General features: G+C 65.8%; 100 protein-coding genes, 2 tRNA genes and 1 pseudogene (1 of these 103 only partly in view). 55 read left to right on the top strand and 48 right to left on the bottom strand.

All coding sequences use genetic code 11. The features are described from left to right. The 5 genes from QW861_RS24690 to QW861_RS24670 form a co-directional block, all read right to left on the bottom strand. A protein-coding gene (locus QW861_RS24690) for a heavy metal translocating P-type ATPase (protein WP_315753705.1) crosses the window boundary here: on the bottom strand, positions 1–185 show its 5' portion. The gene continues 2110 nt to the left of window position 1, outside the view; the window shows 185 of its 2295 coding nt (coding positions 1–185); it begins with the start codon at positions 183–185; its stop codon lies off the left edge, out of view. Between the two features lie 99 nt (positions 186–284). Further along, complete coding sequence (locus QW861_RS24685) at positions 285–1016, bottom strand: SDR family NAD(P)-dependent oxidoreductase (protein ID WP_315753707.1); 732 nt, start codon at positions 1014–1016, stop codon at positions 285–287. Then, complete coding sequence (locus QW861_RS24680) at positions 1009–2397, bottom strand: AMP-binding protein (protein WP_315753709.1); 1389 nt, start codon at positions 2395–2397, stop codon at positions 1009–1011. Before QW861_RS24680 ends, QW861_RS24685 begins: the two co-directional genes overlap by 8 nt. After that, on the bottom strand, positions 2384–2629 hold the full coding sequence (locus tag QW861_RS24675) for an acyl carrier protein (protein WP_315716519.1): 246 nt from the start codon (positions 2627–2629) through the stop codon (positions 2384–2386). The genes QW861_RS24680 and QW861_RS24675 overlap by 14 nt, the downstream gene beginning before the upstream one ends. 127 nt (positions 2630–2756) lie before the next feature. Then, positions 2757–4562 carry a long-chain-acyl-CoA synthetase gene (locus QW861_RS24670; RefSeq protein WP_315753711.1) on the bottom strand — a complete coding sequence of 602 codons (1806 nt, stop codon included), beginning with the start codon at positions 4560–4562 and terminating at the stop codon, positions 2757–2759. A 176-nt stretch (positions 4563–4738) separates the two neighbouring features. On the opposite strand from QW861_RS24670, the gene QW861_RS24665 reads away from it, so the two are divergent. Then, positions 4739–5725, top strand: a complete 987-nt coding sequence (locus QW861_RS24665) for a tripartite tricarboxylate transporter substrate binding protein (RefSeq protein ID WP_315753713.1) — start codon at positions 4739–4741, stop codon at positions 5723–5725. Positions 5726–5751: 26 nt separating this feature from the next. Here the strand turns inward: QW861_RS24665 and htpG are convergent, their stop codons facing one another. Next, positions 5752–7623 carry a molecular chaperone HtpG gene (gene htpG, locus QW861_RS24660; protein ID WP_315753715.1) on the bottom strand — a complete coding sequence of 624 codons (1872 nt, stop codon included), beginning with the start codon at positions 7621–7623 and terminating at the stop codon, positions 5752–5754. A 68-nt stretch (positions 7624–7691) separates the two neighbouring features. After that, positions 7692–8210 carry a MarR family transcriptional regulator gene (locus tag QW861_RS24655; RefSeq protein ID WP_315753717.1) on the bottom strand — a complete coding sequence of 173 codons (519 nt, stop codon included), beginning with the start codon at positions 8208–8210 and terminating at the stop codon, positions 7692–7694. A 124-nt stretch (positions 8211–8334) separates the two neighbouring features. Here QW861_RS24655 and QW861_RS24650 point away from each other — a divergent pair, with 124 nt between their 5' ends. From QW861_RS24650 to QW861_RS24620, 7 genes are all read left to right on the top strand, one after another. Further along, positions 8335–8877 carry a VOC family protein gene (locus QW861_RS24650; RefSeq protein ID WP_315716514.1) on the top strand — a complete coding sequence of 181 codons (543 nt, stop codon included), beginning with the start codon at positions 8335–8337 and terminating at the stop codon, positions 8875–8877. A 51-nt stretch (positions 8878–8928) separates the two neighbouring features. After that, positions 8929–10566, top strand: coding sequence for an FAD-dependent oxidoreductase (locus tag QW861_RS24645; RefSeq protein WP_315753719.1), 1638 nt, complete (start codon positions 8929–8931; stop codon positions 10564–10566). Continuing rightward, positions 10563–10757: a DUF2783 domain-containing protein gene (locus QW861_RS24640; RefSeq protein WP_315716512.1), complete on the top strand. Its 195-nt coding sequence runs from the start codon at positions 10563–10565 to the stop codon at positions 10755–10757. Before QW861_RS24645 ends, QW861_RS24640 begins: the two co-directional genes overlap by 4 nt. A 247-nt stretch (positions 10758–11004) precedes the next feature. Next, a complete protein-coding gene (locus tag QW861_RS24635) occupies positions 11005–11655 on the top strand; it encodes an Mpo1-like protein (protein WP_315753721.1) in 651 nt (216 codons plus the stop codon). Between the two features lie 126 nt (positions 11656–11781). Continuing rightward, complete coding sequence (locus QW861_RS24630) at positions 11782–12192, top strand: hypothetical protein (RefSeq protein ID WP_315753724.1); 411 nt, start codon at positions 11782–11784, stop codon at positions 12190–12192. Positions 12193–12942: 750 nt separating this feature from the next. Beyond that, positions 12943–13377 (top strand): VOC family protein, encoded by a 435-nt coding sequence (locus tag QW861_RS24625; protein ID WP_315753726.1) that lies wholly within the window; start codon positions 12943–12945, stop codon positions 13375–13377. 56 nt (positions 13378–13433) lie between these two features. Next, positions 13434–14087: an HAD-IA family hydrolase gene (locus QW861_RS24620; RefSeq protein ID WP_315753728.1), complete on the top strand. Its 654-nt coding sequence runs from the start codon at positions 13434–13436 to the stop codon at positions 14085–14087. Between the two features lie 25 nt (positions 14088–14112). On the opposite strand, the gene QW861_RS24615 is transcribed toward QW861_RS24620, so the two are convergent. From QW861_RS24615 to QW861_RS24600, 4 genes are all read right to left on the bottom strand, one after another. Continuing rightward, positions 14113–14595 (bottom strand): hypothetical protein, encoded by a 483-nt coding sequence (locus QW861_RS24615; protein WP_315753730.1) that lies wholly within the window; start codon positions 14593–14595, stop codon positions 14113–14115. 152 nt (positions 14596–14747) lie between these two features. Next, positions 14748–15236, bottom strand: coding sequence for a DUF427 domain-containing protein (locus QW861_RS24610; RefSeq protein WP_315753732.1), 489 nt, complete (start codon positions 15234–15236; stop codon positions 14748–14750). A gap of 120 nt (positions 15237–15356) precedes the next feature. Beyond that, positions 15357–17057: a hypothetical protein gene (locus tag QW861_RS24605; RefSeq protein ID WP_315753734.1), complete on the bottom strand. Its 1701-nt coding sequence runs from the start codon at positions 17055–17057 to the stop codon at positions 15357–15359. Between the two features lie 127 nt (positions 17058–17184). After that, the gene (locus QW861_RS24600) at positions 17185–17988 is read right to left on the bottom strand and encodes an MBL fold metallo-hydrolase (RefSeq protein ID WP_316171295.1); all 804 of its coding nucleotides are present in this window, start codon (positions 17986–17988) and stop codon (positions 17185–17187) included. Between the two features lie 118 nt (positions 17989–18106). Between QW861_RS24600 and QW861_RS24595 the strand changes: the two genes are divergently transcribed. The 6 genes from QW861_RS24595 (at position 18107) to QW861_RS24570 (ending at position 26564) form a co-directional block, all read left to right on the top strand. Beyond that, positions 18107–19225, top strand: a complete 1119-nt coding sequence (locus QW861_RS24595; RefSeq protein WP_316193585.1) for a ring-opening amidohydrolase — start codon at positions 18107–18109, stop codon at positions 19223–19225. Between the two features lie 565 nt (positions 19226–19790). Beyond that, on the top strand, positions 19791–22322 hold the full coding sequence (locus QW861_RS24590) for a TonB-dependent receptor (RefSeq protein WP_316175011.1): 2532 nt from the start codon (positions 19791–19793) through the stop codon (positions 22320–22322). A gap of 40 nt (positions 22323–22362) precedes the next feature. After that, positions 22363–23052, top strand: coding sequence for a Fe2+-dependent dioxygenase (locus tag QW861_RS24585; RefSeq protein WP_316193584.1), 690 nt, complete (start codon positions 22363–22365; stop codon positions 23050–23052). Between the two features lie 953 nt (positions 23053–24005). Further along, positions 24006–25295: a tonB-system energizer ExbB gene (gene exbB, locus QW861_RS24580; RefSeq protein WP_316193583.1), complete on the top strand. Its 1290-nt coding sequence runs from the start codon at positions 24006–24008 to the stop codon at positions 25293–25295. A gap of 4 nt (positions 25296–25299) precedes the next feature. Further along, complete coding sequence (gene exbD, locus QW861_RS24575; protein WP_315716497.1) at positions 25300–25749, top strand: TonB system transport protein ExbD; 450 nt, start codon at positions 25300–25302, stop codon at positions 25747–25749. Between the two features lie 26 nt (positions 25750–25775). Continuing rightward, positions 25776–26564: a TonB family protein gene (locus QW861_RS24570; protein WP_315753745.1), complete on the top strand. Its 789-nt coding sequence runs from the start codon at positions 25776–25778 to the stop codon at positions 26562–26564. A 352-nt stretch (positions 26565–26916) separates the two neighbouring features. Here the strand turns inward: QW861_RS24570 and QW861_RS24565 are convergent, their stop codons facing one another. From QW861_RS24565 to QW861_RS24535, 7 genes are all read right to left on the bottom strand, one after another. Then, entirely contained in the window at positions 26917–28773 is a 1857-nt protein-coding gene (locus QW861_RS24565) for an outer membrane beta-barrel protein (protein WP_315810621.1), read from the bottom strand. 88 nt (positions 28774–28861) lie between these two features. Beyond that, entirely contained in the window at positions 28862–29203 is a 342-nt protein-coding gene (locus QW861_RS24560; RefSeq protein WP_315716494.1) for a cupredoxin domain-containing protein, read from the bottom strand. Positions 29204–29818: 615 nt separating this feature from the next. After that, complete coding sequence (locus QW861_RS24555; RefSeq protein ID WP_316186068.1) at positions 29819–30598, bottom strand: cytochrome b/b6 domain-containing protein; 780 nt, start codon at positions 30596–30598, stop codon at positions 29819–29821. A 10-nt stretch (positions 30599–30608) separates the two neighbouring features. Further along, positions 30609–30887, bottom strand: a complete 279-nt coding sequence (locus tag QW861_RS24550; protein ID WP_315716492.1) for a PepSY domain-containing protein — start codon at positions 30885–30887, stop codon at positions 30609–30611. Between the two features lie 974 nt (positions 30888–31861). Continuing rightward, the gene (locus QW861_RS24545) at positions 31862–32470 is read right to left on the bottom strand and encodes a DUF4399 domain-containing protein (RefSeq protein ID WP_316167914.1); all 609 of its coding nucleotides are present in this window, start codon (positions 32468–32470) and stop codon (positions 31862–31864) included. 9 nt (positions 32471–32479) lie between these two features. Further along, entirely contained in the window at positions 32480–33949 is a 1470-nt protein-coding gene (locus QW861_RS24540) for a formylglycine-generating enzyme family protein (RefSeq protein WP_316193582.1), read from the bottom strand. Positions 33950–33981: 32 nt separating this feature from the next. Next, positions 33982–39282, bottom strand: coding sequence for an AAA family ATPase (locus QW861_RS24535; RefSeq protein ID WP_316193581.1), 5301 nt, complete (start codon positions 39280–39282; stop codon positions 33982–33984). A gap of 755 nt (positions 39283–40037) precedes the next feature. On the opposite strand from QW861_RS24535, the gene QW861_RS24530 reads away from it, so the two are divergent. Together QW861_RS24530 and QW861_RS24525 are read left to right on the top strand one after the other, a co-directional pair. Then, on the top strand, positions 40038–41045 hold the full coding sequence (locus QW861_RS24530) for an efflux RND transporter periplasmic adaptor subunit (RefSeq protein WP_316193580.1): 1008 nt from the start codon (positions 40038–40040) through the stop codon (positions 41043–41045). Beyond that, entirely contained in the window at positions 41038–44190 is a 3153-nt protein-coding gene (locus QW861_RS24525) for an efflux RND transporter permease subunit (RefSeq protein WP_316193661.1), read from the top strand. Before QW861_RS24530 ends, QW861_RS24525 begins: the two co-directional genes overlap by 8 nt. Before the next feature lie 176 nt (positions 44191–44366). On the opposite strand, the gene QW861_RS24520 is transcribed toward QW861_RS24525, so the two are convergent. Both QW861_RS24520 and QW861_RS24515 read right to left on the bottom strand, forming a co-directional pair. Continuing rightward, positions 44367–44894, bottom strand: coding sequence for an MltR family transcriptional regulator (locus QW861_RS24520; protein WP_316193579.1), 528 nt, complete (start codon positions 44892–44894; stop codon positions 44367–44369). A gap of 7 nt (positions 44895–44901) precedes the next feature. Beyond that, complete coding sequence (locus QW861_RS24515; RefSeq protein WP_316193578.1) at positions 44902–45489, bottom strand: hypothetical protein; 588 nt, start codon at positions 45487–45489, stop codon at positions 44902–44904. A 115-nt stretch (positions 45490–45604) separates the two neighbouring features. Between QW861_RS24515 and QW861_RS24510 the strand changes: the two genes are divergently transcribed. Then, positions 45605–46801, top strand: coding sequence for a hypothetical protein (locus QW861_RS24510; RefSeq protein WP_316193577.1), 1197 nt, complete (start codon positions 45605–45607; stop codon positions 46799–46801). A 1030-nt stretch (positions 46802–47831) separates the two neighbouring features. Here QW861_RS24510 and QW861_RS24505 read toward each other — a convergent pair. From QW861_RS24505 to QW861_RS24495, 3 genes are all read right to left on the bottom strand, one after another. Next, complete coding sequence (locus tag QW861_RS24505; RefSeq protein WP_316193576.1) at positions 47832–49079, bottom strand: amidohydrolase family protein; 1248 nt, start codon at positions 49077–49079, stop codon at positions 47832–47834. Between the two features lie 120 nt (positions 49080–49199). Further along, complete coding sequence (putA, locus tag QW861_RS24500) at positions 49200–52853, bottom strand: trifunctional transcriptional regulator/proline dehydrogenase/L-glutamate gamma-semialdehyde dehydrogenase (RefSeq protein ID WP_316193575.1); 3654 nt, start codon at positions 52851–52853, stop codon at positions 49200–49202. An 81-nt stretch (positions 52854–52934) separates the two neighbouring features. Continuing rightward, entirely contained in the window at positions 52935–53741 is an 807-nt protein-coding gene (locus tag QW861_RS24495; RefSeq protein ID WP_316193574.1) for a lytic murein transglycosylase, read from the bottom strand. Positions 53742–54013: 272 nt separating this feature from the next. Between QW861_RS24495 and QW861_RS24490 the strand changes: the two genes are divergently transcribed. The 3 genes from QW861_RS24490 (at position 54014) to QW861_RS24480 (ending at position 56140) form a co-directional block, all read left to right on the top strand. After that, positions 54014–54958 carry an OmpA family protein gene (locus tag QW861_RS24490; RefSeq protein ID WP_316193660.1) on the top strand — a complete coding sequence of 315 codons (945 nt, stop codon included), beginning with the start codon at positions 54014–54016 and terminating at the stop codon, positions 54956–54958. Between the two features lie 90 nt (positions 54959–55048). Beyond that, positions 55049–55561 (top strand): hypothetical protein, encoded by a 513-nt coding sequence (locus QW861_RS24485; protein WP_315810609.1) that lies wholly within the window; start codon positions 55049–55051, stop codon positions 55559–55561. Positions 55562–55819: 258 nt separating this feature from the next. Further along, a complete protein-coding gene (locus QW861_RS24480) occupies positions 55820–56140 on the top strand; it encodes a hypothetical protein (protein ID WP_316193573.1) in 321 nt (106 codons plus the stop codon). Between the two features lie 103 nt (positions 56141–56243). Here the strand turns inward: QW861_RS24480 and QW861_RS24475 are convergent, their stop codons facing one another. Further along, positions 56244–56618 carry a thiol-disulfide oxidoreductase DCC family protein gene (locus tag QW861_RS24475; protein WP_315826752.1) on the bottom strand — a complete coding sequence of 125 codons (375 nt, stop codon included), beginning with the start codon at positions 56616–56618 and terminating at the stop codon, positions 56244–56246. Positions 56619–56837: 219 nt separating this feature from the next. On the opposite strand from QW861_RS24475, the gene QW861_RS24470 reads away from it, so the two are divergent. Continuing rightward, a complete protein-coding gene (locus QW861_RS24470; RefSeq protein WP_315716474.1) occupies positions 56838–57074 on the top strand; it encodes a hypothetical protein in 237 nt (78 codons plus the stop codon). A gap of 248 nt (positions 57075–57322) precedes the next feature. Here QW861_RS24470 and QW861_RS24465 read toward each other — a convergent pair whose 3' ends face one another. Continuing rightward, positions 57323–58270, bottom strand: a complete 948-nt coding sequence (locus QW861_RS24465) for a DUF817 domain-containing protein (protein ID WP_316193572.1) — start codon at positions 58268–58270, stop codon at positions 57323–57325. A gap of 369 nt (positions 58271–58639) precedes the next feature. Here QW861_RS24465 and QW861_RS24460 point away from each other — a divergent pair, with 369 nt between their 5' ends. Beyond that, entirely contained in the window at positions 58640–58930 is a 291-nt protein-coding gene (locus tag QW861_RS24460; RefSeq protein ID WP_316175027.1) for a DUF6881 domain-containing protein, read from the top strand. A gap of 146 nt (positions 58931–59076) precedes the next feature. Here the strand turns inward: QW861_RS24460 and rpoD are convergent, their stop codons facing one another. The 4 genes from rpoD to QW861_RS24440 all read right to left on the bottom strand — a co-directional run bounded on the left by rpoD (position 59077) and on the right by QW861_RS24440 (position 65160). Beyond that, the gene (gene rpoD, locus QW861_RS24455; RefSeq protein ID WP_315717492.1) at positions 59077–61185 is read right to left on the bottom strand and encodes an RNA polymerase sigma factor RpoD; all 2109 of its coding nucleotides are present in this window, start codon (positions 61183–61185) and stop codon (positions 59077–59079) included. A 428-nt stretch (positions 61186–61613) separates the two neighbouring features. Further along, positions 61614–63620: a DNA primase gene (gene dnaG / locus QW861_RS24450; RefSeq protein WP_316193571.1), complete on the bottom strand. Its 2007-nt coding sequence runs from the start codon at positions 63618–63620 to the stop codon at positions 61614–61616. A gap of 266 nt (positions 63621–63886) precedes the next feature. After that, entirely contained in the window at positions 63887–64285 is a 399-nt protein-coding gene (locus tag QW861_RS24445) for a gamma-glutamylcyclotransferase family protein (protein ID WP_315717494.1), read from the bottom strand. Positions 64286–64347: 62 nt separating this feature from the next. Beyond that, positions 64348–65160, bottom strand: a complete 813-nt coding sequence (locus QW861_RS24440) for a transglutaminase family protein (protein ID WP_316193570.1) — start codon at positions 65158–65160, stop codon at positions 64348–64350. Positions 65161–65364: 204 nt separating this feature from the next. Between QW861_RS24440 and QW861_RS24435 the strand changes: the two genes are divergently transcribed. Continuing rightward, entirely contained in the window at positions 65365–66168 is an 804-nt protein-coding gene (locus tag QW861_RS24435) for an N-formylglutamate amidohydrolase (protein ID WP_315717496.1), read from the top strand. A gap of 4 nt (positions 66169–66172) precedes the next feature. Here the strand turns inward: QW861_RS24435 and QW861_RS24430 are convergent, their stop codons facing one another. After that, the gene (locus QW861_RS24430) at positions 66173–67582 is read right to left on the bottom strand and encodes a PLP-dependent aminotransferase family protein (RefSeq protein WP_315826728.1); all 1410 of its coding nucleotides are present in this window, start codon (positions 67580–67582) and stop codon (positions 66173–66175) included. Between the two features lie 86 nt (positions 67583–67668). Here QW861_RS24430 and QW861_RS24425 point away from each other — a divergent pair, with 86 nt between their 5' ends. Together QW861_RS24425 and QW861_RS24420 are read left to right on the top strand one after the other, a co-directional pair. Further along, positions 67669–67812, top strand: a complete 144-nt coding sequence (locus QW861_RS24425) for a hypothetical protein (RefSeq protein WP_315810601.1) — start codon at positions 67669–67671, stop codon at positions 67810–67812. A gap of 25 nt (positions 67813–67837) precedes the next feature. Further along, positions 67838–68674, top strand: a complete 837-nt coding sequence (locus QW861_RS24420) for a PhzF family phenazine biosynthesis protein (protein ID WP_315717500.1) — start codon at positions 67838–67840, stop codon at positions 68672–68674. A 45-nt stretch (positions 68675–68719) separates the two neighbouring features. Here the strand turns inward: QW861_RS24420 and QW861_RS24415 are convergent, their stop codons facing one another. Next, positions 68720–69340, bottom strand: coding sequence for a LysE family translocator (locus QW861_RS24415; protein WP_315754596.1), 621 nt, complete (start codon positions 69338–69340; stop codon positions 68720–68722). Between the two features lie 131 nt (positions 69341–69471). On the opposite strand from QW861_RS24415, the gene QW861_RS24410 reads away from it, so the two are divergent. Genes QW861_RS24410 through QW861_RS24400 form a run of 3 tightly spaced genes read left to right on the top strand, consistent with a single transcriptional unit; the run spans position 69472 to position 70756 of the window. Next, positions 69472–69786: a helix-turn-helix domain-containing protein gene (locus tag QW861_RS24410; protein ID WP_315717502.1), complete on the top strand. Its 315-nt coding sequence runs from the start codon at positions 69472–69474 to the stop codon at positions 69784–69786. Further along, positions 69779–70240, top strand: a complete 462-nt coding sequence (locus tag QW861_RS24405; RefSeq protein ID WP_316193568.1) for an SRPBCC family protein — start codon at positions 69779–69781, stop codon at positions 70238–70240. The genes QW861_RS24410 and QW861_RS24405 overlap by 8 nt, the downstream gene beginning before the upstream one ends. 3 nt (positions 70241–70243) lie before the next feature. Next, entirely contained in the window at positions 70244–70756 is a 513-nt protein-coding gene (locus tag QW861_RS24400; RefSeq protein WP_315717504.1) for an SRPBCC family protein, read from the top strand. Between the two features lie 13 nt (positions 70757–70769). Here QW861_RS24400 and QW861_RS24395 read toward each other — a convergent pair whose 3' ends face one another. The 4 genes from QW861_RS24395 to QW861_RS24380 all read right to left on the bottom strand — a co-directional run bounded on the left by QW861_RS24395 (position 70770) and on the right by QW861_RS24380 (position 74539). Next, positions 70770–71192 carry a hypothetical protein gene (locus tag QW861_RS24395; RefSeq protein WP_315826724.1) on the bottom strand — a complete coding sequence of 141 codons (423 nt, stop codon included), beginning with the start codon at positions 71190–71192 and terminating at the stop codon, positions 70770–70772. Positions 71193–71304: 112 nt separating this feature from the next. After that, entirely contained in the window at positions 71305–72081 is a 777-nt protein-coding gene (locus tag QW861_RS24390) for a DUF2189 domain-containing protein (RefSeq protein WP_315717506.1), read from the bottom strand. Between the two features lie 218 nt (positions 72082–72299). After that, positions 72300–73907, bottom strand: a complete 1608-nt coding sequence (locus tag QW861_RS24385; protein WP_316175032.1) for an acyl-CoA synthetase — start codon at positions 73905–73907, stop codon at positions 72300–72302. Between the two features lie 176 nt (positions 73908–74083). Next, the gene (locus QW861_RS24380; RefSeq protein ID WP_315754610.1) at positions 74084–74539 is read right to left on the bottom strand and encodes a GatB/YqeY domain-containing protein; all 456 of its coding nucleotides are present in this window, start codon (positions 74537–74539) and stop codon (positions 74084–74086) included. Positions 74540–74720: 181 nt separating this feature from the next. Between QW861_RS24380 and carA the strand changes: the two genes are divergently transcribed. The 3 genes and pseudogenes from carA (at position 74721) to QW861_RS24365 (ending at position 77164) form a co-directional block, all read left to right on the top strand. Next, complete coding sequence (carA, locus tag QW861_RS24375; RefSeq protein WP_315810595.1) at positions 74721–75917, top strand: glutamine-hydrolyzing carbamoyl-phosphate synthase small subunit; 1197 nt, start codon at positions 74721–74723, stop codon at positions 75915–75917. Between the two features lie 148 nt (positions 75918–76065). Further along, a pseudogene (locus QW861_RS24370) lies at positions 76066–76586 on the top strand (PaaI family thioesterase). A gap of 35 nt (positions 76587–76621) precedes the next feature. Continuing rightward, the gene (locus tag QW861_RS24365) at positions 76622–77164 is read left to right on the top strand and encodes a cupin domain-containing protein (RefSeq protein WP_315754615.1); all 543 of its coding nucleotides are present in this window, start codon (positions 76622–76624) and stop codon (positions 77162–77164) included. Here QW861_RS24365 and QW861_RS24360 read toward each other — a convergent pair whose 3' ends face one another. Beyond that, positions 77165–77491: a metalloregulator ArsR/SmtB family transcription factor gene (locus tag QW861_RS24360; protein ID WP_315717511.1), complete on the bottom strand. Its 327-nt coding sequence runs from the start codon at positions 77489–77491 to the stop codon at positions 77165–77167. On the opposite strand from QW861_RS24360, the gene QW861_RS24355 reads away from it, so the two are divergent. The 4 genes from QW861_RS24355 to QW861_RS24340 all read left to right on the top strand — a co-directional run bounded on the left by QW861_RS24355 (position 77379) and on the right by QW861_RS24340 (position 80265). After that, a complete protein-coding gene (locus QW861_RS24355; RefSeq protein WP_315810594.1) occupies positions 77379–78002 on the top strand; it encodes a YeeE/YedE family protein in 624 nt (207 codons plus the stop codon). The genes QW861_RS24360 and QW861_RS24355 overlap by 113 nt on opposite strands. A 6-nt stretch (positions 78003–78008) precedes the next feature. After that, on the top strand, positions 78009–78461 hold the full coding sequence (locus QW861_RS24350) for a DUF6691 family protein (RefSeq protein ID WP_315754617.1): 453 nt from the start codon (positions 78009–78011) through the stop codon (positions 78459–78461). An 11-nt stretch (positions 78462–78472) separates the two neighbouring features. Next, complete coding sequence (locus QW861_RS24345) at positions 78473–79366, top strand: MBL fold metallo-hydrolase (protein ID WP_315754619.1); 894 nt, start codon at positions 78473–78475, stop codon at positions 79364–79366. 104 nt (positions 79367–79470) lie between these two features. After that, a complete protein-coding gene (locus tag QW861_RS24340; RefSeq protein WP_315754621.1) occupies positions 79471–80265 on the top strand; it encodes a sulfite exporter TauE/SafE family protein in 795 nt (264 codons plus the stop codon). 95 nt (positions 80266–80360) lie between these two features. Here the strand turns inward: QW861_RS24340 and QW861_RS24335 are convergent, their stop codons facing one another. Next, complete coding sequence (locus tag QW861_RS24335; protein ID WP_315717516.1) at positions 80361–80888, bottom strand: DNA starvation/stationary phase protection protein; 528 nt, start codon at positions 80886–80888, stop codon at positions 80361–80363. Between the two features lie 108 nt (positions 80889–80996). Here QW861_RS24335 and QW861_RS24330 point away from each other — a divergent pair, with 108 nt between their 5' ends. From QW861_RS24330 to QW861_RS24310, 5 genes are all read left to right on the top strand, one after another. Next, positions 80997–81701: a class I SAM-dependent methyltransferase gene (locus QW861_RS24330; protein ID WP_315754623.1), complete on the top strand. Its 705-nt coding sequence runs from the start codon at positions 80997–80999 to the stop codon at positions 81699–81701. 107 nt (positions 81702–81808) lie between these two features. Continuing rightward, positions 81809–81885, top strand: a tRNA-OTHER gene (locus QW861_RS24325). Positions 81886–82120: 235 nt separating this feature from the next. After that, positions 82121–85585 (top strand): carbamoyl-phosphate synthase large subunit, encoded by a 3465-nt coding sequence (gene carB / locus QW861_RS24320; protein WP_315717518.1) that lies wholly within the window; start codon positions 82121–82123, stop codon positions 85583–85585. A gap of 207 nt (positions 85586–85792) precedes the next feature. Continuing rightward, positions 85793–86269: a transcription elongation factor GreA gene (greA, locus tag QW861_RS24315; RefSeq protein WP_315717519.1), complete on the top strand. Its 477-nt coding sequence runs from the start codon at positions 85793–85795 to the stop codon at positions 86267–86269. 255 nt (positions 86270–86524) lie between these two features. Further along, complete coding sequence (locus QW861_RS24310; protein ID WP_315717520.1) at positions 86525–86929, top strand: DoxX family protein; 405 nt, start codon at positions 86525–86527, stop codon at positions 86927–86929. 61 nt (positions 86930–86990) lie between these two features. Here QW861_RS24310 and QW861_RS24305 read toward each other — a convergent pair whose 3' ends face one another. Continuing rightward, a complete protein-coding gene (locus tag QW861_RS24305) occupies positions 86991–87470 on the bottom strand; it encodes an Lrp/AsnC family transcriptional regulator (protein ID WP_015664493.1) in 480 nt (159 codons plus the stop codon). A 289-nt stretch (positions 87471–87759) separates the two neighbouring features. On the opposite strand from QW861_RS24305, the gene trxB reads away from it, so the two are divergent. The 4 genes from trxB to QW861_RS24285 all read left to right on the top strand — a co-directional run bounded on the left by trxB (position 87760) and on the right by QW861_RS24285 (position 91368). Next, positions 87760–88725 carry a thioredoxin-disulfide reductase gene (gene trxB, locus QW861_RS24300; RefSeq protein ID WP_315717521.1) on the top strand — a complete coding sequence of 322 codons (966 nt, stop codon included), beginning with the start codon at positions 87760–87762 and terminating at the stop codon, positions 88723–88725. A gap of 7 nt (positions 88726–88732) precedes the next feature. Then, positions 88733–89656, top strand: coding sequence for a LysR family transcriptional regulator (locus tag QW861_RS24295; protein ID WP_315717522.1), 924 nt, complete (start codon positions 88733–88735; stop codon positions 89654–89656). A gap of 448 nt (positions 89657–90104) precedes the next feature. Then, positions 90105–91028, top strand: a complete 924-nt coding sequence (gene dapA / locus QW861_RS24290) for a 4-hydroxy-tetrahydrodipicolinate synthase (RefSeq protein ID WP_315754628.1) — start codon at positions 90105–90107, stop codon at positions 91026–91028. Between the two features lie 169 nt (positions 91029–91197). Further along, positions 91198–91368, top strand: coding sequence for a hypothetical protein (locus tag QW861_RS24285; protein ID WP_315717524.1), 171 nt, complete (start codon positions 91198–91200; stop codon positions 91366–91368). Positions 91369–91479: 111 nt separating this feature from the next. Here the strand turns inward: QW861_RS24285 and QW861_RS24280 are convergent, their stop codons facing one another. The 5 genes from QW861_RS24280 to QW861_RS24260 all read right to left on the bottom strand — a co-directional run bounded on the left by QW861_RS24280 (position 91480) and on the right by QW861_RS24260 (position 94427). Then, positions 91480–92157 (bottom strand): ParA family protein, encoded by a 678-nt coding sequence (locus tag QW861_RS24280; protein WP_231327589.1) that lies wholly within the window; start codon positions 92155–92157, stop codon positions 91480–91482. A gap of 261 nt (positions 92158–92418) precedes the next feature. Next, positions 92419–92772, bottom strand: a complete 354-nt coding sequence (locus QW861_RS24275; RefSeq protein ID WP_316186056.1) for a hypothetical protein — start codon at positions 92770–92772, stop codon at positions 92419–92421. A gap of 296 nt (positions 92773–93068) precedes the next feature. Further along, positions 93069–93145: transfer RNA gene (locus QW861_RS24270), tRNA-His, on the bottom strand. 261 nt (positions 93146–93406) lie between these two features. After that, the gene (locus QW861_RS24265) at positions 93407–93841 is read right to left on the bottom strand and encodes a phasin (protein ID WP_315755004.1); all 435 of its coding nucleotides are present in this window, start codon (positions 93839–93841) and stop codon (positions 93407–93409) included. 205 nt (positions 93842–94046) lie between these two features. Beyond that, on the bottom strand, positions 94047–94427 hold the full coding sequence (locus QW861_RS24260) for a phasin family protein (RefSeq protein ID WP_315755002.1): 381 nt from the start codon (positions 94425–94427) through the stop codon (positions 94047–94049). Positions 94428–94746: 319 nt separating this feature from the next. Between QW861_RS24260 and QW861_RS24255 the strand changes: the two genes are divergently transcribed. Continuing rightward, positions 94747–98088, top strand: a complete 3342-nt coding sequence (locus tag QW861_RS24255; RefSeq protein ID WP_316193567.1) for a PAS domain S-box protein — start codon at positions 94747–94749, stop codon at positions 98086–98088. Here QW861_RS24255 and QW861_RS24250 read toward each other — a convergent pair. Then, complete coding sequence (locus QW861_RS24250; RefSeq protein WP_315754998.1) at positions 98073–99284, bottom strand: NnrS family protein; 1212 nt, start codon at positions 99282–99284, stop codon at positions 98073–98075. The two genes, QW861_RS24255 and QW861_RS24250, sit on opposite strands and share 16 nt — an antisense overlap. Before the next feature lie 170 nt (positions 99285–99454). On the opposite strand from QW861_RS24250, the gene QW861_RS24245 reads away from it, so the two are divergent. Further along, positions 99455–100174, top strand: a complete 720-nt coding sequence (locus QW861_RS24245; RefSeq protein WP_315754997.1) for a Crp/Fnr family transcriptional regulator — start codon at positions 99455–99457, stop codon at positions 100172–100174. Here QW861_RS24245 and QW861_RS24240 read toward each other — a convergent pair whose 3' ends face one another. Both QW861_RS24240 and hemN read right to left on the bottom strand, forming a co-directional pair. Continuing rightward, complete coding sequence (locus tag QW861_RS24240) at positions 100175–100366, bottom strand: DUF1858 domain-containing protein (RefSeq protein WP_315717532.1); 192 nt, start codon at positions 100364–100366, stop codon at positions 100175–100177. An 84-nt stretch (positions 100367–100450) separates the two neighbouring features. Further along, positions 100451–101803 carry an oxygen-independent coproporphyrinogen III oxidase gene (hemN, locus tag QW861_RS24235; protein ID WP_316193566.1) on the bottom strand — a complete coding sequence of 451 codons (1353 nt, stop codon included), beginning with the start codon at positions 101801–101803 and terminating at the stop codon, positions 100451–100453. A 220-nt stretch (positions 101804–102023) separates the two neighbouring features. Here hemN and QW861_RS24230 point away from each other — a divergent pair, with 220 nt between their 5' ends. From QW861_RS24230 to QW861_RS24215, 4 genes are all read left to right on the top strand, one after another. Continuing rightward, positions 102024–102224, top strand: coding sequence for a hypothetical protein (locus tag QW861_RS24230; protein ID WP_316193565.1), 201 nt, complete (start codon positions 102024–102026; stop codon positions 102222–102224). A 347-nt stretch (positions 102225–102571) separates the two neighbouring features. After that, on the top strand, positions 102572–103666 hold the full coding sequence (gene nirK, locus QW861_RS24225; RefSeq protein WP_315754991.1) for a copper-containing nitrite reductase: 1095 nt from the start codon (positions 102572–102574) through the stop codon (positions 103664–103666). A gap of 51 nt (positions 103667–103717) precedes the next feature. Beyond that, a complete protein-coding gene (locus QW861_RS24220; protein WP_315754989.1) occupies positions 103718–104599 on the top strand; it encodes a formylglycine-generating enzyme family protein in 882 nt (293 codons plus the stop codon). A gap of 178 nt (positions 104600–104777) precedes the next feature. Beyond that, complete coding sequence (locus QW861_RS24215; RefSeq protein ID WP_315754985.1) at positions 104778–106499, top strand: hypothetical protein; 1722 nt, start codon at positions 104778–104780, stop codon at positions 106497–106499. Positions 106500–106507: 8 nt separating this feature from the next. Here the strand turns inward: QW861_RS24215 and QW861_RS24210 are convergent, their stop codons facing one another. Together QW861_RS24210 and QW861_RS24205 are read right to left on the bottom strand one after the other, a co-directional pair. Then, complete coding sequence (locus QW861_RS24210) at positions 106508–107158, bottom strand: 3-oxoacid CoA-transferase subunit B (protein ID WP_315717539.1); 651 nt, start codon at positions 107156–107158, stop codon at positions 106508–106510. Further along, positions 107158–107886 carry a CoA transferase subunit A gene (locus QW861_RS24205; RefSeq protein WP_315717540.1) on the bottom strand — a complete coding sequence of 243 codons (729 nt, stop codon included), beginning with the start codon at positions 107884–107886 and terminating at the stop codon, positions 107158–107160. Before QW861_RS24205 ends, QW861_RS24210 begins: the two co-directional genes overlap by 1 nt. A gap of 310 nt (positions 107887–108196) precedes the next feature. Between QW861_RS24205 and QW861_RS24200 the strand changes: the two genes are divergently transcribed. The 5 genes from QW861_RS24200 to QW861_RS24180 all read left to right on the top strand — a co-directional run bounded on the left by QW861_RS24200 (position 108197) and on the right by QW861_RS24180 (position 114505). Then, positions 108197–110146, top strand: a complete 1950-nt coding sequence (locus tag QW861_RS24200) for an AsmA family protein (protein WP_315755006.1) — start codon at positions 108197–108199, stop codon at positions 110144–110146. Between the two features lie 142 nt (positions 110147–110288). Next, positions 110289–111671 carry an ABC transporter substrate-binding protein gene (locus tag QW861_RS24195; protein WP_315717541.1) on the top strand — a complete coding sequence of 461 codons (1383 nt, stop codon included), beginning with the start codon at positions 110289–110291 and terminating at the stop codon, positions 111669–111671. A 116-nt stretch (positions 111672–111787) separates the two neighbouring features. Further along, positions 111788–112663, top strand: coding sequence for a sugar ABC transporter permease (locus QW861_RS24190; RefSeq protein WP_315754983.1), 876 nt, complete (start codon positions 111788–111790; stop codon positions 112661–112663). Next, a complete protein-coding gene (locus tag QW861_RS24185; protein WP_315717543.1) occupies positions 112660–113511 on the top strand; it encodes a carbohydrate ABC transporter permease in 852 nt (283 codons plus the stop codon). Before QW861_RS24190 ends, QW861_RS24185 begins: the two co-directional genes overlap by 4 nt. A gap of 7 nt (positions 113512–113518) precedes the next feature. Further along, positions 113519–114505: an alpha/beta fold hydrolase gene (locus QW861_RS24180; RefSeq protein WP_315754981.1), complete on the top strand. Its 987-nt coding sequence runs from the start codon at positions 113519–113521 to the stop codon at positions 114503–114505. Positions 114506–114666: the final 161 nt, after the last annotated feature.

Here is a 114666-nt window from a genome sequence, read left to right as displayed (position 1 = left end):
CCGATGCGGCCGGCCAGGAAATCGCGGACGATCGAGACGATCAGCCCCAGGATGACAGGAACGGTCGAGGCCGTGAACGCGATCCCGGCAAGATCGGGGCGACCGAGCACATGCGCGAGGCCGCCCGCGGCGAGGCCCGCGATTGCGATCACGACGAGGGTCCACCGCAGAATGCGCTCGAACATGGATACCGGTTCCGGATTGCGCCGGCACTATCGCTGCTGCCGCGCGTCGGACGCTTGAGCGAAATCAACGGCGAGAGCGACCGATCGCCGCAAATGGCCTCAGGCGGTATTGCCTGCGTCGACCGTCAGCACGGTACCGGTGACATTGCGCCCGCCGTCGCTGAGCAGGAATTCAACCATCGCGGCCACGTCATCCGTTTCCGGCAGCCGCCGCAACGCGCTGCGGCCGGCGATGCGTCGCTGCTGCTCCTCGTCCATGCTCTGCGTCAGCTCGGTGGCGATGAAGCCCGGCGCGATCGCGTTCACGGTGATGCCGACCTTGCCGACCTCGCGCGCCAGCGAGCGCGTGAAGCCGTTGGCGGCCGCCTTGGTCGCTCCGTAGACGGACAGGCCCTTGTAGCCGGTAGAGGCGATGATCGAGGAGATGTTGATCACCCGGCCTTCGCCCGCGGCCATCATGTGACGAACGACGTATTTCGTCAGGATCATCGGCGCCAGCACGTTCAGCCGCACCAGTGCCTCGATCTCCGAATTATGCATGGTCGCGAGCAGGCCCTCGGTGCCGAGACCGGCATTGTTGACGAGACCATAGAGCGGACCGAACTCGTCGCGCACCGACTTCACGAAGGCCGGTAGTTCATCAACGATGCTGAGGTCGCAGGCGCGGAAATGAATGCCGGCGCTGCTGGCGCTGAACTCGGCCATCGCGGCGCGCAGCTCGTCGCTCTCCCGGCGGGCCACCGCGATGACGTCATAGCCCGCTCCCGCGAGCCTGCGCGCGATGGCGAGCCCGATGCCACGGCTGCCGCCGGTGACGAGAACATTATGCATCGGCGCGCGCCAGCTTGCCGGCCGGAGTGACGTCGAGCGCTGGCACGACGCGGATCATCGCCGGCACCTTGTGGGCCGCGAGACGCGCGCGACACGCGGCCAGGATCTCATTGCGGACCGTCTCACTCCGTACCGGATCGGCATCCGCCGTCAGCACGACCTCGGCGACGACGATGCCCCCGGTGATCGGGCTGCGCCGCGACTTGGCGCGCGACATCCGCACCTCGGGATGGCCATTGATCACGGCTTCGATCTCTTCGGGATGGACCTTGAGCCCGCCGACATTGATGATGCCGTTGCGGCGTCCGACGAAGTAGTAGCGATCGCCGCGCAGCTCGACCATGTCACCGGTGTCGACATAGCCATCCGTGTCGGTCAGGGCGGCGGCAGAGCGTCCGACATAGGCGTGCGCGGCACGCTTGGAGCGGATGCGCAGCGAGCCGTCGACGACCTTCATGTCGACGGCCCCGCGGCCCTCGCCGAGCAGCGTCGCAGGAAAACCCTCCAGCCCATCATTGACCGCGAAGCCGACGCCGGCCTCCGTCGAGGCGTAGGCATGACCGATCGAAGCGTCGGGAAATGCCTGCTTCAATCCGTCGAGCACGGCCTGGTCGGCGATCTCGCCGGAGAGACGCACATAGCGCGGCGCAAAGCCTTCGACCGATCCGCTCATCAGCAGCTTGCGCCAATGCGACGGCGTTCCGGACATGTGAGTGACGCCGCGCGCGTTGAGACGCGCGATCTGGTCCGCGAGCCCCTCGCCGGGATCCGACAGCACCATCGAGCCGCCGCCGACGATGGCGCGCAGGAAGATCTGCAGGCCGCCATAGCGGCGGATGTCGTAGAAGGTCGCCCACACCGGCATGGCTTCGCCAGGACCCGGACGGTCGCCGATGATCGCGCCGCACAGGCCATCCAGAGTATGCCCGACAATCTTCGGCACGCCCGACGTGCCTGATGTCAGCATCAGCCATTCGGTGGCGCACACCGTCTGCACGACCACGGCAGAAGGCCGCGGCAGGGCGACCTCGATCACGAGATCGACGCCGCAAGCGCCGAAACGCTGGACCTCATCGGTCACGATGACGTCGATTTCAGCATCGGCGATGATGCTGGCGAGATGCTCGCCCTTGAGATCCGGCGGACACAACAGGATGCGTCGTGCGACGCCGTCGATCTCGATCAGCGCGAGGCCGGCGAGGAGCTGGCCGGAGGTCGCCAGCAGCACCGAACGTCCGTTGAGCTCTGCGGCGCGGCCGCCGAGGCAGCTTCCGCGCGACAGCTCGGCGAGCGATATGACGTGACGCGGATCGGAGATCGTCCGTTCGGTCAGCGCCGCCCCGAGATGGTCGCGAAGGGCGAAGATCTCACGCGGGGACATTCTCATAGGCCCCGATGAAGTCGCCTATCGTGTTGGGGAACGTCACATCCTCGGACAGGGTGAACGGATCGACGCCGAGATCGTCCTCGAGACGGGCGACCAGGATGGCGAAAGCGAGCGAGTCGAAGCCGGTCTCGTGCAACGTCAGCTCGTCGGTCAGCGGCGGCAGCTTGACCTTCTGCTCGTCCGCAATCTGCTTGATCGCTGCAATGATTCTTAACCGTACCGACATGGGCCAATCCGCTCACTGTTCAAACGATGAAACCGACCATAGGACGAGAAGGTGAAGGAAGCCGGACTTGCCAGCCATCTTTCGGGACCGTTGGTAAATACCCATCATGGCCTATGATTAAAATCATCTACAAACGAACCTCGCCGGCGAGGATCCGCGCATGGAGATCCCGATCGAGCAGGCAATAGGCACCCGTCCCGGCGTCGCGCACGTAGAGCGGCTCATGCACGATCGACGGATCGAAGCCGTCGCGCATCAGCGCCTGCTTCTTCTGCTTGAATGTTTCGGTCGACTGCAGCGACGACGTGATGCGGAGCGCCACCGGCCGAGCATAGGGCGGCAATCGGCGGGCAAGTTCTAGAGAGAGGCGATCGAGATCGAAGCTGTCGCCGACGACGAGCGCAGCCATGCCGGCGCGTCCGTCCCTGCCGGGCACGACGACACCATAGGTCGATGCTTCCAACACGCCGGGACATTGCAGGATCGCCTCGTTCACCTCGCTGGTCGCGACGTTCTCGCCCTTCCAGCGGAAGGTGTCGCCGAGACGATCGACGAAATAGAAGAAGCCCTGGTCGTCCTGGCGCATCAGGTCACCGGTGCGGAACCAGGCATCGCCCTTGGCGAAGACGTCGCGCAGGATCTTCTTCTCGGTCTCGCCCGTATCGGTATAGCCTTCGAAGCGGCCGCCTCCCTGGTCCGCCGTACCGATGCGGCCAATGGCCTCGCCGATCTCGCCGCGCGCGCAGACCAGGCACCGCCCGTCGGGTCCGCGCAAGGGTGCGCGCTGGTCGGCATCCAGCTTGATGATTTCGGCGGGAAAGCGATGCGCAAGCAGCGACGGCACGCGCCCGATCGATCCCACCCTGCCCTCGACATTGTAGAGTGAGAAGTTGCCTTCGGTCGCGGCATAGAATTCCAGCACCTGGGGGATGGCGAAGCGCGCCTGGAACGCCTCCCAGACGTCGCCGCGCATTCCGTTGCCGCAGGCGAGCCGCAGCCGATGGGCGCGGTCGAAATCGGATGGCGCGGCGGCCAGCAGATAGCGGCAGAGCTCGCCGATATATTGCACCAGCGTGCAATCGTGACGGACGATGTCGCGCCAGAAATTGCTCGCCGAGAATTTCTCCGCGAGCACCGCCGCACCGCCGGCGCGCAGCATGCTACAGGGCGCGACGATGCCGCCGACGGAATGATAGACCGGCAGACAGTCATAGAGGCGATCGTCGGGACCTGCGCCGGTGAGGCCGGCAAACCAGCCGCCCCAGTTCATGATGCGGCGATGGCTGATACTGGCGGCCTTGGGCAGGCCCGTCGTGCCGGAGGTGTAGATCAGCAGCGCGCGGTCGTTAATCGTCACGGCGCGGCGCTCAGTCGCGTCGAGCGCGTGCGTATCCATCGCGGCGATCGCGACGTCGAGATCGCCGCCGCCGGCAATCCAGACACGCGGCCCGCCCGCGATCAACGGCGCAACCTCCGTATAGGCTTCATGGAAGTCCTTGGAGACGATCACATGGACTGGCCGAGCCACATTGATGCAATGCGCAAGCGACGGGCCGATGAGATTGGCATTGATGAGCGCAACCACACCGCCGACGCGACTGATCCCGAGCCAGGCGGCCAGGTAGTCGGGCCGGCTCGGCATCATCAAAGCGATCGTGTGGCCAGGCCCGATGCCATTGGCCAGCGCCCAGCGGGCGTATCGGTTGATGCGCCCAGACAGGGCGGAATAGCTCAGCGTCTCGCGATCGGAGATCAGCGCCGGCCGTTCGGGCTGCTTCGCGGCCCAGTCGTCCACCACGTCGGCGAACAGCCGCGCCGGCTCTGCCTCGATGCGCGAGGTCAGCTCGATCGCCTTCAGCCAGATTTTCGCCGCCGACGGCTTCCGAGGGGCCGTGCTGAGTTCCACAGATCGATCCGACTGCCCGGAGTTCATGAACGCCCTCACCCCAATTCGGCGTGCTTATAGGCCGGGTGGCCTGACCGGCCGTTAAGCGGGAGGGTTAACCGGCCGAGAGTGCGTCGCTGTTGATGCGAATGCGATCCTTTACGAAGTTCTCGGAAATGCCGGTTATCCTACCGCTCCCAGAACATGCCAACGCGAAGGCCGGCATGCCCAAGGACACGATGACACGACGCGCATTGCTGCGCTGCGCCGCCTGGAGCAGCGTTGCAGCCGTGACCTCGACCACGGCGTTCGCCGGAGTTGATGCGCCCTATCCGGCTCAGCCCGTCACCTGGGTCATTCCGTTTGCCCCGGGCGGAGCCACCGGCCGGCTGTCGCTCCTGATCTGCGATCGGCTGACCCGCCGACTGGGCCAGCCCTTCGTGCTCGATCACCGGCCGGGTGCGGGCGGCGCGACCGCCACCAAGAGCGTCGCGAGCGCCGCGCCGGACGGCTACACGATCCTTGCGACCTCGACCGCCAACGTCATTACGGCCTCGACCGACCGCTCGCCCGGCGCCGAGGGCGATCTCATCCCCGTCGCCGGCATGGCGCGCATGCCGCTGCTGCTGCTGGTCAGCCGGCAGCTGCCGGTCGAGACGCTGCCCGAATTCCTGGCCTATGCCAAGGCCAACCCGGGCAAGCTCAGCGTCGGCTCCGCCGGTCCTGGCACCGTCCAGCTGCTGTCGGCCGAGCTGTTCCGGACGCTCGGCGGCATCACCTGGTCCGTCGTGCATTATCGTGGCTCGGGGCCGGCCCTGACCGACCTCGCCTCCGGCCATATCCACGCGATGTTCGACAACGCCGCTTCCGCCGCCGACCTCCTGCGCACCGGCAAGGTCCGGGCGCTGGCCGTCACGACGCGCGAGCATGCCGCCGCCTTCCCCGATCTGCCGCCGGTCGCCGACGTGCTGCCGGCGTTCGAAACCTCCGGCTTCTATGGCGTCGCGGTGCCGCACGGCACGCCGAAAGCCATCGTCGAGCTGCTCAACCGCGAGATCAACGCCGCGCTGGCCGATCCCGACATCAGCAGGCAGTTCGCCGAGGTCGGCGCCACGCCGCTCACCGGCGACGTCGGCGTCTATGCCGCGACCTACCGCGCCGAGATCATGCACTGGCGCAAGCTGGTCCCGCAGGTGAGCGCGAAGAACTGACCTCCGCGCCCGGCGACCCGCCTGCCTCAGGCCCCCGCGACGCCCTGCAGCACCAGCCGGTTGAGACGGGCCGCGAAGGCGGCCGGATCCTCCGGCAGTTCGCCGTCGAGGATCTGCGCCTGCTCGAGCAGCAGGAACGACAGATCGTCGACCTTGGCCTTGTCGGCGGCGGCCTTGGCGACGGCGACGACCAGCGGATGGCGCAGATTGATCTCGAGGATCGGCTTGGTGCGCGCCCCGCGCGCCTGCTGCGACAGGATGCGCTCCAACTCGCGATCCGGACCATGGCTGCCGGCCACCAGGCACGACGCGCTGGTGGTAAGCCGGGTCGAGACCTTCACGTCGGTGACGTGGTCGCCGAGACTTGCCTTGATCAGCGCGATCGTATTGGCCTCGTCGGCCGCCGGCTGTGCCTCGTCCTCGGGCTTCGGCTCGGTCACCGGGATCGGATCGAAGTTGATGTCGCCCTGGCTCAGCGACTTCAGCGGCTTGCCGTCGAACTCCAGCCGTGCCGAGGTCCAAAACGCATCGACCGGATCGGTGAGCAGCAGCACCTCGACGCCGCGCGCCTTGGCGGCTTCGAGCCGCGGATTGGACTTCAGCCGCTCGATGCTGTCACCAACCAGGAAATAGATCTCGGTCTGGTTCTCCTTGAGACCTTCGACATATTGCTTCAGCGAGCGCCGCTCGCCCGATGTCGTGGTGAAGCGCGACAGCGCCAGCAGCTTGTCGCGGCGCTCGAAATCCTCGTACAGGCCTTCCTTGATCACGGCGCCGAACGAATCCCAGATCTTGTCGAAGTTTTCGGCATCCTTGTCGGCGAGCTGCTCCAGCTCGCCGATCACGCGCGTGGTCACGGCCTTGCGGATCTGCGCCAGCTGCGGATTGTTCTGCAGCATCTCGCGCGACAAATTGAGCGGCAGGTCCTCGCTGTCGATCACGCCGCGGATGAAGCGCAGATAGGCCGGCATCAGGTCGGCGTCATCGGTGATGAAGACGCGGCGGACATAGAGCTTGACCTTGCCCTTGCGCGCCGGCTCGAACAGGTCGAACGGCTTGGTCGACGGCGCGAACAGCAGCACCGCGTAGGAATAGCGGCCCTCGGCCCGGTAGTGCAGCGTCATCGCCGGCTCGTCGAACGCGTGCGCAATCGACTTGTAGGCCTTGCTGTAGTCGTCGGACGTCAGCTCGGACTTCGAGCGCTGCCACAGCGCGCTGGCGGAGTTGATCTGGCGCGGCTCGCCCTCCTCCGGCACCAGCATGATCGGAAACTGGATGTTGTCGGAATAGGCGGTGACAATGCGCTCGATCTCATAGGTTTCGAGATATTTCTTGGCGTCGTCCTTGAGGTGCAGCACGATCTCGGTGCCGCGCGTCACCCGCTTGGCATCCTCCTCGGACGCGGGCGCCACCTCGAAGCCCGCGCCGCCCGACGAGGTCCAGGTCCAGACCTCGCTGCCGCCGGCGCGCCGGCTGATCACGACGATGCGGTCGGCGACCATGAAGGCCGAGTAGAAGCCGACGCCGAACTGGCCGATCAGGCCGGTGCCGTCCTTGGCCTCGGCCAGCTTCTGCACGAACGCCTTGGTGCCGGAGCGGGCGATGGTGCCGAGATGGTCGATCAGTTCCTGGCGCTCCATGCCGATGCCGCTGTCGGCGATGGTCAGCGTATCAGCGGCCTTGTTCGGGATGATGCGGATCTGCGGCGCCTCGCCGTCGCCGATCAGATCGGGTCTGGCGATCGCCTCGTAACGCAGCTTGTCACAGGCGTCCGAGGCGTTCGAAATCAGCTCGCGCAGGAAAATGTCGGTCTCGGAGTAGACCGAATGCACCATCAGATGGAGCAGCTCGGAGACTTCGGCCTGGAAGGAATGGCTAACGGTGGCGGTGTCGGTCATCGTCGTACGTTGGCCCATGCTATCAGGGGTGGAGAGAGACCGTCGATATAGCGCGGCGGCGGCACCGATCAAGCCTTTCGGCCGGGAGGATCATCGAGCGATCGTTCGGCGGCCGCGAGCAGCTTGTCGATGACCGTGTCGAGGGTCGCGATCTCGGCGGCCGAAAGCACGCTCAGCAGCTCGGCCTCGCGCGCCAGCGCATGGGGCACGATCCTGCGGTACAGCGCCCGCCCGGCGGCCGTCAGCGCCACGATCCGCTCGCGGCCGTCCTCGGGATCGCGGCTGCGGCTGACGATCCCGCGTGCCTCCAGGCTCTGCATGGCGCGGCTGACGTTCATCTTGTCGAGCGTCGTCAGCCGGCCGATCTGCTTGGTCGGCAGCCGCGGCTGCTCGCCGAGCGCCGCGAGGATCCGCCATTCCTGGCGCGACAGCGCGAAGCGGTCGGCATAGACCTCCGCCACCGCCAGCGACACCTGTTCGGCGAGCCGGGCCAGCCGGTAGGGAAAATAGCGCTGCAATCGGAGCTCGCGCTCCGTGGCCGCTTCGCCCTGCTCGCGGTCGCGCATGTCGGTGGCCGGCTTCGTCATTGCGTCTCTGTCCTCGTCCTTCCAGCCCCTCGCGGCCTCGATCCGATCCCGGTCGGGTTGATCTGGATCAATGCCGCGCAATCGTATCATTCGTTACTATCCTGGCAACAACGGGAGGACAATCATGCAGATCGAGAAGATCCATCACGTCGCCTATCGCTGCGTCGACGCCAAGGCCACGGTCGAGTTCTACAAGAAGGTCCTCAACATGGACCTGCTCGGCGCCATCGCCGAGGACAAGGTCCCCTCGACCAAGGCGCCCGATCCGTACATGCACATCTTCCTGGATGCGGGAAACGGCAACATCCTCGCCTTCTTCGAGCTGCCGAACTCGCCGCCGATGGGGCGCGATCCGAACACCCCGGAATGGACCCAGCACATCGCCTTCCAGGTCAAGGACATGGAGGAGCTGGAAGAAGCCAAGGCGCGCGCCGAGGCCGCCGGCCTCGACGTCGTCGGGATCACCGACCACACCATCTTCAAGTCGATCTATTTCCATGATCCGAGCGGCCATCGGCTGGAGATCGCGGCCTGGACTGCAACGCCCGAGCAGATCGCGCGGATGAAGTCGGTCGCCCACGCCATGGTCGACGAATGGGCGACCACCAAGAAGCCGCCGCGGCACACCGCCTGGATGCACGAGAAGGAATTCGCAGGCAGCGACTGAGCGATTGCTCGTCCCGACAGTCCCGACCGCAACGCGCCAGGCGAGGCAGCCATGAGCAACTATGTCTATCCGCGATTTCCCTATGTCTGCTCGGCGGAGCAGCGCAGCGGCGAGACCCGCCGCCATCCGATCGTCGTGATCGGCGCCGGGCCGATCGGCCTGACAGCGGCGCTCGATCTCGCCGCCCGCGGCCAGCCCGTGGTCGTGCTCGACGACAACGATACCGTCAGCATCGGCTCCCGCGCCGTGTGCTACGCCAAGCGCCCGCTCGAGATCTGGGATCGGCTCGGCTGCGCCGCGCCGATGGTGGAAAAGGGCGTGAGCTGGAACATCGGCAAGGTGTTCTTCCGCGACCAGCTCTCTTATCAATTCGATTTGCTGCCCGAGCCCGACCATCGCTGGCCGGCAATGATCAACCTGCAACAATACTATCTCGAGGAGATTCTGGTCGATGCCTGCAACAGGACTCCGCTGATCGATCTGCGCTGGAAGCATCGGCTCGTCAGCCTCAAGCAGACCGACGACTTCGCGCAGCTCGCGGTGGAGACGCCGGACGGCATCTTCACCATGGAGGCGCAGTGGGTGATCGCCTGCGACGGCGCCAATTCCGATACGCGGCGCATGGTCGGCGCCGAGTTCACGGGTCAGTTCTTTCAGGACCGCTTCCTGATCGCCGACGTCAGGATGAAGGCGGAGTATCCGACCGAGCGCTGGTTCTGGTTCGATCCGCCGTTTCATCCGGGACAGTCGGTGCTGCTGCATCGCCAGTCCGACAACATCTGGCGCATCGACTTCCAGCTCGGCTGGGACGCCAATCCGGACGAGGAGAAGAAGCCCGAGCGCGTGATCCCACGCATCCGGGCCATGCTCGGCGAGAGCACCGAATTTGAGCTCGAATGGGTGTCGATCTATCAGTTCGCCTGCCGCCGGATCGACAATTTCCGTCACGGCCGCGTCCTCTTCGCGGGCGACGCGGCGCACCAGGTGTCGCCGTTCGGCGCCCGCGGCGCCAACACCGGCGTGCAGGACATCGACAACCTCGCCTGGAAGCTGGCAATGGTGCTGCGCGGCGAGGCGCCGGAGAGCCTGATCGACAGCTATCACGAGGAGCGCGCCTTTGCCGCCGACGACAACATCCTGAACTCGACGCGCGCGACCGACTTCATCACGCCGAAGACGCAAGCCAGTCGTCTTTACCGCGACGCCGTGCTCGACCTCGCACAGAACCACAGCTTTGCGCGGCCGCTGGTCAACAGCGGCCGGCTGTCGACGCCGACGCCCTATGTCGCGTCGTCGTTGAATACGCCTGACGGCGGCAACGTCCCCGGCGCGATGACGCCTGGCACCAATGCCGCCGATGCACCGGTGACGATCGCGGGCGAGCCCGGCTGGTTGCTGAACTGTCTCGGCTCCAGCTTCACCGTGGTCACGTTCGACCCCGCCGTGACGGCCGAGCAGCTCACCATCGACGGCATCACGGCGCAGGTGATCGTCGTCGGTCGCGACATCGCCGATGCCACGGGCCTGCTCGCGGCACGATACGGCGCCTCGCCCGGCACGACCTATCTGTTCCGTCCCGATCAATATGTCACCGCCCGCTGGCCGCAGTTCGACGGGGACGCGATCACGGACGCGGTCCGGCGCGCCTGCGGCAGGCGCGGCGCGGTCCAGCAGGAGCTTGCAGCATGAGCCTGACCCTCACCCCGAACATCAGCGATCCCGACGACTTCTATGCCGAGCTGATCGGCGGCCAGCGCGACCTCGGCGAGGACGAGGCGCTGCGCATGAACGCCAGGCTGGTGCTGCTGCTCGCCAACCATATCGGTGACCGGGCGATCCTGAGCGAGGCGATCCGGCTGGCAAGGTCGCCCGCCGGCTGACGCAGGCCGCAACACGTCACATCGGCAGCCGGCTTTGATCCGGATCAAAGCCGTTTCTCCGCATTTTGCGGCAGACAGAGAGACCAGCCGGCGAGTCGTGCGCCGGCGCAGAGTCCGCTCGCTTGCGCACATTGCGGCTCCCGATCCGATCCCGGTCGGTTTCATTGTGACAACATCATAATGTCACGCCACCTTCACCGAGGCCCTCTACGTCTTCGCCTCGTTCCACAACGGCACGGGGATTCGCATGTCGCGCTACTACAAGACGCTGCAGACGCAGCGCTTCGACGACTATCGCTACTATCATCAGAGCCGGATCAATCAGACGCTGCACCTGGTCAGCGCCGTGATCTTCCTCGTGTGCTATGCGCTCCTGTTCAAGGATCCGGCGATGGCCGGCCTGGTCGGCTGGCTCGCGATGCTGACGCGGCAGACCGGGCACTTCTTCTTCGAACCGAACGGCTATGACCACGTCAACGGCGTCAGCAACGACTACAAGGAAGCGGTCAAGGTCGGCTACAATCAGACCCGCAAGATCGTGCTGCTGACGGTGTGGGGCCTGGTGCCGGTGGCGCTGTTCGCGTTTCCGACGCTGTTCGGCCTGTTCCCCGAGCCGACCGGCCGGATGGACTTCGTCCGCCACGTCGGCCTGCTCTGGCTCGCGGTCGGCATCGGCGGCGGCCTGTTTCGCGTCATCCAGCTGTTTGCAATGCAGGATGTCTCGACGGGCCTGATCTGGGCCTTCAAGGTGCTGACCGACCCGTTCCACAACATCGCGCTGTATTGGAAGTCGCCGCTGGCGCTGCTGCGCGGCGAGCTGATCGATCCAACCATCAAGGACGCCTCGCATTGGGGCGCCGCCGAGGACGAGGCCGAAGAAGCTGCGCATCTCACCTGATCGCGAGTTCCCGCCGCCGGCCGGTCCCGCGGCGGGAGTCCTTGAGCAGACGGGCTGCAACAACATGGAACAACTCTACTGCTGCGCCGTTGCGGCCTCAGTGCTGGCGGCCTTCAGGAGCTCCCCATGTGTGACTACAGCCTCCATACTGTTGCTTCCCGCGATGCCAAAACTGCCGACGTGCTGGTCTCCTGTCGATTTCCCGGCACGGAGACCCGCGGCTTCTGCACCAAGGACGACCCGTTGACCGCCGTCTGCCTGCGGCCGGGCACGGAGCTCGCCTTCGAAGACGATGTCCGCATCAAGGGCTTCTTCTTCCGGCGCAAGGTCGGCGCCCATCTCGCCCGCTTCCGGCAGGTCGACACCAACAAGCCGACCGAACATCACGATGCGCTCGAATTCTCCAATGGCCGAATCGTCAAGGTCACCGACCTCGCCACCGGCCAGCGCGCCCGCGTGCTGCAGATGCCGGCCGATCCGGCCGCCAAGCGCACGACCGTACCGCTCACGATCGAGCTGCGGGCGACGCAGCTCTGAAAACGTCGACATGGCCGGCGTCAGCGCCGCGGCGGCGCTGGCGTCGGGCATGACCAGCTGAAGACAATGCGCGTCGTCGGAGGCTGCGGGCCCGCCCCCTGATGACATCCTGAACATGTGATCTTGCATGCGTGTTCGCGATCCCGCGGCACGATCGGTGCCCGAGTGATGCGGCAGTCGTCCCTCTGAAAATGAGAGGGCGCGGGGAAGGCCGGGTGCTGACCGCGGCCCATGGCCCGCCTGCAACAAGAAAGCAGGCGGCAGTCACCACAGGTCGGGCCTGACAACCGGCCTCCCCCGCGCGATCGGTTTTAACGGTGTCCTTCGCGCTCTCCCTGGGGATCGGCGTTCTTGCCCCCATCGCCCGCCCCGAGCCGTCACAGCATCGAAAGCGAACTTGACCTCAGCGTCGAGAGGCCAGGACCACACGACTTCGCCGTCCGCGCCGAACTGCGCTCGTCTGGCGCAGCCGTCACGTCCATCGCAGCCCACCTCCACGTTCGTGACGACGCGTACGTCCCTCTGCACGAGGCGGGATAGGGAGAGAAAAACATGATTTCGGAAAAATAGCAACAAAAATCTTCTTCTCGGTGGCCTCGACGGGGCGATCGCGCTGAAGCAGCGATCAAGACCTGCGTTTTGGCCCGCGCTTCGCTGTGCAGCAGCGAGCGCAGCAAGCAACTGACCGCATCCATTGGACAGATCAAACGCCGTGGCTCTCGCGCGCGCTGCCGGCTATGATGGAGCAGTATGACCGCTTCATCCGACAGATTGCCCACCGGTGGCTTCGCTTCTCTCGTCCCCGAGCTCGACGTCAGTGACCTCGATGCGAGCAAGAGCTTCTGGTGCGACCTGCTGGGCTTTCGGATCGCCTATCAGCGTCCCGAAGACCGCTTCATGTATATCGAGTTGCAGGGCGCACAGGTGATGCTGATGCAGCACAACGGCAACTGGGAGACCGCCCCCCTCGAACGGCCGTTCGGACGGGGGATCAATTTCCAGATCATCATTGATGACATCACGCCGTTGCTGGCCGCGCTTGAACAAGGGAACTGGCCGCTATTCGAAGAATGTCGCGAAGCCTGGTATCGGGTGGGCGAGCGGGCACGCGGCCAACGCCAGTTTCTGGTGCAGGATCCCGACGGCTACCTGCTGCGCTTCGCGCAGGAGCTGGAATTGAAATAGGCGGCCCGCGCGCGGTCTAGTCTCTCGCCATGAACGCCCACCCGAAAGCCCACTCCGTGCAGCTCATCATCTTCGATTTCGACGGCACGCTGGTCGACAGCCGGGCCCTGATCCTCGAATGCCATCGCATCGTGTTCGCGGACTTCGGGCTGCCGGTGCCTAGCGCGCAGGACAGCTTGGCGCTGATCGGCCGCTCCCTGGAGCTCGTGCTCGCCGAGCTCGCCGGCGACGGCGCTCCAATCATGAGCATGGTGCAGGCCTATGGCCGGGTGCTGCCGCAACTACGCGGCGATGCCGCCTTTGCCGAGCGGCCGTTCGATGGAATCGGCGAGTTGCTGGGCGCCCTGAGCTGCAGGCCCGGCACCGTGCTTGCGATAGCGACCGGACATACCTCAAAGGCCGTCGTGCCGGCGCTCGAAATGCTCGGCTGGCGCGATCGGTTCAGCACCATTCAGGCGGCAGACAAGGCACCGTCGAAGCCGCATCCCGGCATGTTGCTGCAGGCGCTGGCTGAGACCGGCGTCGCGGCTGATGATGCCGTCTTCATCGGCGACACCAGCTTCGACATGCTGATGGCAAAGGCTGCAGGCGTCCCCGGCATCGGCGTCACCTGGGGCTATCACACCGCGGAGCAACTCGCCGCGGCCGGTGCAAGCCGTGTCGTGACCACGGTCGCCGAACTACGGCGCTGCCTCGACGACGCACTGTAGCACCAGCCTCCAGCGCCCAGTCTCCTCAATCAGGCAGGTTGGTAAACTTCGGCCGCCAGACGCCCAGGATGACGTTCACGGTGGCGACGCCGAGCGTGACCCAGATGGCGCCCTGCTCGGTGCCGAAGTTGGGCGCAAGCGTCGCCGGATCGATCTGGCCGGCGACGGCGCGCGCGGCCTCCTCGGCGGCTTCCTGCATCGGTCCCTGCACGGCGGCAAAGCCCCATTCGAAGACGAGGATGCCGGAAGCGAGCTTGGCGAGCGCCCAGCCGGCGCTGTGCAGCGCGCGGTTGATCGCGATCGCCAGCAGGCCGGCGACCAGGGTCAGGCCGAGCGAGGGGAAGAACACGTAGCGCACGATGGCGCCCATCGCCGCGCGCATCTCGGCATAGTGCGCAAGCGACACCGACGGCTGCGGGATGAGGCCGAGCAGCACGACGAGGCAGGCCATCGCGCCCATCATGCCGATCGCGCCCATCGTGTGCAGAAACTTCATCAACCGTCGCATGGCATTCCCCCGGCGTCGTGAAGATGAGATCTGGTCCGGCAGGGATTGCGGCCCCAGCCAAGTCAGGCCGCGCTGCATGCGCAGGCTGCCGTCACCATTCATCCCTACGATCAGGATCGGCGACCGGATCATGCATCGGGACGGGAGCCTGTCTACCAGTGCCGCGTACCCGGCCCGCCCTTGAACGGTCCGACGACACGAGAGGTGATCCAGCCGCCGTAGAAATCGCCCTGTTGCGCGGCAACGCGCTCGTCGCCGACGAAGCAGGCCTCGACCCGCGAGGCATAGAACGCCAGATGGCCCGCGATCGGTGCGAATGGCGCCGTCGGCTGCTCGTAGCTCCAGGCGGCCTGCTCGGACACGCGGCCGCCGACCTCCAGCGTCCAGTAGCCGGCGACGCCCTTGAACTCGCAGAACGACCGGCCGGGCGCGCGCCGCAGCCACTGCATCGCGACATGCTGCGGCGGGATGTAGTAGACCGGAGGATGGCTGGTCTCGAGCACGCGATGGCCATCCTGCGTGTCGGCGATGGTGACGCCGGCAAATGCGACGCGCAGCCGCGCCGTGCAGCGCTCCAGCCGCGGCGGCCGTGGATAGTCCCACACCGATTCCTGGCCCGGCCCCGGCACGATGCGTTGCATGTCGCTTCTCCGTTGTGGCGCCACCGACCGCGCCTAGCGCCCGGCCAGCGCAAGGCAACGGCCGAACGGCGACAAGGGATCACCGGAGACGGATGGGGAGCGGCGGCCGTCGTTCCGGCTTCACGAAGGTGAGGCCGCCGGCGGAGCGGGCTGAGGCTCCTGCACAGCGGTGGTGCCGGTGCCCTGCCCGATGCGGAACAGTTGGATGTAGCTGCCGAGATAGAGCGGCGTGAGTCCGGCGACCGGCTGCTCAGGGACTGGCGGGTCGAGCAGCAGGACAGCATCGAAGTTCGACCGCCAGCCGGCCAGATAGCGCGCGAGCGGCAACACGTCGGCGGGCGGCGTGTCAGGTTGCAGCCAGCGCCACGCGGCGGGCTCGGCCAGCGGCTGCGCAAGACGAGCGAAAGAGGGACGGACCGTGATGGGCTGCTGGTTCGGATGGGCGAACATCAGCGGCCAGAACGCCCGCCGCTCGATCACGAGCAGCGCCGCCATATGGGAATCGACGTAGCGGAATCCGGGCAGGATCCGCTCGCGCCGGCTGGAGACGGGCTGCTCGTGGCCATGCGCGGCGATGACGCGCGCGCCGGGCTGCACATGCGCGATCGCCGCGCGCAGTTCGGCGAGGTCCACCCTGTGATCGATCCATGCCGATGCGATATCCGCGGTCCGAATCAACATCAGCCCCGAGAGGACGATGCCGACGAGCACCGCCTTCCTGCCGGACACGACCGGCTGCAAGCCGGCGAACAGCAGCAGGCCGCACATCGCGGCAAAGCGCATGTCGATCAACGTTCCTCCCAGCGCCGTCCACGGCGCGGCGACGAAGGCGACGAACAGCGCCGCCAGCGCCAGCGGAACGCCCGGCGCGACGACGAGCTGGCGCCGGACGAGGACCAACACAGACATCACCACGACCGTCGTGATGATCGTCAGCTCGGCGCTGGTTGTCAGGAACGGCGTCATGATGCGCCACAGCTTCGGCGGTCCGTCCCAGTCGCCGAGTTGCAATCCACCCTCGCCCAGCGGACAGAGCCCATAGAGCAGCACGGCCGGGCTGAGCGTGACTCCGAGCGCACAGGCAGCGACAGCGAACTCCCGCGCCAGGACCGGCGACCGGCGCAGCCGCCACAGCCGGTCGGCCTCTCCGGCGCCGATCAGGACCGCGAAGAACAGCAGGCCGAAGATGTGGCAGAGGAAGGCGGCCGCCGCGGCGATGGCGCCCCAGGCGATCGCGGGCAGCCAGCCGCCCCGACGGCGCAGCGCCACCCAGCCGGCGGCGCCGCCGAGGGCCAGGCCGAGCGAGAGCTGGAAATTCATGAAGCCGAGCAGGAAGACGCCGTCATAGGCGACGATGCCGGCCGCCAGCGGCCACAACGACAGCCGGCCGAACACCGCGCGGTGATAGGTGATGACGCCGACGAGCGGCGCGAACAGGCTGAGCGCGAGCAGGATGCGGCCGCCGACATGAACGTCGGTGACGCGCAGCAGCGCGACGCCGATCACGTCCATGCCGAGATTGGGCAGGATGCGCCAATTCGGCGCGTATATCTGCGACAGCACGGGATCGTCGGGATGCGCCAGCACGAACAGCCGCGCGAGGTGGTTGGGATAGTCGAGCACCGGCGGGACATCGACCAGCAGGAACGGCACCGCGAGCACGATGGCGAGCACCAGCGCCAACAGAATCCAGCGCCAGGACAGGTCGCCGGCGCTGGAGGCGGACACCGGATGATGGGGAGCTGATCGGAGGTCTGAATGCACGAGGAGCCCGGCCGGCACGATGGCGCCGGTCGCCGACGAGCACGATGGCAAATGCATTGAGGTACCCCATTCCGCCCGGGATACTTCGATACCATCCGACCAAAGACTGCAAGATGCCCTGAAACAACCTTCTGGTTGTGCCTAATGCCCCGTTACTTTACGGGGATTCCGCAAAGCTGGCGGCTCAAGCGATCGCCTGAAGATAACGCCGCACCGAGCGATCGAACGCCGCCTTCGCATCGTCGGCGATATTCTTCTGCCACCAGGCGCCGTAGATGCGATCGAAGGCCAGCGGCGCGACCGCATCGGCGATGCGGCGCACGGCGGCCGCGCCGAGCGGGATGTAGTTCGGATAGGAGTACATGAAGCTGACGTGGCGGCGATCCATCGCCACCATCGCGATGTCACCGGTCAACAGCGCGCCCTTGCCACCGGCACCTTTGCGCCAATGCAGGATGGTGGCGCCGGCAAAATGCCCGCCGGTCCGCAGCAGCACGACGTCATCCGAGATGGCGAGGCGATCGCCCGTCCATGGCACGATCGCCGGATGCGGCCGGGTGACGAAGGCGCGGTCGTCGCCATGGAGATAGACCGGCGCGTTGCCGAACGCGGCGCTCCAATCGGCGACCGCGCCATAGTAGTGCGGATGCGACACCGCGATGGCCTTCAGGCCGCCCAATGAGCGGACGCGGGAGATGGCCGCATCGGTCGCCAAGGGAATGCAGTCCCACATCACGCAGCCGTCCGGCTCGGGAACGAGCAGCGCGCGCTGGCCGATCGCAAAGCTCGGGTCCAGAGCGAGGCCGGTCAGCCCGTCATCCTCGCGCCAGATGACCTGATGCCGGCCAGCAAGGTCGTCGCGGCTGAGGAAGCTCTGTCCCTTCCAATTCACATATTGCCGCTCGTCCTCGCAGACGACGCAATGGCCGGGCGGCGCTACCGTATCGGGAAACTGCGCGCCGCATTGAAAGCAGGTCCAGAGAGGCATGGAGCACCAGTCGTCGAGATGGGATTGCGAAGGATAGCACGCGGACCATCCCGGAACACCGTCGCGCGCGGCTTCGTGATTGCCTAGTGTCGCCGGACGCCCGACAGGAGTTCTCGACATGCCGACCACGCTGCGCCGCGCCTACGTTCACCGCCTGCCGATGCGGAGCCCGGACGATGTCGGCGCGCTCGAGGCCGGAATCGCGCAAGGCGCCATCGATCCCGCCGGCATCGTCGCCATTCTCGGCAAGACCGAAGGCAATGGCTGCGTCAACGACTTCACCCGCGCCTTCGCCGTGCGCTCGCTGGAGACGCTGCTCGGCCGCTATCTCGCAGCCGACGCCGTGCGGCAGATCGCGATGGTGATGTCGGGCGGCACCGAGGGCGCGCTGTCGCCGCACATGATTGTGTTCGAGGCACGCGACGGGGGTGACGCCGCGGCGCCGCGCGCTTTCCCGGCATCGCTGGCGCTGGGGCGCGCGCGCACGCCGGCGCTGCCGGGCGAGCATCTCGGCCGCATGCCGCAGGTCGAGCTCGTGGCCGCCGGCGTGCGCGCGGCCATGACCGACGCCGGCATCAGCGATCCCGCCGACGTCCATTATGTGCAGGTGAAATGCCCGCTGCTGACGATGGAGCGCATCGAGGCGGTCGAGGCCCGGGGACAGCGCACCGCCGTGCGCGATACGCTGAAATCGATGGGCTTCTCGCGCGGCGCCTCGGCGCTGGGTGTCGCGATCGCGCTCGGCGAGCTCGCCGCCGCCGATGTCTCCGACGCGACGATCTGCGCCGACGTCTCGCGCTACAGCGCGCGCGCGGCCACCTCGGGCGGCGTCGAGCTGCTCGACCACGAGATCATGGTGGCCGGCATGTCGGCCACCTGGAGCGGGCCGCTCGCGATCGATCATGCCGTCATGGGCGATGCCATCGACATCGAGCCGGCCCGGCAGGCGCTCGCCCGGCTCGGCCTGAACGTGCCGGGCCAGGTGGCGGCGGCCGATCGCAGCCGCATCGCCGCGGTGCTCGCCAAGGCGGAGGCGGCGCAGAGCGGCCGGCTGCGCGGCCAGCGGCATACCATGCTGGATGACAGCGACGTCTCCTCCACCCGCCATGCCCGCGCCTTCGTCGGCGGCGCGCTGGCCGGGCTGTTCGGCTTCACCGACCTGTTCGTCTCGGGCGGCGCCGAGCATCAGGGTCCCGACGGCGGCGGGCCGGTCGCGATCATCGCCGAGCGCCGCTGATCTCACGGTCGAGACCGCTGCAGATGCCGGCCCCTGGCATGAAGGTCTACGCTCGGAACCTCACCAACCGCTCCATTCCGACACCTGCCACCGCGGCAACGTCCCGTTCACCCAGATCGCTCCGGGCGCCCGCGTTCTACCTGATCACCACGGCGAAGTTCCGAGCCGCACACGCGTCCCGATCGGGCAACAGATTCGCCAGATTCCCGCCGCATCTCGCGACGCGGCGGGGAGCAGCTCGAACCGAAGATCGACCGAAGTGATCGTCAAGCGAACGATCCACCTCGCGAGACGACGTGAAGGACCACCAATTCTCTCATCAGCAATTGAATGACGGAGATCGGTTCAACCAGGAGATTTCAACTGTTGCTACGGGGCGACAGTCTGCAAACAACTCTTATTCTCAGAAATGGATGGAAACTTTTCGCATTCCGGCCACCGGCGGAACCAGCTTTGGGCCGCTTTCCCCCGCTTCTTGACTTGCATTCGCAACAAGCGCGCGCCGGTTGCGGGCGTTCAAGCGAACCCAAGTCAAAGTTTTGCGTAACGAATGGGGTGGTCGAGTATGGGTAAGGCAGTCTTTCCAAGGAGCTTGCGAGGGGCAAGCGGACACGAGTGGGATCCATCTCCCGAGATTTCCGGTGTGAAAGTCTCGGCAGTCGCGAGCCTGATCGCGGTTGCCTCGTTCTCCGGTGCCGAAGCCCAACAGGCGCCGCTGCCGTCCGTCACCGTCGAAGCCCCGGTGGCGCGCCCCAAGCCGGCCGCCTCGCGCCCGACCGCGGACCAGGTCCGCGCCCGCGACGCGATGCGCCGCGCCGCCCGCCAGCAACAACAACAACAGGCCGCGGCGCCGAAGAGCAATCTGCCGCCCGACCGCAACCCCTATTCCAGCCCCGCCTCCGACTACAAGGGCGAGCGGCTGCAGGCCTCCGGCAAGTTTCCGGAGAAGCTGCTCAACACGCCGAAGACCGTCACCGTCCTGAGCAAGGAGATCCTGGCGGACAAGAACTCCACCAGCCTCAAATCCGCGGTGCTTTCCACCGCCGGCGTGACGCTCGGCACCGGCGAAGGCGGCAACGCGTTCGGCGACCGCTTCTTCATCCGCGGCTTCGACGCCCGCAACGACGTCTTCATCGACGGCGTGCGTGACGCCGGCGTCTCCGTGCGTGAGAACTTCTTCACCGAGCAGGTCGAGATCCTGCGCGGCCCGGCGTCGTCCTTCGCCGGCCGCGGCACCACCGGCGGCGCGATCAACATCGTGACCAAGCAGGCCACGACCGAGAACAGCTTCTACAACATGGACACCACGCTCGGCACCGACAGGACCAAGCGCGTGGTGATCGACGTCAACCAGAAGATCACGCCGACCTTCGCTGCCCGCGTCGGCGGCCTGTTCCAGGATGCCGGCGTGGCCGGCCGCGACTACGTCACCGACAACCGCAACGGCGGCTTCGTCGCCACCAAGTGGACGCCGCTGGACACCGTGACCCTGTCCGCCAACTACATCCACAACGAGGTGACCGGCCGTCCGGACTTCGGCGTGCCCTACTATCGGCCGAGCACGCTCACCGCCGGCGCGCCATTCCCCGAGGTCGGCTCGCCGCGCAACGCCTGGTATGGCTTCGTCAACCGCGACTTCTCGCGTGTCGGACAGGACATCGGTACGTTCAATGCCGAGGTGAAGGTCACTCCAGACCTGACTATCTCCGACAAGATCCGGGTGTCGCGCTCGACCCTGAACTACATCGGCACGCTGCCGGAAGGCCCGACGCTCACCAACCCGCTGTCGAATTCGACGATCCGGGCCAATCCGCAGAGCCGCTTCCAGCAGACCGACGTGCTCGCCAACCAGCTCGAGGCGACCTACAAGTTCGATACCGGCAACTTCAGGCACACCGTGCTCGCGGGGCTCGAAGTCTCGCAGGAAAAGGCGCGCATCAACAGCTACACCGGGTTGACATCCGAGCAGCAGGGCCTGGCGTTCGCGGGCAGCGGCTCGCTCTCGGGCGTGAGCGTGTTCAACCCGCAGTTCACCAACCTACCGTTCGGCATTCCGTCGCTGGGACAATTCCCGACGAACGTGAAGATCGACTCGGCGAGCGTCTACGCGCTCGACAGCGTCAACTACCGCGATCTCGTCATCCTCAACGGCGGCGTGCGCTACGACAAATACGACGTCCGGGTCGACGGCTTCGGCACCGTCAACGGCGTCGCCAACACGCCGGGTTCGACGGCGGCCTCCAGCGGCATGCCGAACTTCAACGTCGGCATGACCTTGAAGCCGGTGCCCTACGCCAGCTTCTATGCGGCCTACGCCACCTCGTCGAATCCGGTCGGCGCGGAGTTCGACGGCCTCAGCCCGCAATATGGCGGCCTGTCGGCGGTCACCAATGGCGGCGCCAACCAGATCTTCGGGCCCGAGAAGAACACCTCGATCGAGATCGGCACCAAGTGGGAGCTGCTCGACGGTCGCCTGCTGGTCACCGGAGCGCTGTTCCAGACCGAGAAGGAGAACGCCCGCGAGTCACGCAACATCGCCAGCGCCGCGCAGGCCACGGCGGACTGCCCGTATCCGGCAGGAACCATCGGCAACGTGCCATGCCTCTCGGCCGGGGCCGCCTACCGCATCCGCGGCATCGACCTGCAGGCGGGCGGCAAGCTGACCGACAAATGGAGCATCTTCGGCGGCATCGTGCTGATGCAGTCCGAGGTGACGAAGTCGAACATCCCGCCAGCCAACACCGCGCTGTTCACCAGCAATGTCGGCCTGCAGCTCGCCAACACCGCGCACCAGTCGTTCAGCCTGCTGACGAAGTACCAGATCAACGACACCTGGGAGATCGGCGGCCAGGCGGTGTACCGCTCGAAGATCTTCGGCGGCACCTGGCTGGCGGCGAACCAGGGCACGGAGCTGCCGAGCTACTGGCGCTTCGATGCGTTCGCGGAAGCCAAGCTCGACAAGAACTGGACGGCGAAGCTGTTTGTTGCCAACATCTTCGACAAGCTCTACTACGACGCTCTCTATCAGAGTGCCACCCCGTTCGTGCTCGTCGGTCCGGGACGAAGCGCGTCGATCGTCCTGTCCGGGCGGTTCTGATCGCACACCCAAACCTGGGCATACATCAAGTGATGAGTTCATGCTGATCTGTGTCCCCGGAGTTTTGAGCAAAGACGATGTGGCGGACTTCCGCCACATCATGGACGACAGCGACTGGGAGGACGGTCGCTCGACGGCCGGCGCCCAGTCGGCCATGGTCAAGCGCAACGAGCAGTTGCCGCCCGACAGCGAGGTGGCGCGCAAGCTCGGCCACCGCATCATTTCGGCGATGACCGCCAATCCGCGCTTTCTCGCCGCAGCCATCCCGCAGCAGATCTTCCCGCCGCTGTTCAACCGCTACAGCGCGGAGTTGGGCCACCATTTCGGCATCCACGTCGACAACGCGGTCCGCGGCGACACGCTCACCGGCCTGCGCATTCGCACCGACCTTTCGGTCACGCTGTTTCTGTCCGAGCCGGAGGATTACGACGGCGGCGAGCTGGTGATCGAGGATCTGTACGGCTCGCACGAGGTCAAGCTGCCGGCCGGCGACCTCGTGCTGTATCCCGCCTCGAGCCTGCACATGGTCACCCCGGTGACGCGCGGCGTCCGCGTCGCCTCGTTCTTCTGGCTGCAGAGCATGATCCGCGATCCCCTCGCGCGCAGCATGATCTTCGATCTCGACACGACGATCCAGGGATTGTCGCAGCGGATGGGACGCGACGATCCGGAGATGGTGCGGCTGACCGGCCTCTATCACAACCTGATCCGCTACTGGGCCGAGAACTAGACGACCGTTTTCAACGTTCCAGCCCTATTGATGCAGATATGTAGACCCTCACTGTCATCGTCCGCGAACGCGGACGATCTGGTACGCCGTGACATCTCGGTTCATCATCTTCGCGGATTGCTGGATGCACTGCCTTCGCGGAGCATGACAGCGGTCGAGATGGCAAGCGATAGACCCGGCATCGACCGCTGCTTCCAAGGAAACGCGCGTCTCAATATCCGCCTTCGGTCGCCATGCTCACGTTGTTTTCGATCGTCTACGAGCCGGGTTGCACACATGCAGCCCGGCTCATTCGTTCGGACGATGACCACATCGCTGCGGAGCCGTTCTCAGCCTTCGCGATGGACCACCGTCCAATCTCACAAGCGGCCGCCTGTCTCTTCCTTGAGCTGTCACACGTCCTTGACTGCCGGCAGACCGCCGCTTGCGAGCAGCACGATCTTGCTACGCCGGCAAGCGTGTGCGATTCGCGAACTTCAGCCACCGCTCGCGGCTTGACCAGATCGCGCGGGGCCCGTTTTTTCAAACAAACCTGATTCCACCGCACCCTGATTCGGATCTCGACGCTTTCGAGCCCTTTCCGGCGGCATCACGTCTCGAAGAACGCGCGTGATGCCCTCGCGCCCACCGAACGGGACCATCACGCCGGCGCCGACTAATTAGAATTGATGGAAGACCGAACGGCGGCATTTGCGTGACAGGCAGCCGCGTTGGCGGAACCGTGCACGGCTCGTCGCGCCCCAGGTCAGGACTTTCAGGGAGTTATGACGCGATGGGCAGCATCGCGAGCTCTTACGCAGACCACACGATTCGATTTTTCATCTGGCATCGCACTCACCGGAGTGACTGCCGACATTGATGTTCCCGCTTTGAGTCAACGCGCCGTCTCAAAACAGCCGGGTTACGACTAGAAGCATTACAGAGAAGATAACTACCAAGGGGTACGCAGCAACATGTTCAGGATCGTTCTTCATGTAGGAGCGGTGATCGCAGCCGTTTCGGCCGGCGCCATGGCGCATGCCGAGCAGCCGGCCACGTCGCCGAGACCTGGCCAGGCTGCCACCGCCCCGCAGACCGCAGCACCGAGTCCCACGACTCCGACCGGCGCGAAATCCGTTCAGGCTCCGACGACGGCGGCCGCCACGCAGGCGCCTGCAGCTGCGCTCGCCAACGCCGCCAGTGCGCCGGCTCCCGTCGCGCACGCAGCTCAAGCTCAGGGCGGGGCTCCGAAGCCGATGACCGTCGGACAGGCGCAGACAGCCCCCGCCGTTGCCCAGCCCGCGCCCACGGCGCAGGCGGCCGCGCCTTCGCCGGCTCCGGCCGCGACCACGCCGCAAGCTGGTGCAACGAACCAGGCACCGGCCGCCGCAACGAACGACACCCAACCGTCGACCGCGACCGAAGCCGTCACGGACACGGCAGCGGGCGACAAGGCGAAGGACCAGGCAGAGAAGCCGGCCCAGGGCGCGGCACAAGGCGGTGCGCAAGCGGCATCACACGTGCCGCATGATCTGTCGCCATGGTCGATGTTCCTGGCCGCCGACATTCTCGTGAAGTCGGTCATGATGGGGCTCGCGCTCGCCTCGCTTGCGACCTGGACCGTCTTCATCGCCAAGACCATCGAGTTCTCCATCCTGCGCCGGAAGCTGAGCGGCGCGCTGCGCAAGGTCGACGACGTACGCTGGCTGTCGGAAGCCAAGCTCGCGCTGGGATCACGCCAGAACGTGCTGACGGCTCTGATCGACGCCGCCATGCACGAGATCAGAATGTCGTCCGAACTGCCGTCTCACGGCGTCAACGAGCGCGCCGCGTCGAGCTTCTCCGAGATCGTACGTGCCGAGGGCCGGCGTTGCCGGACCGGCATGGGCCTGCTCGCCACGATCGGCTCGATCTCGCCCTTCGTCGGCCTGTTCGGCACGGTCTGGGGCATCATGAACAGCTTCATCGGCATCTCGAAGTCGCAGACCACGAACCTCGCCGTCGTCGCGCCCGGCATCGCCGAAGCGCTTCTCGCAACCGCCATCGGCCTCGTCGCCGCGATCCCGGCCGTGATCATCTACAATCACTTCACACGGGTGACGAAGGGCTACATGGAGCTCGTGAACCGGTCCTCCGGCGCCACCGCCCGGATGTTGTCGCGCGATCTGGATCGCGGCCAGAGCCACCACAGCAGCCATCACGGCGAGCGCTTCGAGCCGATCCACGTCCACTCTGCGCCTCCGATGGCGCTGGCGGCGGAGTAGCTCCATGGCCGTCTCTCTCTCGGAAGGCGATGGCGACGATGATCTCGGCGAGACGAGCGACATCAACGTCACGCCCTTCATCGACGTGATCCTGGTGCTGCTGATCATCTTCATGGTGGCGGCACCGCTGTCGACGGTCGACGTGCCGGTCGATCTCCCGACATCGACGGCCACGCCGCAGAAGAAGCCGGACAAGCCGATCTATGTCAGCATCAAGCCGGATCTGACGCTGTTCGTCGGCGAGGAGCCGGTGAAACGGGCGAGCCTGGTGAGCACGCTCGAGCACATCCCCGAGGCGGCGAAGGACAAGTTCATCTTCCTGCGCGCCGACCGGGGCGTGGCGTATGGAGAGCTGATGGACGTGATGGAGCTGCTGCGGACCGGCGGCTATCCGAAGATCAAGCTCGTGACTGTCGAAGGCGTCTCACAAGCCGCCGCCCAGGCTGCACATTGAAACCAGTGAAACGACGGAACTGAAGAATGGTCGAACACAAGTATCAGGGAGCGTCGCGCCGCTTGTGGATCTCAGCCGCGATCGGCGCCCTCATGCTGCACGGTGGCGGCGCCGCGCTCGCGGTCGTCCATCTCAGCGGCAATGACGCGGACGGCGGTCTCGGCGCGGCCGGCGCCGAATTCGCGCTCGAGATCGCCTCGCCCCAGGTCGAGGACAACGATCTTCCGCCGGGTCCCGACAGCGACGCGGCCGAAGCTGCGCCGGAGCAGATGCAGCAGACCGCCGAAGTCAAGGAGTCCGACGCCGTCAAGGACAAGCCGACCGAGACAGAGGAGGAGGCCGATCGGGTCGTCACGCAGAACGATCCCAAGAAGCCGGAGAAGGAGGAACAGCAGCAGGCAACCCAGCAGGCCGAGGCGTCGGTCGCATCTGCTGCGCAGGAAGAATCGGCCCGCAAGGCGCTGGACGAGGCCGCGCCGCCGGCCGAGACGGCCAAGGCCCCCAATCCGGGAATGGGCAAGGACAAGCAGAAGCTGACCAACGATTGGGGCCGAAAGATCAGCGCCTATTTCGAGCTGCACAAGCGCTATCCGGAAGGCAAGAAGCACAATGGCACGGTCAAGGTGGCGCTGGTGCTGAGCCGGGCCGGCAAGGTGGTTTCTGCGTCCGTCATGCAGTCGTCCGGCGACTCGATGTTCGACGATGCCGCGCTGGCGATGATCCGCCGCTCCGACCCTGTGCCTGCGCCGCCGTCCGGACTGACGGACGATCAGTTCAGCTTCAGCCTCGACGTGAACTTCAACCAGAAGAAGTAGACCGTGCGTCGTTCGACGCGTGTATCTTGAAGACTTGGCAGCGTTCGCAATGGCGCGAGCGCTGCTTTTTGCGTCTGCTGGGCCTAGGTCGCGCGGACGAAGGAACGCGAGACCTTTCCGTATCCGGCCGGAATTCCCGCGAGACGACCTTTTCCAACGTCTCCTCTCATATTCGGAGATGGGTATCCTCGCTGTCATCGTCCGAGGCGGACGATCCAGTACGCCGTGACGTTTCGGTTCGGCATCTGCCGCCACGGAAGTACTGGATGCCCCGCTTTCGCGAGGCACGACAGCGTTGGAGACTGCGGGGGGCTCAGCCCACCACGCGTGCCGATTGGATGGAAACGTTCGTCTAGTACTGTACCCGCGCGCCGACCTGCACCACGGTCGCCGACAGATTGTTTTCGCGGAAGTTGGAGCGCGTCTCCTCGCGCCGGACGCTGGCCCTGAGCTGCAGCAGGCGTGAGAACTTGTAGAGCATGCCGAGCTCGACCAGATAGCGGTTGTCGACCCGCGTCGTGCCGGTGAACGCGTCCTCGCCATAGCCGGCGAGGAACGTGCCGACGAGCCAGGGCTCGAACTGATGCTCGATGCCGACGGTGACGTCGCGCTTGAGCACGCCGGAAATGCCGGGCTCGGTGATCTCCACCACCTGCGACTTGGCCCCCAGCGCGATCGCCGTCTCCTTGGCGAACTGCCATGTCAGATTGGCGTCGGCAATGAAGCCGTTGACCGGCTTGAGCATCGGATCCTGATAGCGGCGCGTCAGATAGCCGACGGCGACGTCGCCTGTCAGCTTGTCGGCGTAGTTGAAGGTCACGCCGGCCTCGACCGCCGTCCCGGTGGAGTCGCGGCGGAAGCCTTCGGCATCGACCGCGATGTCGTGAACGCGGCGATCGACGGCGACGTCGACGAAGGGACGGATCTCCGGCGTCAGATTGTAGGTGATGCGGCTCTGCGAGCCGTATTGGACGAAGTTGCGATCGGCATTGCTGACGATCTGGCCGTCGACGAGCGGCGCGTTCTGGAACGCGACGCGGTCGATGGCGGCCTTGGTCGAGACCTCGACCTCCTCGAACCGCTTGGTGACGCCCGCCGAGCCGCCGACGGTGGAGGCGAGCGGAATCCTGGCGAACCGGCCGGCGAAGCGCGGCGTGCCGGGATCATCGGCATCGACGGCAACGTGGCCCTCGCCGTTGAGCGCAAACGTATCGGTGATGTCGTAGCGCCCATTCACCTTGGCGTCGACGGTAGGCCTGCTGAGCTGCCGGAGCTTCGCATAGTCGATGTAGCCGACGCGCACATCGGCGTTGAGCAGATGCCGCTCGAACTGAGAGCGCACGAGCAGGACCGGCGCAACGCTGACGAAGGCCGAGCCCTTGCCTTGCGGCACACGGCCGGGATTGCTGTCGAAGCCTGAGGACATTTCGAACGCAGGCTTCAGGATGAAGTTTCCCACCGTGATGCCCTTGGGCTCATAGGGGTCTTCCGCCATCATCGGCGGCTGCGGCTGCTCCTGCGGCTTCTGCCCCTTGTTCACCGGCGGCAGCCGCATCTTGGGCTTGTCCGCCAGAACGGGCGGAATCGGCTGCGCATCCTGTCGCGGAATCGGCGGCAGGTTGCGCGGCAGCACGCCACGCGTGGCCGGCGGCGGACTGACGGCGAACGCCAGCGCGTCCAGGCAGCGATTGGGCACGTTCGTGACCGACAGCCGGCCCGGCGTCGACAGGCAGCCGCCGACCAGGAGGCCGGCGGACGGTGCACCGAAAAAGCCGTTTCGAACCGGAGCCAGACGCGGCGCCGGCTCGCGGCGCGCGGCCTGCGGGAGCGCGCCCGCGCCCGCATCGATCGGAGACCGCGGCCGCGGCGGTGGAGCCTCGTCCACCTGCGTGGCCGCCTTCGGCTCCGGCTCGACCCCGCCCGGCGAAACGATCACCTGCGGAATGACCAGCGGTCCATTGCTGTTCGCCGGCCTCACCGGCTGGCGGCGGCGATTGGGTACGACCACCACCGGTCCGGCGTCGGTGGTCCCCGGATCTGCATAGGCCCTGACCTGGCTCCCCGGCGTGACGGTCTGACCGTAGGACGGCGCGACTCCGAACAGCGTCACGAGCAGCACGGTGATCGCAACCGTCTCCTCCTGGCACCGTGAGACGTCGCGACCGATGCCACGTCTGGAAGCGACCGTCTCTCGTGCTGCCCGTTCCAAAGAGCCTCGTCTCCGTCGAGTTCGGCAACCTGCGAAGCGCGGCGCCCGCGGCGTGACGCATCCCGGCATCACGGCGTCGAAGGTCGGATCACTCGATGATCAGCGCGCCCTTGTTGCCCTGATGGAAGTCGTCGAAGAATTCGTAGCGTCCCGGCTTCTGCGCCTTGACCTTCACGACGCCTTCCATGTTGGGCTTGATCACCGTCTCGAACTCCAGGGGCTCGCTCTCGAACTCGACCGGCGCGCCATCCAGATTCTTGACCTTGAACACGATCGGCGTGTTGGCCGGCGCCTTCATCTCCGCCGGCTGAAACTTGTTGTCCTTGACCGATATCTCGATGGTCGTCTCAGCCGCCCCTGCCGGCAGCGCGAACGCCGCGATCAACAGCACGGCGGCTCCTGCTGCCTGTACCTTCCCAAAGAGATTCATGCTGTATGTCCCTGTCCCGAATTCACCCGAATGTGCCGAACGTCTTCCAGCGCTCGCCTGTTTCGACGAGTCTTCGACACTTCATAGAACGACTATAAAGTCCCGAATGCGGCAATTTGCCGTGTCGAAATTTGACAACATCTGTGTGTGCGACAAAGCGCGCGAATTTATTAGTTGTACGGCGTCAAGTCGCCGCGCAAACGCGCGGGCTCGAGCATCGCCGATGCACAGCGCCGAATGACAACGACGAAAATCAGCGGTCACTGCGGTCGGTAGCAGCACAATCGCCTTAGTTCGCATCTGTGCTGATATGAGACACGACAGGTCATGCAGCGCCGTCGCGCGCCGCGAACCACACGAGACTCACGATCGACCGCCTACGCTGCGCACAGCACATGCATGATCCTCATGCGCCCGCTCATCGAGACGAGTGCGAGCGAGATGCACGAAGGGACACGCTCGTGCTGGTCTCACGCGGCATGGACCGCAATATGCGTGTGCGCCCATCCAGCTCGAGCCGTGCGCGGACAAGCCTTGCGCGCACTAGAAATGAAATCAGGCGCGGGCCTGCACGCACATATCGCCGGCGAGCGCACACGACCGATGCCCGCCGTCTCACCTGCCGACCCCCAGCCGCCTGTCGTGAATGCTGAGGGATCGCGGCATACGCGCAGGCTTCGCGGTGCCGGGGGCCGGATTCACGCGCAGGGGCGGCAGATCGGGTACAACGGATACGTGCTCCTCGTCCGCCATCGGCTCGGGCTCCGGGCTCTGGCGTGCGACGCTGCGCGCCACCGCAGGCGCGGCGCGCATGATGCCAGGCACGCGCTTGCGTCCCGTCACCATCGCGCGCATCAAATTCTCCCGCTGCAGCACGCTCATCCACACCGTGCCGAGCACATGCACGGCGATCAGGGCGATGATGGCATTGGACGACAGCGCATGCGCCTGCTCGATCCAGCCGACGCCGAAGAACCGGATCGAGACCTGCATGACGCCGCTGATGGTCGAGACGATCAGAAGCGCAAGCATCACGACCAGCATCGCGGCCCCTGCCGGGTTCAGGCCCAGATAGCGTCCCGTCTCTCCGCGCAACATGCCCACGATGTACTGAGGCGCCGCCCGCAGCTTGAGGCTGATCCGCGCAAACAGCGAATGACGGCTGCCGATCAGTCCCCAGATCAGCCTGAAGGCGAGAAGACCGATGACGGCATAGCCCGCCAGGCGATGCAGGCGATCGAACGTGTTGGGCGTGACGCAGGCGACGAGCACGAAGGCCGCGAGCGACCAGTGCCAGACGCGCAGCGGAAAATCCCAGACCACTACGGTCCCCGAACCCGAGTTCGCCGGCGTCTCGGAGAAGACGCTCCGCTGTGCCTGGCCTGCGTCACGCATGACCATCAGATCACTTCGCCTTGGTGTGCTTCAGCGCGAGGTCTTCGGGGCTGTAGAACAGCTCATAGAGCTTACCGCCCTTAACGCCGTAGACCTCGTAGCAGGTGCCCTCGATCTTGGTCTGTCGAACCTCGTAGCCCGCGGCCTTCGCCTTTGCCTCGGCCTCGGCGGTGGTCTTCCACGACGCCTTGTCGAGCTTGGTGCAATCCTTGTAGCCGTCGGCGAGCGCTGCGGAGCCCGACGCCAGACCCGCCGCCAAGACCACGCCCATCAGCTTGATGACCTTCATAATCAAATCCCTCCTCGAAGACTGCGCCATCGGCGCCAACAGCGCTCGATGCGCAGGCTACAAAGGGGAGGAGATTTCAACGAAACTTGGACATCATCAGCCGCGGCGGATGGCCTCGATCACGCAGGCGCGGCTCGAAACGTTCCGCATCCGGCCGCAATGTCGCTGAGATGCGAACTCACATGCGGTCCCGTCAGGATTGAACCGTGTCGGCAGGCTGCTGATCTTTTCAGGACTCGACAACGCGCGCGGTTCCCCGCGCATTGCAACTGATATTGATTCGCAAGGATGTAGCAGCATCATCGCGAGGCGCATGCGCTTTGCTCCCGCACAAGGCGTGGCCGGCGCTGTGTGCGGGACCACACTCCTGCCCGATTGCCGCTGTGACCATGGTGAGGCGAGAAAGGAACCGACAGCTACAAGGCTGCGACCTTAAGCCTCAGAATTTTTTTTTGAGCGTCGCCATCGTTCGCACGACCGGATCGAGATCGATGGTGGATGATGACGATGCGGCTGCTTGCGCACGCATCGTCCGGCCGTCAAACGCACATCCGTGCGGACAACGGCGCAGCCATCCTGATCCTGGGCGCGGGCGATGCCCTTGCCGACACGGACTGCCGACCAGGATGGCGAGTCGCTGCAGGAAAACGACGTGTCAGATGCCTCGGCAACGACGTCCCCTTTTGCGTCGGGATCTGCCATGGACGCGCGCCAGGACGAGCGGCCATTTGCCGGGTGAGGTGCGCTTGCGCCGCCCAGTGCGGCGCATGCCTCGCGAGCCCTGGCGCGGATTTCGACATGCGTCATTCCATCGCTGCGGCAGGGGCAGGATGATGATGGATCGTCCTTGCCGCCATCGCGCGACAAGCGCCGCCCTCAGCGATGGATCCTCGAGGAGCGAGCGAGCTTGCGTCCCACGGTCGCGCGCAAGGCGACGCGCATCACGCGCCCGGCCGTCGGGAATGGAAGGCTCGTCACTTCGTTCCGGAGAAGACGCGGCTGATGAAGTCGGAGCTCTCGGGCGACTTCGTCATCTCCGGCGACGGCTCGGGCTGGGCCGGCGGCTCGGTTGGTACGGATCGGATCTGCGGTCGGCTTCGGACGGTGACGCTGCGCGTCGCGCGCGCCTCCTGCTCGCCTCCGTTCGGCTTGCTCACCGTGATCATGATCTTCTCGGAGATCAAGGGCGGATCGAAGTTGAGATGCCTGGTGTCGCCCAGCACGAGCTGCAGCGTGTGCTTGCCGGGCGACAATTCGATCCGCGCCTCCGTCTCCCCCGCTGCGTAATGAACGTGTTTCTTGTCGCGCGGAATCTCCTCGCCGGCCTGCATCGTCTCGTCGACGTCGACCAGAAGATGATGATGGCCACTGCCGGCGAAATCGTCGCCCGCATGGGTAACGCCCATGTTGCGCAGTCCGAAGCGAGCGATGAAGGGCCCGGTCACCGTCTCCCCGTCCGCAGGAGAGATGAAATAGACGCGGGCATCCTTCGCAGCCTTCGTTCCCTTGGCCGGCGCCAATGACGGCGCGAGCACGAGCGATGCGGTCAGGATGAGGCAGAGTCGCGCAGACCTCGGCAGCATGCAAATCCCCTATGGTGAGAGCGCGACGCGGAAACCCAGGGTCGGATGCCGGATGCGGCCGTCATAGCGGTCGCGGCTGCCGGCCCGCGCATCGGCGGCGCCGTTCTTCCACGATCCCGAGCGGATGACGCGGGCATAGCTGCCTTCCTCGAGCCAGGCCGATCCGTCCGCCGGCGCGCCCTTGTAGTTCTTGTGCCAGCTGTCGGCGACCCACTGGCCGACGCCGCCGCCCATGTCGAACAGGCCGTAAGGATTGGCCTGGACGCTGCCTATCTTCGGCGGCTGGTCGGTCTCGGCGTCGCCCGTGCCGTTGCAGCCCTTGCAACTGGCCATGCCGGGGCGCATGCGATCGCCCCACCAATAGCGGGTGCGCTGGCCGCCGCGCGCGGCATATTCCCACTCGGCCTCGGTCGGCAGCCGGAACGACTTGCCGGTCGCCTTCGACAGCCAGGCGAGATAGGCCTGCGTGTCGTCGTAGCTCAGGTTGGTGACCGGACGATCATCCGCACCGGCCGCGATGTCGGCGCAGCTTGCCGCGGCGACACACTGCTTCCACTCGCCGATCGTCACGGGATGCTTGCCGAGCGAGAACGGTCGCACGCTGACCTGATGCGCCGGCTGCTCGGACTCGTCGTCGCCGCCCATCGCAAAACTGCCACCGGCGATCGCAACCAGCTCAGGAACGCGCAGCTTCGGCCCGGCTTCCGGCGCCGGCGCGGGCCGCGGAATGGCTGCCGCGTCGGATGATCGCGCCAGCGTCGCCTCGAGTGCCGGAGCATCCTGGCGCGGCGCGATGAAGGCGCTGGACGGCGATCGCGCGGCGTCCTGGCGCGCGCCGGCGGCTTCCAGCAGGATCCGGCGCGGCGGAGGCAGCGGCGCGGCGGACTGCGCCTCCTGCTGCGAGCTCGACGATCCGGCCGACCCAGGCGGCGCCTGAATCAGCAGCCTGATCTCGCGTAGCGGCAACAGCACGCCGCCGAGGAAGACGATGCCGAGGACCACGACGCCGAGCGCTCCGCGGATCAGCTTCTTGCGCGCACCTGCCGCCGGTGCGAACACGGCCTTCAGCCGGCCGCCCTCACCCGCCTCCTCCTGATCACCGTCGCTGCCGTCGTCCCATCTGTCTGGAAGGGACGCCGCCGGCGCGGGTGACGGGCGCACCGGAGAGACTGGTGCAGGTTCTCGTCGAGCCGCACTCTCCGGCTCTGCGATCTCCCATTCGGCATCGAGCGACTGCTCGAGCGCGCCGCACATCATCAGCAACAGCCCGCCTTCGCTCTTGCCGGTCCAGCGCTCCTGCACCTCGGGACACTCGACCTGATCCTCGACGCGCAGGAAGCTCGGCGGACGCATCGGGCTGAGCGAGACCTGCACCGTGCGGCCGCAGCGCCGGCAGGCCACCGCGCGGGAATCCTCCGGCAGCGCATCCTCGGCGAGCTTGGGAGCCCGCAGCCATTGCAACGCTGAACTCTCGCTCATGCTGTCCTCGCTCGTGATGCCCGCCAACCCCGTCACTGACCCCAGCTGGCGAACACGTCCTTGAACACGCGGTCGCCGTCGGATCCCTTCTCGATCGACAGCAGCGCCCGGTTGCCGCCCTCGTAGACGATCGGAATGTCGAACCACTGCTTGCCCTTGAGAAGCATCAGGTTGCGCTTGGTATCGACCTCGTTGGCCGACAGCGCGACCATGAAGTATTTCGGTGTCACCCGGGCGGTCTGGGTCACCAGCGCCGTCCCGCGCTCGGCCTCCTCGCCCTTCAGGCCGATGCCCCTCAGGCTGGTCAGGCCGCTGACCGACTGATCCGGCCAGTCGAACTTGAGCTCCATGATGTGACTCGCCGGCATCTCCATGTCGGCGTTCCGCCGCAGCGAGATCGTGGCCTTGGTGCCGTTCTCGATCTCGATCTCACCCTTGATCGCCGGCGCCGTATCGAGTCGCGGCCCCTTGGTCTGCTCGATCGACCAGGTGACCTTGCCAGGATAACGCTTGCCCTTCGGATCCTGCGGATCCTCATGATAGAGGAACGCCTGCGCCGGCGTGCTGACCGGCACGCTCATGCCGACCGTGGCATGCTCCTCTGCCGCGGCGACAACCACCGGCTTGGCCTCCGGCATGATCCGCTCCGCATTGACCTTATGGGCGCCCGGTTCGCTCGGCAGAGCCGACGCTGCCGTCGCACCGCTCAGGGACAGCTGGACCCATTCCGACGCGCGCTCCCAGGACACCGCCGCACCGACGACTGCCAGCAGTCCGGCCGCGGCAAATGCCATCACCCGCCGGCTCGGCAGACGGCGGCGTGGTGCCGCGGCGTTCTCCGTCGACTTGAACGCCATCTCGACGAGGGAGGGATGAATCTTGATCTCTGTCGCCGGCGCTGCAGAAGTCGCAGCAGCGGCTGGAGCCGCAGCAGCGGCGGCGGGCTCAGTGGTGGCAGAAGCCGCTGCCGCAGCGGGTGTCGCAACGACGCCAGGCTTCACGGGCTCTGCCGGCGCGGCGCTCGTGGACTCCGCCTCGATCTCCGCCGTGACCACCATCTTTTCGGCAGGGCGCTGCGGCACCGCAAACCGATCGGCGACGATGACCGGCGCTTCAGTGACGGCGGCGGCGCTCGGCTGGGTCGGCTCGACCGTGGCCGGCTGCGCGACGGTCGGCAGCTCAGGCGGAGCCGCAGTCACAACCGGCGCCACGATGTCCGCGGCCGGCTGGCGCGGCGGACGCCGGCGCAGCACGCGAATCTCCGGCGCGGGCTTGGGCGCAGCCACGCGGCTCTCGGCACGCTGCGCTATAGCGGGCGCGCCCGGCTTGCCGGCGGCAGCCGTGACGATGTCCGTCCCCGAGCGGCGAGCCATCGAGAGATATTTCGCGACGGTGGCGATCTCCTCTTCGAGCGAGTGCGTCGTGAAGACCTGCCGTGGCTGCGGCCGCTGCTTCGGCGCGGGCGCTGCCGCGCGGGCCGGCCGCGGCAGCTCGGCGGCTGGTGCATCGGCTGGTCTGGACGTATCGGCGGGCAGCAGCGCAGCTGTGACCGAGGCTGTCTCGACGCCGGCAGGGCGCGCGCGCAGCTCGATCATGCGATCGGGAAACAGGATCGCGGCGAGATCGCGCAGCGAGGCACCCGGCATCAGCAGCCGCCGCAGCGCTGGTGGAACGCGGCGCAGCGTGTTCGTCTCGGTGCGTTTGACAACAGGATCGTTGCGGCCGGCTCCGACCAAGGCTCCGTCGTCGTGACGCTCGTCGCTGATCAGAACCTTGCGGGCCCGCAGCATCGCCGTCAGTTCGCGCAGATCGGAGCGGGAGGCGTGGTCGACGACCAGAAGATCGAAGGTGCCGATCCGGGCCGGCAGCAACTCGGCGACACGCCAGGCCGGCATCACGTGACAGGGAATCTCCTCGAGCCAGCCGTCGAGAGACCTGCGCGCAGCAAGCCGAAGTCGGCGTGCGGTCGGACCGGAGCAGGCCGACGCCATCTTCTGCATCGAGTCCCTGAACCGCTTTACCGCTTGCCTGACGGCGACGCCCGCATTCTGCGCGATGCCCAGCGACATGCGGGCGCCGATCACCGCTTCGAACAAGGCCAGCGACCGCGTCTCCAGCCGCGCGCGCTGAGCCGCGAGGTCATGCAGCAGCTGCCGCTCCTCCGGACTTTCGATCCGCATCAGCACGGCCCAATTCCAGGCCGCCACCCATTCCGCGAGCGTCGCCGCATCCTTCGCCTCGCCCGCGCCCGGCGCGGACCGCAGCCGCTGCGCCAGACTCGGCGCGCCCGCTGCAGTCACCATCCGGCAGGCGGTCCTGACGAGTTCGTAGTCCGGGCTGGCCTCGCGGATCTTCTCCATGGTCGCGAGAATGCCTGTCCACCGCGTTTCGAGCTCCTGCGGCTCCGTCTCGGCGTCACCGACCCGCGACAGCACGTCATCCTGAACGGAGACGGCGAGTTCTCCCGCCCGGGCGAACAATTCGCCGAGGCGAGCGAGTTCGATCAGCGGTCCCGATACGCGCGTCATGACGGTCCGAATCGCCGCGCCGAACGCGGCCAGCCGCTGTGCATCGGCCAGCATCGCCCTGACGTCACCGTCCGGCATGGACAGCTTGGAGCAGGCATCGGCCACGTTGCGGACGGCGAGCGCGGCCGTCACGATGGCGGCCTCGACGCTCTTGACGATGTGCTCGAGGTCATCGAACGCCCGCGCCGATTCCAATTGAAGCGCGGGTGCACCGATCTGCGTTGCGATCGACGTCCAGCGCGCGCGCAACGCATGCAGGTCGTGGCGCCACAGCAGGAAGCGCCCGACATATTGCCAGTCCGCCGGCTTCGACGGCGAGGCACCGTCCACCGTGATCGCTTCGACGGCGGCCTTCAGCGCGCGGCGCGAGGGCGAGAACCGCGCGAACGGCTTCTCGCCGGCCGCAAGCCGCTCGACCACGCGGATCGCGTCCTTCCTGGTGAACGCCTCGACCGGCGCCTGCACCTGGCGCCTCGCGAATTCGGCACTCCGCGACAGCTGGAACGACGCATCACGCGCCCACCCCACGACCTTGTCGAGACCTGCGGGAGCGTCAGCCTTTGCGGCGCCGAGCGGCGACAGCCGTGCAAGCCAGGTCTCCTCGGCAATGGCGCGATGGCCAGCCACCAGCGCATCGAGATCGGCCGCCAGGCGGTTGGTTGCGTCGAGCCCGAAGGTCGCGATGGCGTCGAGCGCGAGATCCTCGTCGCGGCCAGCGTCCGACGTCAGGCCTGCCTGGTGCTGCAGCTCCGCGTGCAGACGCAGGATAGCGGCGGTGTCGGGAAGCGCCGCGAGCTCCGGCAACTCGACATCGATGTGCTTGAGATCAGCGGCAAGCCGCAGCCGCGCCTCGCGTGCCTTGTCGACCGCCGTCACGAGCGGGTCGGTGGCTGCGAGCAGGTGCTTCGGCCGGTCGGTGAACCAGGCATGCGCGTCCTGCTCGCCGACCAGCGCCTTGAACAAATCGAACGGCAGCTCCGGCAAGCCGCCGGCGAGCCGCAGGTTACGCCGGACGATCTCGGCGATCTCGTCGTCGAGCGATGCGATCTGCGTGCGCTTCGAGATGATGTCGCGTTCGAGCCGGCCGATCTGACCGACCTGATCGCGCAGATTTGGCGTGTCCAGGATCGATTGCAGCCGGCCCGCCAGGGCTTCGGCCTTCCTGAGCACGTCCTTGTCGGAGCCGGTCGAGCTGACGGTCAGCTCGCGAATGGCCGGCGGCAGCTTCTGATGCAGCAGCGAAAGTGCAGCCTCGTCCCTGGACACGACGAGGACGCGCGAGCCGAGCGCGAGGTGATGGCAGACGACGTTGACGAGCGCCGTGATCCGATCGTCGCGTTCGACAGACTGGACCATCAGGCCATCCGACCGCGACAGTTCGCGTACGACCTCGACATCCTCCGCGACAGCCGGCAGCGGGAAGAACAGATCGCCCTGCTCGACCGCAGCAGGCTTGGGCGCAGGCGCAAGGTCGATCGGGCCGCCGACGATGCCGGACAGGTGCCGGCGCGCATTGGCGTGGCCGCGTCCATCCGGCTGCGAGAGCAGCGCGCTCACGGCTCCCGACAGGCAGCACTCACTCTGCGGCGCATGCTCGATCGCCTTCTTGAGACGGTCGATGTCGCGCAGGGCGAGGCTCTCCGGCCGCCGCCGCGCGGATATGACCCAGCGTCCCGACGTGAGCGCGGCCTCCGAGGCCTCCATGGCCGGCGCATCGTCCGAAGACGCGAATTTGCGCGACGTCTTGTAACCGGATTGCGCGCCTGCGGCGCTCAGGATCTGATCGAGGCCGACCGGCGTGAACGGCGACAGCTCTGCGCGCTGCTCGAGCGCCTCGACCAGGCGATCCGGCTTGTCGCGCACGGCAAGCGCCACGTCCGGCGCCACGGCATCGAGCGCCCTCAAATTGACGGTTGCGCCGACGAAGCGCGGCCGGACCCTGACCTCGGCATCCGGACGCGCAATGATCTCGATCTCGACCGCGCGCTCGAACAGCGGCAACTCGAATTCGCGCCCGCCCTGCCGCCAAGATGACAGCGCGATGCCCCACATGACCTCGATCGCCTGATCGGCGCCGGCCGTGGCCGCCATGTCGCGCAGCCGCTGATGGATCGCCATGGTCCGGCGGCGCATGCGCTCGGTGTCGGCCCAGGCGGTCCATGGCCCGCTGATATAGCGCTCGATCCGCTGCACGAGGTCAGGACGCTGCTCCAGACGCAGCCGTCCGGTCCAGGCGCCCAGCGCCGGGGCGGGCGAAAAATCCTCGGGCCGTGCGTGGCGGGCGAAGGTGAGGCGGTTCTTCTCGATCTCATCGACCGTGACGACGATGCTCTCGTACGGCGATGGACGACGGTCGGGCTCGGACGACGGCTCGACCCAGATCTTGAGATCGTAGTCGATGGCGGGAGGCTGCGTCGCAGCAAGCGCCTCGACGGCGAGCCACACCGGGCCGTCAACATCGAAGGTATTGAGCACCACGCCCGGCAAACCCGCCAGCTCCTCCTGGTCGAGCGCGAAGCCATGATCGTCGGCGAATGGATGATCCGGCTGCCGCTCCGCCGGGGAGCCCTCGGCACGAATGATCTCGGTCAGACTGCCGAGCACGTCCTGCAACGGCTCGACCACCGATCCCGTGCCGAGCGCTTCGCTCGTCGAGAACGCCCAGGCGTCGGTCGGCGACTGCGACTCCAGGGCCGCCGCGCCGATAGCACCAAGCAGCCGCATGCCGTGATCGGCTGCACTGCTCTGCGCCTTGCGATCGCCCGCGCCGGCCTCGTTGGGCCGCACATTCACCAGCTGGCTCATCGCACAGATCCTTCTCTGAAGTCGGCCGCGACGTCGGCGGGAGCTCGGCGAGAGGCTGACCGACAAGGATGGCCCTGCGCGTGATCGCGGCGCGCCGGGCGATCGAAGGGTGGGTTCAGAGTGGACAAGCTTGCCTCGCTGCAACGTCGACGGAACTCCCGACTCGTTGCGGAGGGGTATGGCGAAGTGAGGTCACATCAATGACCCGACAGGTAGATGAATGTGACGATTCTCGCCCCTGTCGGGGAATCGGGAAAAAATCCCGGGTCATTCGATGAGGAAAATCGTGCCTAACAAGTTTGTTAGTCTGGGCTTTTTGTGTAGCGCGGCGCGCGTGGCCGGCAACAAGCTTGGGTTGCGGACGAATACGCTGGAATGTGTCTAAGAATACTTCTAACACTCAAGAAGAAATATCCCGACGCATGCCGAACGCCCGATCTCCACGCCGCAGCGCGGCCGCGGTCCATGTTCGGCCACGAACCCGCCGCGGATGCGGCTCGCTTGCAAGGTAGCCGTCACAAGCATTGGCGCCTGCGTGCATCGCGCTGCGCGCTCCCCTCCGCAAGTACCGGGATCGCATCCGACGGAAACGGCGCTGGCAAGCGATAGCCGGACAGAGCCCGGGGAGTTGCCGGATCCGACGCGACCGTCCTGCAGCGAGCGCTGCTTGAAACACCCTCGAAGCTGAAGTAGCTGTTGTTGTAGAGACATCAACGTCATCCAGACGTTTCCCCGATCGATGGGGCCGGGACCGCATGGTGAGGCAACGGACGAGAGCTGCGGCCGCATGCGGTGCCGTGCTGTTCACGGTGGTTTCCCTGTCGTCGCGCGCGCAGGCGCAGTCTGACGGCGCGGCCGGCCGGGAGCCGGCGACGGTCAAGCTTTCCGCAACGCAACAGAAGCAGATCGGACTCCAGACCGCCGTCCTGGCGGCGGAATCCCATCCCGAACAGTTTCGCGCCTACGGCACGGTGCTGGACGTCGCCAGGCTGACCGACCTGACCAACAACTACGCCAATGCCCAGGCGCAGCTGCAGACGGCACAAGCGAAACTCGACGTCGCAAGACTCGCATTCGAGCGCGCCCGCGACCTCGTGCAGTCGGCGGCGATGCCGCGGAAGGATGCAGAGGCGGCGGAGGGCACGTTCCGGACCGATCAAGCCAGCCTGGCTGCCGCCGAATCGCAAGTGAAGACCCTGACGGCGACGGCGCGGCAGGAATGGGGCGCGGTCATCGGAAAGGGCATCATCGAGCGTTCGCCGCAGGTCGTGCAATTGATCGAACGCGAGCAGCTGCTGGTGCAGGTCACGCTGCCGCCCGGCGTGACTCTGGCCGGGCCGCCGCGCGGCGCGCTCGCGCAGGCGCCCACCCGCAGCGCCAACATCGATCTGCGCTATTTGTCGGCTGCGCCGCGAACCGATCCGCGCATCCAGGGCGTGAGCTATTACTTCGTCGCCGCCGGCGACAGCGGGCTGCTGCCGGGGATGAACACCACCGCCTATGTGCCCTCGGGCAAGTCGTTCGACGGCGTCTTCATCGAGGACACCGCGATCGTGCAATGGCAGGGCCGCTCGTGGGTCTATTTGCGCGCCGGTCCCGAGATCTTCAAGCGCCATCCGATCCGCACCGACCAGCCGGTGTCCGACGACGACTATGTCGTGCAGGACATTCCGTCGGGCTCCGAGATCGTCCTGCGCGGGGCGCAGGTGCTGTTGTCGGAGGAGGCCAAGAGCGAGCTGCGCGGCGGCGGCGATGATGATTGACGGCGTTCGCGGCGCCGCAGCCGGCCCCCAGGCGGCGCTGATCTCGTTTGCCATCCGCTTCCGCGGCATCGTGCTGGGGGTGGCCTGCACCATTCTCGGCTACGGCATCTTCTCGCTAGGCAGCGCCAATTACGCGGTCTTTCCCGAATTCGCGCCGCCGCAGGTCTCGATCCAGACCGAGGCCCCCGGGCTCAGTCCGGAACAGGTCGAGGTGCTGGTCACGCAGCCGATCGAAATCGCGATCAACGGTCTCGCCGGCGTCGAGAGCATGAGGTCGTCGTCGATCCAGGGCCTGTCCGTCATTTCGGTTATCTTCCAGCCCGGCACCGAGGTCTTCCGGGCGCGGCAATTGGTGACCGAGCGACTCGCGGTCGTCGCCGGCAGCCTGCCACAGGGCGTGCGGGCGCCATCGATGACACCGCTGGTGCCGGCGGCCGGCACCGTGCTGGCGATCGGGCTGACCTCCGAGCAGCGCTCGCTGATGGATGTGCGCACGATCGCCGATTGGACCGTGAGCCGGCGGCTGCTGGCCGTCGCGGGCGTGGCGCAGGTCACGACCTATGGCCGGGACATCCGGTCGCTGCAGGTGCAGGTGCGATCCGACGACCTTGTCCGCTTCGGCGTCGGTATGAACGACGTCGTCGCCGCCGCGCGCAAGGCCACCGGCGTGCGCGGTGCCGGCTTCGTCGACACCGCCAATCAACGGGTCATCCTGCAGACGCAGGGCCAGTCGCTCACACCCGAGCAGCTGGCGCGCACGGTCCTGCTGCACCAGGGCGGCGCCAGCGTGGTGCTCGGCGACGTCGCGACGGTCGTGAACGCGCCGGAGCCGCCGATCGGGGGCGCGCTGATCAACGGCCGGCCCGGCATCATGATGATGATCAGCCAGCAATTCGGCGCCAACACGCGCAACGTCGCGGCGCGCGTCGAGGCCGCGCTGCGGGAGCTGCGCCCGGCGCTCGACAGCGAGAAGGTCAGGCTGCACGCCGATCTGTTCCGCCCGGCGACCTTCATCGATGCGGCAACCGAGAACGTGCTGTTCGCCCTGCTGATCGGCGGCGCCCTGGTCATCATCGTGCTGTTCGTGTTCCTCTATGACTGGCGCACCTCGGTCATCAGTTGCACCGCGATCCCGCTGTCGCTGTTATCGGCCGTGCTGGCCCTGCAATGGATGGGACAGAGCCTGGACACGATGACCCTTGGCGGCCTCGCCATCGCGATCGGCGAGGTCGTCGACGATGCCGTGATCGGCGTCGAGAACGTGGTGCGCCGGCTGCGTGAGAACCGATGCCTGCCGTCGCCGCGCAGCGAAGCGCGCGTCGTCTACGATGCCATGCTCGAGGTGCGCGGCGCGGTCGCCTATGCGACCTTCGCCGTGCTCCTGGTGTTCGTGCCGATCCTTGCGCTGCCCGGCCTCGCCGGCCGGCTGTTCGGTCCGCTCGGCATCGCCTACATCCTCGCGGTGGTCGCCTCGCTGATCGTCGCGCTGACGGTCACACCGTCGCTGTCGATGCTGCTGCTGGCCGGCCGGAAGCCGCGCGAGGAACGCGAGCCGCCACTGGTGCGCTGGTCGCGCGGCTCCTACGAGACGCTGTTGCGGCGGCTCGGCCGGTTTCCCAAGTCGGTCATGCTGACGGCCGTGCTGGTGACCGCCGGCGGCGCAAGCCTGGTGCCGTTCTTCGGCGGCACCTTCCTGCCCGACCTGAAGGAAGGCCACCTGATCCTCCACGTCTCGACGCTGCCGGGGACCTCACTCGACGAATCGCTGCGGCTGGGCACGCTGATCGCCGAGGCCCTGCAGGGCGTGCCGGAGGTCCGCAGCGTGGCGCAGCATGCCGGCCGCGCCGAAGCCGGCGTCGATACCGCCGGCACGCATTCGAGCGAGATCGAGGTCGACCTGAAGCCGGGGCTATCAGGCGAACAGCAGGAACTGGCGCAGCAGCGCATCCGCGCCGCGCTCGCCAACTTCGCCGGCATCAACCTGTCGATCAAGACCTACCTGACCGAGCGCATCGAGGAGACCCTGTCCGGCTTCAACGCCGCCGTGGTCATCAACGTGTTCGGCCCCGATCTCGACGATCTCGAGCGCGCGGCGCGCGACATCGCGCGCGAACTCGGCGAGGTCTGGGGCGCGATCGACATCCAGCAGCAGTCGCCGCCCGGCATGCCGCAGGTCAACGTGACCCTGCGCCCGACCGATCTGCAATCCTGGGGCCTGGATGCGGTCGAGGTGCTGGAATTGATCCGCACCGCCTATCAGGGCGACGTGGTCGGCCAGGCCTATGAAGGCAACGTGGTCTTCAATGTCATCGTCAAGCTCGATCCCGATGCGACCGCACGCCCGACCGAGATCGGCAACATGCCGATCCGGACGCCGAGCGGCGCCTACATCCTCCTGAAGCAGGTCGCGGACATCTACGGCACCGCGGGGCGCTACGTCGTGCTTCATCGCAATGGGCAGCGCGTTCAGACCGTGACCGCCAACGTGGCCGAGCGCGACCTCGAATCCTTCGTGGCCGCGGCCAAGCGGAAGATCGCCAAGGAGGTCAAGCTGCCGCCGGGCGCGCACGTCGAGTTCACCGGAGCGGCCGAGGCGCAGGCCAAGTCGCGCCGCGACCTCTTGGTGAACTCGCTGCTGGCGACGATCGGCATCGTGCTGTTGCTGTCCTGCGTCACCGGGCACTGGCGCAACCTGGTGCTGGTGCTGATCAACCTGCCGTTCGCCTTCGTCGGCGGCGTCATCGCCGTCGCATTGACCGGCGGCGTGCTGTCGCTGGGCTCGATGGTGGGCTTCGTGACGCTGTTCGGGATCGCGCTGCGCAACTCGATCCTGATGATCTCGCATTACGAGCATCTGGTCGTCGTCGAAGGCCGCGCCTGGACTCTGGAGACCGCGATCGCCGGCGCCGCCGACCGCCTGGTGCCGATCCTGATGACCTCGCTGGTGACCGGCCTCGGCCTGCTGCCGCTCGCCCTCGGCGCCGGCGAGCCGGGCCGCGAGATCGAGGGACCGATGGCCGTGGTCATCCTGGGCGGACTCCTGACCTCGATGGCCCTCAACCTGCTGGTGCTGCCGACCTTGGCGCTGCGCTTCGGCCGGTTTGCGCGCGGCGTGCACGCCCGCGGAGATGTCGCGGCGAGCTGATCTTGGGCGTTAGACGTCCGCGACTTTTGCAGCACGTGGCTGCTCGACGCTTCACCGTGCGGGCCGGATGAAGGAGATTGAGTTCCGACCCGTGTTGACGAGCTTGCCACTGGTCAACTGCAGACCTTCGCGACCGAATGACCGGCGTCCGCATTCAGCCCATTGCGAACGTCAAGCTATCGCTTCCACTTGCCGTAAGACCGACGCTTCTCGCTAACATAGGCAGCTCGGTTGACTAGGTTGAGCAATAGTCCGGTCGCCGCTGTTGCGAACTGCCCTTCACCAGAAGATGGCCGATCCGGGTGGTCTGGCACCTTGTGCTTGAGCAGCTTGCACCGGTTCTTGATGACCTGGACTTTGAACGACGCCTTCATGTCGTGGGCAAAGTCGTTGCGTATCTTCCGTATTAGGTCGATATCATGAAACTCTTCCGCGGAAATAAGCCCGAGCGTGTAAGCCAGTTTGGCGCGTGCGCTGGATGTTCCGAGCGGCGCGTTACCGCCCTCGAACAGGTCTTCGACCACCTTGTCTTCAATCAGGTACGCGCAGAGGATTTCCTTCAACACCTGTTCCAAGTACCCGGTCGAAATCAGGACTTTCCCCCGAGGGCTCTCGTTGTTCAGTTCGTCGAGGTACGGGAGATAGTCTTTGAGGTTCGGATATTCCTCGAGAAGGTCGTTGTGGTCGATCTTCGCCCAAGCCATTTTGACCTCAGTAGTAGCAGTCGCGATATTCGCCGAGCACATCGAGTGACGCACCACAGTAACCTGTCACGTGGTTGTGGGCTCTGACCAGTCCCTCGAACTCGATCCGGGTGTAGGCGAAGAGCTTTCCCCCGATGCTGTGCGGGTATCGGAAGGAATCTCCCTTGGGGTCGATGTTATGCATGTGCTTGATGAGCTTATCGACGTGCTTTCCCCATGGGTCGTCCCTGCCCGGCAAGTCAGCCAGGTCGAACTGCTGCTTCTGCAACTCGCCCCACAGCGCAAGGAGATCGTGGCCGCACTCCTTGGCCTTTTCCCCGCTGTAGCTCTCGAACTCTTCGATCGCCCATTTGAGGTGAAGCTCAATCGAGTGCCGAGCGAGATAGAACAGCGGGGCCTGCATGAGCCCGTTAGAGTGCCAGCGGTCCCTGACCGCCCCGGCCAAGTGCCCGAACGCCAGTTCGTAGGAGTAAGCGAAATAGGAAAGGGTTTGGTCTGACGCGGACGGAGGCGCTTCGCGATGAAGGAATTTCTCCATCTGCTTGGGGATTTCGAACGCGCCGACCTCATCCAGGATATCGCTGAAGCTGCTCATCCCGAGAACGTGCTCCCCATGACCTATCCAAATATTCCGTGTTCATACCGAGGTTATAGCCGCTACAACGGGAACGGGAAGAATGATATTTGTCTCCATTTTCACGGGATCGACCATGGCCGATTGGACCCCGATGTTCACGCTTCCGAACATCACTCTCACCGACCCCATCGAGACCCAGGACGTTGCGCTGGTTTCCACGGCGGACGCGCGCCTGGCTGAAATCTGCTCCGCCCATCCCGTCTTTAAAACGTATATCCAGAGCTTCAAGACCGAGTTCGACCGGTCGCTAGCCCCCAGTTTCGTGCTGGTCCACAAGGACGCCCCTCCGTCATTTCGTGCGGTGGAGGCCTTGGCGGCTTTTCGGGACAGCATATCCCTATCGGTTATCCCCCTGAGTTGGGCGAGAGCGCTGAGGTTTGGCAGCGTGGGTCATCACATCCATTATTCCAATTGGTTCGCGGTCTACCCGTGGATGCTCGACAAGAACTACGAGCACCTGCTGTCCATGACCATGGCGACGACGGCCATGGGTGAGGTGGGCCGCCTCAGGGGACAGTCTTCACCCGGAATATCGGCCACCCATTTCGACCACTACAAGATCGATAAGGCTCTTCTAGATGAGCTGTTCGTCCGCTGGCAGCGGCTCTACCGGGCTCAGGTGCCCCTGCACGACGATATAGCCCTGTTCCGGTCTTTGAACATGGCCAACTCAGCGGCGATGATGCCGGCGGGGGTCGACGTAACCATGTACGACATTGGGCGGTCGGTTTCACTATGGGTCAGCGCATTCGAAATCCTCTCCCCGGCCAAATCGTCGGCGTTCCATTCAGTCTACGAAAACCTCAAGAAGGTCGAATACGGGCTCACCGAGTTGAATTCGGCGATTTACGAGGCCCATGGGTTCAAGACGACGCAGACCAAGGAAATCCTACCGTGCTGGGTGTACGGCGAGCTCTACAAAGCCCGCAACGACTTCCTCCACGGAAACCCGATTGATCGCGACCGGCTGACGGTCAAACCGTCCCAGCGCTCATTGTTCATCTACGCCGCGATCCTGTACCGCCTGGCGTTGACGGGATTTCTTGACTTGAAATTCAAAGTCTCGACGCCCTCGTCGGACGATACCGCGGCGTTTGCGGCCTATGTGAACGACTGGATGGATTACCGGTCCTACCAGGAAAACATCGAGGCCGGGCTTTCCACGATCCTCTACACCGAGGCGGAATACACCGCACGCAGGCGTGGGATACCTAACAATCTGCCGCCTCCACCGCCGCCGTCGACGGACCTTGATGAGTTCGAGGATTAGGTGACACCTATCGAGGTCGGCACGTCGTCTTATGTCTGCCCTGAGCCGCCGCGTTAGGCAATCTCAGCAATCTCAGGCCATGTCCGTTGGCCGAGCTGTTTCCGAAGCAGTCAAGGTGGCGTCCGTCGTGACCGAAGGAAGTGCAGTCGGAATATGAGGGCCGCCGCTGGACTGGGGCGACGTTTGGTTTGGGTCATTCACAACTTAATCCGACCGCCACGTCATGTCCGGAAATCGCCCTTCTCGGACCTTCCGGCCGCCGCCAAAGACGTCGGCCGGCTGGGCTTGAGCGGATATGCTTCTCGAGACTCGTGCGGGCCCGGAGCCAGGCGCGTATGACTGACAAGTCAACCTCCGATGCGATGCGCCCAAAATCTGATTTCTCTCACCGCCTCAAGCACATCACCCTTGTCCAGTCCTCCCACGGAAAATATTCTACTTTCGTTTTTCAGAAAAACATGATTGACTCTGCGCATCCCGTCCCGCCATGAGGGGCGCTTCGCGATCGTCACGAGACGTGGGTGCGGGATGCGGTGGGTGCATTGGATCGCAGCGCGAGCAATCGTGCGGACGAACGAGCCCGATGCGCCGGCGAAATCGTAGGGTCCTGGCCTCCCGGTGCTGAGGCCAAGCGGACGGTGACGATGATCCGTTCGTGACGGGGGCAAGACAGCCGGTCCCCGGGGAGAGGACGTATAAGCCGCCCAACCATCGCGCGGGGAATGCCGGGATGTCTCGGCTGAACCTGTGGTACCTGCCGCCTGCATTTTTTTTCGCAGGCGGGCCATGGGGGCGGCCAGCTCCCGGCATTCCCTGCGCCCTCTTCGTCGATGAGGGCGAAACGACCCGCACAACTCGGACGCACGGAGCGCCGCGAGGCCGAATGACTGCGTTCTAAGAAGCACTCATCGCAGATGTCGGCGCCCGCAGCGTCGAGGCGGTGGAGAGACGATGGACGTCCCGCATGACAGCGCGCACAAACGCTGGGACTGTCGACCATTGGCCCGGTGGATTTCGGCGCCGAGTTGCCTCAGGCGTTCAGCCTGTCGATGTGCACCTTGCCCGACTTCATCACCAGCGGAATGTGATCGCCCTGGCCGAGCAGGCACGAGACGTCGCGCAGCGGATTGCCCTCGACCACGAGCAGGTCGGCGAAGGCGCCGGGCGCGATGCGGCCGAGCTTGCCTTCCATGCCGAGCACCTCGGCGCCGATCACGGTCGCGCTGGCGATCACCTCGCGGGCGCCGAGGATCTCGGCGCGGATCCGGAATTCATCGCTCTGCAGGCGCTGGGACGGTCCCAGGAGATCGCTGCCGAAGCCCATCTTGACGCCGGCGTCGCGGTAGATGCCGAGCGAGCGCAGGCCGGCATCGCGCACATCGGCGATCTTGGCGACGCTCTCCGGCGGCAGGCCATACTGCGCGCCCTCATTGGCGAGCGCCTCATAGGTGACGAGCGTCGGGATGACATAGACGCCCTTCTCGGCCATCAGCCGCGCGGTCGGAAGGTCGACCAGATTGCCATGCTCGATGGTGCGGACACCGCAACGGACGGCGCGGGCGATGGCTTCCGCCGTGTAGGCATGCGCCAGGACGTAGGTCTGCCGCGCGCGAGCCTCGGCGACGATGGCGCGGATCTCGTCCTCCGAGTAGCCGAACGCACCGACGGGATCGGTCGGCGAGGCCACGCCGCCGGACGCCATGATCTTGATCTGGTCGGCGCCCATCTGCAGCTCCTCGCGCACCGCCTTGCGCACCGCATCGACGCCGTCCGCCACCCGGGCCAGCGCGCCGACGCGCACGCAGCACGGACAAGGGGCGTTGTCGGAGAGGAAATCCGTCCGCGCCCGCATGTCGCCATGACCGCCGGTCTGGCTGAGCGCCCGGCCGGAGACGAACAGCCGCGGGCCCTCGGTAAGGCCGGTATCGACGGCCTGCTTCAGCGGATAGCCGGCGCCGCCGGCGTCACGCACCGTCGTAAAGCCCCGCCGCAGCATGCCCTTGAGCAGCAGCGCCGAGCGCAGGGTCACCAGCACGTTCGGCATCTGCACCTGTTGCGCAAGATTGAGCTCGACCGCGATCGCATGCACGTGCAGGTCGATCAGGCCGGGCATCAGCGTCTTGCCTTGGAGATCGATGGTCTGGTCGACGCTGGTCTGCAACGGCTTGTCAGACACCTCCTTGATCAGATGGTCCTCGACCAGCACGTGATGGCCTTCGCGCAGCTCCGGCTGCAGCGGGTCGAGCAGAGCGGCATTCTTGAACAGGATGGTCGACATCAAGGTGTCCTCGATCTGTACGAAGCGTGCGTCAGCGGGCGGAGCGGGCCGACGATGACGGTGTTCTCCCCTATCCTGTCCAGCGGCCTCGAGCCAGCCCGGGACGGAATACCTGTCTTCTCAGCCGATCGACATCAGGCTGGCATTGCCGCCGGCGGCTGCGGTGTTGGTGGAGAGACTGACTTCGGTGACCAGCCGGTCGAGATCGTAGCAGCCGTCGCTGGCGCGCGGCGTGACGAGCGGGACGATCGGTCCGGGGCGCGTGGCGAGGTCGCGGCCGAGCGCGATCAATTCATCCGCCTCGCCGTCGGCAAGCACGGCCTGCAGATCGCCGAGAGCCCGCCAGCTGTCGACGATCCGCAGGCGGCCGCGCAGCCGGCTGGTGAGCGGTCCCAACACGGCACAAGCAGGGCTGGCGCGTTCGACGAACGCGTCGTTTCCGGTCATCAGAATGACGCCGATCTGGACCAGCAACGCCTGCTCGCTTCTCGCCAGTGCAGCGACGACGCCGCGCGCGGTGATGCGATAGATGTTCTGTTCACCGACGGGTCCTGGCAACTCGATCTCGAGCCCGGCCCGCACCTGGGGCCCATGCGCCTCGCACGCCAGCGCCGCCTCGGCGTGTCCGCTGGCGCGCAACCCGTCGAGATAAGAGCGCAAGACCGCGTCAGACTGCGACGCCATGAGCCGCTGGCGCGGCGGCATCGCGAACAGCCGGCGCAGATACAGCGGACCGCCGGCCTTCGGCCCGGTCCCCGACAGGCCGGAGCCGCCGAATGGCTGCACGCCGACGACCGCGCCGATCACGTTGCGGTTGACGTAGATGTTGCCGGCGGCGCTGCGGCCCGACGCCCGCGCAATTGTCTCCGTGATCCGCGAGTGGATGCCGAAGGTCAGGCCATAGCCGGTGAGGTTGATCGCGTCGATGAGGTCAGCGAGCTGCTCGCGACGGTAGCGCAGGACGTGGAGGACGGGGCCGAACACCTCGCGCTCGACATCGAAGATGCTGGCGATCTCGATGATGGTCGGCGCAACGAAAGTCCCGTGCGCCGCCTGCGGCGGCAGCGGCAGCTCGTCCACCGCATGACCGCGGGCGCGCATCGACGCGACATGAGCGGAGATGGTGTCGCGTGCCTCGTCGGAAATCACCGGCCCGACGTCGACGGACAGCAGGCTCGGATCGCCGAGCTCGAGCTCGGCCATCGCGCCGCGCAGCATCGACAGGATGCGATCGGCGACATCGTCCTGCAGGCAGAGGATGCGCAGCGCCGAGCAGCGCTGGCCGGCGGAGTCGAAGGCGGAGGTGATGACATCGGCGACGACCTGCTCGGCGAGCGCGGAGGAATCCACGACCAGCGCGTTCTGGCCGCCGGTCTCCGCGATCAGCGGCACGGGCTGTCCATGGACGGTGAGGCGCTCGGCAAGCTGTTTCTGGATCAGCCGCGCGACGTCGGTCGATCCCGTGAACATCACGGCCTGGACGCGGGCGTCAGCAACCAGCGCCGCGCCGACGCGGCCGTCGCCCGGCAGCAATTGCAGGACATCCGCTGGAACGCCGGCCTCATGGATGATGCGAACCGCTTGGGCGGCGATCAGCGGCGTCTCCTCGGCAGGTTTCGCCAGCACCGGATTGCCGGCCGCGAGCGCCGCCGCGACCTGGCCGGTGAAGATCGCGAGCGGAAAATTCCACGGGCTGATGCACACCACGGGGCCGAGCGGGTCGGGACTATCGCCCTCGGAGAGACGTTCGATCTCGCCCGCATAATAGCGCAGGAAATCGACGGCTTCGCGCACCTCGCCGACGGCGTTCGCAAAGGTCTTGCCGGCCTCGCGGACGATCAAGCCGATGAGGACGAGGCGACGCGCCTCCATCGTCTCGGCCGCGGCGCGCAGGCATGCGGCGCGCGCGCGGGGGCTGGTCGCGGCCCAGGCCGGCGCGGCGTTCGCCGCACGCGACAGGGCCGCCTCGATCTCGGCAGGCGCGGCATCCCTGACCGCGCCGACGACGTCACGGCGGTCGGCGGGATTGCGAATGCGGCGCGCGCCTTCGCTGGTGGTCGCTCCCGGCGCCGCAGCCGTCCAATCGAGGCTCGCGCTCGTGACCAGGCCTTCGCCGAGACGCGCCAGCGCGCGCTGATCGGAGAGATCGAAGCCGGCCGAGTTCGCGCGGTCCGGGCCGAACAGCTCGGGCGGGCGCCTGATCTTGTCGTGCGGCGCGCCCGGGCGTTCCGACGCGCGAACGATGGCGACGGGGTCCGCGATCAGATCGTCGACGGAGACGGCGGGATCGGCGATGCGATTGACGAAGGAGGTGTTGGCGCCGTTCTCCAGCAGCCGCCGCACCAGATAGGCCAGCAGCGTCTCGTGCGAGCCGACCGGCGCGTAGATGCGGCACGGCCGGCCGAGCCGTGCGGGTCCGACAACCTCCTCGTAGAGCGGCTCGCCCATGCCGTGCAGGCACTGGAATTCGTACTGGCCGCGCGCGTAGGTGGGGCCGGCCATCTCCACGATCGATGCCAGCGTCCGCGCATTATGCGTCGCGAACTGCGGGAACACGGCGTCGGGCGCGCCCAGGAGTTTGCGGGCGCAGGCGAGGTACGACACGTCGGTATGGTGCTTGCGCGTGAAGACCGGAAGGTCCTCCAGGCCATCGACCTGGGCGCGCTTGATCTCGCTGTCCCAATAGGCGCCCTTGACGAGGCGCACCATCAGCCGGCGCCGCGTGCGCCGCGCGAGGTCGATGAGCCAATCGACGACGAAGGCGCAGCGCTTCTGATAGGCCTGGATGACGAAGCCGATGCCGTTCCAGCCGGCGAGATCCGGATCGAGGCAGAGCGCCTCGAGCAGATCGAGGGACAGGTCGAGACGGTCGGCTTCCTCGGCGTCGATGTTGAGGCCGATGTCGTATCGCCGCGCGAGCAGCACCAGCCGCTTCAGCCGCGGCAGCAGCTCGTCCATGACGCGGTCGCGCTTGATGCTGACATAGCGCGGATGCAGCGCCGAGAGCTTGATCGAGATGCCCGGCCCTTCGTAGATGCCGGCACCGGCCGCGTGCCGCCCGATCGCATGGATCGCCGCCTCGTAGGCGGCGAAGTAGCGCGCGGCGTCTTCCGCCGTCGTCGCGGCCTCCCCGAGCATGTCATAGGAGTAGCGGAAGCCCTGCGCTTCCCATGGACGGCCGTTCGACAGCGCCGCGTCGATGGTCTGACCGGCCACGAACTGCTCGCCCATCAGGCGCATGGCGAGCGTCACGCCGCTGCGGATGATCGGCTCGCCGCCGCGGGCGATGAGCCGCGTCAGCGCCGAGGCCAGGCTGTCCTCGCTGGCCGCGGCCGTCAGCGTGCCGGTGACGATGAGGCCCCAGGTCGCGGCGTTCACCAGCAGCGACGGGCTGTGCCCGATATGGGCGCGCCAATCGCCGGTCGCGATCTTGTCGCGGATCAGCGCATCGCGCGTCGCGGTGTCCGGAATCCGCAGCAGCGCCTCGGCCAGGCACATCAGGGCCACGCCCTCCTGGCTCGACAGCGAATATTCGTGGATCAGTCCCTCGACGCCGCCGGATTGCGCCTTGCCGCGCAGACGCAGGACCAGATCCCGCGCCAGACCGGCCGCTCGTGCCGACGATGCCTCCGGGAGCGCGGCGAGATCGAGCAGCGGCGCGATGCACTCCGGCTCGGCGCGGCGATAGGCCGAGGTGATCGCGGCGCGCAGCCCGCTCTGGCGCTGGACCTGGGTCGCGAACGCGGCGAACGGTCGTGGCGGCGACTGCGACATGACCCGTCTCCTCTGAAGCGATTCTCGTCACTCACCGCGCATGCACGGGGCCTGAGAGCAGGACGCGAGCGACGGATGGCGCTACCGCCCGATCAACTGATCGGCGTAGTAGCCGATCGTCTTGCGGTAGATCACCGCCCTGTTCCACTCGCGCATCGCGTCGAAATTGGCCGAGCCCTCGTCATAAGGCGCGCCCATCTTGAAGCCGTTGCTGTGCAGCAGGTTGGCGGTCGAGGCCAGCACGTCGGCGGTGGAGTGGCGCAGGTCGACGCGGCCGTCGCCGTCGAAATCGACGCCGTATTTGATGTAGGACGACGGCAGGAACTGGGTCTGGCCGATCTCGCCGGCGAAGGCCCCGACGAGGTCGCGCAGAGTGAGATCGCCGCGCTGCACGATCTTCAGCGCCGCCAGCAGCTCGCCCTGGAACAATTCGGTGCGGCGGCAATCATGCGCCAAGGTCGCAAGCGTCCGGATCACCGGCAGCTTGCCCATGTCGCCCTTGCCGAAATCGGTCTCGAGTCCCCAGATCGCGACCAGGATCTGGCGCGGCACGCCATATTGCTGCTCGATGCGCGACAGCAGTGCGGCGTGCCGCTGCAGCATCGCGCGGCCGCCATTGATGCGGCCGGCGCCGACGCGGGTCGAGACGTACTGCTCGAAGCTCTTGTTGAAGGTGTAGCGCTGGCGGCGGTCGAAGGCGAGCACGGCCGGATCGAGCGTCACGCCCGACAGCGCCTGGCTGATCGTGCCGCCCGAGATGCCGGCGCTCTGCGCCTCCGCCGAGACGCCCGCGATGAAGGTATTGAAATCGCCGCCGCAGCGCGCGGCCAAAGCGGGAGAGGCAAAGGAGAGGATCGCGACGGCAACAAGGAAGCGGACAACGGACATGAGGAGAAAGGTCCCTGCATGAGAGCATGATGACGGCAGTCCGGCGGCGGACGCCGTCACAATGCCTGATTTGGCGGTACCAGGCCAGCCGGCGGGCGATAGCCACCGAACCGCACCCCATCGTCATCTTTTTTTGAACGGTCGGCGCGCTCGTCGCCACTCATGCAGGGCGTGCCTCGTCCGACGTCGCGCCGTTTTCGCGCGCCGATCCAAGCGCGCGTTCTGAAAACCACGAGCGTTGGCGCCACTTTTCGGGAGAGGTCCCCATGACGATGATGTTCCGGCTCGGCACACTGGCACAGCTCACCTTGGTCGCGGCCCTGGTGTGTCGCGGCCTGGCGCCCGCGGCCGCTCAGCCGGGCGATGTGGCGGGCGCAAAGGATTACCCCGGGATCGGCCGCTTCGCCGGCAGCGTGATCACCGGCTATGTCGCCAAGGATTTCGATGCGATGCGGCTGCAGGCGGCGCCGTTCAAGGCGGACAAGGCGACCGACGAGCGACGCCTGGAGGGGCGCGTCGTCAGAATCGCCTATCGCACCGCGCCGGGTCCCTCGATCCTCGAAGTGTCGCGCAATTTCGAAAACCAGCTCGCCAAGGCCGGCTTCGAGAAGCTCCTCGCCTGCGACACCGATGCCTGCGGCGGCATTCCCTTCACCGAGGCGATCGACCTGCTGCCGGTTCCACAGATGTGGGCCGATGGCTTCGACTACCGCTATTTTGCCGGCCGCAAGGAGGCCGGCGGCCGCGAGACCTTTGCCAGCGTGCTGGTCAGCCAGAACAACCAGCAGATCTACGCCCAGCTCACCATCGCCGAGCTCGGCGCGATGGAGAACAAGATGGTCAGCGCCGCCGAGATGGCGAAGGGCCTCGGCGACAAGGGCCACGTCGCGCTCTACGGCATCTATTTCGATACCGACAAGGCGACGATGAAGCCGGAGAGCCGGCCGACGCTGGAGCAGATCGCGCAGTTGCTCGCCGGCCAGCCGCAGCTCAGCGTCTTCATCGTCGGCCATACCGACAACCAAGGCAGCTACGACTACAATCTCGATCTGTCACGGCGGCGCGCCGAGGCGGTCGCCGCGGAGCTGGCGCGGAGCTACCGCATCGCGCCGGCGCGGCTGCGCACCGCGGGCGTCGGCCTGCTCGCGCCGGTCGGCAGCAATGCCACCGATGCAGGTCGCGCCCTCAACCGCCGCGTCGAACTGGTGGCGCCCTGAGACGGTGCGCGCGCCGGCGCGGCCGCTTGATCCTCGTCAATACCGCGCCATCGTCGCTTTCTAAGCTGCGCGGCAAAAGGAGATGACGCCATGATCGGGATTACGCTGTCCACCGACCAGATCCGCTCGGCGCCGCCGGAGGTGCGACGCTGGATCGAGCATCAGGTGCTGTCGGGTCTGGGGCTCGGCCCGGAGACGCCGCCTGCGCCCGCGCTCCCGGTCCAGGGCGCGCATCTCGTTGCCTGCACGGCCGAGGATGCCGCCAAGGTGCTGGCGCAGATCCAGAGCGCGCTGCCGGCCGTCAATGTGTTCTTCGAGTTCGGTCGGCCGGGCATCGCGATGGGCCAGCCGCCGATCATGATGTTCCGCCTGATCGACATCCTGCATCACACGCGGCTGCAGAACATCGGCCAGGTGATGGCCTCGCTGGAGATGATCAACAAGGCGCTGGTCGAGGTGAGGCACGATCCCTCGGTGCGCTTCTGCGGCTTCGACAATGAAGGCCACTGCCTGATCGCGCCGGAGACGCAACGCGCGATCGCCAGCGTCTGGCAGAGCGTGATCGCCAGGCAGCACGGCGTCGCCGAGGGCGAGGCGGCGTGAGGCCGCGGCTCCGGTTTCAATGAGGCGTCATCCGGAGCGCGCGGGGGCCCGGAATGACGGAGCGAGATGTGCCGCGGGCGCCTTGTGCGCGCGAGGTCCGCGGACGAGAGAGGGCCGCCGGGACACTCCCGCCTCCTGTCCCAAATCGACGCGCCCGGCGCGGCGCAGCCATGCCCGCCCCGAGCGGCTCCGGCCTTGAGCCGGTCGCGGACGGTGCTACGATATCGTTGTCGTTCACGATCCCTCGGGAGATCGCCGATGCAACCCAGCCAGCAGCCGCGCAGACTGCTCCAGATGCCTCTGTTCCGCCTGCTCGCGATCAACCTCGCGCTCGGCCTCGGCATGGCCGTGGTGCTGGTCGGCGGATTGCTGCTGCTCGATCCCTGGGGCCTGCGTCACCTGATCTTCGCCGACCACTCGCCCGTCGTCGCCATCGGCCTCTTGCTCGGCTCGTTCTTCGTCACCTTCGGCTCGACCGCGATGGGCACCGCGATCATGGCGCTCGGCCGCGGTGATGATGACGACGGCCCGCACGGCGGCACGCGGGTGCATGCGCGGGTGAAGGTGCGGAGGCGGTAGAGGCGAGCTGTTACCACGCGCTCGGTGCGCTCCCCTCCCCGCAAGGGGGAGGGGAGTCGACCGCGCCAGCGGCCGAAGCCTTGGCTCAAGCGGCAGCTCTCGCTCACCAATGCCCCCTCCGCTTGTTCCAGGCGAACAGCACATCGGCAAACCGGTCATAGCCGAACCGCGTCAGCGGCCGCACCAGGCGGTTGCCGAACAGGGTCGCCAGCCAGCCCTCGCCCGGCGTCAGCGCCCACAGCAGCAGCGCCACGTCGGCGCCGGTGATCAGCTGACCGTCCTCGTCGGTCGCGTGCAGGCGGCGGCGGACGGCGTCGACATCGGCGCCGAATGCGGCCAGCGCGTCGGGCTGCTCGTTGATGTCCTTGAACGCGACCCGCCCCGACTTGACCAGCGCCAGCAGCTTGTTGCGCTGCCAGTCGATGCCGGCGTCACAGACCGGGCAGCGCGTGTTGTACCAGATGGTGAGTTGGGGCATCGACATGGGCTGCATTCGCGGCGGGGTGAGACGTCCACGATGAACGCACTTTCATCCGGCAAAATCGAGGTGTTTCGGGACCCCGCCGGCCGGTCCGTGATCGCTCCGGCCGCCCTGCCGATTCGGCGAAAACCATATGACGAAAAAGTCAAATTCGGGCAGCGGATAAGCATTTTCTGGCATTGACCGGACCGGTCCCGCCGCCGTAAAGCGCCATCCATGGCGAAAAAACCCGGCTCCAATCCCAAAGGCGAATTCGCCTTCTTCAACGTGACCTACGAGGACGGCTCGCAGCGCTCCAACCGGCGCGTCCCGGCCGAGCTGCTCGGCGGCCTCGACGGCGACGAGCCCGCGCGCGGCTTCATCATGGAGCAGGACCGCGAGATCGCCGAAAAATCCGGCCGCCCGCCACTTCAGATCAAGTCGCTCGAGCGCGTTGGGGCGAAGAAGAAGTAGGCCGGCCGAGCTGCCGTAGGGTGGGCAAAGCGACCGCCGCCAGGCGGCCGCGTGCCCACGATCAACTGCGTACCACGAACGACCTCATCATGGGTTACGCGTCATGGCCGGGCTTGTCCCGGCCATCCGCGTCGTTGACGTCGCAATGACGTGGATGGGCGGGCCTTCGCCGCGACGAAGCGGCTTCGGCCGCGCAGGCGGGACAAGCCCGCGCACGACGCGGAGATATCTCGACCCACATCAGACCGTCACGCCGCCTCTCGCTCCGGCTCGACGGCGGCCGACCTCACCGCCCTGCCCTGCTCCATCGCCCTCGGCCGGTTGATCAGGCTGACCAGCGTGTAGCTGATGATCAGCAGCAGAAACCACGAGCCGAGCTTGGCCGGCGACACCATGGTCCAGCCATGCGCCTGCTGCGGATAGAGCCAGATCCGGGTGAAGGTGCCGACGTTCTCCGACAGCCAGATGAACAGCGACACCAGGACGAGCCCGAGCAGCAGCGGCATCGACCGGTGCACGCGCCAGACCTTGAAGTGGACCGTGGCCGGCGCGAACAGTAGAGCGGCGCAGCCGAACAGCACGAGCCTTAGATCGATCCCATAATGGTCGGTGAAGAAGTTGAGGTAGATGGCCGCGCTCAAGCCGATCAGCCAACGCCGTGACGGGTGGCCCGTGAAGCGGAAATCGAACAGCCGCCAGACCCGGCAGAGATAGCTGCCGATGCAGGAATACATGAAGCCCGAGAACAGCGGCACGCCGCCGAGCCGGATCAGGCTCGGCTCGGGATAGATCCACGAGCCGGTCGCGGTTTTGAACAGCTCCATGGCGGTGCCGACGAGGTGATAGATCAGGATGATCTTCGCCTCCTCGAATGTCTCCAGACGGGCGGCGAGCAATGCGGCCTGGACGGCGAGCATGCAGAGGAAGAGGAAATCGTAGCGCGCGAGCGGCGCGTTCGCCGGATAGAACCGCCACGTCAGCAGCATCAGCGCCACCGCGATGCCGCCGAACAGGCAGGCGTAAGCCTGCTTCACGCCGAAGCGGAGGAATTCGTAGAGGCCTCCAGTCCAGGGCGTCGCAGCCGCCCGCGCGGCAAGTCGCGCCTCGGCGGCAATGAAGGGACGCAGTGGCGCCCAGATCGCGGCAGAGCTGGCGGGCGCGTGGAAAGCAGATGATGAGACTTCGTCGTGCTGCATGGAAGGCCGGATCGGTGAGGACACCGATGACTAGCAGCCGCGTGTCATGCCGCGTCAGCGTAAAGTTCCGTCTCTTCCCGCCGCAGCGCGGACACGTGCGGACGTGCGAAGGCTGACTTTTCTGCAGCGACAATCCAACGCACGGCTCCGCGGCGACGATGAAAGTGGCTCAGCCCCGGTGCCGTAGGGTGGGCAAAGCGACGCCGATAGACGGCGCGTGCCCACCATCAAGTGCGGCGCCCGTGATCGGTGGGCACGGCGCACGCAGCGACGGCGCAAGTCGACACAGCAAGCCTCGCCTTTGCCCACCCTACTATTGCTACACATGATATGGTTCGCAGAGGTTGTTCGCGGTGCATGATCCCAACGATGGGCGAGAACATCTATATACGAGTGCGCTGGCTTCACGACTTTCAGGATGAGCCAGTTGACTTGTGGAGCGAGCTCGATCGGGAGCGCTTTGAAACGCGCAAGCTCGAAATATTTCGTGATGGCACGGTGGGATTCGCAAGCGCCACCGAAGCAACCGACGGCACGCGACTCGGCTCGATCCCCGTTCCTCCGCTGGACGAAATCGCGAGAGATCCCGAGTTTGTACCCGAAGAGATTTCTCAGGAGGCTTTCGAGCGTCGTTGGAATGCACGGCATTCGCGCAAGTAACTCCAAACATGGCCGCGCATTTCACAACCCCGCCTGCTTTCGCTCGTCCGGGCGCAAACGAAAACAGCGGACCGATCGGCCCGCCGTTGATGTCTCGATGAATTGCCGGGTCAAGCCCGGCAATGACGACAAAGATCGAACGTCAATCAGTTGTCCAAGAAGCTCCGCAGCTTCCGCGACCGGCTCGGATGCTTCAGCTTCCGCAGCGCCTTCGCTTCGATCTGGCGGATACGTTCTCTCGTCACCGAGAACTGCTGGCCGACTTCTTCCAGCGTGTGGTCGGTGTTCATGCCGATGCCAAAGCGCATGCGGAGAACGCGTTCTTCGCGCGGGGTCAGCGAGGCCAGCACGCGAGTGGTGGTTTCGCGCAGGTTCGACTGGATGGCGGCGTCGATCGGCAGGATCGCGTTCTTGTCCTCGATGAAATCGCCGAGATGAGAGTCCTCCTCGTCACCCACGGGGGTTTCGAGCGAGAGCGGCTCCTTCGCGATCTTGAGGACCTTGCGCACCTTCTCCAAGGGCATGCCGAGCTTCTCGGCGAGCTCCTCCGGGGTCGGCTCGCGGCCGATCTCGTTCAGCATCTGGCGCGAGGTGCGGACGATCTTGTTGATCGTCTCGATCATGTGCACGGGGATGCGGATGGTGCGGGCCTGGTCGGCGATCGAGCGGGTGATCGCCTGCCGGATCCACCAGGTGGCGTAGGTCGAGAACTTGTAGCCGCGGCGGTACTCGAACTTGTCGACCGCCTTCATCAGGCCGATATTGCCTTCCTGGATCAGGTCGAGGAACTGCAGGCCGCGGTTGGTGTACTTCTTGGCGATCGAGATCACGAGACGGAGGTTGGCTTCCACCATCTCCTTCTTGGCCTGACGGGCCTCACGCTCGCCCTTCTGCACCGAGTGCACGATCTTGCGGAACTCGCCGATCTCCAGACCGGTGAGCGCGGCCATGGCCTGCACCTCCTGGCGCAGGTCCTTGATGCGGTCCTTCTCGTAATGGACGAAGTTCTTCCAGCCCTTTGCGGAGAGCTTGGAGACGCGGTTGAGCCAGCGCGGGTCGAGCTCCGAACCCTGGTAGTTGCGCAGGAAGTCCTCGCGCGCGACGCCGTGGGAGTCGGCCAAGCGCATCAGCCGGCTCTCGAACGAGACCAGCTTCTTGTTGATGTCGTAGAGCTGCTCGACCAGGGAGTCGATGCGGGCCTGGTTGAGGCGCAGCGACTTCACCTCGACGATGATCTCGTCCTTGAGCTTCTTGTACTTGCGCTCCTGCGAGGGCGACAGCGACTCGCTCTGCAGCTGGTTGGCGATGTCCTGCTCCTGCAGGCGTCGCAGCTTCTTGTACTCGGACGCGATCTTGTCGAAGGTCTCGACCACCTTCGGCTTCAGCTCGGCCTCGATGGCGGCGAGCGACATCTGGTTCTCGAACTCGTCGTCGTCCATGTCGGCTTCGGCCGCCGCCTCGCCGGGATCCTTCTCCTCGGCGGGCGCGCCGTTCGGCGCGGCGCGGAACGGCGTCGGCTGCTGCGGGGCGGCCGGCGGCGCGACCGCGGCCTGGACCTCGCCGCCCTCGGCCGCAGCGCCCTCGCCATTCACCGGCGCGGCGATCTGCGGATTCATGCCGCCCTTGGCCTCAGGGCCGGCATAGGTGGCTTCGAGATCGATGATGTCGCGAAGGAAGATCTTGCCTTCGTTGAGCTCGTCGCGCCAGATGATGATGGCCTGGAACGTCAGCGGGCTTTCGCAGAGGCCCGCGATCATCGCCTCGCGGCCGGCCTCGATGCGCTTGGCGATGGCGATTTCACCCTCGCGCGACAGCAGCTCGACGGTGCCCATCTCGCGCAGATACATGCGCACGGGATCGTCGGTGCGCTCGCCGGGCTCCGACTTCTTGACCTCGGTGACGGCCTTCTGGGTGATCTCGACAAGCTCGTTGTCGGTCTCGTCCTCGCCGTCGTCCTTCTCGTCGGACTCGTCGGCCTCCTCGGCCTCGGTCACGTTGATGCCCATGTCGGAGAGCATCGACATGATGTCTTCGATCTGTTCCGGCGAGGTGGTGTCGGAAGGCAGGACCTCGTTGAGCTGATCAAAGGTCACGAAGCCGCGCTTCTTGGCCTGCTTGATCATCTTCTTGACGGCGGCGTCCGACAGGTCGAGCAACGGCGACGGCGCATCGGCGGCGTCCTTCTCGGGAGCGTCCGCGGCCTTGTCGTCCTTTTCCTTGTCCTTCACCTGCAGCGTCTTTGCCTTCGTGGCCATTCATTGCTCCCGAAACGCGCCCGCTCCGCCCGTGGCATCGTAGCCCTTGGCATCGCGGCGCCCGCCTGCTCTACTCAAACTGTTCTCGACGCGGAAAGGGCGGCGCACTTTTAACGTCGCCACCCCCTGAAGCCCGTCGCTCGTTTCGTCCTACGCTGGTGTCGTCCCGTTTTCGGACCGGCGCGCGTTTCTTGCAAAAGCGATACCGGTTTTGCAATCGAATCCGGCGCCCGACATGCAGGCGCGGTGTCCGACAGCGAAACCAACCCATCTGCCGCAGAAAATGCCCCGGACCTCTTAAACTTCGATTAACCCTGTTTTTGCAGCCAAACCATGGATTTGGCGAGTCTTTTCGCGCGGACCTGATACCGCGCGGGCGGACCGGGCCGAAATGTGCTCAACTGGCGACAGGGCGCCGGGCGTCCCGTCTACACGTTGCGGTTGGTGCGTCCGGACAGTTCCCCGAAGCCTTCGATCAGCGCTTCGGTGCCGTCCATCTCGGCCATCCTGGCCTTCACGTCCCTCAACCAGCCCATGTTCGGCTCGCTCGGCTCCTCGCCCAGCGCCAGCTCGGCATCCTTCAATTCCCTAAGTAATGAGTGCCATTGCCGATGCAAGGCAACCAGCTGATGCCAGGTCGCAAGAACGTCATCGCGCGCCGCGCCCGATTTGGTCGCCCACACCGCCGCGGTCGTGATCGCGCGCTCAACCCGTTGAAGAAGCTCGGAAAAGCCTGCCTTCTCCAGATCGGCCCGCATCTTCTCGGCCTGCTCGTCCGGATCCGGCGAATGGTGATGGTCGTGGGCGAAGGCGGCGATGATGGCGGCGCGGAGCTTGTGCGCCTCGGGATGGGCCAGTTCCAGCGCGGCGACCTCCTCCAGGTGGTCGTGCAGGAGCCAGGGGTGGTTGATCAGGCACTGCAGGATCAGGGCCTCCCGGCGCGAGATCGCCGAGCGCTGGCCGCGCATGATCGGGCTCATGGCGAGCTGCGGGCTGGCCGCCTGGTAGGGGCCGCGGGCCATGGCCTGGCCTGTGGATGGCGGTCCGCCGCGGCGGCCGCCTCCTGTGGATAACCGACCAGGCTGTCCGGAACCGGGACTGCGGGGAGCAAAACGCCGTCCTGATTCGGCACCGAAGCCGCGGCCAAACCCCCGGCCGCCGTCCGGGGCGAACGCCCGGTACAGCCGGTCGCCGAGATCCTGCTTGTAGTAGCGCCGTACCACCTCGTCGGTGATGCCGCCGGTGAGCTGGCCGATCCGCGCCTCCAGCGCGGCACGGCGCTCCGGGGTGTTGAAGCTGCCGCCCTCGATCTCGCGCGACCAGATCACCTCGGCGAGGGGCTTTGCGATTTTGAGCACCTCCTCGACCGCGCCGCGACCGCCGGAGCGGACGAGATCGTCGGGATCCTGTCCCTCGGGCAAGAGCGCGAAGCGCAGGCTCTTGCCAGGCTTGAGATGCGGCAAAGCAAGGTCTGCGGCCCGATAGGCCGCCTTTTGGCCGGCGCGGTCGCCATCGAAACAGAGGATCGGCTCGTCGACCATCTTCCAGATCAGCGAAAGCTGGCTCTCGGTCAGCGCGGTGCCGAGCGGCGCGACGGCGCCGGCAAAGCCGGCCGCGACCAGCGCGATGACGTCGACATAGCCCTCGACCACGATCATCGGCGCGCCGTTATGGGCGGCCTGGCGGGCGCTGGCGAGATTGTAGAGGTTGTCGCCCTTGTGGAAGAGCGGCGTCTCCGGCGAGTTCAGGTATTTCGCCGGCACGTCCTTCTGCAGCGCGCGGCCGCCGAAGGCGATGACGCGTCCGCGGAGATCGGTGATCGGGAACATCACGCGATCGCGGAAGCGATCATACGGCACCGGAATGTCGTCGCCGCCGACCAGCAATCCCGCCTCGACCATGTCGGCCACCGGGACGCCCTGGGCGCCGAGATATTCCTTCAGCGCAAACCGCTCCTGCGAAGCATAGCCGAGGCGAAACTGGAGCTGCGTCTGCGGCAGGATCGCGCGATCGGCAAGATAGCCGCGGGCGCGCGCGCCATGACGGGAGGCCAGCGTGTCAGAAAAGAACTTGGCCGCCAGCTCCATCACGTCGTACAGCGTCTTGCGCTGCCGCTCCTGGCGCGCTGCATCGGGCGTGACCGCGGGCAGCGCCAGGCCGGCGATTCCCGCGAGCCGCTCCACAGCTTCGGGGAAGCTGCAGCCCTCGGTCTCCATCACGAAGTCGAAGATGTTGCCGTGCTTGCCGGACGAGAAGTCGTGATAAAAACCCTTCTGGTCGTTGACGTAGAAGGACGGCGTCTTCTCCTGCTGGAACGGCGACAGCCCCTTCCACTCGCGCCCGGCCTTCTTGAGCTTCACGCGCTTGCCGACGACGTCCGAGACCGGAAGCCGGGCGCGCAGCTCATCGAGAAATTCCGGCGTGAAGCGGGCCATGAGCGGGCTGGTGGTCCTGTGGTGGTGGCCTAGGCATATAGGCACCCGTGTACGAAATGTGAACTTCCTCCGGCTTGTCCGGGCTATTCACAGGCCAGCTCTATCCTCCGGTCATTCCGGGGCGCCCGCAGGGCGAGCCCGGAATCCATAACCACGACCAGTCGTGAGGCGGGACGGCCGCGCCACTGCGTGTCCTCGCACCGTTCGTGGTTATGGATTCCGGGCCCATCGCTGCGCGATGTCCCGGAATGACGGCGCGGAGAGACTTAGGGCGCCAAAAACCGTCCCGAGGCGATGCGGGCGACCTCGTCCACGGGCCAGTTGTACACGTAGGTCCAGGCCTCGCGGGCCGCGCCGTCGGCCAGCGTCACGGCGAGGCACCGGCGCAGATATTCGGTCGGCGCGGCGAAGCCTTCGCCGCAGGCCTCGTACATGTCGAACTCGCGCAGCATCGGCTCCGGCTGGTGCAGCCGGAACAGCTCGCCATGGACGAGATCGGCCGCGTCATCGGACGGCACCAGGCCGGGATAATGCTGGATGCGGTACAGCCGGCCGCGGCAGCTTGCCTCGGCGACGAAATCGGCATTGGCCGACAACAGCCGCGCCATCGGATGGTCGAAGCCGCGCATCAGCGTGCCGTAGACGAACAGGAGATCGGTGGTCATGGCCCGTCTATAGCGGCGATCGCCGATGATGCGAAGCGGCGGCCGGCCGCGCCCTTCTCTGCTCAGGCGGCCGCGATCTCATCGCTGACGACGTGGAATTTGGTCAGGGTCATCAGGCCGAACGAGGTCGACAGCGCGACGTCGGCGGCGTCCCGTCCGGTCGCCATCAGGATGCGGCCGATGCGGGGCATGTTGTGGCGGGCATCGAACGTGTACCACCGGCCCGAGAGATAGACCTCGAACCAGCCCGAGAAATCCATCGGGACCGGGTCCGGCGGCACGCCGATGTCGCCGAGATAACCGGTGCAATAGCGCGCCGGAATGCCCATGCAGCGGCAGAAGGTCAGCGCGAGGTGGGCGAAGTCGCGGCAGACGCCGGCGCGCTGCTGATAGACGTCGTGCGCCGACTTCATGGCGTGGGCGTGCTCATAGCCGAACGTGACGTGGCCGTGCACGAAGTCGCAGATCGCCTGCACGCGCGCCCATCCCGCCGGCGCGCTGCCGAACAACGACCACGCGACCTCGGCCAGCTTGTCGGTCTCGCAATAGCGGCTCGGCATCAGATACAGCAGAAGCTCATCGGGCAGCTGCTCGATCGACAGTTGCTGGGCGCCGGGATCGATCGCGTCCGGCCGCCCGCTGTCGCGGACGATGGCGCTGCCGTGGAAGGTGACCCCGCCGGCCGGCGCCACCAGCCGTCCACAGAGATTGCCGAAGCTGTCGTTGTAGAATTTGATCGGCACCTTGGGCTCGGTCGTAATCGTCTCGGTGCCGACGATGTCGGGAAAGCGCGACGGATGGATCGACAGCATGATCACCATCGGCGTTGCCGCCGGAGCCGCATAGGCGATCTCAAATCCAACCTTGATCAGCATGAAGGCTCCTTCGCCCCGTTCGGGCGGCACGATGCGCCAGCCTCATCCAGCCCGGACCGTAGGCCCATTGCGAACTTCTGTCTTGTGAATGATCGCCAGAATCAGCATCGTTTGGGCGACCATCATGATGTCCGCCGGCCCAATCCTCATCCGTCTGCCCAATCCGAGATCGGTCTGCCGCTTCATGAAGCAACGAGAGGCAGCATGACCGTGTCCGGCACGAGCAACACTCATCGACTCCTTCAGCCAGACGAAGTTCCACCCGTGCTCGAGCGCAACGCCGATGGGGCGTCGGCCTTGTTCTTCACGTGCGATCACTATGGCCGCCTGCTGCCGCGCGCACTCGGCGATCTCGGCCTGCCCGAAAGCGAACTGGAGCGGCACATCGCCTGGGACATCGGCATCGCCGGCGTCGCGGAGGCCGTATCGCGGGCGCTCGATGCGCATCTGATCGCGCAGCGCTATTCGCGGCTGGTGATCGACTGCAACCGCTCGCCGAAGGCGCCGAACGCGATTCCGATGATCAGCGAGCGCACCACGATCCCCGGCAATGAGGGCCTGACGCATGAGGACGCCGAGCTCCGGCGCCGCGCGATCTTCGATCCCTATCACGACCGCATCACCGAAGTGCTCGATGCGCGCAAGGCCGCGGGGCGGCCGACCATCCTCGTCTCGCTGCACAGCTTCACGCCGGTCTATGCGGGCATCGCGCGGCCCTGGCACATTGGCACGCTGTATCAGCACGACCGTGTGCTGCCGCCGCTGCTGTTGAGGGCGCTGCGGGCCGAGCCCGATCTCGTGGTGGGCGACAATCAGCCCTATGCGGTCGGCGACGGCACCGACTACACCATCCCCGTGCATGGCGAGGCGCGCGGGCTGATCAATTCCGGCATCGAGATTCGTCAGAACGAAATCGCCGAGCCCGAGGGCCAGCAGCGCTGGGCCGAGCGGCTGATCCGCATTCTCGGCGAGATCGAGGTCGAGCTGCGCAGCAAGGGTCTCGCTTAGCCCGCTACTCCGTCATGTCGGAGGCGTCGTGATGGGCGAGCAGGCCCGCGAGCCGCCACAGCGCCGTGCGCAGATCGTCATGGCTCGGCAGGCCGAGCGCAAGCCGCACCGCATTCGGTGAATGGCCATGCGCCACCGCAAACGCGCTCGCCGGCGTGATCGCGATGCCGGCGCGCGCGGCCGCGGCGGTCAAGGCTTCGGCGCGCCAGCCCTCCGGCAGATGCAGCCAGACATGGTAGGAGCGCGGATCGGCCTCGATGTGATGGCCGGCGAGGCACTCGGCGACGATCGCCTGCCGCACCAGCGCGTCGGCGCGCTTGCGCCTGGTGATCTCGGCCGCCGTGCCGTCGGCGAGCAGCCCCATGCCGGCGGCCAGCGCCAGCGACGTCACCGACCAGGCCCCGGTGCGCACCGTGGCGGCGAATTTTTCGCGCATGCTTCCCGGCACGTAGAGAAAACCGACCGCAATCCCCGGCGCGAGCCGCTTGGCAAGGCTGTCGACCACGACGACACGCTCCTCGGCCTGCGTCGCCAGCGAGACCTGATCGCTGAGGAAGCCGTAGACCAGATCCTCGATGATCATCAGCTCGTGCTTGCGCACCAGACGCACGATCTCCTCGCGCCTCGCCTCGCTCATCGTCAGGCCGAGCGGATTCTGCATCACCGGCTGGATGTAGATCGCGTTGAGCGCGCTCGCGCGGTGCGCCTTGGTCAGGGCATCCGGGCGGATGCCCTCGCCGTCCATCGCGAGCGGCACCAGGGTCACGCCCAGCCGCGCCGCGATGCCCTTGATCATCGGATAGGTGACGGCCTCGACGCCGAGCCGGCCGCCGACCGGCACCAGCGCCGAGATCGCCGCAGCCAGCGACTGCCGACCACTGCCGGCGAAGACGAAGTTCTCCGCGCGCGGGCGCCAGCGCTCGCCGGCGAAGAAGGCCGCGGCGGTGCGCCCGGCCTCGGCCAGCCGCCGCTGCGTGATCGGCGCCAGCACCGGCGCCAGCTTCTCCGGCCGCTGCCATGCGGCAAGCGACTTCGCGATCAGGGCCGCCTGATCCGGCAGGGTCGGGAAATTGAACTCGAGATCGATGCGGCCATCGAACGGCTCCAGCCGCAGCGAGGGTGGTACCGGTACCGCCTCTCCCGCGACGAAGGTGCCGCGCCCGACCTCGCCCACGACCAGACCCCTGCGCAATAATTCGGCATAGACGCGCGCTGCCGTGGATGCGGCAATTCCCCGTTCATAGGCGAACTGACGCTGCGGCGGCAGCCGGTCGCCAGCCTTCAGCCTGCCGTTGGCGATGTCCTCGGCAATGTCGTCCACCAGGGCCGTATACGAAGCATTCATGCTATATTGCACCGAGAGCAATGTTTCGATTGCACCGAGATATGTACTGCGCGATTGCTCTTCGAACAACGCAATTGAAGAGCGATAGGTGACTCATGGCATATTCCCTGGCGCAGCGTTGGGCAACTCCGCAAGTTGCCCACGGAAAGAGCAATTTGCTCCAGGTCCCGCAACTCTGGCTGCAGCGCCTGTTCTGGCGGTCCGAACTGGCGATGCTCGATCGCGAGCAGATGCGCGACTGCGGCCTTGATCCCGTGGTCGTGCAGGAAGAGGCCAACAAGCCGTTCTGGCGCGACTGACGCCGACATCGAGGAGGGCACCGCAATGCTCGCGCTTCCGTTCCATCAAGTCGACGTGTTCTCCAAGGTCGCCTTCAAAGGCAACCCGCTCGCCGTGATCGCCGAGGCCGACGGCCTCGACGATGCCGCGATGCAGGCGATCGCCAACTGGACCAATCTGTCCGAGACGACCTTCCTGTCACGCGCTCAGAATCCGGGCGCTGATTATCGCGTGCGCATCTTCACCCCGCAGCGCGAACTGCCTTTTGCGGGCCATCCGACGCTCGGCTCGTGCCACGTATGGCTCGCGCTCGGCGGCCGGCCGAAGGGCGAGCATGTGGTGCAGGAATGCGGCGCGGGCCTCGTGCGCATCAAGCGTGACGGAGACCGCCTCGCCTTCGCCGCCCCGCCCCTCCGCCGCTCCGGCGCCGTCGATGCCGAGCTGACGAGCAGGATCGCGGCGGCGCTCGGCATCCCAACGAGCACGATGCGCGCCGTGCAGTGGATCGACAACGGCCCGGGTTGGATCGGCGTGCTGATCGACTCCCGCCGCGCGCTGCTCGACATCCGCTACAATCCGGCGGCGCTGCCGCAACAACCGATCGGCGTGGTTGCGCCATGGGATCGGGCGCAAGATGGCACAGATGCCGACTACGAGGTCCGCGGCTTCATGTGGGGCGGCGGCGAGGACCCGGTGACGGGCAGCCTCAATGCAAGTCTGGCGCAATGGCTGATCGGAGCGGGAATTGCTCCGAAGCAATACGTCGCCTCCCAGGGCACCGTGCTCGGCCGCGCCGGCCGCGTCCATGTCGCGCAGGACGGCGACACGATCTGGATCGGCGGCGACGTCGCGCCTGTGGTGAAGGGGACGATCAGCCTGTAACGCGCGTCAGCAGACGGCGATGCGGCCGCGGGGCCGAACGCGTGCTCACCGTGCCCGGGTCAGCGCCAGCCACACGCCGCCGCCGATCATGAAGCCGCCGGAGATGCGCGACACCAGCCGCGTCCGCCTGGCCGAGAACAGTTTTCGCGCACGGCCCGCGAGCAGCGCATAGATCGCGTCGGTGAGACCCGCGATCACCATGAAGGTGACGCCGAGCAAACCGACCTGCGGCACGTGATCCCGGCTCATGTCCATGAACTGCGGCAGGAACGCGCCGAAGAACACCATCACCTTCGGGTTCGAGAGCAGCACCAGCAGCCCCTGCAGGAAAAAGCCGCCGCGCGGCGGCGGTGGCGGCGCCTCGCCCGCAGAGATCCCCTCGATCGGCGAGCGGATGAGCTGAATGCCGAGCCACACCAGATAGGCCGCACCGATCAGTCGCACCCATTCGAACCAATAGCCCATCGTGGCCATCAGCGACGTCAGGCCGACGGCGACGATGCCGATCGCGATCGCCAGCCCGGTCTGCACGCCGGCGATATTGATGAGCGCGGCGCGGGTCCCGTGGCGCAGACCGTTGGCGATCAGCAGCGTCACGACGGGACCCGGCAGCAGCGCCAGCCCGATACAGGCGGCGACGAAGGCGAGATAGACTTGCAGGGACATGAGGCGCCTCGATGCGAATGAGGCGCTCACTAATGCACGACATGTCTGCAGAGGGAAGCCCGCTTGTCCTCGCGCGATCCACACAGCAGCGCCCTTGACACGCAACCATTTGGTTGCCTATTCTTTCTCACATGGATGATGTCTTCAAGGCGCTTGCGGACGGCTCACGACGCGCCCTGCTCGACAGGCTCCACGCGCGGAACGGGCAAACCCTGACCGAACTCTGCGACGGCCTCGCGATGACGCGACAGGCCGTGACCAAGCACCTTGCCATTCTGGAAGCGGCCAATCTGGTCGCGACGATCCGGCATGGCCGCGAGAAGCTGCACTATCTCAATCCGGTGCCGATCCATCACATCGGGGAGCGCTGGATCAAGAAGTTCGAGCGCGGCAAACTCGCCGCGCTCAGCGAGTTGAAGCGGCAATTGGAGGAGCGCGATGAGTAAACCCGAATTCGTCTACGTCACGTATATCGCGACGACGCCCGAGAAATTGTGGGAAGCGCTGACATCAAACGAATTCGCAAAGCGCTACTGGTTCGGCACCGAACTGCATTCCGACTGGCGCGTCGGCTCGCCGTTCACGCTGGTGACCGACGGGATGACGACGGATGTCGGCCAGATTCTGGAGTTCGATCCGCCACGCCGGCTCTCCTACACCTTCCAGCACGTCCTGAAAGACGAGTTTCGCAACGAGCAGCCGACCAAGGTCCTGTTCGCGATCGAACAGCACGGCAACTCCGTCAAGCTGACCCTGACGCATGAAGGCTTCGAAGGGGCGGCAAGATTGCTCGATGCGGTTTCCAACGGCTGGCCCGCGATCATGTCCGGCCTAAAAAGTCTGCTGGAGACCGGAACGGCGCTGGCGATCCCGATGTCAGCGCTCGGCAAAGGAGTCTGAGCGATGGATCTTGCAAAGTTCAAGCCCGCCACCGTCTACACGATCTACATCGCCGCCAGCCCTGAGAAGGTGTGGCAGGCGCTGACCTCAGCCGAGTTCAGCCGGCAGTATTTCTTCGGCTTCGCCGTGGAAGCCGAACTGAGGGCGGGCGGCGCCTTCATCGTGCGCGCGCCGGACGGCTCCGAACACATCAGCGGCCAGGTGATCGTCTGCGAGCCGCCGCACCGGCTGACCGTCACGTGGGACGTCAACTGGCCCGGCCTCGTCGAGGCACTGGGCCGCACGCTCGTGACCTATGAGATCGAACCGGCCGGCGACGCCGTCCGTCTCACGATGACTGAAGCGCATGAGCGGCCGCTCTCCGACGACATCCTGTCTGGCGGACGCCAGGGCTGGCCGGCCATCCTGTCGAGCCTCAAGAGCGTGCTCGAGACCGGCAAGCCGCTCGCGGTGAAGATGACGCCGCCGACGCGCATGCTGGCGGCCCTGAAGGCGATGGGGATTGCAGTGCCTTAAAGGACAACGCCTGCTACGACACCGCGGCGATCTGTGGGATGCTGGCGAGGACGGCGCCGACCTGGACCGCATTGCTCAGCATGCCCCCCCAATGTAACCAGCGCAGCCGACGCAGGGCCGTCGCATCGCCGGAATCCCTGTCGCGGATGCGCGCGTCCATCTGCCGCAGAAACCAGCGGCGCGAGAGCAGCGCGAACGCCGCGATCAGCCCAATGCCCAGCCCCAGAACGGGGCGGCCGTCGGCCAGCACGGCGAGCGCGCCGATGCCGCCAGCGATCGAAAGCGCCACGAAGTAGGAGTCGAACATGCCGCGCAGGAGCCGGGTGACCGGCACGATGTCGAGCCGCACCAGCAGAAAGGCCGGCGCGGCCAGCAGCAGATAGAACATCGGCAGCAACAAGACGATCGTGGCAAACAACGCGATGTTGTCCGGCATCATCCTCCTCCGACATTGGGGCCGGCCGGACCACCGGCGAGCCGCGTTTCGAAACGAGCCCGTTCGACGGCGTCCATGCGCCATCGAACCTTCGTCGCGGCTCGCCCTTGCCTTACGCCGGAGCTACGATCCGGCGGTACAGATGCCAGGTCGCATGGCCCAGCACCGGCACAGTGACCAGCAGCCCGAGGAAGTACGGTAACGCCGAAATGATCAGCAGCACGGTGATGACGGCGGCCCAACCGATCATCGGGCCGGGACTCGTCACGACCGCGCGCACGCTGGTGATCATCGCCGTCACGAAATCGACGTCGCGCTCCAGCAGCAGCGGAAACGACACGACCGTGAGCGAGAACAGCACCAGCGATAGAGCGGCGCCGTCGAGATTGCCGATCGCGAGGAAGAGCAGACCCTCGTTGGTCGTCAACACCACGGTCATGAACTCCTTGATGCTGGAGAACGAGGCATTGAGCCCGAGCAGCAGCGCGATCAGGAGGCGCACCTGGTACATCCAGATGATGAAGAAAAATAGCGTCACGAACGCCATCCAGCCGATCTCGCCGCGCGAAGTGATCGTGCGCCAGATCCCGCCATAGGAAATCGGCTGGCCGAGTTCGCGGCGGCGGCTGACCTCGTAGAGACCGATCGCGACGAACGGGCCGATCAGCGCAAACCCCGCGGCCAGCGGATAGGCCAAGTAGACCATGCCGAAGGCGGTGACGCACAGCACGATGCTGATGCCGCCGAGTACGTAGATCAGCCCGAAAGCAAGGCCGAACATGGGCTGAGCCTGAAAATCGCGGAGGCCTTGCGTCAAGGCTTCGGCAATATCGGCCGTGGTGATGCGGCGCACCACGGGATCGGATCGTCCCGAGACGGATGCGGTCATCGGCGGTCCCTCCTGAATGTTGTTGTTGCCGTGATGCTAACAGCGGGAGGGCGGGGATTTCAATTTCAACTTGTGGGCAGAGGGGCGGAGCGATCACATATGACGATGCAGTTTTGCGCTCGTCGCCCGTTGCGACCACCCCACCGTCGTGCTGTGCGGGACTGCCAGCGAGGCGAGGGAGCCAGGCGCACCATTGGGCACCCACGAACGGGAGCCCCCTACCCCCGCGCCCGCAACTCCCGCCTCAGCACCTTGCCGGTCGCCGTCATCGGCAGGGTATCGGTGAATTCAACGTGGCGCGGGTATTCGTGCGCGGCAAGCTTCACTTTGACGAAGTCCTGGATCTCTCGCGACAGCGTGTCATTTGCAACGAAGCCTGGGCGCAGCACGATCCACGCCTTGATGGCCTCCGTACGCACCGGGTCGGGAATGCCGACGACGGCCGCCAGCGCGACTGCCGGATGCTTGAGCAGCGTGTCCTCGATCTCCGCCGGGCCGATGCGATAGCCGGCCGACGTGATGACATCGTCCTCGCGGCTCGCATACCAGAAATAGCCGTCGTCATCCTGGCTGCCGAGATCGCCGGTCAGCAGCACGTCGCCCGCGAACTTCTTCTGCGTCGCCTCCGGATTGCGCCAATATTCGATCATGGTGCAGGGATTGGGCTGGCGCACGCCGATGATGCCCCTCTCTCCGCGCGGCAGCTCCTCGCCCTTGTCGTTGACGATCAGCACCTCGAAGCCCGGCGTCGCCTTGCCCATCGAGCCCGGCCGGATCGGAAACAGCCTCGCATTGTTGCCGACGACGAGATTGCATTCGGTCTGGCCGTAGATCTCGTGCGCATCGATGCCGAAGGTCGCGCGCACCCAGTCGAGCAGCTCGGCGCCGAGCGACTCGCCGCCGGTGAGGATGCTGCGCAGCTTGACGCCCTCGTGCTTGACATTGGCCTGGCGCATCAACTTCAGCGCGGTCGGGGGCAGGAACACGTTGCGGACGGCGTAGTCCGCCATCAGTTGCATTGCGGCCTGCGGCTCGAATTTCCTGGCGCGATAACCGATCATCGGGATCGCGTGATACCATGCAGGAAACAGCGCATCGAACAGGCCGCCGATCCATGCCCAATCCGCCGGCGTCCACATGACGTCGCCGGGCTTCGGCAGGAAGCCGTGCACCATCTCGACATTGGGCAGGTGGCCGAGCAGTACGCGATGGGCGTGCAGCGCGCCCTTGGGATTTCCGGTCGTACCCGAGGTATAGATGATGATGGCAGGGTCGTCGCTCGACGTGGCGACGGTCGGGAATTGATCGGAGGCGCGCTCCAGCGTCGGCCAGAAGGCTTGGGCGCCGAGGCCGTCGCCGTCAGTGACATAGATCGTCTTGAGCTCCGGCAGATGGTCGCGAATGCGCGCAAGCTTCGCAAGGCCCGTGGCGTCGGTGACGACGACCTTGGCGCCGGAGTTCTGCAGCCGGAATTGCAGCGCGTCCTCGCCGAACAGCGTGAACAGCGGCACCGAGACGAGACCGGCGCGGAACGCCGCCAGATGGACGATCGGCAGCTCCAGCGACTGCGACAGGAACACCGCGACGCGGTCGCCCTGCGCGAGACCATCGGCCTTCAATACGTTGGCGAAGCGGCAGGAGTAATCGCGCAGCTCATCGAATGAGACGCGCCGTGCGGCGCCGTCCTCTTCGACGACGATCAGCGCCAGGCGCCCCGAGCCGTCGGCGTGGCGATCGCAGGTCGCGACCGCGATGTTGAACTGCGCCGGGATGTCCCAGCGGAAGTCGCGAGTGAGCTGGTCGTAGTCGGACGTTTCCTTGAGCATCGTTCTCTCCGTCATGGCCAGGCGAAGACCCGCCTGCGGGGCCGAAGCCCCTTCGGCGCGGCGAAGGCCCGGCCATCCACGTCTTTCTTCTTGATGACAGTCTTAAAGACGTGGATGCCCGGGACAAGCCCGGGCATGACGATGTGGGGATGGCTCGGCGCTTCGTGTCGCGCGGCCTAGCCCGACAGCGCCGCCTTCACCAGCGCGCTCGCCTTGGCGAAATCCATCTGGCCGGTATACTTGGCCTTCAGCACGGCGATCACCTTGCCCATGTCCTTCATGCCGGCAGCGCCGGTCTCGGCGACTGCAGCGGAGATGGCGGTCTTCACCTCGTCGTCGCTCATCTGCTTCGGCAGATAGGCCGAGATGACCGCGATCTCCTCGCGCTCACCCGCGGCGAGCTCGGCGCGGCCGCCCTTTTCATACAGCTCGACCGACTCCTGACGCTGCTTGATCATCTTCTGCAGCACCGCGAGCACGTCGGCGTCGATCAAGGGCGGCTTGCCTTCGCCGCGCGCGGCGATGTCGGCGTTCTTCAAGGTCGAGTTCACCATGCGAAGGGTGGACAGCTTGCGCTCGTCCTTGGCCTTCATCGCCTCCTTGACCGCATTGTTGATGTCGTCGCGCAGCATGCTCTCGCCCTCTCAAAATCCATTGGCGCTGGTCTAGGCGGTTCGCCCACCCGAAACAACACGGTTCCGCATCCGTTCCAGTCGGTTGCCTCGAAACTCCGGCCGAATTGACCGAAATCGCATGTGAATCGGCCGCTTCCCGCTTTGACGCCGCGCGCCTGGGGCACTATGTAGGGGCCTCATGACACACATCGATACTGACGCCGCCTGGCCGGACCATAAACCGACCGCGCTCCTCGTGCTTGCCGACGGCACGGTGCTGGAAGGCTACGGCCTCGGCGCCGAAGGCCACGCCGTGGGCGAGGTCTGCTTCAACACCGCCATGACCGGCTATGAGGAGATCCTGACCGATCCGTCCTATGCCGGCCAGCTCATCACCTTCACCTTCCCGCATATCGGCAATGTCGGCACCAACGACGAGGATATCGAGACGGTGAACATGGCGGCGACGCCGGGCGCGCGCGGGGTGATCCTGCGCACCGCGATCACCGATCCGTCGAACTACCGCGCCACCCGCCATCTCGACCAGTGGCTGCGTGCGCGCGGGATCATCGGGCTGTCCGGCATCGACACCCGGGCGCTGACCGCGCTGATCCGCTCCAAGGGCATGCCGAACGCCGTGATCGCGCATGCCAAGGACGGCAATTTCGACCTCGACGCCCTGAAGAAGGAAGCGCGGGAATGGCCCGGCCTGGAGGGCATGGACCTCGTGCCGATGGTGACCTCCGCCCAGCGCTTCACCTGGGACGAGACCCCCTGGGTGTGGAACGAGGGCTTCGGCCAACAGGTCAATCCGGAGTTCAACGTCGTCGCGATCGACTACGGCATCAAGCGCAACATCCTGCGTCTGCTCGCCGGCGTCGGCTGCAAGGTGACGGTGGTGCCGGCGACGACGCCGGCCGAGGACATCCTGGCGATGAAGCCCGACGGCGTGTTCCTGTCGAACGGACCCGGCGATCCCGCGGCGACCGGCAAATATGCCGTGCCGGTCATTCAGCAGGTGATTTCGTCGGGCACGCCGACCTTCGGCATCTGCCTCGGCCATCAGATGCTCGGGCTTGCGGTCGGCGCCAAGACCAAGAAGATGCACCAGGGCCATCACGGCGCCAATCATCCGGTCAAGGACGAGACCACCGGCAAGGTCGAGATCACCTCGATGAACCATGGCTTCGCGGTCGACCAGGATACGTTGCCATCGGGCGCGACGCAGACCCACATCTCGCTGTTCGACGGCTCCAATTGCGGCATCCAGCTCGAGGGCAAGCCGGTGTTCTCGGTGCAGTACCACCCGGAAGCTTCGCCCGGCCCGCGCGACTCGCATTACCTCTTTCAGCGCTTCGCCGAGCTGATGCGCGAGAAGAAGCGTAGCGCGGCCTGAGGTCGGCAGCTGGACACGATTCGAAATGCCCGGGCTGGTCCCGGGCATTTTTCTGTCCGCAATCTTGTGATCGCCGGCATCTGTTTTACCCTCGATCTTTTCGCACCGCGTTCATATGATGAACATCATACATTGGATGATCGACGATATGAGCGAGACGGATTCGCGCGCTGAATTCGGCGAGGTGCCCCTGGCGGAACTGGCCTCGATGCCCGGGCTCGATTTCGTGCGCGGCATCTTCGCCGGGACCTTGCCGCAGCCGCCGATCATGCAGACCGTCGCGCCGTTCGACTGCAGTCGCCGAGCCCGGCCAGGTCGTCATGCACAGCGTGCCGGCCTTGCGGCGCTACAATCCGATCGGCGCGGTGCATGGCGGCTACACCGCGATCCTGCTGGATTCCGCGATGGGGCTCGCCGTCCACACGATGTGCCCGCAGGGCAGCGGTTACACCACGCTGGAATTCAAGGTCTCCTTCATCAAGGCAATGACCGAGACCACCGGCATCGTGAGAACGGAGGGCAGGAGGCTGTCGTTCGGACGCCGCGCCGCGCCGCGAGGCACGCATCGCCGATTCGCAAGGGCGCCTGCTGGCGCACGCCACCACGACTTGCCTGGTGTTCGAGCTGCCCAAGGCTGAGCCTGGAACGGCGGCCGCGCAGGCCGGTTGATAGGGTGAGGCCCCATCCTTTGTTCCGAGGTCGCCATGCCTGCCGCCCCCTCGCCCCGCGTCAAGTCGATCGAACCGCTCAGCATCGTGTTCGCGGATGACGGCCTGGTGCCCAATAATCCGATGCCGTTCCTGGTCTACAAGGCCGTCATCGATCTGGGTGGCGCCGATCCGACGGCCGACATCGAGCGCGTGTTCGCCGCCAATGGCTGGGGCGACATGTGGCGCAACGGCGTCTACGACTATCTGCACTATCATGCGACCCTGCATGAGGCGCTGGGTGTCGCCGGCGGAACGGCGCGGGTCCGCTTCGGCGGCGATCAGGGCCGGGAGCTGGAGCTCAGGCCGGGCGACGTCGCCATCCTGCCGGCTGGCACTGGACATCAACGCATCGCTGCCAGCAGCGATTTCTGCATCGTCGGCGCCTATCCGCCCGGACCGAAGATGCAGATCACGCGGCCGACGCCGGAGAACCACGCCCGCGCATCGAAAACCATTCCGGAGGTGCCGCTGCCCGCGACCGATCCTGTGCTCGGCGCGGGCGGCCCACTCACGCGCCTGTGGCACCAGGCGCGCTGATCAGGCGCAATACAGCCGATACAGCGTCTGCAGGATCTCGCGGACCTCCCGGCTCGCCAGCCGATAGTAGATGGTCTGGCCATCGCGCCGGGTGGCGACGAGATCGAGCGCGCGCATCTTCGCGAGATGCTGAGACAGCGCCGCCTGTCGCAACCCGACCTGCTCGGCGAGATCGCCGACCGCGCGCTCGCCGTCGATGAGGTTGCAGAGCACCATGAGGCGCTTCGAATTCGCCATGGCAGCGAGCAGGCCCGCCGCCTCCTCCGCCTTGTCGTCGAGCGCCGCCACCATGGCCTCACGGGTTTTGCGCCTGGCCTGTGTTGTCATGATTGTTACTTCTTCATTTTCGTATATATGCAATAATGCACATGATAGCCGATTGCAACATGCCCCGGACGAGGGAATCAAGGACGATATGATCACGGAGTATACAGCGGTCACGGCGCTCGCAGGCGGCGCCCTCATCGGCGCTGCAGCCGTCATGCTGATGGGCCTGACCGGCCGTATTGCCGGCGTCAGCGGCATTGCCGCGCGGCTGTTGCCGCCCTGGGACGGTGCGCTCGCTGGCCGGCTCGCCTTCATAGGAGGGCTGGTCGCGGCCGCCCTTGCAGTCCGCATCGTCAGCGGGAGCCTGCCGCCGCTGAAGCTGGAGGTCGGTCCGATCGATATGGTTGCGGCCGGGCTGCTGGTCGGCTTCGGGGCGGTCTGGGGCAACGGCTGCACCTCGGGTCATGGCGTCTGCGGCATCGCCAGCCTGTCGCCGCGCTCGATCGTCGCCACGCTGGTGTTCATGGCCACCGCGGTCGTGACCACCTTCCTCGTTCGCCACGTGCTGTGAGGCACCATGATCATTTTCGTCCAGTTCACCGTCGGCCTCATCTTCGGACTCGGGCTGCTGCTCTCCGGCATGTCCAATCCAGAGAAGGTGCTCAACTTCCTCGATTTCGCGGCGATCCGCTTCGGCGGCTGGGATCCGAGCCTGATCCTCGTGATGGCTGGAGCGGTGGGGGTCAGCTTCGCCGGCTTCCGACTGGTTTTCCGGCGCCGGCGTCCCGTCCTCGGTGAGCAATTCCACCTGCCATCCTCGCAGACGCTGGATTGGCGGATCGCAACCGGCCCTGCGATCTTCGGCATCGGCTGGGGCCTCGCCGGCATCTGCCCGGGCCCGGCCTTCGTGGCGCTCGGCTACGGCTCGCCTGCCATCGTCCTGTTCGTCACGGCCATGATGATCGGAATGGCCGCAGCCCGCATGCTCGCGAGCCGCCGGCCCTCGCTCGCCGCAGTCGCTTCAGAATGAGGGAGGCTTGAATGTCCGGCATTCCACATCCGGTCGACCTGTCAGTGAAACCCGAGGTCACACCGTTCTTCGATCGCGCCACCAACACCGTCAGCTATGTGGTCAAGGACCCAGACTCGCGGGCCTGCGCGGTGATCGATTCGGTCATGGACATCGACTATGCATCGGGGCGCATCGCGCCGCATTCGGCCGACGAGATCATTCGCCTGATCGAGGATCGCGGCTGGCAACTGGACTGGCTGATCGAGACCCATGTCCATGCCGATCATCTGTCGGCGGCGCCCTACATCCAGTCAAGGCTGGGCGGCAGGATCGGCATCGGCGCCAACATCAGGATGGTGCAGGAGACGTTCGGCAAGATCTTCAACGAAGGCACCGAGTTTCAGCGCGACGGCAGCCAGTTCGACCGCCTGTTCCATGATGGCGACACCTACCGGATCGGCGCAATCACCGCCTTCGCCATGCATACGCCGGGGCACACGCCGGCCTGCATGACTCATGTGATCGGAGACGCCGCCTTCGTCGGCGACACGCTATTCATGCCGGACGGCGGCTCGGCACGCGCCGACTTTCCTGGCGGCGATGCCCGCACGCTGTATCGCTCGATCCGCCGGGTGCTGGAGCTGCCTGACGCGACGCGGCTGTTCATGTGCCACGACTACGGTCCAAACGGCCGCGACATCCGCTGGGAAACGACGGTGGCCGAGCAGCGCGCGCACAACATCCACGTCCGCGACGGCATCACCGAGGATCAGTTCGTCGCCGCCCGCGAGGCGCGCGACCGCACCTTGGACATGCCCAAGCTGATCATCCCCTCCCTGCAGGTGAACATGAAGGCGGGACGGCTGCCGACGCCCGATCAGGACGGCCGGCGCTTCCTGAAAGTCCCGCTCAACGCACTCTAGGGCACCCCTCGCCCCACCGACCACGCGGCAGACGTCGCGGCTCGGCTTTCCCATTTGGCAACGGCCGGGCACCGGCGCGGCACGCCACTCCGGAGCATCGCAGGATGACCTTGTCCGCTGCCCAGCTTGCGCTCGGCTCGCTGTCCGGCTCTTTCGTCGGATTCACGCTCGGCCTGATCGGCGGGGGCGGATCGGTGCTGGCCGTGCCGCTCATGGTGTATCTGGTCGGCGTCGGCAATCCCCACGTCGCGATCGGCACGAGCGCGGTCGCCGTGGCGATCAACGCGGCGGCCAATCTCGCCAATCATGCCGGCTCCGGGAACGTCAAATGGCCTTGCGCGCTGGTGTTTGCTGCAACGGGCGTGGTCGGCGCCTTCGCTGGCTCGACGCTCGGCAAGATGGTCGACGGTCAGAAGCTGCTGCTGCTGTTCGCCCTGGTCATGATCGTGATCGGCCTGTTGATGCTGCGCAGGCGCGGCACGAACAGCCAGCTGGACGTCAAGCTTTCGCGCGACAATCTGCTGCCGCTATTGGCATTCGGTTTCGGCACGGGAACACTGTCCGGCTTCTTCGGCATCGGCGGCGGCTTCCTGATCGTTCCGGCTCTGATGTTTGCGACGGGCATGCCGATCCTCTACGCGATCGGCTCCTCGCTCGTGTCCGTCACGGCGTTCGGACTGACGACCGCAGCAAACTACGCGCTGTCGGGACTGGTCGACTGGGCGCTGGCGGCGACCTTTCTCGTCGCCGGCATCGCCGGTGGCCTGGTCGGTGCGAAGCTGGCGGCTCGCCTGTCCGGTACACGCGGCACCTTGAACAAGCTGTTTGCCACGGTGGTGTTCGTGGTGGCAGCTTACATGATCTATCGGAGCTGGTCGGCACTCGGCCACTCCGCATAGCCTGGCATGGTATGAGCCGGAGGCCGGCATCGAGGCCGGACCGGCGCGCCACGTCCTCGCAGCGCGCCCGGGACCTCAACTCGACGCGGGCCCGCCTATGCCGCGTTGCTGCCTTCCTGGCGGCTGGCTTCGAACAAGAACCAAGTGCGGCGCTCGGTCTCGTCGATGAAGGTCTCCAGCAATCCCGCGGTGGCGGGATCGTCATTGTCGTCGCACAGCCCGTGCGCTTTCCGCATCGCAGCCGCGACGTGCTTGTTGTCCTCCATCAACTCCCGCAACATCTCGCGCGGCGGCACATACTCCTCGTTGTTGTCCTTGATGGTCTGCAGCTTGCTGATCTGGCTGATCGATTTCAGCGTGGTGCCACCGAGCTTGCGCACGCGCTCGGCGAGCTGGTCCGTGGTGGCAAAGATCGCGTCCGACTGCTCGTCGAGCATCTCGTGGTAGTCATGGAAATGCCGTCCGCTGACGTGCCAGTGGAAGTTCTTGGTCTTCAGATAGAGCGCAAAGGCGTCCGCAAGCAGCGTGTTCAATGCCGTCGAGATCTTGTTCACGGCATCCGGGGACAGATCGGTCGGGGTATCGAGCTCGGGGGCGGTCTTGTCGGTCTTTGCTTTACTCACGGCTTGGCCTTCCTGTTAGAAGCAGCGATGGACACGGATGATCGGACCCGTTAACGCTCGCTGACCCCTCCAGTTCCGATCAAGGAACTGTGTTTGCCGGAACCCGCCATGGACGACTGGATCGATTATTACGATTCCACGCACACGATCTATGCGAGCAAGCTGCATCGCGACCTGCACTTCGAGGGGATCGCGCGCGACATCGTCGGCTATATTCCCTCGCCCGACGCGGTCGTTCTCGACTATTCCTGCGGAGAGGCCCTGTCGGCCGCGAAGGTCGCCGACGCCTGCATGACGCTCATCCTGGCCGAGCCGGCGCCGGGCGTGCGCGGCCGGCTGATCGCGCGCTTCGCCCCCAACACCAAGATCCGCGTGCGGTCGCTGGACGAGCTGCGCAACATGCAGGAAGGCTCGATCGACCTCGTGGTCATGAACTCCGTGGCCCAGTACATGAGCGAGGCGGAATTCGATGCAGCCCTGGCCGTGATCAAGCGGCTGCTGAAGCCGTCGGGAAAGTTCGTCCTCGGCGACGTCCTGCGTCCGGACGTCGGCATGGGCCGTGACGTGCTCGCGCTGCTGATGTTCGCGGCGCGGGACGGCTTCCTCAAGGATGCCCTGGTCGGGCTGGTCGCCACTGCCCTGTCCGATTACCGGCAGTTGCGGACCAAGGTCGGCCTGCAGCGCTACAGCGAGGCCGAGATCCTGGCACGGCTGAAGAAGGCCGGCCTCACTGCCGTCCGGGCGCCGAAGAATATCGGCCACAATCCCTGGCGCATGACCTTCGTGGCGCAGCCGGCAATGGGAACCGTGTGACCGGCCGACCCGACCAGCCCACGCGGTGGCCCAACATCGAGCAACCGGATTAGGGTTAACTGAAACACGGGCTGGCTCACGCGGCCGTGAGAGGTAAGATCACCCCCGGCCCGGTGGCGGAAGCTACGACGCGAAGAGCGGTGCAACGCTCTTGAACCTGGTTCAAGTCCAGGCCGGGCCTCCAGCCGTCGCTGCCGCGCAGCTTCGGCTCGGCGAGCCAGCGACGGCGCCGCGCCCCTCAGACCCTCTTCGGCCAAATTGGCCGTTGATTTCGGCCCAAAACCCTTTTCGCTCAGAGGAAACTGGTCTAAAGACCGCTCGCGCGCGAGCAATGGTCGCGCCTTGGCCTTCGGGGACGCGCGGCACGCGCGCCCTTTTTTTGTGCCCAATTCCTGCCCGTTTCTTGCCCGTGAGCTTGAATGCCGAAACGAACCGACATCTCGACCATCCTGATCATTGGCGCCGGTCCGATCGTGATCGGCCAGGCCTGCGAATTCGACTATTCCGGTACGCAGGCGGTGAAGGCGCTGAAGGAGGAGGGCTATCGCGTCGTCCTCGTCAATTCCAATCCGGCCACGATCATGACCGATCCGGAATTGGCCGATGCGACCTATATCGAGCCGATCACGCCGGAGATCGTCGCCAAGATCATCGAGAAGGAACGCCACGTCATCCCCGGCGGCTTCGCACTGCTGCCGACCATGGGCGGGCAGACCGCGCTGAACTGCGCGCTGTCGCTGCGCCGGCAGGGGACACTGGAGAAGTTCGACGTCGAAATGATCGGCGCGACGGCTGACGCGATCGACAAGGCCGAGGACCGCCAGCTGTTCCGCAATGCGATGGAGAAGATCGGGCTGCAGACGCCGAAGTCGCGGCTCGCCAATGCGTCGGCGCTGAAGAAGCAGTATCGCGACAAATACTTGGCCGAGCGCGAGACGCTGTCGGGCGCCGCGCGCGACGAGCTCGACCGGCAATGGACGCTCGGCGAGAACGAGCGCCGCAAGCGCTATCAGGAGCATGCGCTGGGACAGGCGCTGATGGCGCTGTCCGAGATCGGCCTGCCCGCGATTATCCGTCCCTCCTTCACCATGGGCGGCACCGGCGGCGGCATCGCCTACAACAAGGAAGAATATCTCGACATCATCGAGCGCGGTCTCGATGCCTCCCCCACCAACGAAGTGCTGATCGAGGAATCGGTGCTCGGGTGGAAGGAGTACGAGATGGAGGTCGTCCGCGACAAACACGACAACTGCATCATCGTCTGCTCGATCGAGAACCTCGATCCGATGGGCGTGCACACCGGCGACTCGATCACGGTGGCGCCGGCGTTGACGCTGACCGACAAGGAATATCAGATCATGCGCGACGCCTCGCTGGCGGTGCTGCGCGAGATCGGCGTCGAGACCGGCGGCTCCAACGTGCAGTTCGGCGTCAACCCGGCCGACGGCCGCATGGTCGTGATCGAGATGAATCCGCGCGTGTCGCGCTCCTCGGCCTTGGCCTCCAAGGCGACCGGCTTCCCGATCGCCAAGGTCGCGGCCAAGCTCGCGGTCGGCTACACGCTGGACGAGATCGCCAACGACATCACCGGCGGCGCGACCCCGGCCTCGTTCGAGCCGACGATCGACTACGTCGTCACCAAGATCCCCCGCTTTGCCTTCGAGAAATTCCCGGGCGCCTCGACCACCTTGACGACCTCGATGAAGTCGGTCGGCGAAGTCATGGCGATCGGCCGCACCTTCCAGGAAAGCCTGCAAAAGGCGCTGCGCGGCCTGGAGACGGGCCTCACCGGCCTCGACGAGATCGACATCGAGGGGCTCGGCCGCGGCGATGACAAGAATGCGATCCGCGCCGCCCTGGGCACGCCGACCCCGAACCGCCTGCTCCAGGTGGCGCAGGCGATGCGCCTCGGCTGGTCGGACGAGGACATCTTCAACTCCTGCAAGATCGATCCGTGGTTCCTGGCGCAGATGCGCGGCATCGTCGAGATGGAGGACAAGGTTCGCCGTCATGGCCTGCCGCCGAATGCCAGCGGCATGCGCACGCTGAAGGCGATGGGCTTCTCCGACGCGCGGCTCGCGGTGCTCGCCAACACCACCGAAGCCGAGGTCGCCGCCAAGCGGCAGGCGCTCGGCGTCCGTCCGGCGTTCAAGCGAATCGACACCTGCGCAGCGGAGTTCGCTTCGCCGACCGCCTACATGTATTCGAGCTATGAGACGCCGTTTGCCGGCGCTCTCGGCGACGAGAGCGCGCCGTCGGACAAGAAGAAGGTGATCATTCTCGGCGGCGGCCCGAACCGGATCGGCCAGGGCATCGAGTTCGACTATTGCTGCTGCCATGCCTGTTTCGCGCTGGCCGATGCCGGCTACGAGACCATCATGGTCAACTGCAATCCGGAGACGGTCTCGACCGACTACGACACCGCCGACCGGCTGTATTTCGAGCCGCTGACGGCCGAGGACGTGCTCGAGATCATCGCCACCGAGCGCAAGAACGGCACCGTGCATGGCGTCATCGTGCAGTTCGGCGGCCAGACGCCGCTGAAGCTCGCGCGCGCGCTCGAAGCCGCCGAGGTACCGATCCTCGGCACCTCGCCGGAAGCCATCGACCTGGCCGAGGACCGCGACCGCTTCAAGCGCATCCTCGACAAGCTGCATCTGAAGCAGCCGAAGAACGGCATCGCCTATTCGGTCGAGCAGGCGCGCCTGGTGGCGGCCGATCTCGGCCTGCCGCTGGTGGTGCGCCCATCCTATGTGCTCGGCGGCCGCGCGATGCAGATCATCCGCGAGGACAACCAGCTCAGCGACTACCTGCTCGGCACCCTGCCGGAGCTGGTGCCGGCCGACGTCAAGGCGCGCTATCCCAACGACAAGACCGGCCAGATCAACACGGTGCTGGGCAAGAACCCGCTGCTGTTCGACCGCTACCTGTCGGACGCCACCGAGATCGATGTGGACTGCCTTTCCGACGGCAAGGACACCTTCATCGTCGGCATCATGGAGCACATCGAGGAGGCTGGCATCCATTCCGGCGATTCCGCCTGCTCGCTGCCGCCGCATTCGCTCGACGAGGCGACCATCGCCGAGCTTGAGCGGCAGACCCGCGAGCTGGCGCTCGGGCTCGACGTCGTCGGCCTGATGAACGTGCAATATGCGATCAAGGACGGCACGATCTACGTGCTCGAGGTCAATCCGCGCGCCTCGCGCACGGTGCCCTTCGTCGCCAAGGTGGTCGGCACGCCGGTCGCCAAGATCGCGGCCCGGATCATGGCGGGCGAGAAGCTCGCCGATTTCGGGCTGACCAAGCGCGCGCTCAAGCATGTCGGGGTGAAGGAATCGGTCTTCCCGTTCGCCCGCTTCCCCGGCGTCGACACCGTGCTCGGCCCGGAGATGCGCTCCACCGGCGAGGTGATGGGCATCGACCGCTCGTTCGCCGTGGCGTTCGCCAAGAGCCAGCTCGGGGGCGGCACACGCGTGCCGCGCAAAGGAACGGTGTTCGTGTCGGTGCGTGAAAGCGACAAGGCGCGCATCACCGAGGTGGTGCGGATGCTGCACGAACTCGGCTTCAAGGTGGTAGCGACTTCCGGGACCCAGCGCTTCCTGACCGACCAGGGCGTGCCGACCGAGAAGATCAACAAGGTGCTGGAAGGCCGGCCGCACATCGTGGACGCCATCACCAACGGCGACATCCAGCTGGTCTTCAACACCACCGAAGGCCCGCAGGCGCTGGCCGACAGCCGCTCGCTGCGGCGCGCTGCCCTCTTGCATAAAGTGCCGTATTACACCACTCTTTCGGGTGCCGTGGCGGCCGCGCAAGGCATCCGTGCCTATCTCGGGGGAGACCTTGAGGTCCGCACCCTGCAGAGTTACTTTTCCGAAAACTAATCGCAGCGTGCGGGCGAACGCCCGCTAAGCGGTTGGCAACAATCGGCAATAGAAGCTTTCAGGAACTCGCCGCCCCGTTCGATGTTGTACCGGCCTTTGACGGGACGGTCTTGCCGGGCCTTGAGGCTTTGCTTTGAGCCGCAAAGGCCTATTCTGAAGATGCTGATCGTGCGCGCCCCCGCCCGCACGACTGAAGGACGAGAAGAGATGGTGGAAAAGGTTCCCATGACTTCGATGGGCTACGCCGCGTTGGAGAACGAGCTCAAGCAGCGCCAATCGGTGGACCGTCCGCGCATCATCGAACATATCGCGGAAGCGCGTTCGCATGGCGACCTGTCCGAGAACGCGGAATATCACGCCGCCAAGGAAGAGCAGTCTCACAACGAGGGCCGCATCGCCGAGCTCGAGGACAAGCTCGCGCGCGCCGACATCATTGATGTGACCAAGCTCTCCGGCGACACGATCAAGTTCGGCGCGACGGTGACCCTGATCGACGAGGACACCGAGAAGAAGACGGTCTGGCAGATCGTCGGCGAGGTCGAGGCGGACGCCAAGAAGGGCAAGATCTCGATCACCTCGCCGCTGGCGCGCGCGCTGATCGGCAAGAAGATGGGCACTACCGTCGAGGTCATGGCGCCCGGCGGCGCCAAGTCCTACGAGATCGCCAAGGTCGAGTGGCGCTGAGGACCCGAGGCACCGGAGCGGTGCCTGTAACCGTTCGGACGAAACCAGGGCTGCGCGAAGGCGCGGCCCTTCGTCGTTTGGCCGGCCGCACTGCGGCACAATGGCGTTCGGCAGCACACGGTCAATTCATCGGGCTCCAGGCCACACGCCGGTGACGGGCTTTCGGGAATGAGCTAGTGCAGAACCGACGAGCCGTGCCGGGAGGATGGGTCCGGTCCGTCGCATCATGATGGCTTTGATTGGGGGATGATCGACATGGAGCAGATGTTCTCGAAATGGCAACCGGCTGTACTCAGCCTGTTTCGCTTCGTCACGGGTCTGTTGTTGTTTCAATACGGCGTGGCGAAGATCTTCAAGTTTCCAGTGCTTCCGTATTTCGCAAACATTCCGCCGCTCATCTATACGGCCGGCCTGATCGAGCTCGTGCTGGGCGGATTGCTGATGGTGGGTCTGCTCACGCGGCCCGTCGCGTTCATTCTGTCGGGTCAGATGGCCTTCGCCTATTTCCTCGGTCACATGTTCAAGACAGGTGAGCCGGTGTGGCTGCCGCTCCTGAACAACGGCACCGCGGCAATCGCATTCTGCTTCTCATGCCTTTATCTGGCGACGGCCGGCGGGGGTCCGATCAGCCTCGACGCGATGCTGCGTAAGAAGGCGTAGGCTTTCACTCACAGTCATTCCGGGGCGCCTCGAACGAGGCGACCCCGGAATGGCGGTGGGCCTAGCTGCGTCCCTTGACCTCGAGCGGCACCGCCGCCTCGTATTTCGAGTTGTGCAGCACCAGGGACGTTCGCACGTTGCGCACGTGAGGTGCCGCCGTCAGGTGGGTCACGAACTCCTGAAACGTCGCCATGTCCGGCGCCACGCATTTCAGGATGAAGTCCACCTCGCCGGACAGCATCCAGCATTCCCGCACCAGCGGCTCGGACCGCACGAACTCTTCGAACGCCTTCAGGTCGGCGTCCGCCTGGCTCGACAGGTGGACCGAGGCGAACACGGTCACGTCGAAGCCGAGCTTGCGCGGGTCGAGCAGGCCCCGGTAGCCGGTGATGTAGCCTTCCTCCTCCAGGGTCCGCACGCGGCGCAAGCAAGGCGGCGGCGAGATGCCGACCCGCTTGGCGAGCTCGACATTGGTGATCCTGCCGTCGGCCTGAATTTCGCTCAGGATTTTGAGATCGATCTCATCAAGATTCTTGGACACGGGGATTGTGGGCTCTGGCGGAACAGGAGGAGGCGCAGGGGGCGCCGGGCGACGATGGGCAACTCTCTTAGCGCAAGCCGGTCAATCCACGCAATTTTATTGCTTTAGATTTCCCCTGTTGACCGGCTCGTGAAGGGAAAATTCGCCGAGATGCGTTGCAATTCTTGCATAGCTTGCCAGATGGCTTAGACTTGGATTTGACATTTTCGATGGGGCTTCGGAGCGTTTCTTCAGCGCATTCCGCTCGCTGCGTCGGTAATCCTCCCTTTTCCAGCGAGTCTTCGGCCACATGCAAGCTCCGATCCATGCCAAAGTCGTCATCATCGGTTCCGGCCCTGCTGGCTATACGGCGGCGATCTACGCGGCACGAGCTATGCTGGAGCCGGTGCTGATTCAGGGCATCCAGCCAGGCGGCCAGCTCACCATCACCACCGACGTGGAGAACTATCCGGGATTTGCCGACGTCATCCAGGGTCCCTGGCTGATGGAGCAGATGGAAAAGCAGGCGACGCATGTCGGCGCCCAGATCAAGACGGACCTCGTGACCAAGCTGGAGCTGGGACAGCGTCCGTTCCGCCTGACCTGCGACTCCGGTGACGTCTACCTCGCCGAGACCGTCATTCTGGCGACCGGCGCCCAGGCGCGCTGGCTCGGGCTGCCGTCGGAGGAGACGTTCAAGGGCTTCGGGGTCTCGGCCTGTGCGACCTGTGACGGCTTCTTCTATCGCGGAAAGGAGGTCGTCGTCGTCGGCGGCGGCAACACCGCGGTCGAGGAAGCGTTGTTCCTGACCAATTTCGCATCGACCGTCACCGTCGTACACCGGCGCGACCATTTCCGCGCCGAGCGCATCCTGCAGGAGCGGCTGTTCAAGCATCCCAAGATCAAGGTCGTCTGGGACAGCGCCCTCGATGAGATCTGCGGCGCCAGCTCGCCATCCAAGGTCACGCATGTCCGGCTCAAGAACGTCAAGACCGGCGCGCTCACCGAGCTGCCCGCCGATGGCGTGTTCGTTGCAATCGGCCACGCGCCGGCAACCGAGCTGGTCGCGGGGCAACTGAAACTGAAGCCTTCCGGTTACGTCGAGGTGGCGCCGGGCTCGACCGCGACCTCCGTTCCCGGCGTGTTTGCGGCCGGCGACGTCGCCGATGAAACCTATCGGCAGGCGATCACCGCAGCCGGCATGGGCTGCATGGCCGCCCTCGAGGCCGAACGCTTCCTCGCCCACGCCGCGAGCGAACGCGCCGCGGCGGAATGAACTGACGATGCCACGATCACGGGATGGATTTACGGATATGGATTGGGACAAGCTGAAGGTGTTTCACGCAGCGGCGGAAGCAGGCAGCTTCACGCATGCCGGGGAGCAGCTCGGGCTGTCACAATCGGCGGTGTCGCGCCAGGTCAGCGCGCTCGAGCAGGAGCTCGCAGTCTCGCTGTTCCACCGCCATGCCCGCGGGCTGATCCTGACGGAGCAAGGCGACCTCCTGTTCCGAACCGCGCATGACGTCTTCATGCAGCTGCAGGCGGCGCGCGCCAAGCTGACCGACAGCCGCGAGCGCCCGAGCGGCGACCTGAAGATCACGACCACGCCGGGCGTCGGCATCAACTGGTTGATCCCGCGACTCGGAGAATTCACCGCCCTCTATCCGGAGATCCGGATCTCGCTGATCGTCACCGACGAGGAGCTTGATCTGTCGATGCGCGAGGCGGACGTGGCGATCCGCACCCGCAAGCCGACTCAGCCCGATCTGATCCAGCGCAAGCTGTTCGCGATCAGCTTCCACGCCTATTGTTCACCGGAATATGTCAAGCGCTTCGGCACGCCGCGCACGCTCGACGAGCTCGATGATCATCGCATCATCATGCTGGCCGACGGCCAAGTCGCGCCGCATCTCCAGAACCGCAGCTGGCTGGTCGATGCCGGCCGCAACGGCTCCGGTCCGCGCGAGGCCTATTTCAGGGTCAACAACATTCTCGGCCTGGTCCGCGCCTGCCAGCAAGGACTCGGCATCGCCGCGCTGCCGGACTACCTCGTCGAGGAAAACAGCCGTCTCGTGCAATTGTTCGGAGAGTCGGATTCGATCCAGCTCGACACCTACTTCGTCTATCCCGAGGAATTGAAAACGGTCGCTCGCGTTCAAGTGTTCCGTGACTTCGTCGTGAGCAAAGCGCAGCGCTGGCCGGCGTAAGATTGTGCATGTCTGACATGCGGCTTGCATGGTTGCTGCGACGCCATGCGAGAGCCCATACTGAGGATGTGCTGAGCGTTGGCGTTGCGCATTGTCCCCCTCCTCCAGTGGCGCGAGCGTTCAGAAATCCCTCTTGGAAGGTGATTGTGTCGGCCGCTTTGGCCAATACCTCCAGCCGGGCTCATTTGGGCCCGGCTATTTTTTTGCCGAATGTTTCCGTGTCGTGCCCGATGCGGCGTTGACAGCATCGCCCGCACCGCGCATCTAGATCTTATGTCCACGTCTTCGCACGCCAAGTTGTCGTCGAAAAAAGCTCCCCTCCCGGGGACATGTGGACGCGCGCGCTAGAATCTCTCGAATTCACCGCCGCATCACCAGCCCCGCCGCGAGGACGGGGCTTTTTTTGCGTGTCCCGTCTCCGGCTCCTGCCAACCCAAGGAGATGGACCATGACCGACGTTACGACCCGATTGCAGGGCCTCTGGCTGCCCCTGATCACGCCGTTCCGCCATGGCGCGCTCGACGAACCATCCTTACGCAGTCTGGTTCGGCACTACGCCGCCAAGCGGATCGATGGACTGGTGCTCGGTGCCACGTCAGGCGAAGGACTGGCGCTGTCATGGGACGAGCGCGCCCGTCTGATCAGCGTGGTCCGGGACGAGCTCGACACCACCGGCCGGTCGCTGCCGATCTGTCTTGGTGTCGGCGGCGTGGCGACGGCCGAGGTGATCGAAGCGCTCGACCGAACCGCGTCATGGCCGATCGACTTCTATCTGATCTCGAGTCCGCCTTACGTGCGTCCGTCGCAGCGCGGCCTGCTGGCGCATTTCACCGCGTTGGCTGACCGCACCGCCCATCCGATCGTGCTCTACAACATTCCCTATCGGTCGGCGGTCGGCCTCGACAACGAGACGTTGCTGCAGCTCGCCGAGCATCCCGCCATCGCTGGGCTCAAGGATTGCTGCGCCAACCGCACGCAGACGCGCGACCTGATCACGCGCCGGCGCGCTGGCTTTCATATCCTGACGGGCGAAGACGCCCAGAGCTTCGATGCGCTGCAGGCCGGTGCCGACGGCGCCATCCTGCTCTCGGCGCATCTGGAGACCGAGACGTTTGCCGCAATCCTGCAGCACGTAAAGGCCGGCCGTCACGACGCGGCAGCAGCGTGCTGGGCGCAGGTCGAGCATCTCACGCGGCTGCTGTTCACCGAGCCGAGCCCGGCCCCGGCCAAGTACTGGCTGGCGCGGACCGGCGTCATTGCGAGCCCCGAAGTGCGGCTGCCGATGGTGGAGGTTGGCGACGACCTCGCCGCACGGCTGGATCAGCAGATCGAGCGGCGCCAGCCGACGACCACGCAGAACCGCGTTGCCTGAGCACGCCCCAACCTATTCGCCGGCTCTGCCTTGCCGTCCCGATCGGGACGGCCAGGCAGAGCCGCGCCACCGCTGCGGAGCCGGAGCAGAATCTCCGTGGTTAATCCGAGCTAACAAACGCGATCAAAAGCGGCGCAGTCCGCAACCTCGTGTTTAAAGATGTTCCGCTATGGATGTTGAAAACATCAAAGAGCGCGAGGGCGTCGTGGCTTTGCAGGATCATCCATACCCTGAGCACCAGGGGTTCAGCGTCGAAGACATTCTCTGGGCGGTCGGGATCTGGTCCGTCATCCTGACCCTGACGCCGGCAATCGCCTTCTATTTCCTGATGGTTGCCTGACCTCGCCGCGCCCTCTCGCGCGGCGCGAGGTCGGCACTCACGCCAGATCGTGTGACCCGACGCAAAAAACGCGCGGAAGACCGCGCGTCGATGCCTCATCTGATGCCGCGATCAGGCCGCCTGCTTGTGCATGGCGCCGTTGGCCGACACAGTCCCGCGAATCGCCCGCACCGAACGCTCGATCGCAGCCCAGAGGCGTGCGATCTCGGCCGCAGCCCGGCCCTCCGCATAATATTCCCGCACGCCTTCACCCTGGCCCAGCGCCATCAGCAGATCGGCGCGGTTGGTGATCTGGCCGCCCCACACCGGGGCCTTGAACTTCGCCAGCGCCTCGCGGGCGATGGTGACGATCGGGCTTTCGGCATCGTCGCGGCGCGCCGGCGCGCCATTGAGAACGACCGCGTAGGGCTTGCGCGCGGCGCGGCAGGTCTGGATCGTCTCCTGTACCGCGTTGACGTCGAACACGCCGGGGCGGGCCGGGATGATCACCATGGTCGCGTTCTTGATCGCATCCTCGACGACGGCCGAGATGGTCGGCGGCGTATCGATCAGCACCCATTCGACGCCGTCGCGGCGGGCGGCGGACACGATCGCGCTCACCGAGTTCACGGCCGTCTTGATCGGCGGCTCGTTGGTGCCGCGCAGCTTGTGCCAAAGCGTCAGCGACCCCTGCGGGTCGGCATCGATGAGCAGACAAGACTTGCTCGACTTGATCTGCGCAGCGAGATGGGCGGCCAGGGTGCTCTTGCCTGAACCGCCCTTACGCGATGCGAAAACAATAACGTTCATACCTTGGCCTCCAGATTGACCCCGGCAGCGAAAATGAATCAGCGGACTGATTCGCGGAAGATAAATTTAGCGATCGATAAGACGTAACTCCTGATTGCCGAAACGCATTGGTTTTTGAGTCACACCAAAGCAGGCAAAACAGCAGATCAGGCCGCGATGTTCGACAACATCCGGTCATGCCCCATCGCATTTACATGTTGAGGCTGCGCGTCGAGAACCGCCGCCATTCCCGGTGCCGCCAAATGCGGCCATCGGCATCGCTCACGTCGCGTCCGGTCGCGTCGACTTCTTCGATTTGCCGGCGCGCGCAGTGATCGGCTTCCTGGTGACAAGACGAATGCTCATCGGCCGCTCCGCGCGGCCCGATGACGCTGTCTGGCGCTCTGGCGGCCCGAATTGGGCGCGGCATGGCGGCGACAGCTCGGCCTTGCGGCGGACCATGCAGGCGGTGACACGATCGACATCGGGAATGTCGGAACTACAAAGCCGGAACGCATCGCCTGTGCACGCCTGCTCCTGCTCGGCGGTATAGGCCCGTGCGGTTACGGGGACTAACAGCGCGGCTATAGCGATCAGTACGGCAGAGATGCATGGATCGAGATCAATCCCTCTCATCGCCCCCTCCCCCTCGTTGCCGCCAACTGTGATTGAAGGAGACCGGATTCGCAAGCAACGGCGCCACGCCGTGCTACCGATCCGGCGCAGCAAAACCGCAAGCGAGCGCACGATCCGGCGATATATCCGTCGAAATACGGAGACCGGGCTCGGGCTTCCGCGACCAAAGCTCTGCGCCCACGCCCCGGCCCTGCGCGAGAGGTCGCGACGGGGCTACAAATCACGGCGCAGGATCAATGGGGCGCGGAGCACGGATGGAGGTGAGCTTGCGAACGGCACAGCGATGGGCGTGGCCATGGTACAGTTGGGTGGGCTCGAACCACCGACCTCCTGTTCCACAGACAGGCGCTCTAACCAACTGAGCTACAACTGCATCCGCATGGGACGGCCCACGAGGGGCGTCCGAACGGGCCGGAAACTAGGTGCAACGGGCGAATTTGGCAAGGCCGAGAACGGATAAAGTCCCCTGCCGTGACGGCGTTTTTTGACGCCGCTTCGGCCCGAACGAGCCCCCGTGCAAACGGCGAGCCCCAGAAAGCAAACCCGGCCGCGAACGCGCCCGGGTCATGGATCTCCCGCCGTCCATGTCGGCACACGGCCGTACCGCGCACCCGGCGAGACTTGAGGCTGGCCCTCAGGCCGCCGTCTTGAACAGCTTGGTGGCGCTTTCCTTGATCGGCTCAACCGTCTCGGCCGCAACCTTCTGGCCGAGCTCGCCGAGCTCCTTGGCCTGGGCCGTGAAGGTCTCGAACTGCTTGCGCGCGAAGCCCGTCCAAAGCTCCATCGCCTCCGACGGCGACTTCACGCCGAACAGCTCCTGGGCGAAGTCGAGCGAAGCCGTGGTATTGGCCTTCGTGAATTCCATGACCTTGGACGAGTAGGCGCCGGCGCCCTTGCTGGCGTTGGCGAAGAAGGCCTCGATGGCCGAATTGTGGGTTTCCGCTGCGTCCTTGAACTTGGCGTAGTTCTCGCGGGCCTGGGACACGCCTTTTTCGGCGAACGCGCGCATCTGCTCGGGAACCTCGAACGGGATGATGGACGCGGAGAAAGGATCGGTGGCATTGGTCATGGCATGCATCCTTCGAAACATTGAGACTGGACCGTCCCGGCAATCGGGACGTCACTTCGGATCACGCAGAGGAACCGCCCCTGGGAGGTAACAACCTCGCGTAGAGCTATATCGTGGCGCTTTTGTGCAACGCAACGGAAATTCCACCATCAGGAACTGTTTGCCGCACCCGCTTCCAGATTTTTCGGGAGCGGAGAACGTTCCGTCAGGCCTTAGGCTTTGTGGCGTCGATCGCAACCTTGCCGATGGCCTGCCCCATTTCGCTTGCCTGCTCGGCGAGCGACCGCATCTGGCCCTGAACAAATTCGCCGTGCAGCCGCAGCACCTCGGGCAGGTCCTTGGCGTGCACCAGCGATTGGGCGTAGTCGAGCGACGACTGGACGTTCTTTTCAGCGTAGGACAAGACCTTGGCGCCGATGTCCTTGGCCCCGGCCCGCACCGTCGTGCTGCGGTGTTCGAGCGAGCCGGCCGTCGCCTCCGCTCCAGCCAAGAACTTCTCGAACGTCTGACGTGCCTGGTTGAAGCCTGCCTCCGCCATCGCCCGCATGTCTTTCGGAATCTCGAATCGTCGCCCGTCGTCGGTCATGGTTCCCTCCTTCTGACGTCACGATTGGCTGGCGCCCTTAGCGCCTCGTCCTCGCGGTGACCGTCCCGTTGCCCGCGCAGCTCTCGACCTGCCCAGGTATCATCGTGGTCCCCAACAGGAGGGTTCGCCGCGATTCCGCGCGCTGCGGCTCACGAGGAACACATTAAGGTTATCCAAGCTTTAGCAGGACAGGAGCGCGGCCCCGCCGTGGACCTCGGCCCTCAAAACGCGCGATAGTAACGAATTCTTAACGCGACCAGTTCCGACCGCCGATCCGTCGGCCGATCAACATCACAAGAGCCGTTTGCCGTCGTCGCCCATGACCTACGCCGATCTCGAATTGCAGGCCCTCAGCGACCCCCGGCTGGCCGTCCACGCCGCCGGCAGTCTGCCGGCCTGGCTATGGTCGGCCGATGGCAGCCGTGTGCTGTGGGCCAATGCGGCCGGTGCGCGCGCCCTCGGCGCGGCGAGCGCAGCGGCGCTGATTGCTAAGACGCTCGGCCCTGCCGACGCGCATCGTCGCCAGGTCGCTCAATTGGGACGGCGGCTGCCCGAGACCGGCGCCTTGCGGCTCGAACGCCTCCGTGGCTTCGGCGCGCCGCTCGGCACGCTCGCGACCTGCGGCTGCGCCCGGATCGATCTGCCGGATGGCACGCGCGCGGTGCTGATCACCGGCACCGACGGGGGTGGACGTAGCTTCCCCCTGGCGGATCGCCTGAAGCGGCTCGTGGAGACGAGTGAGCATGCGCTGATCGCATTCACCCAGGACGGTCAGTTCGCCGGCAGCAGTTCAGCCGGACGGCGCCTGTTTGGCATGCGCGACCTGAGCGAGCCGGATTTCGTCGGGATACGCAGGGCGGCGCTGGCCGATGGCATGGCCGAGGTGACGTTCGGCACGGAGCGCGCAGCGCTCTACCGCATCGGCAGCGGCAACCAGGTCGGGCTGGTGGCCGTCCCGATGCCGGCCCCTGCCGAGGAGATCGAGGCGCCGGGCACGGCGCCAATACCTGAGCCAACCGCGGATGCCGCCCCGGCATCACCAGCCCCCGTGGATGTTGCCGCTGGGCCCGCGGTCGTGACTTCGCCTCCTCTTCCGATGGATGCAATGACTGAACGCCAAACCGACGACGAATCCCCCGCGCTGTCGAACGAAGCGCCGGCCGAGTTCCTGCTGATCGACGATCCGGCCGAGGCCGACCTGTTCAAGGCGTCGGCGCCGCAAACGGAAGATCACGCGCATCCTGCCGATTCCGGCGCGGCGGACCCTTCAGTCGGCCGCCGCCATCCGCTCCGATTTTCCTGGCAGATGGATGCCGAGGGACGGTTCTCGATCGGCTCCGATGAATTCACCCGCCTGATCGGGCGGCACAGCGCCGCCAAGCTCGGCCATCCCTGGCATGAGCTCGCTGCATCGCTAGGCCTCGATCCCGAAGGGCGAATCAGTGCCGCGATCGAAACGAAAGAGACCTGGAGCGGGATCGTCGTCAGCTGGCCCGCGGAGGGCGAGCGGCTTGCGGTCGAATTGTCGGGACTGCCTGTCCTGACGGAGGACAGAACCCATGCCGGCTATCGCGGCTTCGGCGTCTGTCGCGACCTCGACGCCCTGGACCGGCTGGCCGCACTGCGTCGCCCCGCATCGACCGATGCAGCCGCGACTGATGCTCCGGACGCCGACGAAACCGAACCTGCCCAATCCGACCATGTGCAGGCCGCAGATGTGCAGCCGCAGCAGGACAACGTCACTGCGTCATCGCGTGAGGCTTCCATTGCGCCGGACGTACACCACATCGACGGCATCGGGCTCGAAACGACCGGGAACGTGGTCCCGTTCCGCGCTCCGGGCGAGTCCAAGCATCCGGTGCTCACGCCGGTGGAGAACAGTGCGTTCCATGAACTCGCGCGTCAGCTGTCGGCTCGGCTCGAAGGCGAGATCCGCAACTCAGCCGCGGGCGTCGCGAGTGCGGCGCTCGAGCCGGGATCGCGCGTGAGCGATCCGTCGGTCCCGCCGCAGCAGCAGGCTCCGTCGGCGACGGAAACGGCGACCGATCATGGCGCGGAGCTGCAGACCGAATGGCTCAGCCCCGAGGAGCCGCCGGCCCAGGGCGACAGTCAGCGTGACCGCATCCTGCTCGACCTGCTGCCGACGGGCATGCTGATCTACCGGCTCGATCGGCTGCTCTATGGCAATCCGGCCTTCTTCAGGCAGATGGGCTACGCCGATCTTGCGGCCCTGGAGCAGGCAGGCGGGCTCGATGCGCTCTATGTCGAGCCGGGCGTGTCGTCCGCGTCGAACAAGTCGGAGGCCGGCACCCCCGTCACGATCTCGGCCGCCGACGGCTCCTCCAGCGAGGAGGTGAAGGCGGAAGCCCGCCTGTTCACGATCACCTGGGACGGCGATACCGCCCATGCCCTGATCTTCGCTCCGGCGCCCGGCACCGCAGCCGCGGTTCCGACGGCGGCCGACGCCGCACCGATGTCGGCGCCGGCCTCGGCTGCACCGGCCCCCCTGGTCGTGGCCCCGCCTCCGGCCGCCGGCCACGCCGAAGCCGAAGATCTTGCGGCGATCCTCGACGTCACAGCCGAGGGCATCCTGATGTTCGACGCCGGCGGCAACATCCACGCCTGCAACCGCAGCGCCGAGGCGCTGTTCGGCTACGATGGCGCGGCGCTGGTGCGCCGTAACCTGATCGAGCTGTTCGCGCCGGAAAGCGCCCGCCTCGTGCTCGATGACCTCGACAGCGTGCAGCAGGACGGCGCGTCGAGCGGGCTCGATCAGGGCCGCGAGGTGCTCGGGAAGGTCGCTCAGGGCGGCGTCATTCCGTTGTCGATGGCAATTGGCCGGACCCGGCCCAACGGTCCGAATTTCTTTGCCGTGTTCCGCGACCTGTCGCAACTCCATCGCGGCGATAGCGAGTTGCTGCAGGCTCGTCGCGTGGCCGATCGGGCCGCCAACGCCAAGGCCGACATGCTGGCCCGGATCAGCCACGAGGTGCGCGCGCCGCTGAACGCGATCATCGGCTTTGCCGAGGTCATGATCGGCGAACGTTTCGGCACGATCGGCAACACGCGCTACGCCGAATACATGAAGGACATCCGCGCCTCGGGCGAGCGCGTCGTCTCCCTGATCGACGATCTCTTGGAGCTGTCGCGCATCGAGACCGGCAAGCTCGAGCTCACCTTCACCAGCCAGAACCTCAACGAGCTGGTGGAGAGCTGTGTCGCAGTGATGCAGCCGCAGGCTAACCGCGCCCGCATCATCATCCGCACCTCGCTGTCGCAACTGCTGCCGCCGGTCATCGCCGACACAAGGGCGCTGCGCCAGATCGCGATGAACCTGATCTCGGCCTCGATCTCGCTGGCAAATCCCGGCGGCCAGGTCATCGTCTCGACCGCGCTGACCGATTTCGGCGAGGTCGCGCTGCGCGTGCGCGACACCGGTCATGGCCTGAACGATCAGGAGGTGGCCGCCGCGCTCGAACCGTTCCGTGCGCCCTCGGCTTCCGAGCAAGGCCCCGATGGCGCCGGTCTCAGCCTGTCGCTCACCAAGGCGCTGGTCGAAGCCAACCGGGCGCAGTTTCATATCAAGGCGGCGCCGAAATCCGGCACGTTGATCGAGGTGGTGTTTCCCCGCGCCGTGGCGCGCAATCAGAGCACCGGCTGAGCCGATCCCGCCCGCCGCACGGCCAGTGACCGACGCTTGAGACCGAGCAGAAGCGGACCGAACGCCAGGACGAAGCCGGCGAATGCGACGATCCAGGCCAACGCCGCGACGTGCAGCAGCACCTCGCCGTGCGCCGGCGCCACTGCGGCGCAGACCCGCGTCACCGCTGCGACGATGATCGCCAGATAGATCGCCTGGGTCGCGGGCGCGGCCGTCAGCGCCTGGCCGGTGTGGCCGAGCGTGGCCCGCGTCATCACGGCAAGCGTCGTGATGCCGGCGGCTCCGACCATCCAGGCATGCAGCCCGGCGCTTGGCAGAATCCATCCGAGGCTGGCGGCCGCCGTGAGCAGGAAGCCGAGCGGGACGAACATGTAACCGACATGCAGGATGACCAGCAGCCGTTCGCGCAAGGTGCGATCGCCGGCCCAGCGCGCGAGCCTCACCACATGCAACATGCCGGCCGCAGCCAGCGCGAGCGCGGTCGGCGCGCTCTCAGGAACCAGGATCCAGCCGAGCAGGCCCAGCGCGCTGAACAGCACGACCGCGATGTCGAAGCGGCCGAACGGCGCCGGCAGCCGGCCGGGATTGTGCTTGACCAGCCAGTTGCGCGTGAAGCTCGGCGTGATGCGGCCGCCGATCAGCGCGAGCAGCAGCACGATCACGGCAACGCCGACGCGGATCGCGTAATCGGCCGAGCCACGCAGATGGGCCTCGACGTGGAAGGCGATGTTGCCGACGCACAGCACCGTGACGATCGCGACCACCGGCAGATTGCGCCAATTGCGCCCGGCGACGATCTCGCGCGCCGCGGCCAGGACGACGAGCACGAGGAAGCTCGCATCGATCAGCAGCGCGGCCCACCAGGGACCCAGCGCAGACACCGTGACGGCCAGTCGTCCGGCTGTCCATACGAGCACCAGGGTGAGCAGCGGCAGGCCCCGGATCGGCAGCCGTCCGGTCCAGTTCGGGATCGCCGTGAACAGGAAGCCGGTGACGATGGCCGGCAGGTAGCCGTAGAGCATCTCGTGCACGTGCCAGTCTCGGGGGGCAAAGCCCGAGCTCAGCTTGAGCTCACCGTAAAAGGCCGGGAGCCAGATCAGGATCGCCAGCGCAGCCTGGAGCGCGCCGAGCAGGAAGAACGGCCTGAACCCGTTGGCGAGGACGGTCCAGCCCTGATAGTTGCGTGGAATGGCCATGTGCATGCTCGCTCGATGAAGGACGGGAACCGCACCGATCGCGGCGCTGTGCTTAACATGTAGTTGCGCGTCGCCCACTATGGCTTGCGCCAGCACAAACTTCCGACGGATCGCAAAAACGTGCTATTGAGCGCCGCAAAATTGAGCCGAATCCGGCCCCGGAGAACATCATGGCTTCCATCGACCGTTCGCTGGTCGCGCATCTGCCGCTGTTTGCAGGGCTGTCCGCTGAGGATCTCACGGACGTGCTGCGGGAGGCCCGCTCCCTTCGCGTCCCCCGCAACGGTGCGGTGTTCGAGCAGGGCGCCGATGCGACCTCGTTCTTCCTGCTGCTCCACGGTCATGTCCGCGCCAGCAAGACGACGCCCACCGGCGACCAGATCGTGGTGCGCTATGTCGTGCCAGGGGACACGTTCGGCGTCGCCCCCGCCATCGGACTCCAACATTATCCGGCGACAGCGACCGCCGTCGACGACAGCATCGTGCTGGCCTGGCCGTCCGCCTCATGGCCGCGGCTGGTCGCGAAGTTCCCATCGCTGGCGGCGAACACGCTGCAGACGGTCGGCCAGCGGCTGCAGGAAACCCACGCGCGCGTGATCGAAATGTCGACGCAGCAGGTGGAGCAGCGCATCGCGCATGCGCTGCTTCGGCTCGCCAACCAGGCCGGCCGCAAGCTCGATCATGGCGTGCAGATCGATTTCCCGATCAGCCGGCAGGACATTGCGCAGATGACCGGGACGACGCTGCACACGGTGAGCCGCATCCTCTCCGGCTGGGAGCAGCTCGGCCTGGTCGAAAGCGGCCGTCAGAAGATCGTCCTGCGCGAGCCGCACAAGATCGTGCTGCTGGCGCAGCAGGGCGCCGGCGACGCGGCCGCATCCCGCACCTGATCACGTGCAGGCACACAGGGCCGCGAGGAACGCGTCGGGATCGACGCCATGCTCGTGGCAGGCATCCGCAACGTTGTGAAAACAGGCGATCGGGCAACCGACGCAACGCATCTGGAAAGCAAGAAAGACGCCGATCGTCTCCGGCCTTCGCCGCATGACATCGTCGACCAGTTCATCGAAGGAGATTGGCATGCGCGCCTCCATTCCAGCGTGAACGGTAGCGGGCATGCCCTTTGCGGTCTTTGTCGCGGCACAAGCACCGCGGCACCTCGACAGTCAGACCGCCCGACTGTGCAGCTGCTTCGACGCGTCGAGATGCGCATCGAACGCCGCAGCGACGCTGCGCACCAGGAACCGGGAATGCTCGGTCACCGCGAGCGCACCGCCGTTGAGCTCCACCACACCGTCGGAGATCAGCGATTGCAGCCGCGGCGCCGATCTCAGCATGTCGTCGGTGTCCGTGCCATGGCGGGTGCAGATGACGTCGAGATCCACGCCGTAGTCGCACATGATGCGCTCGATGATGTCCGCCCGCAGGCGGTCGTCATCGGTCAGTCCATAGCCTTTCACGGTCGCGAGGCTGCCGGACGCGATCTTCTGCTCATAGGCCCGGACCTGCGGCGCGTTCTGGACATAGCCTTGCGGCAGCTGTCCGATCGCCGAGGCGCCGAAGCCGAGCAGCAGATCATTGGTATCGGTCGTGTAGCCCTGGAAATTACGATGCAGCCGGCCTTCGCGGAACGCGAGGGTCATCGGGTCCGTGGGCAAGGCGAAATGATCGAGCCCGATCTGGACGTAGCCTGCGTCCTTCAGCGCGTCAGCAATCGCGCAGGACTGATCGTAGCGTTCCAGACTGTCCGGCAACGCCGAGTCCTGAATCTTGCGCTGGTGCGTCTTGAACGATGGCACATGAGCGTAGCCGAACACGGAGAGCCGGTCGGGGCGCAGGTCGATGGCGCGCCGGACGGTGTCGAGACAGGACTCGACGCTCTGATGCGGCAGTCCGTAGATCAGGTCGAAGTTGATGCCGGCAACGCCGGCCTGACGCAACCCGTTCGTGGCCGCCGCAGTCTGCTCGAAGCTCTGCACCCGGTTGATCGCCTGCTGCACCCGCGGATCGAAACTCTGCACGCCCAGACTGGCGCGATTGACCCCGCTCACCCCCAGCGCCGCGATCATCTCCGCCGTCAGCGTGCGCGGATCAATCTCGATGGCGATCTCCGCCGATGGCAACACGAAAAAGGAATGGCGCAGAGATCCGACGAGATCGACGAAGGACTCCGGCGCCATGATGGTCGGCGTGCCGCCGCCGAAATGGATGTGCCCGACCTGCAGCCGCCGGCCGATCTGGCGCGCCACCATGTCGACCTCGCAACGTAGTGCCGATTCGTAGACCGCAATCGGCTCGTCGCGTTTGGCGACCATGGTGTTGCAGCCGCAATACCAGCACATCGAGCGACAGAAGGGCACGTGCAGGTACAACGATGCCGTCGCGCTTGCTGGTATCGCGCGCAGCCATTCTGCGTAGGTGGACGGGCCGACCGCGTTGGAGAAATGAGGCGCCGTGGGATAGCTGGTGTAGCGCGGGAGGCGCTCCTGTCCGTAGCATGCTGCAAGATCTGGTCTCATGTCCTGCCTGTCACCTGAGCGTGTCGACCTGGGGTTCGGAGGTTCTTGACACAAGGCAAGAGGGACGACCTTGAGCTTTCTCAAGGCGCGGCCGGCAGATACCCTGTTGGAGCAGTAGAACGCCGGTGATCACCGCGGACTTTGCGCTTCCTCAAAGTGGCCGGCTCATTTCCCGTCATCATCGATTCATCGACGATTCGAGGAAACCGCAATGGAAGCTATGCAACTGCTGATCCGTTCATTTGCTCTCCTCGCCGGCATCCGCGGCCATATCCCCCAGTCCGACGGCTTCGAATCGTTCCGCGACGAGTCGGGGCCCACAGGCCTGCTCGGCAACATCGCCATGTTCATGACCACGGTGTTCTGCATCGCCGCGGCAGTGGCCTTCATCGTGTTGCTGGCGGTGCGCTGGCTGAGCTGACGAGTTCAGGAGCCCATCGTCGATCGGTCCAGAGCCGTGCTCTGAAGCGCGCATCATAGCGCCCGCGATTCTCGTGCCGTATGGGCAAACGGACAGATCCCATCTTATCGCGTCGTCGCGCGGGACAGTCCGACCCGCTTTGCTCCGCACCCTGTCCGGCCTCCCAAGAAACTGCGCGCCGATGCAACTCATTCGCGCGCTGCGCGGGCGCAGCCGCGCCAAATTCGCTCAAAATCCGCCGCCTGATTCCGCAATTGCGAAGTTGCTTGTTGCAGCACAAACAAGCCGAGTTCCAACGGGAGCATGGTGATTGCGGCACTACAACAGATCCAATGAAGGAGCGATCCATGTTGACCCGCCGCACCGCCATGTTCAGTGCAGCCATCGCCGCGATGATGCTTGCGGCTCCCGCGATGGCCGAGGACCTCAAGCTGCCGCGCCAGAAGGTCGATCTGGTGGCTCCGCCGTTCGTGCATGCGCACGAGCAGGCGACGAAGCAGGGGCCCAAGATCATGGAGTTCAAGCTCGTGGTCCAGGAAAAGAAGATGGTGATCGACGAGAAGGGCACCACCTTCCAGGCCATGACGTTCAACGGCTCGATGCCAGGCCCGCTGATGGTGGTCCATGAGGGCGACTATGTCGAGGTGACCCTGGTCAATCCCGCGACCAACAGCATGCCGCATAACATCGACTTCCACTCCGCGACCGGAGCGCTGGGCGGCGGCGCGCTGACCCTGGTCAATCCGGGCGAACAGGTCGTGCTACGCTGGAAGGCGACGCGGACCGGCGTGTTCGTCTATCACTGCGCCCCCGGCGGACCGATGATCCCCTGGCATGTCGTCTCCGGCATGAACGGCGCCGTGATGGTGCTGCCGCGCGACGGTCTCAATGACGGCCGCGGACACGCGCTGCGCTACGATCGCGTCTACTACATCGGCGAGCAGGACCTCTACGTCCCGCGCGACGAGAAGGGAAACTTCAAGTCCTACGACTCGCCCGGCGAAGCCTATAGCGACACCGAGGAGGTCATGCGCAAGCTCACGCCGACCCATGTGGTGTTCAACGGCAAGGCCGGCGCGCTCACCGGAAAGAATGCGCTCACGGCCAATGTCGGCGAGAACGTTCTGATCGTGCACTCGCAGGCGAACCGCGACAGTCGTCCGCATCTGATCGGCGGCCACGGCGACTATGTCTGGGAGACCGGCAAATTTTCCAACGCGCCGGAGACCGGGCTCGAGACCTGGTTCATCCGGGGCGGCTCGGCAGGCGCCGCGCTCTACAAATTCCTGCAGCCCGGCATCTACGCCTACGTCACCCACAACCTGATCGAGGCGGCCAATCTCGGCGCGACGGCCCATTTCAAGGTCGAAGGCAAGTGGAATGACGACCTGATGACGCAGGTCAAGGCCCCGGCGGACATTCCGACCGGCACGACGAACTGATCGGCCCTGGGGGCCGGCGTATCCGGCCCCCACTCTCCTGAGTGTGCTGCCATGCTGCTCGCTTTCAAGCTCAAGCTCACCATCGCCTGCGTCGTCGGATTGGCTGGCCCGACCGCAATGGCACCGATCCTTGCCGATCTGCCAAACCGGGTTGCGGACTTCGACGGCCCCGCCCTCACCGAGATCGCACCTGGTACGATCAGCTACCGCGACTCCGGTGACCATCTCCGCAGCGGGCGGCAGGCCGAAGCGCCCATCACGACGGTCCGCTTTGATCATCCGCTGACGATCATGACGAACCAGGTCAGTGCCGCGGACTACCACGCCTGCGTCGAAGCGCATGCGTGCCGCGCGCTCGATCGCAACGTTCCCATCGCCAGCGATCGCCCGGCCGTGCAGGTGAGTTGGCATGACGCGGTGGCCTACGCCGAATGGCTCTCACACCGGACCGGCCACAGCTATCGTCTGCCGACCGATACCGAGTGGGCCTATGCAGCGGGCAGCCGCTTCAAGGACGATGGCGTCTCGATCGACGACGCCGATCCCTCCCGACGCTGGATTGCCCGCTACGAGCGGGAAGCCGCGCTGCAAGAGGACTCCGAGACGCGCGGCTTCGGCAGCTTCGGCATCAACGAGCACGGCATTGCCGACCTCGCGGGTAATGTCTGGGAGTGGACCTCGACCTGCTTCACACGCAAGATGCAGGATAGTGCAGGTCGCGTCACCAAGACCGTCAGCAATTGCGGCGTGCGGCTGGCCGAAGGCGCGCATCGAGCCTACGTGACCGACTTCATCCGCGACGCGCGCGCCGGCGGCTGCGCCTCCGGCACGCCACCTGCCAATCTCGGCTTCCGGCTGGTCCGCGAACAGCCCTCATGGAGCCGCAGCATGACGCAGCGTCTCAGCCGGCTCCTCGGCGCCATTCGCGCCTGACGCGGCGTGCTCAGCGTTAAGCACGCTCGACAGCAACCCACGCCGGTGCCGGATCGGCGGTGCCCTGACACTGGCACAAATGACAGTCACGCAAAATCAACTTTCGATTGCGAGATGCAAGCTACAAACGTTAGACAATTTTCGTTGAGAGACGCGATAAGCGGACCAGGAGGCGAGTGTGAATTCTCGACATCCGCCGGTCTTCTTCACGTCCGACCTGCATGGTTACGGAATTGGCAACACCAGCTGGTTCGACGACGATTCGCCCCGCGCACTGGCTGGACGCTGCCTCATCGACGCGCTCGAATATCTGCGGACGTCGCCTAAATTCGCCGCCAGGGACTGGCACGTGGTGAATGCGGGCGCGGCGCGTCTCGTGCACCAATGTCTCACGGACGGCGCGCTGGCGCGCAAGGATATTCTCGATCGCGTGGCTCCCGCCATCGAACAGGCTTGCGCACGGATCGTCGCGAGCCGCCAATATCGCATTCCGTTCTATGGCGACGACTTCTGGGACTGGGCCAGCGTGGTCGACGGTTTGTGCGAGGTGCAGCAGGTTTCGGTGACCGCGGCCCAGGTCGCAAGACGCGAGCTCGACCAGTTTCGCAGGACCGTCCACATCCGCATGCCGAGCGGTCTCTCGGTCGGCGACCCCGAGCACGAATGGTTCGGACCGGCGATCGCAACACGCGCCTATCGTCTGCTGGATTCCCGCGCATCGGGAATAGATCCCGACCTGCGCAACGAGTTGCAGGCGCAATCGCTCGAACGCATCGAGCGCGGCAGGTATCGCGGACGGCAGGTGACGCCGTGGCAATTGAGCTGGCACTACGGTCAGGTCGTCGGCGAATTCCAGCGCGCCGCAAGCGAGCAGGCGGCCGAGCTGGCTGATTTTGCCTGGCTCGCCGTTCCGCTCGAACTTGGCAAGCGCGCCCAGGTTCTCGCGCGCATCCTGCAAGGAGCCTACGCCGTCAAGGACCGCAGGACCGTCCTGCAGGCATTGGAGGAGCTCTACCGTTGCGAGACACCCGGCCGCCCGCTCGGCCAGGGCGTGATCGGCGCCGACATCGAGGCCTCCCTGGACGTGCTCGAAGCGCTGTGGCAGCAGCTCGATGGTCGGGAGAAGGCCAGCATCAACGCGATGCTCGACGCGCTGCGATTTCTCCATGCCAAAGCCAACACGATCGGTTTCGTGGTCGAAACGCCGGAGGATATCGAAGCCCTGGTCCAGGCCATGGGCTCGGGCACACTGATTGAACAGCGCAACGCGGCGCGCGCCATCATCAGGCATTCCTGCTTCCATGCGGTCGTGTGCCTCGGGCGATCGATGGCCGAGGTGGCGAGCGCGGCCGCAGTGGCGATCGAAGAGCATGGGGCGCAGTGGCTGATCATGCCGGGACGGGCCGAAGCACTGGGCCCGAATCTCCCGCACGCGGCCCGCGGCCCGCGATTCTTCGGCGCCGGCCCCGGTGATCTCGTCATCGCCACCTCGGTCGCGCCATTCCGGATTCAGATCAAGCTGCGCGACGCGCTCAGCATTGCCGAGCCGCCCTTGGTCGATGACAGCGGAATGATCATTCCGGCCGATCCCGAGCTTTGCCGCCTCGCGCACGAGGCCGCGGACGGCATGCTGGATGACATCGGCGTGTTCTTCGAAGGAATGACGGTGACGTGCGATGGCGACGGCACGAATGCCGAGATCTCGGCAGCGTTTCCAGGCGCGCTTGCGACGGATAACATGGCCTATGCGATGGGGCTGATCTGCCTCAGCCGCAGTGTGCCGTGTCTCATCATTCAGGGGCTGGCGGAGACCGCGCAGTCCACTGCTGCGAGCCCGCCGCGGCGAGCGGCATGCCGGCTCGCCGTCAAGGTCGCGGAGATGCTGTGCCGGCGCTGGTAGCCGCGCCCTCAGGCATTCTTCAGCGCGACCCGGAACTCGGCTTCGGTCTTGGCCTTGACCTCGTCGAGCGTCACGCCGTCGGCGAGCTCGATCAGGGCCATGCCGTCATTGCCGTGCTTGTCGATCGTGAACACCGCCAGATCGGTCACCACCATGTCCACCACGCGCTCGCCGGTCAGCGGCAAGGTGCACTGCTTGAGCAGCTTCGGGCCGTCCTTGGCGCTGTGCTCCATGACCACGACCACGCGCTTGACGCCGGCGACGAGATCCATCGCGCCGCCCATGCCCTTCACCATCTTGCCGGGGATCATCCAGTTGGCGAGATCGCCGTTCTGGGCGACCTGCATGGCGCCGAGGATCGACAGGTCGATGTGGCCGCCGCGGACCATGGCGAAGGATTCGGCTGACGAGAAATAGCTGGTGATCGGCAGCTCGGTAACGGTCTGCTTGCCGGCATTGATGAGGTCGGGATCCTCCTCGCCCTCATAGGGGAACGGACCCATGCCGAGCATGCCGTTCTCGCTCTGCAGCGCGACGTCGACGCCCGGCGGAATGAAGTTGGAGACCAGCGTCGGAATGCCGATGCCGAGATTGACGTAGTAGCCGTCCCGTAGCTCCTTGGCGGCGCGCGCCGCCATCTGCTCTCGCGTCCAGGCCATCAGACTTCCTCCCCGGCTGCGGCGGCGGCTTCACGTTTGCGCACGGTGCGCTGCTCGATGCGCTTGAGCGCAGTTCCGACCTGGATGATGCGCTTCACGAAGATGCCCGGCGTATGAATGTGGTCGGGATCGATCTGGCCGGCCGGCAGCAGATGCTCAACCTCCGCGACCGTCACCTTGGCCGCAGTGGCCATCATCGGATTGAAGTTGCGCGCGGTCTTGCGGTAGACGAGGTTGCCGGCGGTGTCGCCCTTCCAGGCGTGCACGATCGCCAGATCGGCAAACAGACCGCGCTCCATCAGATATTTCTCGCCGTCGAACTCCCGCACCTCCTTGCCCTCCGCGACCAGCGTGCCGACGCCGGTCTTGGTGAAGAAGGCCGGGATGCCGGCGCCGCCGGCGCGGATGCGCTCGGCCAGGGTGCCCTGCGGGCAGAATTCGAGCTCCAGCTCGCCGGCCAGATATTGCTGGGCAAACAGCTTGTTCTCGCCGACATAGGACGAGATCATCTTCTTGATCTGCCGCGTCTCCAGCAGCCGGCTCAGGCCGATGCCGTCCACCCCGGCATTGTTGGAGATGACGGTGAGGTCCTTCACCCCGGACTCGCGAATGGCGTCGGACAGGGTTTCTGCGATGCCACAAAGACCAAACCCACCCGACATGATGGTCATGCCGTCCTTGAGGAGGCCGGCAAGGGCGGATTTGGCGTCCGGATAGACCTTGTTCATACGGGAATGACCTGATGGAGAGCGGCGACCGCGCGGATATCGACCGGATTATTAGGCGAAATCTTCGCAATGCGTCAATGATGCCTTCCCAACGCGCACATCCTGCTTTAGCTGTCGCACCAGCCTGCGCCTCCGTGGCGATCCGGAGTCCGGAATATCAGGGCTCCGCCGCAATCCGGCCACACCGGCGGCGTGGCCTTGAAAGCGTCAAGAAAGCGCATCAAGTTGTTGATGTTGGCAGGGGTTTTCGGCGCACCCTGCCCATCCCGCGTAACCAGCGATCCGACGATCCCAGGACATGTCCGTGACCATGGCCCAAGGAATGAGGCGCCTCGGCACACCGATCGCGGTGCTGCTGGGCATCGCGTTCGTGGCTCTGCTCGCGAGCTCCTGGCTGGTCAATCGCGAGGCACTGCGGCAGGCGGTGGAGAGCCAGATCCGCGCGGTGACCGGCCTCGAGCTCGTCGTCAAGGGACATATCGACGTCTCCTTGTTTCCGGGCAGCTATGTCTCGTTCCACGATGTCGGCCTGAAGGGCAGCGGCACCGAGGATCCGGCCCTGCGCGTCGACGTGCTGACCGCCAATCTGCAGTTGTTGCCGCTGCTGCTGCAGCGGTTCGAAATCGCCGATGTCATGATGCTGCGGCCGCAGATCAACGTCACCCGCGAGGCCGACGGCAACAGCAACTGGACGCCCTTCATCGAGACCATCGCGCGCACGATGCGTCCGGGGCCCGACAGCCAGATGTCGTTCTCCGAGATCCGCATCCAGGACGGCATCCTGGTCTACGAGGACACCGACCACCACGCTTCCGAGCGGCTCGACGATATCGACCTGTCGCTCGCCTGGCCGTCGATCTCGCGCTCGTTCGCGGCGACCGGGCAGTTCGATTGGCGCGGCCAGCGCATCGAGGGCTCCATCAGCGTCAGCGACTTCCTGGCTGCGCTGTCGGGGGACCGGTCCGGCTTGAAGATGCGGCTCGCCAGCGCGCCGCTGAAAGTCGCCTTCGACGGCACGGTCGCGAACCGCACCAGCGCGCTGATGGAAGGCATGCTGACGGTGGATAGCCCTTCGCTCCGCGATGCGCTGCGCTGGACGGGGCAGACGCCGCTCGGCGGCGGCGGCTTCGGGCGCTTCGCCTTGCGCGCCCGTGCCAACGTGGTCGGCGCCTCGATCGCTCTCACCAATGTCAACGTCGAACTCGACGGCAACACCGCCGAAGGCGTGATGACCTACGCCAATAACGGCCGGCAGACGCTGCAGGCGACGCTGGCGGCCGACGCGCTCGACTTCACCCCCTACATCTCGACGGTCCGGCTGCTGGCCAATGGGGCCCGCGACTGGAATCGGCAACTCTTCGACCTCAAGGCCTTGTCCACCACTGACCTCGACATGCGGCTATCGGCCGCAAAGGTCACGGTCGGCTCCTCGAAAATCGGACGTACGGCCTTCGGCGCCAACCTGCGCAACGGCGTGCTCGCCCTCTCGGTCGGCGAGGCGCAGATGTATGGCGGCGTCGTGCGCGGCTCGTTCGGAATCGCCCGCGCCGACACCGTGGCCGACGTGAAGGCTGAGCTGCAATTCAACGATGTCGATCTGCAGGCCTGCGCCAACGAGATGTTCGGCGTGTCGTCGCTGTCGGGACGCGGCAATCTCAACGTCTCGCTGACGGCTTCGGGCTCGAGCCCGTTCGGGCTCGCCCAGTCGCTCGACGGCAGCGCCAACCTGCAGGGCCGCGATGGCGCGATCTCCGGCTTCAACGTCGAGCAGCTCCTGAAGCGCCTCGAGCGCAGCCCGCTGTCGCGCGGCGGCAATTTCCGCTCCGGTTCGACGCCTTACGATTCGCTGACGATCGCGGTCAAGTTCTCCGAGGGCATCGCGACCGCGGAGGACATCCGCGTCGAGAGCCCGACCGCGCGCATCACGATGACCGGTACGGCCTCGGTGCCGACACGGGAATACGATTTCAAGGGCGTCGCGAGCCTGCTGTCGTCCGGCAACGGCAGCAACGGTTTCGAACTGCCTTTCGTCGTCCAGGGCCCCTGGGAAGATCCGCTGATCTTTCCCGATCCGGAAAGCCTGATCCGCCGCGCTCCGGCCGCCGCCCCTCTGCTCGATGCGGTCAAGGACCGCAAGACGAGGGATGCGGTGCGCTCGGTGTTGGAACGATTCACCGGCGGCGGATTGCGCCCGGCGCAGCCGGACACTGCGCCGCAGGCTGACGCCCCGACGGGCGACCCTCCCACCAAGCAGAACTGACCGACGCGGCTTGCTTCGCGTGCCGATACGCGGCCGCCGTCACGACCTATGTCTGATATATTACTTCTGGATCACGTCGGGTCCCTGGGCTAGTGTCCGGCCGCAACCGATCAAGCAAGATCGGCGGATCAGGGAGAGACACGTGAAATCCAGGGGAATGGGTGCGCTTTCGATCGCAGTCGCAGCCGCCGGGCTTTTTTGCGCTGCAGCACCAGCCATCGCTCAGGACACCATCACGATCTGGTGGAGCAAGGGCTTCTACAAGTCCGAGGACGATGCGCTGCTCAACGTCGTCAAGAAGTTCGAGGCCAAGACCGGCATCAAGGTCGAGCTGTCGCAATACGCGATCCAGGACATGATTCCGAAGACGGTCGCCGCGCTCGATTCGGGCACCGTGCCCGACGTGGCCTATGCCGACACCTACGACGTTCAGGCCCAGGGCAAGTGGGCCTACGAAGGCAAGCTCGAGGATCTCACCGACATCCTGGAGCCGATGAAGTCGGCGTTCGCTCCGAACACGCTCGAGACCGCCTACCTCTACAACAACGTCACCAAGAAGAAGGCCTATTACGGCTTCCCGCTGAAGCAACAGAGCATGCACGTCCAGATCTGGGGCGACCTGCTGAGCAAGGCCGGCTTCAAGCAGAGCGACATCCCCACCAAGTGGGAAGACTACTGGACGTTCTGGTGCGACAAGGTGCAGCCGGCGGTCCGCAAGGCCACCGGCCAGCGCATGTATGGCGTCGGTCAGCCGATGGGCGTGGAATCCACCGACTCGTTCCAGTCGTTCTACACCTTCATGGACGCCTACAACGTCAAGCTGGTCGACGACGACGGCAAGCTGCTGGTCGACGACCCCAAGGTGCGCGACGGCCTCGTCAAGGCGATGAAGGATTATACCGACACCTACATCAAGGGCTGCACGCCGCCCTCGTCCACGACCTGGAAGGATCCGGACAACAACGTCGCGTTCCACAACAAGACGATCGTGATGACCCACAATTTCACGATCTCGATCGCGGCCAAGTGGTTCGAGGACTCCACCAACCCGGCGCTGACGCCCGAGCAGCGCGCGGCCGGCAAGAAGGCCTATGAGGAGGACATCATCACCGCGTCCTTCCCCAACAAGCCGGACGGCACGCCGATCAAGTACCGCTCCGACGTCAAGACCGGACTGATCTTCGCCAATGCTCCTCACAAGGCGCAGGCCAAGGAATTCATCAAGTTCCTGATGCAGGAGGAGAACCTCGGCCCCTACATCGAGGGCGCGCTGGGCCGCTGGTTCCCGGTGACGACCGCAGGCCAGAAGAGCCCGTTCTGGCAGGCCGACCGCCATCGCAAGGCCGTTTACACCCAGTTCACCGGCGGCACGACGCCGTTCGACTTCACCAAGAACTACAAGTTCACGATCCTCAACAATGAGAACGTCTGGGCCAAGGCGATGAACCGCGTGGTCAGCGAGAAGGTGCCGGTCGAGAAGGCCGTCGACGAGCTGATCGCGCGGCTGAAGGAGGTCGCCGGCTAGTCTCTCGCCTCGCGAGGCACTAGCTCGAGATCCTGACAACGACAACAAAACCCGGCCGCAGCGCATGCGGCCGGGATGGCTTATAGGCGGGAAGAGACGACCCGGGAAAAACGACCATGGCGATCACGCTCTCAGCTTCCGATTCCGCACTCGCGGAGGCGCCGCGCCCGGTGCTGCTCACACCGTCACAGGTGTGGGGCATCGTCATGCTTGCCCCCTATCTGCTCGTCTTCCTCGCCTTCGTCGTCTATCCCGTCGGCTACGGCCTGTGGCTCGCCCGGGAGCCGGCCAGCTATGTCGCGCTGTATAACGACCCCATCTTCGCGCGCGCCGCCGTCAACACGCTGATCTTCCTTGTGGTCGGCATCAATCTGAAGATGGTGATCGCACTGTTCCTGTCCGGCTTCTTCATTCAGCAGCGCGGCTGGATCAAATGGCTGTCGGTCATCTTCATCCTTCCCTGGGCGGTGCCTTCGATCCCGACCATCCTGTCGGTGCGCTTCATGCTCAATCCCGAATGGGGCGTCGTGAACCAGCTGATCTTCAAGTTCACCGGCGATGACGGCCCGAACTGGCTGAACGATCCGACGGTCGCGCTGTCGATGGCGATCGGCATGCACATCTGGAAATCGCTGCCGTTCTGGACCCTGATCCTGATGACCGGGCGGCTGGCGATCTCGCAGGACCTGTTCGAGGCCGCCGAGGTCGACGGCGCCACCTGGTGGCAGAAGTTCCGCTTCATCACCTGGCCGTCGATGCAGACGCTCTACATCACCTGCACGCTGCTCTCGATGATCTGGACGCTCGGCGACTTCAACAGCGTGTACCTCCTGACCGGCGGCGGTCCGGCCGATCTCACCCACGTGTTGGCGACACTCGGCATCCGCTATCTCCGGCTCGATCAGCTCAGCCTCGCGATGGCCTCGATCGTCTGCGCGATGCCGCTGGTGCTCCCCCTGGTCTATTTCATGATGAAGCGGTTGTCGCGATGAAGCTCCCCACCCTGCGCGAAGTCGGCACCGAGGCCCGGCTGCTGCTGATCGGCATCCCCGTCTTCATCTGGACGATGATCCCGATCTACCACATGTTCCTGTTCGCGATCTCGCCGAAGGAGGACGCGTTCTCGGGCAAGCTGTGGCCGGACCATCCGACGCTGCACAATTTCTCGATCGTGTTCCACCAGCAGCATTACTTCCTGCGCGATTTCTGGATCCAGTTCGGCAACTCCGTCATCATTGCCGCCGCCGTCGGCGCGCTGACCCTGGTGATCGCGACTTGCGCGGCTTACGCCATCTCGCGCCTGCGCGTGCCCGGCAGCCGGGTGGTGATGAACCTCGCGCTGTTCACCTATTTCATCCCGGCCGCGTTCCTCGCGGTGCCGATGTATCGCACCATGGGCAAATACGGCCTGCTCAACAACGACTGGTCGCTGATCCTGGCGATGGTGACGATTGCCTCGCCCTACGCGATCTGGGTGCTGAAACAGGCCTCCGACAAGCTGCCGGTCGAGCTGGACGAGGCCGCCGTCATGGATGGCGCCAGCCCGCTGCAGATCTTCCGGCTCGTCTATGTGCCGCTGATGATGCCCTCGCTGGTCGCGATCGGAACCTATGCGGTGCTGCTGGCCTGGAACGAGTACCTCTACGCGTTCCTGCTGCTGTCGAACGACAAGGATATCACGCTGCCCGTGGCGCTCGGCAACTTCCTGGCCGCCGATGACTCGCCGTGGGAGCTTCTGATGACCACCGGCTTCATCTACGCGCTGCCGCCCGCGGCGGTCTATTATGCCTTCAAGCGCTACATGGTGGGCGGCCTGACCGCCGGCGCCGTGAAGTCGTGACGGAGCGATGAGGGTCGGATTTCGTCAGGGACGGTTCGCCGACGCTTCGCGGCCGAACTGGGACGACGACGGGCCGCGGCCCATCGACTGGTTCGCCTGGTATCCGGCCGCGGATAGCGCGATCGAAGCAGCGCTTCCGGTCGCCCCATGGCCGCAAGGATGGTTCGAGGCGGGACCTGCGGCGCTGGATGCGCCGCTCGGTCCCAACGGGACTTGCCCGCTCGTCGTGTATTCGCATGGCACCGGCTGCAACGGCCTGCAGTTCGAATGGCTGGCGCGCGAGCTGGCGTCCCGCGGCTTTGTCGCGGTCGCCGTCAATCATCATGGCAACAGCAACGCTGAACCCTACCGGGCAGAGGGCTTCCTCTGCTCATGGGAACGCCCGCGCGACATGTCCTTGCTGATCGACCACATCGCCACTCATCCCGATTTCGAAGGCCGTATCAACCCCGACCGCATCTACGCCGTCGGCTATTCGCTCGGCGGCGTCACCGCCACCGCCTTGCTCGGCGCCATCATGCTCCGCTCGCCGTTCGAGCCGGGCGCCAATCTGGGCCGCGGACCGCGCGAGTTTCCCGATCTCGTCGATCATCTGCCGCGGCTGATGGAGAAGAGCCAGATCTTTCGCGACTCCTGGGGGCGGATGTCGGCCTCCTATCGCGATCCCCGCATCAAGGCCGCGCTGCTGCTGGCGCCGGGCCGATCGGTGCAGGGCTTCTCCGACGAGAGCGTCGCCGCGATCAGCGTACCCGCACGCATCATGGTCGGCGGTGGGGACGCCCTGCTGCCATCCGCGCGCTGGCTGCATGAGCGGCTCAGCGGCAGCACCTTTGATGTCGTTGCCGACGAGGCCGGCCACTATGTGTTCCTGCCGAAGAGCACCGCGCTCGGACGCAGCGCCGACCCGGCGTGCTGCGTCGATCCGCCGTCGGTCGACCGCGGCGCGATCCACCGCACGGTTGTGGCCGCCGCGTTGCATCTGTTCGAGGCCTGAGCGACGCTGCCGCAGCATTCTCCGTCATTTTGAGCGTAGCAAAGCAATCCAGAGTCCTGGCGCGGCCCTGGATTGCTTCGCTACTGTTCAGCCCGGAGACATAGCTTACACCTGTTCGGGGACATAGTTGACAGTTTTGGGGTCGCGCAGATCAATCGCTG

It is taken from the genome of Bradyrhizobium sp. SZCCHNRI1029 (assembly GCF_032487555.1).
Classification (GTDB): domain Bacteria; phylum Pseudomonadota; class Alphaproteobacteria; order Rhizobiales; family Xanthobacteraceae; genus Bradyrhizobium.
The sequence above is the reverse complement of the archived record's forward strand: the minus strand, read 5'-3'. Positions and strand labels throughout refer to the sequence as shown.

Excerpts from the sequence above, each read along its gene's own strand:
- QW861_RS24685 (WP_315753707.1), bottom strand. The coding sequence starts at position 1,016 with ATGCATAATGTTCTCGTCACCGGCGGCAGCCGTGGCATCGGGCTCGCC.
- QW861_RS24680 (WP_315753709.1), bottom strand. The coding sequence starts at position 2,397 with ATGTCCCCGCGTGAGATCTTCGCCCTTCGCGACCATCTCGGGGCGGCG.
- QW861_RS24675 (WP_315716519.1), bottom strand. The coding sequence starts at position 2,629 with ATGTCGGTACGGTTAAGAATCATTGCAGCGATCAAGCAGATTGCGGAC.
- QW861_RS24670 (WP_315753711.1), bottom strand. The coding sequence starts at position 4,562 with ATGAACTCCGGGCAGTCGGATCGATCTGTGGAACTCAGCACGGCCCCT.
- QW861_RS24665 (WP_315753713.1), top strand. The coding sequence starts at position 4,739 with ATGCCCAAGGACACGATGACACGACGCGCATTGCTGCGCTGCGCCGCC.
- htpG (WP_315753715.1), bottom strand. The coding sequence starts at position 7,623 with ATGACCGACACCGCCACCGTTAGCCATTCCTTCCAGGCCGAAGTCTCC.
- QW861_RS24655 (WP_315753717.1), bottom strand. The coding sequence starts at position 8,210 with ATGACGAAGCCGGCCACCGACATGCGCGACCGCGAGCAGGGCGAAGCG.
- QW861_RS24650 (WP_315716514.1), top strand. The coding sequence starts at position 8,335 with ATGCAGATCGAGAAGATCCATCACGTCGCCTATCGCTGCGTCGACGCC.
- QW861_RS24645 (WP_315753719.1), top strand. The coding sequence starts at position 8,929 with ATGAGCAACTATGTCTATCCGCGATTTCCCTATGTCTGCTCGGCGGAG.
- QW861_RS24640 (WP_315716512.1), top strand. The coding sequence starts at position 10,563 with ATGAGCCTGACCCTCACCCCGAACATCAGCGATCCCGACGACTTCTAT.
- QW861_RS24635 (WP_315753721.1), top strand. The coding sequence starts at position 11,005 with ATGTCGCGCTACTACAAGACGCTGCAGACGCAGCGCTTCGACGACTAT.
- QW861_RS24630 (WP_315753724.1), top strand. The coding sequence starts at position 11,782 with ATGTGTGACTACAGCCTCCATACTGTTGCTTCCCGCGATGCCAAAACT.
- QW861_RS24625 (WP_315753726.1), top strand. The coding sequence starts at position 12,943 with ATGACCGCTTCATCCGACAGATTGCCCACCGGTGGCTTCGCTTCTCTC.
- QW861_RS24615 (WP_315753730.1), bottom strand. The coding sequence starts at position 14,595 with ATGCGACGGTTGATGAAGTTTCTGCACACGATGGGCGCGATCGGCATG.
- QW861_RS24610 (WP_315753732.1), bottom strand. The coding sequence starts at position 15,236 with ATGCAACGCATCGTGCCGGGGCCGGGCCAGGAATCGGTGTGGGACTAT.
- QW861_RS24605 (WP_315753734.1), bottom strand. The coding sequence starts at position 17,057 with ATGCATTTGCCATCGTGCTCGTCGGCGACCGGCGCCATCGTGCCGGCC.
- QW861_RS24600 (WP_316171295.1), bottom strand. The coding sequence starts at position 17,988 with ATGCCTCTCTGGACCTGCTTTCAATGCGGCGCGCAGTTTCCCGATACG.
- QW861_RS24595 (WP_316193585.1), top strand. The coding sequence starts at position 18,107 with ATGCCGACCACGCTGCGCCGCGCCTACGTTCACCGCCTGCCGATGCGG.
- QW861_RS24590 (WP_316175011.1), top strand. The coding sequence starts at position 19,791 with ATGGGTAAGGCAGTCTTTCCAAGGAGCTTGCGAGGGGCAAGCGGACAC.
- QW861_RS24585 (WP_316193584.1), top strand. The coding sequence starts at position 22,363 with ATGCTGATCTGTGTCCCCGGAGTTTTGAGCAAAGACGATGTGGCGGAC.
- exbB (WP_316193583.1), top strand. The coding sequence starts at position 24,006 with ATGTTCAGGATCGTTCTTCATGTAGGAGCGGTGATCGCAGCCGTTTCG.
- exbD (WP_315716497.1), top strand. The coding sequence starts at position 25,300 with ATGGCCGTCTCTCTCTCGGAAGGCGATGGCGACGATGATCTCGGCGAG.
- QW861_RS24570 (WP_315753745.1), top strand. The coding sequence starts at position 25,776 with ATGGTCGAACACAAGTATCAGGGAGCGTCGCGCCGCTTGTGGATCTCA.
- QW861_RS24560 (WP_315716494.1), bottom strand. The coding sequence starts at position 29,203 with ATGAATCTCTTTGGGAAGGTACAGGCAGCAGGAGCCGCCGTGCTGTTG.
- QW861_RS24555 (WP_316186068.1), bottom strand. The coding sequence starts at position 30,598 with ATGCGTGACGCAGGCCAGGCACAGCGGAGCGTCTTCTCCGAGACGCCG.
- QW861_RS24550 (WP_315716492.1), bottom strand. The coding sequence starts at position 30,887 with ATGAAGGTCATCAAGCTGATGGGCGTGGTCTTGGCGGCGGGTCTGGCG.
- QW861_RS24545 (WP_316167914.1), bottom strand. The coding sequence starts at position 32,470 with ATGCTGCCGAGGTCTGCGCGACTCTGCCTCATCCTGACCGCATCGCTC.
- QW861_RS24540 (WP_316193582.1), bottom strand. The coding sequence starts at position 33,949 with ATGAGCGAGAGTTCAGCGTTGCAATGGCTGCGGGCTCCCAAGCTCGCC.
- QW861_RS24535 (WP_316193581.1), bottom strand. The coding sequence starts at position 39,282 with ATGAGCCAGCTGGTGAATGTGCGGCCCAACGAGGCCGGCGCGGGCGAT.
- QW861_RS24530 (WP_316193580.1), top strand. The coding sequence starts at position 40,038 with ATGGTGAGGCAACGGACGAGAGCTGCGGCCGCATGCGGTGCCGTGCTG.
- QW861_RS24525 (WP_316193661.1), top strand. The coding sequence starts at position 41,038 with ATGATTGACGGCGTTCGCGGCGCCGCAGCCGGCCCCCAGGCGGCGCTG.
- QW861_RS24520 (WP_316193579.1), bottom strand. The coding sequence starts at position 44,894 with ATGGCTTGGGCGAAGATCGACCACAACGACCTTCTCGAGGAATATCCG.
- QW861_RS24515 (WP_316193578.1), bottom strand. The coding sequence starts at position 45,489 with ATGAGCAGCTTCAGCGATATCCTGGATGAGGTCGGCGCGTTCGAAATC.
- QW861_RS24510 (WP_316193577.1), top strand. The coding sequence starts at position 45,605 with ATGGCCGATTGGACCCCGATGTTCACGCTTCCGAACATCACTCTCACC.
- QW861_RS24505 (WP_316193576.1), bottom strand. The coding sequence starts at position 49,079 with ATGTCGACCATCCTGTTCAAGAATGCCGCTCTGCTCGACCCGCTGCAG.
- putA (WP_316193575.1), bottom strand. The coding sequence starts at position 52,853 with ATGTCGCAGTCGCCGCCACGACCGTTCGCCGCGTTCGCGACCCAGGTC.
- QW861_RS24495 (WP_316193574.1), bottom strand. The coding sequence starts at position 53,741 with ATGTCCGTTGTCCGCTTCCTTGTTGCCGTCGCGATCCTCTCCTTTGCC.
- QW861_RS24490 (WP_316193660.1), top strand. The coding sequence starts at position 54,014 with ATGATGTTCCGGCTCGGCACACTGGCACAGCTCACCTTGGTCGCGGCC.
- QW861_RS24485 (WP_315810609.1), top strand. The coding sequence starts at position 55,049 with ATGATCGGGATTACGCTGTCCACCGACCAGATCCGCTCGGCGCCGCCG.
- QW861_RS24480 (WP_316193573.1), top strand. The coding sequence starts at position 55,820 with ATGCAACCCAGCCAGCAGCCGCGCAGACTGCTCCAGATGCCTCTGTTC.
- QW861_RS24475 (WP_315826752.1), bottom strand. The coding sequence starts at position 56,618 with ATGCCCCAACTCACCATCTGGTACAACACGCGCTGCCCGGTCTGTGAC.
- QW861_RS24470 (WP_315716474.1), top strand. The coding sequence starts at position 56,838 with ATGGCGAAAAAACCCGGCTCCAATCCCAAAGGCGAATTCGCCTTCTTC.
- QW861_RS24465 (WP_316193572.1), bottom strand. The coding sequence starts at position 58,270 with ATGCAGCACGACGAAGTCTCATCATCTGCTTTCCACGCGCCCGCCAGC.
- QW861_RS24460 (WP_316175027.1), top strand. The coding sequence starts at position 58,640 with ATGGGCGAGAACATCTATATACGAGTGCGCTGGCTTCACGACTTTCAG.
- rpoD (WP_315717492.1), bottom strand. The coding sequence starts at position 61,185 with ATGGCCACGAAGGCAAAGACGCTGCAGGTGAAGGACAAGGAAAAGGAC.
- dnaG (WP_316193571.1), bottom strand. The coding sequence starts at position 63,620 with ATGGCCCGCTTCACGCCGGAATTTCTCGATGAGCTGCGCGCCCGGCTT.
- QW861_RS24445 (WP_315717494.1), bottom strand. The coding sequence starts at position 64,285 with ATGACCACCGATCTCCTGTTCGTCTACGGCACGCTGATGCGCGGCTTC.
- QW861_RS24440 (WP_316193570.1), bottom strand. The coding sequence starts at position 65,160 with ATGCTGATCAAGGTTGGATTTGAGATCGCCTATGCGGCTCCGGCGGCA.
- QW861_RS24435 (WP_315717496.1), top strand. The coding sequence starts at position 65,365 with ATGACCGTGTCCGGCACGAGCAACACTCATCGACTCCTTCAGCCAGAC.
- QW861_RS24420 (WP_315717500.1), top strand. The coding sequence starts at position 67,838 with ATGCTCGCGCTTCCGTTCCATCAAGTCGACGTGTTCTCCAAGGTCGCC.
- QW861_RS24415 (WP_315754596.1), bottom strand. The coding sequence starts at position 69,340 with ATGTCCCTGCAAGTCTATCTCGCCTTCGTCGCCGCCTGTATCGGGCTG.
- QW861_RS24410 (WP_315717502.1), top strand. The coding sequence starts at position 69,472 with ATGGATGATGTCTTCAAGGCGCTTGCGGACGGCTCACGACGCGCCCTG.
- QW861_RS24405 (WP_316193568.1), top strand. The coding sequence starts at position 69,779 with ATGAGTAAACCCGAATTCGTCTACGTCACGTATATCGCGACGACGCCC.
- QW861_RS24400 (WP_315717504.1), top strand. The coding sequence starts at position 70,244 with ATGGATCTTGCAAAGTTCAAGCCCGCCACCGTCTACACGATCTACATC.
- QW861_RS24395 (WP_315826724.1), bottom strand. The coding sequence starts at position 71,192 with ATGCCGGACAACATCGCGTTGTTTGCCACGATCGTCTTGTTGCTGCCG.
- QW861_RS24390 (WP_315717506.1), bottom strand. The coding sequence starts at position 72,081 with ATGACCGCATCCGTCTCGGGACGATCCGATCCCGTGGTGCGCCGCATC.
- QW861_RS24385 (WP_316175032.1), bottom strand. The coding sequence starts at position 73,907 with ATGCTCAAGGAAACGTCCGACTACGACCAGCTCACTCGCGACTTCCGC.
- QW861_RS24380 (WP_315754610.1), bottom strand. The coding sequence starts at position 74,539 with ATGCTGCGCGACGACATCAACAATGCGGTCAAGGAGGCGATGAAGGCC.
- carA (WP_315810595.1), top strand. The coding sequence starts at position 74,721 with ATGACACACATCGATACTGACGCCGCCTGGCCGGACCATAAACCGACC.
- QW861_RS24365 (WP_315754615.1), top strand. The coding sequence starts at position 76,622 with ATGCCTGCCGCCCCCTCGCCCCGCGTCAAGTCGATCGAACCGCTCAGC.
- QW861_RS24355 (WP_315810594.1), top strand. The coding sequence starts at position 77,379 with ATGAGGCGCTTCGAATTCGCCATGGCAGCGAGCAGGCCCGCCGCCTCC.
- QW861_RS24360 (WP_315717511.1), bottom strand. The coding sequence starts at position 77,491 with ATGACAACACAGGCCAGGCGCAAAACCCGTGAGGCCATGGTGGCGGCG.
- QW861_RS24350 (WP_315754617.1), top strand. The coding sequence starts at position 78,009 with ATGATCATTTTCGTCCAGTTCACCGTCGGCCTCATCTTCGGACTCGGG.
- QW861_RS24345 (WP_315754619.1), top strand. The coding sequence starts at position 78,473 with ATGTCCGGCATTCCACATCCGGTCGACCTGTCAGTGAAACCCGAGGTC.
- QW861_RS24340 (WP_315754621.1), top strand. The coding sequence starts at position 79,471 with ATGACCTTGTCCGCTGCCCAGCTTGCGCTCGGCTCGCTGTCCGGCTCT.
- QW861_RS24330 (WP_315754623.1), top strand. The coding sequence starts at position 80,997 with ATGGACGACTGGATCGATTATTACGATTCCACGCACACGATCTATGCG.
- carB (WP_315717518.1), top strand. The coding sequence starts at position 82,121 with ATGCCGAAACGAACCGACATCTCGACCATCCTGATCATTGGCGCCGGT.
- greA (WP_315717519.1), top strand. The coding sequence starts at position 85,793 with ATGGTGGAAAAGGTTCCCATGACTTCGATGGGCTACGCCGCGTTGGAG.
- QW861_RS24310 (WP_315717520.1), top strand. The coding sequence starts at position 86,525 with ATGGAGCAGATGTTCTCGAAATGGCAACCGGCTGTACTCAGCCTGTTT.
- trxB (WP_315717521.1), top strand. The coding sequence starts at position 87,760 with ATGCAAGCTCCGATCCATGCCAAAGTCGTCATCATCGGTTCCGGCCCT.
- QW861_RS24295 (WP_315717522.1), top strand. The coding sequence starts at position 88,733 with ATGCCACGATCACGGGATGGATTTACGGATATGGATTGGGACAAGCTG.
- dapA (WP_315754628.1), top strand. The coding sequence starts at position 90,105 with ATGACCGACGTTACGACCCGATTGCAGGGCCTCTGGCTGCCCCTGATC.
- QW861_RS24285 (WP_315717524.1), top strand. The coding sequence starts at position 91,198 with ATGGATGTTGAAAACATCAAAGAGCGCGAGGGCGTCGTGGCTTTGCAG.
- QW861_RS24280 (WP_231327589.1), bottom strand. The coding sequence starts at position 92,157 with ATGAACGTTATTGTTTTCGCATCGCGTAAGGGCGGTTCAGGCAAGAGC.
- QW861_RS24275 (WP_316186056.1), bottom strand. The coding sequence starts at position 92,772 with ATGAGAGGGATTGATCTCGATCCATGCATCTCTGCCGTACTGATCGCT.
- QW861_RS24265 (WP_315755004.1), bottom strand. The coding sequence starts at position 93,841 with ATGACCAATGCCACCGATCCTTTCTCCGCGTCCATCATCCCGTTCGAG.
- QW861_RS24260 (WP_315755002.1), bottom strand. The coding sequence starts at position 94,427 with ATGACCGACGACGGGCGACGATTCGAGATTCCGAAAGACATGCGGGCG.
- QW861_RS24255 (WP_316193567.1), top strand. The coding sequence starts at position 94,747 with ATGACCTACGCCGATCTCGAATTGCAGGCCCTCAGCGACCCCCGGCTG.
- QW861_RS24250 (WP_315754998.1), bottom strand. The coding sequence starts at position 99,284 with ATGGCCATTCCACGCAACTATCAGGGCTGGACCGTCCTCGCCAACGGG.
- QW861_RS24245 (WP_315754997.1), top strand. The coding sequence starts at position 99,455 with ATGGCTTCCATCGACCGTTCGCTGGTCGCGCATCTGCCGCTGTTTGCA.
- QW861_RS24240 (WP_315717532.1), bottom strand. The coding sequence starts at position 100,366 with ATGCCAATCTCCTTCGATGAACTGGTCGACGATGTCATGCGGCGAAGG.
- hemN (WP_316193566.1), bottom strand. The coding sequence starts at position 101,803 with ATGAGACCAGATCTTGCAGCATGCTACGGACAGGAGCGCCTCCCGCGC.
- QW861_RS24230 (WP_316193565.1), top strand. The coding sequence starts at position 102,024 with ATGCAACTGCTGATCCGTTCATTTGCTCTCCTCGCCGGCATCCGCGGC.
- nirK (WP_315754991.1), top strand. The coding sequence starts at position 102,572 with ATGTTGACCCGCCGCACCGCCATGTTCAGTGCAGCCATCGCCGCGATG.
- QW861_RS24220 (WP_315754989.1), top strand. The coding sequence starts at position 103,718 with ATGCTGCTCGCTTTCAAGCTCAAGCTCACCATCGCCTGCGTCGTCGGA.
- QW861_RS24210 (WP_315717539.1), bottom strand. The coding sequence starts at position 107,158 with ATGGCCTGGACGCGAGAGCAGATGGCGGCGCGCGCCGCCAAGGAGCTA.
- QW861_RS24205 (WP_315717540.1), bottom strand. The coding sequence starts at position 107,886 with ATGAACAAGGTCTATCCGGACGCCAAATCCGCCCTTGCCGGCCTCCTC.
- QW861_RS24200 (WP_315755006.1), top strand. The coding sequence starts at position 108,197 with ATGGCCCAAGGAATGAGGCGCCTCGGCACACCGATCGCGGTGCTGCTG.
- QW861_RS24190 (WP_315754983.1), top strand. The coding sequence starts at position 111,788 with ATGGCGATCACGCTCTCAGCTTCCGATTCCGCACTCGCGGAGGCGCCG.
- QW861_RS24185 (WP_315717543.1), top strand. The coding sequence starts at position 112,660 with ATGAAGCTCCCCACCCTGCGCGAAGTCGGCACCGAGGCCCGGCTGCTG.
- QW861_RS24180 (WP_315754981.1), top strand. The coding sequence starts at position 113,519 with ATGAGGGTCGGATTTCGTCAGGGACGGTTCGCCGACGCTTCGCGGCCG.